Annotated in this window: 103 protein-coding genes and 9 pseudogenes (1 of these 112 running past the window's edge); 45 read left to right on the plus strand and 67 right to left on the minus strand. The window is 69.9% G+C overall.

Annotated features, from left to right (window positions below):
- Nucleotides 1-104 (plus strand): annotated as a pseudogene (locus IG62_RS46295) (IS481 family transposase); the annotation flags it as partial.
- A 237-nt stretch (nt 105-341) separates the two neighbouring features.
- Here the strand turns inward: IG62_RS46295 and IG62_RS0114630 are convergent.
- The 3 genes from IG62_RS0114630 to IG62_RS50105 all read right to left on the minus strand — a co-directional run bounded on the left by IG62_RS0114630 (nt 342) and on the right by IG62_RS50105 (nt 5,074).
- Nucleotides 342-3,239, minus strand: a complete 2,898-nt coding sequence (locus tag IG62_RS0114630) for a BTAD domain-containing putative transcriptional regulator (protein WP_030801959.1) — start codon at nt 3,237-3,239, stop codon at nt 342-344.
- 25 nt (nt 3,240-3,264) lie between these two features.
- The gene (locus IG62_RS0114635; protein WP_030801961.1) at nt 3,265-4,035 is read right to left on the minus strand and encodes an SDR family NAD(P)-dependent oxidoreductase; all 771 of its coding nucleotides are present in this window, start codon (nt 4,033-4,035) and stop codon (nt 3,265-3,267) included.
- A 685-nt stretch (nt 4,036-4,720) separates the two neighbouring features.
- A complete protein-coding gene (locus tag IG62_RS50105; RefSeq protein ID WP_037838354.1) occupies nt 4,721-5,074 on the minus strand; it encodes a CrcB family protein in 354 nt (117 codons plus the stop codon).
- Between the two features lie 447 nt (nt 5,075-5,521).
- Between IG62_RS50105 and IG62_RS0114645 the strand changes: the two genes are divergently transcribed.
- Complete coding sequence (locus IG62_RS0114645) at nt 5,522-6,367, plus strand: MIP/aquaporin family protein (protein ID WP_030801964.1); 846 nt, start codon at nt 5,522-5,524, stop codon at nt 6,365-6,367.
- Between the two features lie 752 nt (nt 6,368-7,119).
- Here IG62_RS0114645 and IG62_RS0114650 read toward each other — a convergent pair.
- Nucleotides 7,120-8,016 (minus strand): aminoglycoside phosphotransferase family protein, encoded by an 897-nt coding sequence (locus tag IG62_RS0114650; RefSeq protein WP_030801965.1) that lies wholly within the window; start codon nt 8,014-8,016, stop codon nt 7,120-7,122.
- Between the two features lie 372 nt (nt 8,017-8,388).
- Here IG62_RS0114650 and rpmF point away from each other — a divergent pair, with 372 nt between their 5' ends.
- Entirely contained in the window at nt 8,389-8,559 is a 171-nt protein-coding gene (gene rpmF, locus IG62_RS0114655) for a 50S ribosomal protein L32 (RefSeq protein ID WP_030801966.1), read from the plus strand.
- A 5-nt stretch (nt 8,560-8,564) separates the two neighbouring features.
- The gene (locus tag IG62_RS0114660; RefSeq protein ID WP_030801967.1) at nt 8,565-9,734 is read left to right on the plus strand and encodes a GTP-binding protein; all 1,170 of its coding nucleotides are present in this window, start codon (nt 8,565-8,567) and stop codon (nt 9,732-9,734) included.
- A gap of 163 nt (nt 9,735-9,897) precedes the next feature.
- Here the strand turns inward: IG62_RS0114660 and IG62_RS0114665 are convergent, their stop codons facing one another.
- The 3 genes from IG62_RS0114665 to rpmB all read right to left on the minus strand — a co-directional run bounded on the left by IG62_RS0114665 (nt 9,898) and on the right by rpmB (nt 11,772).
- Nucleotides 9,898-10,080, minus strand: a complete 183-nt coding sequence (locus IG62_RS0114665; RefSeq protein WP_030801970.1) for a hypothetical protein — start codon at nt 10,078-10,080, stop codon at nt 9,898-9,900.
- A 1,150-nt stretch (nt 10,081-11,230) separates the two neighbouring features.
- Nucleotides 11,231-11,536, minus strand: coding sequence for a 30S ribosomal protein S14 (gene rpsN / locus IG62_RS0114670; RefSeq protein ID WP_030801972.1), 306 nt, complete (start codon nt 11,534-11,536; stop codon nt 11,231-11,233).
- On the minus strand, nt 11,536-11,772 hold the full coding sequence (rpmB, locus tag IG62_RS0114675) for a 50S ribosomal protein L28 (RefSeq protein WP_030801974.1): 237 nt from the start codon (nt 11,770-11,772) through the stop codon (nt 11,536-11,538). Before rpmB ends, rpsN begins: the two co-directional genes overlap by 1 nt.
- Before the next feature lie 67 nt (nt 11,773-11,839).
- Between rpmB and rpmG the strand changes: the two genes are divergently transcribed.
- From rpmG to rpsR, 4 genes are all read left to right on the plus strand, one after another.
- Nucleotides 11,840-12,004, plus strand: coding sequence for a 50S ribosomal protein L33 (gene rpmG, locus IG62_RS0114680; RefSeq protein WP_030801977.1), 165 nt, complete (start codon nt 11,840-11,842; stop codon nt 12,002-12,004).
- Nucleotides 12,005-12,056: 52 nt separating this feature from the next.
- Complete coding sequence (locus IG62_RS0114685; protein ID WP_030801978.1) at nt 12,057-12,311, plus strand: type B 50S ribosomal protein L31; 255 nt, start codon at nt 12,057-12,059, stop codon at nt 12,309-12,311.
- On the plus strand, nt 12,311-13,462 hold the full coding sequence (locus tag IG62_RS0114690) for a CobW family GTP-binding protein (RefSeq protein ID WP_030801980.1): 1,152 nt from the start codon (nt 12,311-12,313) through the stop codon (nt 13,460-13,462). Before IG62_RS0114685 ends, IG62_RS0114690 begins: the two co-directional genes overlap by 1 nt.
- Before the next feature lie 71 nt (nt 13,463-13,533).
- On the plus strand, nt 13,534-13,770 hold the full coding sequence (gene rpsR / locus IG62_RS0114695) for a 30S ribosomal protein S18 (protein ID WP_030801983.1): 237 nt from the start codon (nt 13,534-13,536) through the stop codon (nt 13,768-13,770).
- A 74-nt stretch (nt 13,771-13,844) separates the two neighbouring features.
- Here rpsR and IG62_RS0114700 read toward each other — a convergent pair whose 3' ends face one another.
- From IG62_RS0114700 to IG62_RS0114745, 10 genes are all read right to left on the minus strand, one after another.
- On the minus strand, nt 13,845-14,318 hold the full coding sequence (locus IG62_RS0114700; RefSeq protein WP_030801984.1) for a Fur family transcriptional regulator: 474 nt from the start codon (nt 14,316-14,318) through the stop codon (nt 13,845-13,847).
- Nucleotides 14,319-14,332: 14 nt separating this feature from the next.
- Complete coding sequence (locus IG62_RS0114705; RefSeq protein WP_030801987.1) at nt 14,333-15,211, minus strand: metal ABC transporter permease; 879 nt, start codon at nt 15,209-15,211, stop codon at nt 14,333-14,335.
- Nucleotides 15,208-16,134, minus strand: a complete 927-nt coding sequence (locus IG62_RS0114710; protein WP_030801989.1) for a metal ABC transporter permease — start codon at nt 16,132-16,134, stop codon at nt 15,208-15,210. Before IG62_RS0114710 ends, IG62_RS0114705 begins: the two co-directional genes overlap by 4 nt.
- The gene (locus IG62_RS0114715; RefSeq protein ID WP_078872009.1) at nt 16,121-17,065 is read right to left on the minus strand and encodes a metal ABC transporter ATP-binding protein; all 945 of its coding nucleotides are present in this window, start codon (nt 17,063-17,065) and stop codon (nt 16,121-16,123) included. The genes IG62_RS0114710 and IG62_RS0114715 overlap by 14 nt, the downstream gene beginning before the upstream one ends.
- A 17-nt stretch (nt 17,066-17,082) precedes the next feature.
- A complete protein-coding gene (locus tag IG62_RS0114720) occupies nt 17,083-18,063 on the minus strand; it encodes a metal ABC transporter solute-binding protein, Zn/Mn family (protein ID WP_030801994.1) in 981 nt (326 codons plus the stop codon).
- 216 nt (nt 18,064-18,279) lie between these two features.
- Nucleotides 18,280-18,720 (minus strand): hypothetical protein, encoded by a 441-nt coding sequence (locus IG62_RS0114725; protein ID WP_030801996.1) that lies wholly within the window; start codon nt 18,718-18,720, stop codon nt 18,280-18,282.
- Complete coding sequence (locus IG62_RS0114730; protein ID WP_030801999.1) at nt 18,717-19,754, minus strand: WD40 repeat domain-containing protein; 1,038 nt, start codon at nt 19,752-19,754, stop codon at nt 18,717-18,719. The genes IG62_RS0114725 and IG62_RS0114730 overlap by 4 nt, the downstream gene beginning before the upstream one ends.
- The gene (locus IG62_RS0114735) at nt 19,751-20,758 is read right to left on the minus strand and encodes a CobW family GTP-binding protein (protein WP_030802001.1); all 1,008 of its coding nucleotides are present in this window, start codon (nt 20,756-20,758) and stop codon (nt 19,751-19,753) included. The genes IG62_RS0114730 and IG62_RS0114735 overlap by 4 nt, the downstream gene beginning before the upstream one ends.
- A 6-nt stretch (nt 20,759-20,764) precedes the next feature.
- On the minus strand, nt 20,765-21,037 hold the full coding sequence (locus IG62_RS0114740) for a hypothetical protein (RefSeq protein WP_030802003.1): 273 nt from the start codon (nt 21,035-21,037) through the stop codon (nt 20,765-20,767).
- Nucleotides 21,034-21,480, minus strand: coding sequence for a Fur family transcriptional regulator (locus tag IG62_RS0114745; protein WP_078872010.1), 447 nt, complete (start codon nt 21,478-21,480; stop codon nt 21,034-21,036). The genes IG62_RS0114740 and IG62_RS0114745 overlap by 4 nt, the downstream gene beginning before the upstream one ends.
- A 178-nt stretch (nt 21,481-21,658) precedes the next feature.
- Here IG62_RS0114745 and IG62_RS41850 point away from each other — a divergent pair.
- Nucleotides 21,659-22,218 (plus strand): annotated as a pseudogene (locus IG62_RS41850) (GNAT family N-acetyltransferase).
- A gap of 78 nt (nt 22,219-22,296) precedes the next feature.
- Here the strand turns inward: IG62_RS41850 and IG62_RS0114755 are convergent.
- From IG62_RS0114755 to IG62_RS0114785, 6 genes are all read right to left on the minus strand, one after another.
- Nucleotides 22,297-23,061 carry a class I SAM-dependent methyltransferase gene (locus IG62_RS0114755; RefSeq protein ID WP_030802008.1) on the minus strand — a complete coding sequence of 255 codons (765 nt, stop codon included), beginning with the start codon at nt 23,059-23,061 and terminating at the stop codon, nt 22,297-22,299.
- 84 nt (nt 23,062-23,145) lie between these two features.
- Nucleotides 23,146-24,375, minus strand: a complete 1,230-nt coding sequence (locus IG62_RS0114760) for an aminotransferase class V-fold PLP-dependent enzyme (protein WP_030802010.1) — start codon at nt 24,373-24,375, stop codon at nt 23,146-23,148.
- Nucleotides 24,372-25,709 (minus strand): pyridoxal-phosphate dependent enzyme, encoded by a 1,338-nt coding sequence (locus tag IG62_RS0114765; protein WP_030802014.1) that lies wholly within the window; start codon nt 25,707-25,709, stop codon nt 24,372-24,374. The genes IG62_RS0114760 and IG62_RS0114765 overlap by 4 nt, the downstream gene beginning before the upstream one ends.
- Entirely contained in the window at nt 25,706-27,211 is a 1,506-nt protein-coding gene (locus IG62_RS0114770; protein WP_030802015.1) for a Y4yA family PLP-dependent enzyme, read from the minus strand. The genes IG62_RS0114765 and IG62_RS0114770 overlap by 4 nt, the downstream gene beginning before the upstream one ends.
- A 168-nt stretch (nt 27,212-27,379) precedes the next feature.
- Complete coding sequence (locus tag IG62_RS47205; protein ID WP_158795040.1) at nt 27,380-27,553, minus strand: hypothetical protein; 174 nt, start codon at nt 27,551-27,553, stop codon at nt 27,380-27,382.
- 364 nt (nt 27,554-27,917) lie between these two features.
- Nucleotides 27,918-29,918, minus strand: a complete 2,001-nt coding sequence (locus IG62_RS0114785; protein WP_037838359.1) for a heavy metal translocating P-type ATPase — start codon at nt 29,916-29,918, stop codon at nt 27,918-27,920.
- A gap of 88 nt (nt 29,919-30,006) precedes the next feature.
- Between IG62_RS0114785 and IG62_RS0114790 the strand changes: the two genes are divergently transcribed.
- Complete coding sequence (locus IG62_RS0114790) at nt 30,007-30,393, plus strand: ArsR/SmtB family transcription factor (protein WP_030802021.1); 387 nt, start codon at nt 30,007-30,009, stop codon at nt 30,391-30,393.
- 141 nt (nt 30,394-30,534) lie between these two features.
- Here the strand turns inward: IG62_RS0114790 and IG62_RS0114795 are convergent, their stop codons facing one another.
- Nucleotides 30,535-31,206: a DUF6445 family protein gene (locus IG62_RS0114795; protein ID WP_030802030.1), complete on the minus strand. Its 672-nt coding sequence runs from the start codon at nt 31,204-31,206 to the stop codon at nt 30,535-30,537.
- 676 nt (nt 31,207-31,882) lie between these two features.
- Here IG62_RS0114795 and IG62_RS0114805 point away from each other — a divergent pair.
- Nucleotides 31,883-32,887: a GTP-binding protein gene (locus IG62_RS0114805; RefSeq protein ID WP_234326505.1), complete on the plus strand. Its 1,005-nt coding sequence runs from the start codon at nt 31,883-31,885 to the stop codon at nt 32,885-32,887.
- Nucleotides 32,888-32,981: 94 nt separating this feature from the next.
- Nucleotides 32,982-33,587, plus strand: a complete 606-nt coding sequence (locus IG62_RS0114810) for a GNAT family N-acetyltransferase (RefSeq protein WP_051798079.1) — start codon at nt 32,982-32,984, stop codon at nt 33,585-33,587.
- Between the two features lie 104 nt (nt 33,588-33,691).
- Here IG62_RS0114810 and IG62_RS0114815 read toward each other — a convergent pair whose 3' ends face one another.
- A complete protein-coding gene (locus IG62_RS0114815) occupies nt 33,692-35,185 on the minus strand; it encodes an alpha/beta hydrolase (RefSeq protein ID WP_234326506.1) in 1,494 nt (497 codons plus the stop codon).
- A 142-nt stretch (nt 35,186-35,327) separates the two neighbouring features.
- On the opposite strand from IG62_RS0114815, the gene IG62_RS0114820 reads away from it, so the two are divergent.
- The 10 genes from IG62_RS0114820 to IG62_RS0114865 all read left to right on the plus strand — a co-directional run bounded on the left by IG62_RS0114820 (nt 35,328) and on the right by IG62_RS0114865 (nt 46,820).
- Entirely contained in the window at nt 35,328-36,584 is a 1,257-nt protein-coding gene (locus tag IG62_RS0114820; RefSeq protein ID WP_030802040.1) for an ATP-grasp domain-containing protein, read from the plus strand.
- Complete coding sequence (locus tag IG62_RS0114825; protein WP_030802042.1) at nt 36,581-37,429, plus strand: Rossmann-like domain-containing protein; 849 nt, start codon at nt 36,581-36,583, stop codon at nt 37,427-37,429. The genes IG62_RS0114820 and IG62_RS0114825 overlap by 4 nt, the downstream gene beginning before the upstream one ends.
- On the plus strand, nt 37,426-38,520 hold the full coding sequence (locus tag IG62_RS0114830) for a PLP-dependent cysteine synthase family protein (protein WP_030802045.1): 1,095 nt from the start codon (nt 37,426-37,428) through the stop codon (nt 38,518-38,520). Before IG62_RS0114825 ends, IG62_RS0114830 begins: the two co-directional genes overlap by 4 nt.
- Nucleotides 38,517-39,578: a dipeptide epimerase gene (locus IG62_RS0114835; RefSeq protein ID WP_030802047.1), complete on the plus strand. Its 1,062-nt coding sequence runs from the start codon at nt 38,517-38,519 to the stop codon at nt 39,576-39,578. The genes IG62_RS0114830 and IG62_RS0114835 overlap by 4 nt, the downstream gene beginning before the upstream one ends.
- Nucleotides 39,562-40,806, plus strand: a complete 1,245-nt coding sequence (locus tag IG62_RS0114840; protein ID WP_030802049.1) for an MFS transporter — start codon at nt 39,562-39,564, stop codon at nt 40,804-40,806. Before IG62_RS0114835 ends, IG62_RS0114840 begins: the two co-directional genes overlap by 17 nt.
- Before the next feature lie 13 nt (nt 40,807-40,819).
- A complete protein-coding gene (locus IG62_RS0114845; RefSeq protein WP_030802051.1) occupies nt 40,820-41,632 on the plus strand; it encodes a class I SAM-dependent methyltransferase in 813 nt (270 codons plus the stop codon).
- A gap of 70 nt (nt 41,633-41,702) precedes the next feature.
- Nucleotides 41,703-43,274 carry an ABC transporter substrate-binding protein gene (locus tag IG62_RS0114850; RefSeq protein ID WP_030802054.1) on the plus strand — a complete coding sequence of 524 codons (1,572 nt, stop codon included), beginning with the start codon at nt 41,703-41,705 and terminating at the stop codon, nt 43,272-43,274.
- Nucleotides 43,271-44,224 carry an ABC transporter permease gene (locus IG62_RS0114855; protein WP_030802057.1) on the plus strand — a complete coding sequence of 318 codons (954 nt, stop codon included), beginning with the start codon at nt 43,271-43,273 and terminating at the stop codon, nt 44,222-44,224. The genes IG62_RS0114850 and IG62_RS0114855 overlap by 4 nt, the downstream gene beginning before the upstream one ends.
- Nucleotides 44,221-45,096, plus strand: a complete 876-nt coding sequence (locus IG62_RS0114860) for an ABC transporter permease (RefSeq protein WP_030802059.1) — start codon at nt 44,221-44,223, stop codon at nt 45,094-45,096. Before IG62_RS0114855 ends, IG62_RS0114860 begins: the two co-directional genes overlap by 4 nt.
- Before the next feature lie 14 nt (nt 45,097-45,110).
- The gene (locus tag IG62_RS0114865; RefSeq protein WP_107052990.1) at nt 45,111-46,820 is read left to right on the plus strand and encodes an ABC transporter ATP-binding protein; all 1,710 of its coding nucleotides are present in this window, start codon (nt 45,111-45,113) and stop codon (nt 46,818-46,820) included.
- A 203-nt stretch (nt 46,821-47,023) separates the two neighbouring features.
- Here IG62_RS0114865 and IG62_RS50110 read toward each other — a convergent pair whose 3' ends face one another.
- The 9 genes from IG62_RS50110 to IG62_RS0114900 all read right to left on the minus strand — a co-directional run bounded on the left by IG62_RS50110 (nt 47,024) and on the right by IG62_RS0114900 (nt 55,668).
- The gene (locus IG62_RS50110; protein ID WP_420711068.1) at nt 47,024-47,260 is read right to left on the minus strand and encodes a hypothetical protein; all 237 of its coding nucleotides are present in this window, start codon (nt 47,258-47,260) and stop codon (nt 47,024-47,026) included.
- On the minus strand, nt 47,257-47,544 hold the full coding sequence (locus IG62_RS48640) for a hypothetical protein (RefSeq protein ID WP_234326508.1): 288 nt from the start codon (nt 47,542-47,544) through the stop codon (nt 47,257-47,259). The genes IG62_RS50110 and IG62_RS48640 overlap by 4 nt, the downstream gene beginning before the upstream one ends.
- Nucleotides 47,426-47,695, minus strand: a complete 270-nt coding sequence (locus IG62_RS50115) for a transposase (RefSeq protein ID WP_420711067.1) — start codon at nt 47,693-47,695, stop codon at nt 47,426-47,428. The genes IG62_RS48640 and IG62_RS50115 overlap by 119 nt, the downstream gene beginning before the upstream one ends.
- 108 nt (nt 47,696-47,803) lie before the next feature.
- Entirely contained in the window at nt 47,804-49,225 is a 1,422-nt protein-coding gene (locus IG62_RS0114875; RefSeq protein ID WP_030802064.1) for a sensor histidine kinase, read from the minus strand.
- On the minus strand, nt 49,222-49,944 hold the full coding sequence (locus tag IG62_RS0114880) for a response regulator transcription factor (protein ID WP_030802066.1): 723 nt from the start codon (nt 49,942-49,944) through the stop codon (nt 49,222-49,224). The genes IG62_RS0114875 and IG62_RS0114880 overlap by 4 nt, the downstream gene beginning before the upstream one ends.
- 10 nt (nt 49,945-49,954) lie before the next feature.
- Entirely contained in the window at nt 49,955-51,262 is a 1,308-nt protein-coding gene (locus IG62_RS0114885) for an MFS transporter (protein WP_030802069.1), read from the minus strand.
- Nucleotides 51,243-52,508: a type III PLP-dependent enzyme gene (locus IG62_RS0114890; RefSeq protein WP_030802071.1), complete on the minus strand. Its 1,266-nt coding sequence runs from the start codon at nt 52,506-52,508 to the stop codon at nt 51,243-51,245. Before IG62_RS0114890 ends, IG62_RS0114885 begins: the two co-directional genes overlap by 20 nt.
- The gene (locus IG62_RS0114895) at nt 52,505-54,226 is read right to left on the minus strand and encodes an IucA/IucC family protein (RefSeq protein WP_030802073.1); all 1,722 of its coding nucleotides are present in this window, start codon (nt 54,224-54,226) and stop codon (nt 52,505-52,507) included. The genes IG62_RS0114890 and IG62_RS0114895 overlap by 4 nt, the downstream gene beginning before the upstream one ends.
- Complete coding sequence (locus tag IG62_RS0114900) at nt 54,223-55,668, minus strand: IucA/IucC family protein (protein WP_234326510.1); 1,446 nt, start codon at nt 55,666-55,668, stop codon at nt 54,223-54,225. The genes IG62_RS0114895 and IG62_RS0114900 overlap by 4 nt, the downstream gene beginning before the upstream one ends.
- 975 nt (nt 55,669-56,643) lie before the next feature.
- Here IG62_RS0114900 and IG62_RS0114905 point away from each other — a divergent pair.
- On the plus strand, nt 56,644-57,315 hold the full coding sequence (locus tag IG62_RS0114905; protein WP_030802078.1) for a response regulator transcription factor: 672 nt from the start codon (nt 56,644-56,646) through the stop codon (nt 57,313-57,315).
- Nucleotides 57,312-58,700 carry a sensor histidine kinase gene (locus IG62_RS0114910; protein WP_030802080.1) on the plus strand — a complete coding sequence of 463 codons (1,389 nt, stop codon included), beginning with the start codon at nt 57,312-57,314 and terminating at the stop codon, nt 58,698-58,700. The genes IG62_RS0114905 and IG62_RS0114910 overlap by 4 nt, the downstream gene beginning before the upstream one ends.
- 37 nt (nt 58,701-58,737) lie before the next feature.
- On the opposite strand, the gene IG62_RS0114915 is transcribed toward IG62_RS0114910, so the two are convergent.
- On the minus strand, nt 58,738-59,076 hold the full coding sequence (locus IG62_RS0114915; protein ID WP_030802083.1) for a hypothetical protein: 339 nt from the start codon (nt 59,074-59,076) through the stop codon (nt 58,738-58,740).
- A gap of 82 nt (nt 59,077-59,158) precedes the next feature.
- Nucleotides 59,159-60,001, minus strand: coding sequence for a membrane protein (locus tag IG62_RS0114920; protein WP_030802085.1), 843 nt, complete (start codon nt 59,999-60,001; stop codon nt 59,159-59,161).
- A gap of 146 nt (nt 60,002-60,147) precedes the next feature.
- On the opposite strand from IG62_RS0114920, the gene IG62_RS41860 reads away from it, so the two are divergent.
- The 4 genes from IG62_RS41860 to IG62_RS44655 are packed head-to-tail and all read left to right on the plus strand — an operon-like array spanning nt 60,148 to nt 61,619.
- Nucleotides 60,148-60,768 (plus strand): response regulator transcription factor, encoded by a 621-nt coding sequence (locus tag IG62_RS41860; protein WP_267887884.1) that lies wholly within the window; start codon nt 60,148-60,150, stop codon nt 60,766-60,768.
- Nucleotides 60,746-60,832: a hypothetical protein gene (locus IG62_RS49535; RefSeq protein WP_267887886.1), complete on the plus strand. Its 87-nt coding sequence runs from the start codon at nt 60,746-60,748 to the stop codon at nt 60,830-60,832. The genes IG62_RS41860 and IG62_RS49535 overlap by 23 nt, the downstream gene beginning before the upstream one ends.
- A 2-nt stretch (nt 60,833-60,834) precedes the next feature.
- A complete protein-coding gene (locus IG62_RS0114930) occupies nt 60,835-61,161 on the plus strand; it encodes a hypothetical protein (protein ID WP_030802088.1) in 327 nt (108 codons plus the stop codon).
- Nucleotides 61,158-61,619 (plus strand): MerR family transcriptional regulator, encoded by a 462-nt coding sequence (locus IG62_RS44655; protein WP_078872012.1) that lies wholly within the window; start codon nt 61,158-61,160, stop codon nt 61,617-61,619. The genes IG62_RS0114930 and IG62_RS44655 overlap by 4 nt, the downstream gene beginning before the upstream one ends.
- A 79-nt stretch (nt 61,620-61,698) precedes the next feature.
- Here the strand turns inward: IG62_RS44655 and IG62_RS0114940 are convergent, their stop codons facing one another.
- The 4 genes and pseudogenes from IG62_RS0114940 to IG62_RS0114950 all read right to left on the minus strand — a co-directional run bounded on the left by IG62_RS0114940 (nt 61,699) and on the right by IG62_RS0114950 (nt 66,839).
- Entirely contained in the window at nt 61,699-62,250 is a 552-nt protein-coding gene (locus tag IG62_RS0114940; RefSeq protein WP_030802090.1) for a GNAT family N-acetyltransferase, read from the minus strand.
- A gap of 199 nt (nt 62,251-62,449) precedes the next feature.
- Nucleotides 62,450-63,265: an NADP-dependent oxidoreductase gene (locus IG62_RS41865; protein WP_324604630.1), complete on the minus strand. Its 816-nt coding sequence runs from the start codon at nt 63,263-63,265 to the stop codon at nt 62,450-62,452.
- Nucleotides 63,266-64,005: 740 nt separating this feature from the next.
- Nucleotides 64,006-64,254: pseudogene (locus IG62_RS50120) on the minus strand (IS982 family transposase); the annotation flags it as partial.
- A 62-nt stretch (nt 64,255-64,316) separates the two neighbouring features.
- Nucleotides 64,317-66,839 carry an ATP-dependent Clp protease ATP-binding subunit gene (locus IG62_RS0114950; protein ID WP_037838361.1) on the minus strand — a complete coding sequence of 841 codons (2,523 nt, stop codon included), beginning with the start codon at nt 66,837-66,839 and terminating at the stop codon, nt 64,317-64,319.
- Between the two features lie 144 nt (nt 66,840-66,983).
- Between IG62_RS0114950 and IG62_RS0114955 the strand changes: the two genes are divergently transcribed.
- Nucleotides 66,984-67,472: a phosphate-starvation-inducible PsiE family protein gene (locus IG62_RS0114955; RefSeq protein WP_158795041.1), complete on the plus strand. Its 489-nt coding sequence runs from the start codon at nt 66,984-66,986 to the stop codon at nt 67,470-67,472.
- A 135-nt stretch (nt 67,473-67,607) separates the two neighbouring features.
- Here IG62_RS0114955 and IG62_RS0114960 read toward each other — a convergent pair whose 3' ends face one another.
- From IG62_RS0114960 to IG62_RS0114985, 6 genes are all read right to left on the minus strand, one after another.
- A complete protein-coding gene (locus tag IG62_RS0114960; RefSeq protein WP_037838362.1) occupies nt 67,608-68,228 on the minus strand; it encodes a sigma-70 family RNA polymerase sigma factor in 621 nt (206 codons plus the stop codon).
- Between the two features lie 375 nt (nt 68,229-68,603).
- Nucleotides 68,604-69,314, minus strand: a complete 711-nt coding sequence (locus IG62_RS0114965) for a hypothetical protein (protein ID WP_030802099.1) — start codon at nt 69,312-69,314, stop codon at nt 68,604-68,606.
- A 243-nt stretch (nt 69,315-69,557) separates the two neighbouring features.
- A complete protein-coding gene (locus tag IG62_RS0114970) occupies nt 69,558-70,277 on the minus strand; it encodes a YcnI family protein (RefSeq protein WP_030802102.1) in 720 nt (239 codons plus the stop codon).
- 176 nt (nt 70,278-70,453) lie between these two features.
- On the minus strand, nt 70,454-70,654 hold the full coding sequence (locus IG62_RS48645; RefSeq protein WP_234326512.1) for a hypothetical protein: 201 nt from the start codon (nt 70,652-70,654) through the stop codon (nt 70,454-70,456).
- A gap of 470 nt (nt 70,655-71,124) precedes the next feature.
- The gene (locus tag IG62_RS0114980) at nt 71,125-72,615 is read right to left on the minus strand and encodes a PepSY-associated TM helix domain-containing protein (protein WP_051798085.1); all 1,491 of its coding nucleotides are present in this window, start codon (nt 72,613-72,615) and stop codon (nt 71,125-71,127) included.
- Between the two features lie 196 nt (nt 72,616-72,811).
- Entirely contained in the window at nt 72,812-73,579 is a 768-nt protein-coding gene (locus tag IG62_RS0114985; protein WP_030802106.1) for a hypothetical protein, read from the minus strand.
- Between the two features lie 332 nt (nt 73,580-73,911).
- Here IG62_RS0114985 and IG62_RS0114990 point away from each other — a divergent pair, with 332 nt between their 5' ends.
- Both IG62_RS0114990 and IG62_RS0114995 read left to right on the plus strand, forming a co-directional pair.
- Nucleotides 73,912-75,054 carry an MFS transporter gene (locus tag IG62_RS0114990; protein ID WP_234326514.1) on the plus strand — a complete coding sequence of 381 codons (1,143 nt, stop codon included), beginning with the start codon at nt 73,912-73,914 and terminating at the stop codon, nt 75,052-75,054.
- A 2-nt stretch (nt 75,055-75,056) separates the two neighbouring features.
- Complete coding sequence (locus IG62_RS0114995; protein WP_037838364.1) at nt 75,057-76,136, plus strand: hypothetical protein; 1,080 nt, start codon at nt 75,057-75,059, stop codon at nt 76,134-76,136.
- Here IG62_RS0114995 and IG62_RS0115000 read toward each other — a convergent pair.
- Nucleotides 76,126-77,343 carry an acyl-CoA dehydrogenase family protein gene (locus IG62_RS0115000; protein ID WP_051798088.1) on the minus strand — a complete coding sequence of 406 codons (1,218 nt, stop codon included), beginning with the start codon at nt 77,341-77,343 and terminating at the stop codon, nt 76,126-76,128. The two genes, IG62_RS0114995 and IG62_RS0115000, sit on opposite strands and share 11 nt — an antisense overlap.
- Nucleotides 77,344-77,579: 236 nt before the next feature.
- Here IG62_RS0115000 and IG62_RS0115005 point away from each other — a divergent pair, with 236 nt between their 5' ends.
- Nucleotides 77,580-79,376, plus strand: a complete 1,797-nt coding sequence (locus IG62_RS0115005) for a CoA transferase (RefSeq protein ID WP_037838365.1) — start codon at nt 77,580-77,582, stop codon at nt 79,374-79,376.
- On the plus strand, nt 79,373-81,073 hold the full coding sequence (locus tag IG62_RS0115010) for a class I adenylate-forming enzyme family protein (protein WP_030802118.1): 1,701 nt from the start codon (nt 79,373-79,375) through the stop codon (nt 81,071-81,073). Before IG62_RS0115005 ends, IG62_RS0115010 begins: the two co-directional genes overlap by 4 nt.
- Nucleotides 81,074-81,134: 61 nt before the next feature.
- On the opposite strand, the gene IG62_RS0115015 is transcribed toward IG62_RS0115010, so the two are convergent.
- From IG62_RS0115015 to IG62_RS0115025, 3 genes are read right to left on the minus strand one after another with little or no spacing between them, the layout of a single operon-like run.
- A complete protein-coding gene (locus IG62_RS0115015; RefSeq protein ID WP_030802121.1) occupies nt 81,135-81,950 on the minus strand; it encodes an ABC transporter substrate-binding protein in 816 nt (271 codons plus the stop codon).
- Nucleotides 81,899-82,771: a metal ABC transporter permease gene (locus IG62_RS0115020; protein WP_030802123.1), complete on the minus strand. Its 873-nt coding sequence runs from the start codon at nt 82,769-82,771 to the stop codon at nt 81,899-81,901. Before IG62_RS0115020 ends, IG62_RS0115015 begins: the two co-directional genes overlap by 52 nt.
- Nucleotides 82,768-83,370 carry an ABC transporter ATP-binding protein gene (locus tag IG62_RS0115025; protein WP_030802126.1) on the minus strand — a complete coding sequence of 201 codons (603 nt, stop codon included), beginning with the start codon at nt 83,368-83,370 and terminating at the stop codon, nt 82,768-82,770. The genes IG62_RS0115020 and IG62_RS0115025 overlap by 4 nt, the downstream gene beginning before the upstream one ends.
- A gap of 689 nt (nt 83,371-84,059) precedes the next feature.
- On the opposite strand from IG62_RS0115025, the pseudogene IG62_RS50125 reads away from it, so the two are divergent.
- Nucleotides 84,060-84,156 (plus strand): annotated as a pseudogene (locus IG62_RS50125) (IS5/IS1182 family transposase); the annotation flags it as partial.
- 372 nt (nt 84,157-84,528) lie between these two features.
- On the opposite strand, the pseudogene IG62_RS48655 reads toward IG62_RS50125, so the two are convergent.
- The 3 genes and pseudogenes from IG62_RS48655 to IG62_RS0115040 all read right to left on the minus strand — a co-directional run.
- Nucleotides 84,529-84,657, minus strand: a pseudogene (locus tag IG62_RS48655) (hypothetical protein); the annotation flags it as partial.
- Nucleotides 84,658-84,678: 21 nt separating this feature from the next.
- Nucleotides 84,679-85,383 carry an SDR family oxidoreductase gene (locus IG62_RS0115035; protein WP_030802130.1) on the minus strand — a complete coding sequence of 235 codons (705 nt, stop codon included), beginning with the start codon at nt 85,381-85,383 and terminating at the stop codon, nt 84,679-84,681.
- Nucleotides 85,384-85,586: 203 nt separating this feature from the next.
- Nucleotides 85,587-86,582 (minus strand): GNAT family N-acetyltransferase, encoded by a 996-nt coding sequence (locus tag IG62_RS0115040; protein WP_030802132.1) that lies wholly within the window; start codon nt 86,580-86,582, stop codon nt 85,587-85,589.
- Nucleotides 86,583-86,672: 90 nt separating this feature from the next.
- Between IG62_RS0115040 and IG62_RS44670 the strand changes: the two are divergent.
- Nucleotides 86,673-87,256 (plus strand): annotated as a pseudogene (locus tag IG62_RS44670) (IS5 family transposase); the annotation flags it as partial.
- A gap of 1 nt (nt 87,257) precedes the next feature.
- On the opposite strand, the pseudogene IG62_RS48660 reads toward IG62_RS44670, so the two are convergent.
- Both IG62_RS48660 and IG62_RS0115045 read right to left on the minus strand, forming a co-directional pair.
- Nucleotides 87,258-87,520: pseudogene (locus IG62_RS48660) on the minus strand (hypothetical protein); the annotation flags it as partial.
- A gap of 63 nt (nt 87,521-87,583) precedes the next feature.
- Nucleotides 87,584-87,940 (minus strand): nitronate monooxygenase, encoded by a 357-nt coding sequence (locus IG62_RS0115045; protein ID WP_030802134.1) that lies wholly within the window; start codon nt 87,938-87,940, stop codon nt 87,584-87,586.
- A gap of 122 nt (nt 87,941-88,062) precedes the next feature.
- Here IG62_RS0115045 and IG62_RS0115050 point away from each other — a divergent pair, with 122 nt between their 5' ends.
- The 4 genes from IG62_RS0115050 (at nt 88,063) to IG62_RS0115065 (ending at nt 91,045) form a co-directional block, all read left to right on the plus strand.
- A complete protein-coding gene (locus IG62_RS0115050; protein WP_030802136.1) occupies nt 88,063-89,031 on the plus strand; it encodes an alpha/beta hydrolase in 969 nt (322 codons plus the stop codon).
- Between the two features lie 34 nt (nt 89,032-89,065).
- Complete coding sequence (locus tag IG62_RS0115055) at nt 89,066-90,136, plus strand: zinc-dependent alcohol dehydrogenase family protein (protein ID WP_234326516.1); 1,071 nt, start codon at nt 89,066-89,068, stop codon at nt 90,134-90,136.
- A gap of 40 nt (nt 90,137-90,176) precedes the next feature.
- Complete coding sequence (locus IG62_RS0115060; RefSeq protein WP_030802141.1) at nt 90,177-90,383, plus strand: hypothetical protein; 207 nt, start codon at nt 90,177-90,179, stop codon at nt 90,381-90,383.
- Between the two features lie 98 nt (nt 90,384-90,481).
- Entirely contained in the window at nt 90,482-91,045 is a 564-nt protein-coding gene (locus tag IG62_RS0115065; protein ID WP_078872015.1) for an SDR family oxidoreductase, read from the plus strand.
- On the opposite strand, the gene IG62_RS0115070 is transcribed toward IG62_RS0115065, so the two are convergent.
- From IG62_RS0115070 to IG62_RS0115090, 5 genes are read right to left on the minus strand one after another with little or no spacing between them, the layout of a single operon-like run.
- Nucleotides 90,988-91,512 (minus strand): AAA family ATPase, encoded by a 525-nt coding sequence (locus IG62_RS0115070; protein ID WP_030802146.1) that lies wholly within the window; start codon nt 91,510-91,512, stop codon nt 90,988-90,990. The two genes, IG62_RS0115065 and IG62_RS0115070, sit on opposite strands and share 58 nt — an antisense overlap.
- Nucleotides 91,513-91,562: 50 nt before the next feature.
- Nucleotides 91,563-92,429 carry a glycosyltransferase family 2 protein gene (locus tag IG62_RS0115075; protein WP_030802148.1) on the minus strand — a complete coding sequence of 289 codons (867 nt, stop codon included), beginning with the start codon at nt 92,427-92,429 and terminating at the stop codon, nt 91,563-91,565.
- On the minus strand, nt 92,423-93,658 hold the full coding sequence (locus IG62_RS0115080) for a glycosyltransferase family 1 protein (RefSeq protein ID WP_030802150.1): 1,236 nt from the start codon (nt 93,656-93,658) through the stop codon (nt 92,423-92,425). The genes IG62_RS0115075 and IG62_RS0115080 overlap by 7 nt, the downstream gene beginning before the upstream one ends.
- On the minus strand, nt 93,655-94,359 hold the full coding sequence (locus IG62_RS0115085) for a hypothetical protein (RefSeq protein WP_030802153.1): 705 nt from the start codon (nt 94,357-94,359) through the stop codon (nt 93,655-93,657). Before IG62_RS0115085 ends, IG62_RS0115080 begins: the two co-directional genes overlap by 4 nt.
- Nucleotides 94,356-95,513, minus strand: a complete 1,158-nt coding sequence (locus IG62_RS0115090; RefSeq protein ID WP_030802155.1) for a glycosyltransferase family 1 protein — start codon at nt 95,511-95,513, stop codon at nt 94,356-94,358. The genes IG62_RS0115085 and IG62_RS0115090 overlap by 4 nt, the downstream gene beginning before the upstream one ends.
- Nucleotides 95,514-95,625: 112 nt before the next feature.
- Here IG62_RS0115090 and IG62_RS0115095 point away from each other — a divergent pair, with 112 nt between their 5' ends.
- Nucleotides 95,626-96,636: a helix-turn-helix domain-containing protein gene (locus tag IG62_RS0115095; protein WP_234326518.1), complete on the plus strand. Its 1,011-nt coding sequence runs from the start codon at nt 95,626-95,628 to the stop codon at nt 96,634-96,636.
- Nucleotides 96,629-97,198 (plus strand): peptide deformylase, encoded by a 570-nt coding sequence (locus IG62_RS0115100; protein ID WP_030802159.1) that lies wholly within the window; start codon nt 96,629-96,631, stop codon nt 97,196-97,198. Before IG62_RS0115095 ends, IG62_RS0115100 begins: the two co-directional genes overlap by 8 nt.
- A gap of 94 nt (nt 97,199-97,292) precedes the next feature.
- On the opposite strand, the pseudogene IG62_RS0115105 reads toward IG62_RS0115100, so the two are convergent.
- Nucleotides 97,293-98,258 (minus strand): annotated as a pseudogene (locus IG62_RS0115105) (IS701 family transposase); the annotation flags it as partial.
- Between the two features lie 125 nt (nt 98,259-98,383).
- On the opposite strand from IG62_RS0115105, the gene IG62_RS47210 reads away from it, so the two are divergent.
- Nucleotides 98,384-98,584 (plus strand): hypothetical protein, encoded by a 201-nt coding sequence (locus tag IG62_RS47210; RefSeq protein ID WP_158795043.1) that lies wholly within the window; start codon nt 98,384-98,386, stop codon nt 98,582-98,584.
- A 1,442-nt stretch (nt 98,585-100,026) separates the two neighbouring features.
- Here the strand turns inward: IG62_RS47210 and IG62_RS41875 are convergent.
- The 4 genes from IG62_RS41875 to IG62_RS0115130 all read right to left on the minus strand — a co-directional run bounded on the left by IG62_RS41875 (nt 100,027) and on the right by IG62_RS0115130 (nt 104,587).
- The gene (locus tag IG62_RS41875; RefSeq protein WP_158795044.1) at nt 100,027-100,572 is read right to left on the minus strand and encodes a transposase family protein; all 546 of its coding nucleotides are present in this window, start codon (nt 100,570-100,572) and stop codon (nt 100,027-100,029) included.
- Between the two features lie 358 nt (nt 100,573-100,930).
- Entirely contained in the window at nt 100,931-102,118 is a 1,188-nt protein-coding gene (locus tag IG62_RS0115120; protein WP_234326520.1) for a cytochrome P450, read from the minus strand.
- The gene (locus tag IG62_RS0115125) at nt 102,115-102,828 is read right to left on the minus strand and encodes a tRNA-dependent cyclodipeptide synthase (protein WP_078872016.1); all 714 of its coding nucleotides are present in this window, start codon (nt 102,826-102,828) and stop codon (nt 102,115-102,117) included. Before IG62_RS0115125 ends, IG62_RS0115120 begins: the two co-directional genes overlap by 4 nt.
- Before the next feature lie 727 nt (nt 102,829-103,555).
- Complete coding sequence (locus IG62_RS0115130) at nt 103,556-104,587, minus strand: hypothetical protein (protein ID WP_030802167.1); 1,032 nt, start codon at nt 104,585-104,587, stop codon at nt 103,556-103,558.
- Between the two features lie 578 nt (nt 104,588-105,165).
- Between IG62_RS0115130 and IG62_RS0115135 the strand changes: the two genes are divergently transcribed.
- Nucleotides 105,166-105,930 (plus strand): hypothetical protein, encoded by a 765-nt coding sequence (locus IG62_RS0115135; RefSeq protein ID WP_051798094.1) that lies wholly within the window; start codon nt 105,166-105,168, stop codon nt 105,928-105,930.
- Nucleotides 105,931-106,851: 921 nt separating this feature from the next.
- Nucleotides 106,852-108,091 (plus strand): annotated as a pseudogene (locus tag IG62_RS41885) (IS1380 family transposase); the annotation flags it as partial.
- A 788-nt stretch (nt 108,092-108,879) separates the two neighbouring features.
- Here the strand turns inward: IG62_RS41885 and IG62_RS44680 are convergent.
- Together IG62_RS44680 and IG62_RS0115150 are read right to left on the minus strand one after the other, a co-directional pair.
- Nucleotides 108,880-109,815: a DJ-1/PfpI family protein gene (locus IG62_RS44680; protein ID WP_199812475.1), complete on the minus strand. Its 936-nt coding sequence runs from the start codon at nt 109,813-109,815 to the stop codon at nt 108,880-108,882.
- Between the two features lie 199 nt (nt 109,816-110,014).
- Nucleotides 110,015-110,953 (minus strand): GlxA family transcriptional regulator, encoded by a 939-nt coding sequence (locus tag IG62_RS0115150; RefSeq protein WP_030802171.1) that lies wholly within the window; start codon nt 110,951-110,953, stop codon nt 110,015-110,017.
- Nucleotides 110,954-111,155: 202 nt separating this feature from the next.
- On the opposite strand from IG62_RS0115150, the gene IG62_RS0115155 reads away from it, so the two are divergent.
- Nucleotides 111,156-111,509, plus strand: partial view of a DJ-1/PfpI family protein gene (locus IG62_RS0115155; RefSeq protein ID WP_030802173.1) — the 5' portion only. It continues 336 nt past the right edge of the window; the window shows 354 of its 690 coding nt (coding positions 1-354); its start codon is at nt 111,156-111,158; the stop codon falls past the right edge of the window.

The raw sequence follows: 111,509 nt of genomic DNA on the forward strand, positions 1-111,509 counted from the left end.
TCCCTGGCTGGCTGGACTGGTACAACTACCACCGACCCCACACCGGAATCAGCGGCCACACCCCAGCCAGCCGCGTCACCAACCTCTCCGGACAACACATCTAGAGCCTCGGGGAGGGAGGCGTGGAACGTCGGTGCCGGAGGCAATCCTTTGGACGCCGCGCTTGCCAACGAACGGTTGGCAATGAGGCGCACACCTGGCCACCTGCTCGGCCAGGACCAAGACCGTGTCCTCTGTGGTGAGGGCGGACGGAAGTGAACCGCATGCACTTCCCGGATGTGCCTGATTACCGGCCCGGCACGGAGAGTTGGGTCTTCATGAGGCGAGGATCTGCGGAGCGCTCACCGCGGGCTCACCGCCCCCACCACACTCTCGACGATGCTCTCGGAAAGGCCCAGCAGGCGGAGCACGTCCAGGACCTCGGCACCCATGACGGCCACCGACTGGGCAGCCTCCCCGTAACGCGTCCGGGCCACGGCGTGATCGCCGCGCGCCTCGGCGATGCGGCCGAGTCCGGCGAGCGTACGTACTCGGGTACCGACGCTCCTGACCCAGTGCGGGTCGACCCGTTCCAGGACCTCCCCGTACAGCCGTTCCGCCTCGGCCAGGTCCCCGTCGAGCAGGGCCAGGTCACCGAGCCCGCGCAGGGCCGCTGCCAGGCAGGTGGAGCTGCCGGCGCGGCGTGCGAGACCGGCGGCCTTGTCATAGTCGGCGCGGGCCGTCGCCGCTTCCTCGCCGATGCAGTAATCGCCCCGGTTGACCAGCAGATCGACGGTGTCCTCCACGGCGCCGAGCTGCTCGGTGAGGCTGAGGGCCTCGTCGGTCAGCGCAATGGCCTGCGCGCGGTCACCGCGTCCGCCCGCCAGCCCGGCAAGCGCGTCCAGGGTCAGCGCGGTGCCCCAGCGGTCGCCGAGCGAGCGGAACCCCTCCAGGGCCGTGGCGAAGATACGTTCGGCCAGTGCGGTGTTCCCCTCGCCGAGAGGGCCGAATCCCGACACGTAGCGGGCGGCCGCCCGCGCCCACGGCTCGGAGCAGTCGCGCTGGGACGAGACAAGCGCGAAGGCACTCAGCGGGTCGGCTTCGCTCGCGCTCCGCATCATCCACAGGAACAGGCCGACGGGATAACGGCCCGGCCGTCCGCCCGACCATGCGGCGGCCAGCACCTTCTCGGCAGTCGCACGGTGGCGCTGCCACACCGGACGGCCGACGACACCGGACGCCGCCAGCAGTACGCACGTCACATATTCCTCGCCGAGGCCGGCCGGCGGTGCGTCGCCCACCGCTTCGAGGAGGGCGATCGCCTGGGGCGCGACCGAGGCGGACACACCCCGGATCCATAGGTAGTTCGAAGCCGAGGCCAGCAGCTTCAGGCCCGTCTCCACGTCCGGCGCCTCGACCGCCCAGCGGAGAGCCGCCAGGAAGTTGCCGTGCTCGGCCGTCAGGACGGGCAGCCACTCCAACTGCTCGACCCGGCGCAGATGAGGGTCGGCGGTCCGCACCAGCTCCAGGATCCTCTGGGCGTGGGCATGTTGCACCGACTCGCGTTCGCCGGCTGCGTCGAGCCGTTCGCCGCCGTAGGCGCCGATCGTCTCCAGCATCCGGTAGCGGCCTTCTGCCATCTCCAGGAGCGACTTGTCGACCAGCAACTCCAGCGTCTCGCCGTCGGTTCCGCACACCCGCAGTGCGGACTCGGCCGTCGCGCCGCCGGCGAAGACAGTGAACCGCCGCGCGGCTTGCTGCTCGGACTCGGAGAGCAGGTCCCAGCTCCAGGCGACCACCGAACGCAGGGTCCGGTGCCGCTCGTCCATTGTGCGGATGCCACGCGCGGCGACCCCGAGCCGGTCGTCCAGCCGTCCCGCGAGGTCGTCGATGTCGAGCGTCCGGGTACGCGCCGCCGTGAGTTCGATGGCCAGTGGCAGGTTGTCGAGGGCCGCGCAGATCCGGCTTACGACCTGAGGGTCTGCGGCGAAACCGCGCCGCACGGCGCGGGCCCGGTCGGTGAAGAGCCGAACCGCCGCGTCGCCGTCGAGCGGCTTCACCTGCCAAAGGCTTTCCCCGGTGATACCGAGCGGCTCGCGGCTCGTTGCCAGGACCCGCAGCCGTGGGCAGACAGCCAGCAGCCGCGCTGCCAGCGCCGCGACGTCATCGATGACGTGCTCGCAGTTGTCCAGGACCAGCAGGAGCATCCGGTCCGACAGCGCCGCGATCAGACGATCGACCGGCGGCTGGCTGCTGTCGCCCATGCCGAGCCCGTTCTCGCGCAGGCCGAACGCGCGCAGCAGTGCCTGCGGCAGTCCGGCGCCGTCGCGCAGCGGAGCCAGCTCCACGAAGCAGACATCGTCGGCCGCGACACCCGCGACTTCGACGGACAGCCGGGTCTTGCCCACGCCACCGGGGCCGATCAGCGTGACCAGCCGGGCCGCCCGCAGCAGACCGGCGACCTCGGTCACCTCGTCGGCGCGGCCGACGAACGCGGTCAGCTGGGCCGGCGGCGCGCCGGGCGCAGGCGACGCATCGGCGCTCAGCAACTCCCGGTGCAGCGCTACGAGTTCGGGGGACGGATCCGCGCCCAGTTCGTGGGCCAGGTGCCGCCTGGTCTCCTCGAACACCACCAGCGCCGCGGCCTGCCGCCCCTCCGCGAACAGCGCCCGCATCAGCAGGCCCGCCAGCCGTTCCCGGAGTGGATGGCGGCCGACCAGTTCACGCAACTCCGGTACGAAGGCGGCAGGTTGGCCCATCCGGCACTCCGCCTCGATCCGGTCCTCAAGCGCCCCGAGCCGATGCTCCTCCAGTCGTACGGCGGCGGGTTGGGCCGTCTCGCTCTCGGCGATACCGGCCAGCGCCGGCCCTCGCCACAGTTCCAGCGCCTCACGCAACAGGGCGGCCGCGCGTTCCGCGTCGTGGGCGTGCAACGCGGCCCGCCCTTCCCGCGCCAGTCGCTCGAATCGGCAGGCGTCCACATCGTCGTGCGCCACCACGATCCGGTAGCCCGCCCCGGCCGCTTCGAGCGCGGCCCCCGAACCGAGGGCCTTGCGCAGCCTGGAAACCTGGGACTGCAGGGCGTGCGCCGAGACCGCCGCGTCCGGGTCGATGGCGTCGGCCAGCCGGTCCGCCGGCACGACCTCTCCGGGGCGTATCAGGAGCAGGGCCAGCAGTGCGCGGCGGGCGGGCCCGCCCAGCGGAACCTCGGTCCCGTCGTCGTGCCACGCCCGGGTCTCACCGAGGATTCCGAACAGCATGCCGGTGATTATCCACCGGCGCTGATCATGCGTGGGCCATCGGTCCGAGATAGATCCCGCCCGAGACGTCGATGGTCTGACCGGTCACCCACCGGCCCTGCGGGCCCGCCAAGAATCCCACGACGTCGGCGACGTCCTCGGGCTCGCCGATCCGCCCGAGCGCGGTAATCGCTTCGAGACCCGCGGCCACCTCGGGGATGGAGGTGAAGGCGGCGGTCATGTCGGTCCGCACCGCGCCGGGTGCGACCGTGTTCACCGTGATTCCCCGGCTGCCGAGCTCATTGGCCAGCGACGGGGTCATCGACTCCAGCGCCGTCTTGCTGATCACGTAGCCGATCTGGGTGGAGACGGCGAACCGGCTGGCCGTCGAGCCCACGTTGATGATGCGGCCGCCGTCGTTGAGCAGCGGCAGCGCGCGCTGGACCACGAAGAACGGCGTGCTGACGTTGATGCTGAACAGCCTGTCGAGCTCCTCCGGTGTCACCTGTGTGATCGAGTTGCCTGAGAAGATGCCTGCGTTGTTGACCAGGATGTCCAGCCCGCGTCCCGCTAGCCCTGCGATCAGGCCCTCGAACAACCGGTCCACGGCACCGTCTTCGCCGAACCGGGCCTGGACGGCGAACGCCCGGCCGCCCGCCTCCTCGATCCTCGCCACGGTCTCCTTGGCCGCGTCGCCATTGCCGCCGTAGTGGACGGCGACCAGCGCGCCCTCGGCCGCGAGCCGCAGGGCGACCGCCCGGCCGATTCCGCGCGATCCGCCCGTCACCAGTGCCGTCTTGCCGGTCAGCATGCCCATAGCCTGCTCCTCGTTCGGTGGGCCGGTCCTCGGTGGCTCCGGCGCTGGAGCAACAGTGGCGGCAACGGCTCACCGCACGCTCACCGCCCGCTCACCGACCGAGCGGCGGGTCCAGTTCGTCGCGCCGCGCGCCTGACCATCGCCCCGGACCTCCGTCACAGGAGAGACCATGACCCTCGGCACCATGTCCGCGCAGATCACCGACTTCGCGAATCGCGCCGATCCCTACCCGCTCTACGCCGCACTGCGCAAGTCGCCGGTCACGCTTCAGGACGACGGTTCCTACCTGGTCAGCACGTACTACGAAGTGCGAAGCCTCGCCAACGACCCGCGGCTCAGCAACGACCTGCGCAACCGCGCCCCCGGCGCCGGCGGCCCCGCCATCGCCGAGGAGGACAGGAACTTGCCGCCCAGCTTTATTTTTCACGACCCGCCGGAACACGACCGGCTGCGCGAAACCGCGACGCGGCCGTTCGGCCCGCCTCACAGCCCCAGGTTCCTCCACGACATGCGCGGAGAACTGGCCAAGGTAATCGCCGGCCTGCTTGACACGCTCGAAGGCAAGGACGAGATCGACGTCGTGGACGACTTCGCCTACCCCTACCCGTCACGGCCATCTGCAAGATCCTGGGCGTGCCGGGCGAGGACGTACACCCCGAATCTCCCAACCCTTCTACTACCTCTTTTAAACGCTGAGGCTGAGGAAGACACCCATAGCTGCGGCGGTCAACCCGATGAACCAGCCGGTCAAGGAGTTGAGCACCGCGAGCCCGTGTCGACCGCGTGCCAGCAACCGACCGACCTCATGGCTGCAGACGCTGAAGGCGGTGACAAGCCCGCCCAGCAGAATCGTGCCACTGGTCACCCGGTGTAGATAGGCCCATCCCGCAAGCGCGCCGAACAGGAAGCACCCGACGAAATTGAGGAGGAACGGGACCCAGTGCGTAGGATTCCGGAAACGCAGCCGAAGGTACCGCTCCGTCCCGCAGCGAAGGGACGCGCCGATCAACCCACCCAGCAGCGTCAGCAGTAGAGACACTGAGGCTCCCTCTCACAAAAGGCGCGGCGATGCAGCCTTGACCATGCCGCCACCTGATACGACGCCATACATAACGCGGACAGAAGGCCGGCGACCGGCCGACATCAGAGGCCATCTCTCTCACCCGTAACGGCCATTGCGATGGGCGCACGCCAGAGTCGCCGACAGTGGCACTTTCCCCTCGGTACATCGCGGTTTCGACGAACGGTTCTGCCCCTGATTCCGCACCATACCCTTGGCTTCCGCCAGGGAGCCCCCGTGCATGCAGGCGGAACCTCCGAGTGCCATCAATAACCCTGACGGAGCAACCACATCTCCCCGTCGGAGTGATTGCGCCTTGTCAGCCGGACTACGGGTGGTGGGAGAGCCCGCAGTCCCGTGATGATCAGGGCTGAGTTCCGACGCCGGCACACTGAGCTCTGAATCGCCTAGGAGACGCCGATAACCATGAGCGAACCGGTTGGCAAGCCCCAACTGTTCCGTGAACTCTCTGCAGAGTTCGTGGGTACCTTGGTCCTCATTCTCTTCGGATGCGGCGTCGTGGCGCAGGTAGTGGCTGGAGGTGCCCTCACCGACCCGAAGGGCGCTCTGGGCAACCACGACAGCATCGCCTGGGCCTGGGGGCTGGGCGTCACTCTCGGCGTGTACGTCGCGGCCCGCCTTAGCGGTGCCCACCTCAACCCGGCCGTGACACTGTCCCTGGCTGCTTTCAAGGGCTTTCCGTGGGCCAAGGTCGCGCCCTACGCGATCGCCCAGACAGCCGGCGCATTCGTCGCCGCACTGCTGGTGCGCTGGGACTACACCGAAGTACTGGCCAGGGCTGATCCGACGCACAGCATCAAGACGCAGTTCGTCTTTTCCACGCTGCCGGGGAACGGTTCGACCACTGCCGGAATCCACGAATGGGGCGCCTTCCGTGATCAGGTGATCGGCACCGCCTTGCTGGTACTCCTCATCTTCGCGATCACCGACCTGCTGAACACGCCGCCCGGTGCGAATCTGGCACCGTTGATCATCGGCTTGGTCGTGGTCGCAATCGGTATGGCCTTCGGCACCGACGCCGGCTACGCAATCAACCCGGCACGCGACTTCGGCCCCAGACTTGCCAGCTTCATCACGGGCTATAGAGGCGCCTGGCGAGACCAGTGGGGCAATCTGTATTTCTGGGTGCCCATCGTCGGCCCGCTGATCGGCGGGGTCCTCGGCGCCGGGTTCTACAAGTTCCTCATCGGCAACTTCCTGGCCACAGCCGAGCCGGAGCCCGCCGGCCGGGTCCCCGTCCCGGAAGGGTAGTCATGCATCCTGCGGGGCGCGGCGTCCCGCAGCCCGGTGCTCCCCCGCCCCTGGTACGGGCTCGTTGCGTCGGCAGCGCCGGGAGGGCGTGCGAGCCTCGGTAGGCGTCGGCATCGATCAGATGCGGCGGGCGGACCTGGATGCGCCGCGCAAGTAACGGCGTTGCCTCAAGTGCATGGTTGCCCGGCTGGTCGCCGAGCACGCGGCGGTGGAGATGCCCTCTGCACGGGTGCGAGCCTACGCCGCCGCCACCGCAGATCCGGTTCCAGGCGGACCGCGGGCCGCGGAAGCGTTCACCTCGCGGACCATACGCCACGGGCCGAGGCGGAATTGCTGCCACTCGCCCCCGTCATGGGCGTGGCGTAGCAGGGAGTGCGCTCCGGGTCGTCGGCTGCGTTCCTGAACCTGTGCGCACCAGTCACACGACGGTGACGGCGAGTTGGGCCATGCGGCCGCGAGCGCATGGCACGGCGGCAGCAGGGGCCCAGGCACATCGGGTGTGGGCTCGCATGTTTCTTTTCTCGGTGCGATATTGCCGTAGCCAGAGTGGATGCTTCCACCCGCATTACTGGCTTTCCTCATCCAGCGGACCGGAGAATCATGAGCGATAGGTCACGTCCAAGGGGTGGGTAAATAGCGCGTCGGATAGCACGTCGGCGCTCTCCGCCGGGTGGGAGGTGGCAGTAGATGAAGGCCGTCGTCTACAAGGTGCCGTTCAGCGTGGCGGGGAACGGGTTCAAAGAAGGCGTGCGTCAAACGCCCTTCAGAACACGATCAAGTGCCGCCCGGCCTGCAGGTCCCCAGTTCGGCTTGCCGCCAGGAAGGCCCCTCTCTCCGTTCTGCCCCATGAGCATCAGGAAGAGGCTCTTCATAGCGGCCAGCCCGCGAGCGCGCCGGATCGCCGCCTCGTCTGCATACGCGTACATGTCGAAGAACCGTGAGGCCGTGCCCGCGGGTAGCAGCACCCATGCGGCGGCGAGGTCCCACGCCGGGTCGCCGGCGAACAGGTCACCGAAGTCGACGATGCCCGAGAGCGTTCCGTCCGAGACGACGACGTTCGCGGGATGGAGGTCGCCGTGCACCCACACCGGCGGGCCCTCCCACTCGTGGGCCGCAACGGCGTCGTCCCAGACGGCCCGGACGTCGGCAGCGATGTCGTCGGGGGCAACGGCCTGGAAGAAGTTCTCGAAGCCGTCCGTGCAGTTCCTGGGATGGGCGCCGCGGTCCGTAGCGATCGGCGCATCGGCAGGCGCCTCCATATGGAGCGCCCGGAGGAAGCCCGCCAGCGTGTCGGCCGCGTGGTCGCCGCGGCTGATCGAGCCGTGGTCCAGCGGCTCGCCAGGAACCCAGGTCATCACGGTCCAGTGCTTGGGGAAACGCTCGGACGGTTCGCCGAACCGCACCGGTGTCGGTACTGGGAGCGGCAGGCGCGGGGCCAGCACGGGTAGCCACCGCCGCTCCTTGAGCTGGAGCTCCGGGGTGGGGTCCATGCGCTGCATGCGCACGGCCAACTCGTCCCCGAGGCGCCACATTTGGTTGCCCCAGCCCCCCGCCACCTCGCGGATGGCCAGCCCTGCAAGGTCTGGATGTTGCTCCTGCAGCAGGTCGCGGACCAGGTCTGCGGTGATCTCGATCTCGGTGTCGGTCATGCGAAGTCACAGTACTCAGGCGACAGACGGAGCGGGCTCTCGCTCTCCGGAACATCTCGCTGTGATCCCTCGGGCATCACCAATTCGGTTTCAGAAAGCTACGGATCAGAGGCTTGGGACAGACCGGCCCCAAGTTCAGAGAAGCTTGCGTGCGGTGCGGCGGTGGCGCGTAACGCTCCTGCCCATCAACTTCGGCGCCGGCGCAGGACCTTCAAAGTGACCGAAGTGACGAAGGCGCCGCCTGCGCGTCGACGACCGTGACTCTTGCGGCGCAGTGGGTCGTCAGCATCCAGGGCGATGTGACGTGCGTTTTGGAAATGGCATCCATTTCCATGTAATGTAGCCGTCGCCCACGTACTCAGGAGGTCCGTCATGGCCGTACCCAAGCGGAAGATGTCCCGCAGCAACACCCGTCACCGCCGCGCCCAGTGGAAGGCCACGACTCCCCAACTCGTGCCGGTCACCGTCGACGGCTCCTCGTACCTGGTACCGCAGCGCCTGGCCAAGGCGTACGAACGCGGTCTACTGCGCCCGGAGAGCTGAACGGCATGACGCACAACCGACTGCCCGTCACCGTCCTTTCCGGCTTCCTCGGAGCCGGAAAGACCACCCTGCTCAACCACGTACTGAGCAACCGGGACGGCCTGCGCGTCGCTGTCATCGTCAATGACATGAGCGAGATCAACATCGACGCGACGCTGGTACGGGGTGGCGAGGCCGCCCTCTCACGCACCGAGGAGCGCCTGGTCGAGATGACCAATGGGTGCATCTGCTGCACCCTGCGCGATGATCTGCTCGAAGAGGTCGACCGGCTGGCCCGCGAGGACCGCTTCGACTACCTCCTCATCGAGTCCAGCGGCATCTCCGAACCGATGCCGGTCGCGGCCACCTTCGCCTTCCCGCGCGACGACGGAGCGACCCTCGGCGACCTCGCGCGGCTCGACACCATGGTCACCGTCGTCGACGCCGCCAACTTCCTCCCCGAGCTGAACGGCGGCGACGGACTGGCCGAGCGCGGCCTCGACCAGTACGAGGAGGACGAACGCACTGTCAGCGATCTGCTGATGGACCAGATCGAGTTCGCCGACGTCATCGTTCTCAACAAGACCGACCTCGTCGACGAGGACGACGCCGTCCGGCTCCGCGCCACGCTCGCCCGGCTCAACCCGGCCGCCCGCATCGTGCCGGCCCGGCACGGGCGGGTGGAGTCCGCCGACATTCTCGGCACCGGCCTGTTCGACCTGGAGCGTGCACAGCTCGCACCGGGCTGGGTGCGTGAAATCAACGGCGACCACGTACCGGAGACCGAGGAGTACGGCATCTCCAGTACGGTCTTCCGTGCCGCCGCGCCGTTCCACCCCGGTCGGCTGTGGACCTTCGTCACCGAGGGACTCGACAGCGGCGTCTACGGCCGGATCCTGCGCTCCAAGGGCTTCTTCTGGCTGGCCAGCCGGCCGCACGTCACCGGGCTGTGGTCACAGGCCGGTGCCGTCGCCCGCTTTGAGCCGTCCGGCGCCCGCGCCACTGGCGACAGTCAGGGCCAGGAACTGGTCTTCATCGGTACCGAGTTGCACACCGAGGTGCTGCAAGCTGCCCTGACCGATTGCCTCTTGGCCGACGGGGAGCGACTCACCGGCGATCCGTTCCCCGAGTGGGACACCTACGGGATCGAGGACGCCTGCGAACATGAGCACCCGGATCTCGTAGCGCAGGCCTGAAAGCCCCGGGTTGGGCAGTGGTCGCAGCCACGGCACTGCCCAACCCGGCACCCAGGCCCCGCTCCGCAGCCGGGCCGCACCCACTCGCCGCCCCCTCGGCTGACCAGATCCTTCCCCTGCCAGTGCGCTGCCGCGCCGTGGCCCCCGAGGGGAACATCGCGGATCAGGAAGAAAGGTCGCCGAGCCAGGGATCGGAGAAGTCGGCCCAGCCGTCCGAGCCGAGCGCCACTTCCGTGTCATCCGGCAAGGCCGCGTCGAGCGCGGAGCGCAGCCGGTCGGGATCGAGGTCAGCGCCAGTGAAGGTGAAGTCGTTCCGGCGTTCACCGAGTAGTGGCGCCAGAACCACGAGGCCAGTGTGCGCTGCTGCGAGGATGCGGCACACCAGGCGTGATCGGCTTCGAGTTGCAACCAGCGGTCCGCTTCGCACAGCTCCAAGTGCCCTGCGGCCCACTGCCAGGTCACTACCGCCTCGGGCGGGCTGGACAGGCACAGATGGCCTGGCTGCGCAACACGCCCACCATGACGGTGGTCAGTGCCCCCGCGAGCCACTCGGGGGACAGCGGTCACCGGGCCCGCCACCGTACCGACGTCACGCCCTGGTCAGCGCCCGGGAGCACACGGGACACGGTCACCCGTTCCAGCCGAGCCCTCCACTCGTCAAATGCGTTCGGTACGGGTCGCAGGAACGGCACCGGCAGCTCCACCTCTGAGTCCGGCTGTCGCATGCCATTGACGAGTGCGGCAGCGTGGTTGAGGTGGTGTGCCAAGGCCATCACCCCAGCCGCCCGGCCGTCGGCGGGATACCGCATCGGCGTGGTCAGACCGTCTACAGCTTCCACCCGGCAGGCGGCGATCCCGGTCGGCGTCAGGGGCGGTGCGGTGTGCGCCGACCCACACGTGGGCTGCCTGGTGGACGCCTCGGATCTCGGCGAGGAAAGCGGCCGGTCGATTCCGGCCAGCACAGGGGTCGGGGCGTAGTAGTCCCTCAGTGCACTGGCACCGATCCGCGGTTGCCGCAACTCCTTCGGCACTGCGCTTCCCCTCAGTTGGGATGGGCGATGCGACGGGGGGCACGGGTGCTGCCCGCAGTCTTCGTGGAAGAGTGCCGTCGTCGGGCATGCCCGCCCTTAGCCACGCGCCGACGAGTTCCGCGTCGGCTTCGGTCGCGAGGGGGCCCAGCCGGATGACGGGGCCGCTGGGAGCACGGCCCTCCGTACACGGCTGCACGGCGGCATGCACTCCCGCGGCACGGGTGCAACGGAGGAGGCCGCCCAGGCATCCGGTGGCGACCAGTACGGCGTGCGGGCAGCTGCGAACCGCCTCACGTAGCCGCTCCATCACCTGGTCACTCGTGTCGCCGCGGCAGTCGGTGCAGGTGACAAGCGTGAACGGGCGACTCGGTTTGCCTGGTGTTGCGAGGTCCATCGGCGCCCTCCCAAGTTCGACACTGCGGCCCGGACCTTCGCCCGGGCCGCAGAAGAGTCAACGGCAAGACCTCACCAGGAGGACTTGGTCACCCCGGGGAGGAACCCGGCGTGCGCCTGCTCGCGCATGCGCACCCGGGACATACCGAACTTCCGCAGGTGCCCGCGGGGCCGGCCGTCCACGCCGTCCCGGTTGCGCACCCGGGTGGCGCTGGCGTCACGCGGCTGGCGCCGCAACTCGGCCTGGGCAGCGGCGCGTTCGTCATCGGTCGACGAGGGCCGTCGGATGATCTCCTTCAGCTCGGCGCGCCGGGCGGCGTACCGCTCGACGATCACCTTCCGCTGCTCGTTCTTCGCGATCTTGCTCTGCTTGGCCATCAGACCTTCACCCCTCGCGCGCGGATACGCGCCACCGCAGCCTCGACGCCGATGGCGTCGACCGTCTTGATCGCCTTGGTGCTGAGCGTGAGCCGGATGTGACGGCCCTCGCTCGCCAGCCAGTAGCGCTTGCGCTGGATGTTCGGGTCGAACCGGCGCGATGTACGGCGGTGCGAGTGGGAGATGGCCTTGCCGAAGCCCGGCTTGGCGCCGGTCAGTTGGCAGTGAGCGGACATGGTGGTGGTACTACCTCTCGTCGGGGCCCTTATCGGCAATGGAAACCATTGCCATATAGTACCTCCCATGGCTCGCAACGAACTACGCCCGGTCATCAAGCTCCGCTCCACCGCGGGGACCGGCTACACCTACGTCACCCGCAAGAACCGCAGGAACGACCCCGATCGCCTGGTCCTGCGCAAGTACGACCCCGTCGCCGGCCGGCACGTCGACTTCCGCGAGGAGCGCTGACGCTCCGGTCGGCCCCGTCTCCCCAGCCGAGCTCACAGACAGGAACATCGTTATGAAACCCGGAATCCACCCGGCCTACGGGCCCGTCGTCTTCCGCGACCGGGCTGCCGACTTCGCTTTCCTCACCCGGTCCACCGCGACCAGCGACAAGACCATCCAGTGGGAGGACGGCAACACCTACCCCGTCATCGACGTGGAGATCTCCTCGAAGAGCCACCCCTTCTACACGGGCACCGCCCGGGTCCTGGACACGGCCGGCCGCGTCGAGCGCTTCGAGCGGCGGTACGGCCGGCGCGGGACGGCGTGATGGCGGAGAACAACCTTCCCGTCGTCATCGTCGGCGGACTGCACTCCGAGGCCCGGGAGGAGGTCGTACGGCGGCTGCTGCACTCCGTTCCCGGCAGTGTCGCGCTGCACCACGACCTCTCGACGGCCGCGGTGGGCACGGTACGGCGCACCGTGCGCGACGCCTCGGGCCCGCTGTCCTCCGGTGAGGCGCCTCTCGTCAACGACTGCGCGTGCTGCGCTCTGCGCGAGGACCTGGTCCCCGAACTCCAGCGGCTGGCCGACAGCGGTCTGCATCGACTGGCGGTCGTGGAACTCTGGGATTCCGTCGAGCCCCGTGCGATGGCCGAGTTCATCGCGGCGCACGGCGGCGAATCGCTGACGCTCTCCAACGTCCTGACGGCAGTCGATCCGGCACTCGTGCTGCCGTACCTCGCCAATGGCGACGACCTGGCGGAGGCGGGCCTCGCGGCGGCCGCGACGGATCAGCGGACCGTCGGCGACACCTGGGCGCGCCAGTTGGAGTACGCGCCCGTGCTCGCGCTCGTCGACAGTCCGGAGGCCGACGACGAGGACCGGGCGCTGCTCGCCCAGCTGCATCCGACAGCTCGCCAGGTGTCTGCCGCGTCCGGAGAGCTGGCGGAGTCCGCCTTCGCCGGCTTCGACGTCGAGACGGCCGCCGCCGCCCAGCACCCGGCCTGCGCGCTACTGCCGCAGGAAGCGGAGGAGGCCGGAGTGGCCACTCTGGTGTGGCACCGGCGGCGACCCTTCCATCCGGAGCGGCTCTACCATGCGCTGGAAGACCTGGCGTGTGCGGCGGCCCGCAGCCGCGGCCGCTTCTGGCTCGCCGACCGTCCCGACACCCTGCTGTCCTGGGACTCCGCCGGCGGCGCCCTGTGCGTGGAGAACGCCGGCCCCTGGCTCGCCTCACTCCCGGACGCCGCCTGGGAGATGGTTCCGGCCATGCGCAGGGCGGCCGCCGCCCTCGACTGGCACCCCGAACACGGCGACTGCTGCCAGCACCTGGTCTTCACCGCACCCGGCCTCGACCGCGAGGGCCTGGAGCGGCTGCTCGACTCCTGCCTGCTGACCGAAGCGGAGTTCGCCGGCGGGCGCGAGGCGTGGAAGCACCTTCCGGCCTCCTTCGACGCACTCCTCGACCCCGTCTCCTGACCCCCCGTCTCCTGACCTCGCACACAGCACCGAACCCGCCCACCACCGGCCTACCGAGAAAAGGAATTCCCATGCCTCGCCGCTCCGATCCCCGCAAGCCGCTCAAGGCACGCCCCAACCCGCTGGACCAGGCCGGCATCACCTACATCGACTACAAGGACACCGACCTGCTGCGGAAGTTCATCTCCGACCGCGGCAAAATCCGCAGCCGCCGGGTCACCCGGGTCACCGCACAGCAGCAGCGACAGCTGGCCCGCGCGATCAAGAACGCACGCGAGATGGCTCTGCTCCCGTACGACTCCAAGTAGTCTCGCCGCGCGCTTCGCGCCCTGCCCCGCACCGCACGAAACCGGCGAGTTCCGTGCGGTGCGGGGCAGTCGCGTCAGTCCCCGTGGGAACCCTCCACCGAGGGGCCGCAGTCGGGGCAGATGCCGGTGAGTTCGACGGTGTGCCGGACGGCGGTGAATCCGCTTGTCCGGGCTACGCCGGCAGCCCATTCCTCCACCGCCACCGCCACCGCGTCCAGCATCACGCTGACACCGCATTCGGCGCAGAGCAGATGGTGCCGGTGGTCGGAGCCGGGACGGTAGCGGAAGAGCCGTTCGCCGTTCATGTCCCGCACGACGTCGGCGCGCCCCGTTTCGGCGAGGGCGCTGAGCGTGCGGTAGACGGTGGACAGGCCGACCGGCGAGTCGGCAGCCAGCAGCCGGGCGTGCCGAGCCTGGGCGCTGGCGAACCCCTCCGCCGCCACGGCCTCGATGAAGGCTTCCAGCACAAGGGCACGCTGCTGGGTGAAGCGTCCGAGGTGGGTGACTTCCTGTGTGGCGGTGGCTTGCGGCCCGGTGCTTGCCGTCATCGTGCCGTCACGCCTCACGTTCCGGCTGAGGCGGTACGCCTGCGCAGGCGCCTGTCTGCTGTGGGGCGCCGGATGAGGAAGGTGGCTGCATAGACGGCGGTGGCGGCGGCCATGATGGCGAAGCTGGGCGGCATCTTCGGTACGGCGTAGGAGGCGGCGAGGCCGGCCCACATCGCCAGGACCGCCAGGATCGCCGAGAGGGCAAGTGCCCGGTAAGGGCGGTCGGTCAGCCGGGCGGCAGCTCCGGCCGGCGCCGCCAGCAGGCCGAGCAGCAGCAGCGAGCCGACTGCTTGGGTGGCCTCGGCGGCGCAGACTCCGGTCACCGCGAGGAAGCCGAAGCCCAGCGTCCGTACGGGCACGCCGCGGGCCGCGGCCACGGCCTCGTCGAGCGTCGTGAACAGCAGCGGGCGGGCGATGAGCACCATCAGCAGGCAGATTCCGGCGGCGACGAGGGCGGCGGACGACGCCTTCCCGGCCGAGAGACCGAAGATCGATCCGAACAGCACGCTGACCCCGGCGGTGCCGTTGGCCGTGCTCCGGGAGGTGGTGTAGAGGGTGATGAAGAACGCGCCCAGGCCCAGGACCCAGGAGAACACGCTGCCGATGACGACGTCGTCCGCGCGGGCCTTGCGCCCCAGGGTGCCGAAGAGCAGCGCGATGCCGACGGTGGCGACCAACAGCCCCGTGCGCAGGTCGTATCCGAAGGCGAGGGCCCCCATCGCTCCGGTGAAGGCGACGTGACTGAGGGCATCGGCGGTGAAGATCTGGGCCCGGAGGACCAGGAAGTGGCCGACGAGTCCCGAGGCCGCCGCGATGCCGGTGCCGGCGAGCAGGGCGTGTTGGACGAACGGCTGGTCCAGCGGCGCCGAGGCGGAGGACAGGAGTGCCGTCATGCCGTGGCCTCCTTGTTCAGGAGGGGTGCGGCGGTCCTGCCGAGCCGGGTGTGCAGTGCGCGTCCGGAGCGGGCGAGCAGGTAGCCGGCGAAGGAGTACGAGGTCACGAAGAAGCCCAAGGGGTAAGGCCAGTAGTAGGCGGTGGTCAGGCCGAGCCAGGTGGCGGCCAGGGCCAGGAGGACGGCGAGGGTGAGACCGGCGCCGGGGCGGCCGGTCACTGTCTGCGCGGTCGCGGCGGGGATGACCATCAGCGCGAACACCAACAGGGTTCCGGTGATCTGGCCGGCCTCGGCGGTCGCCGCGCCGAGCAGGACGAGGAAGATGACGGACAGGGCGCGGACCGGCACCCCCCGCGCGGCGGCGACCTGCGGGTCGACGGAGGCGAACAGCAGCGGCCGCCCGATCAGTGCCAGGGCCGCCAGCACCACGGCTCCCACGCCGAGCAGCACGTTCACCTGGGAGGTGGTGATGCCCAGGAAGGTGCCGAAGAGAATGGTCTGCGGACCTCCCAACAGCCCTTTGTACAGGGCGATGAAGAGGAATCCTGAGGCGAGCAGGAATGCTTGCACGGTACCGGTGAGCGCAGACTCGTCCGCTCCTCCACTCCCCCCTCCCCCACCGCGCCACCCGATGGCCGCGATGATCACGGCGGCCGCCACGCAGAGGCTGAAGTAGCCGTATACCGCGCTGAATCCGAGCAGGACGGCTCCGGCCGCGCCGGGGAAGGCCACGGTGGAGACGGTGTGGGCGGCGAAGGTCTGTCGCCGCAGCACCACGAAATAGCCCATGACCGCGGACACCACGGCGACGATCGCCCCCGCACGGAAGGCGTTGACCATGAAGGGGAACGACCACATCTCCTGGACGTCCGTGAGCAGGTTCCACGACCAGACCGGTCCGGCGACGGGTTCAGCCGGCAGCATGGCCGCCTCCGGCACAGGGAGCGGAGGTGTGCCGGTCGGTGTGCCGCGCGGGTGCTTCCGGCTGGCCGACGACGGCCAGCCGCCCGTCGGACGTCCGCAGCACCTCGACCGGCGTGCCGTACAGCCTGGTCAGTGTGGAGGAGGTGATGACCTCCTCCGGTGTGCCGCTCGCCGCCCCGCCTTCGGCGAGGTACACCACCTGGTCGAGGTGCGGCAGGATCGGGTTGACGTCGTGCGCGACCATGACGACCGTGACGTTCTCCTGATGGCAGATCTGGCTGATCAGTGCCGTGACCGCGCTCTGGTGGGGCAAATCGAGGCTGTCCGACGGCTCGTCCAGCAGGAGTAGTTGGGGCCTGCGGACCAGGGCCTGGGCGATCAGCAGCCGCTGCTGCTCACCCCCGGAGCAGTTGCCGATGGGCCGGTGCGCGTACGCCGACGCCCCGACCAGTTCGATGACCTCCTCGACGCGCTGACGGGCCGCCCGCCTCCGGGCACCGGACGGCCACAGGGGTACGCCCCAGCGGTCGCCGTCCAGCCCCAGCCGCACCACGTCGACACCGCGGATCCGCATCGACGCGTCGAAGCTGCGGCGTTGAGGCAGGTAGCCGATGCGGTGGTTGGCCTGTCCGGGTCGGGCGCCGAGCACGCGGACTTCGCCCTCCGCTGCGGGCAGTGCCCCGAGCAGCACTTTGACCATGGTGGACTTGCCGACCCCGTTGGGGCCGAGGACGGCGACGAACTTGCCTGCCCCGATGCGAAGGTCCACCCCGGACCACAGCGTACGGCCGGCCACGCGTACGGCCGCGCCGCGCAGTGCGAGCACGGGGACGTCGTCGGGTGCCGGCGTTGCGAGGGGTTCGGCGCCTGGTCGGGGCGGCGGAACGGTGTGTCCAGCCGCTTCGCGGGCCTTCGCGATCGGATGCAGCATGGTCGCGCGCTCCCCGCTTACTTACCGGTGGCCTTGGCCAGGGCCCGCTCGATGCCGCGGAGTTGGGCGGTCTGCCACTGCTGGAAGGAGGCGCCTGCGGGCGTGGGGGTCTCGGTGACCGTGGCCACCGGTATGCCCTGCGCCTCGGCCTCCTTGACTTGTTCCTGCACGTCGGGCGTGGAGTTCTGACTGTTGTAGACGTAGATCTTGATCTGCTTGCTCTTGATCTGGTGGTCGATGGTGGCCTTGTCCTTGGCCGTGGGGTCGGAGCCCTCGCTCATGGCGTCCAGGAACGAATCGGGGGTCAGCATCTTCAGCCCCAGTCCCTCGGAGAGAGGAGTGACGATGGACTCGGACGCACCGATCGGCGTGCCCGCGTACTTCGCCTTGATGTCGGACAGCAGCCGGTTGTACGGCGCGAGGGTCCTGGTCTCGAACGTCTTCTTGCGCTGGTCGAAGTAGGCGGCGTCGGCCGGGGCCAGCTTCTTGTAGTCCGCGGTGATCTTGTCGATCACCTGGTGGACGTCGTGCGGCGAGTACCAGCGGTGGGGGTTGCCGCCCGGCTTGATGCCGACCAGGTCTTCGACGTTCAGCTCGGTGCGGCTACTACCGGGGTTGGTGGAGAGCAGCTTGTCGGCCCATGCGTCGTAGCCGATCCCGTTGACGATCACGTAGCGCGCGCCGGAGACGGTCCGGGCGTTGCCAGCGGTCGGTTCGTAGTCGTGTGGGTCGGTGTGGGGATTGGTGATGATGCTGGTCACCTCGGCGTGGCTGCCGCCGAGCTGGGAGGCGATGCTGCCCCAGAAGTTCTCCGCGGCCACCACCTGGAGCTTCTTGCCGGAGCCCGAGGAGCCACCGGAGGTGTCGGTGTGGGCGCTTCCGGCAGGCGAGGTTGCACATGCCGCGGCGGTCGCAGCGGTCACTGTGACCGAGGCGGCCACGAGGGCGAGGCGTACGGATCGCCGGCGGGCGGGACGAAAGGCGGGGGCGGGGGACATACAGGGGCTCCTTCGGATGCACCGGGCTCGGGGCGGTCGCAGCCCGGTGGAGTGGCTAGACCCTCACCTTAGATGAAAATGATTTTCATTCCAAGGGATGGAGGTGGTCATTACCAACTCTTGAGGCAGCGTCCCGACGGCCAGGCATGGCCTCGACTCCGGTGGATGCCGGGCGCAGGTGCTGGAGACGGCGCTGCACACGGCCCGCCCGTCATGTCACCGGCGTGCACGGCGCCCGCGCGCACGGGTGCGCGCCTGCGCCTCCCCGGGGGTGGGGACGAATTGCAGTTCCAGGGCGGGCGAGGGAGCGGCCACGCCCGGCCCGCCGGCCGTCACCCAGCTGAGGATGTCGTCGGTGCTGTCGTCGCCCAGCGCCCAGCCGATCCAGGTCGCCCGGCCGCCGCGGCGACGGCCTTCGCCGGAAGGCTGAACGACGACGATGTTGGCCTGCCCGCACGGGCCGAGGCATTCGCTGGTACGGACCGCGAGCCGCCCGCCCGACTCCGCCGCCGCGGCGCGGAGTCGGGCGAGCTGCCACTCGTGGTCGGTGCCCGGGTGCTTGCGCGGATTGCCGCAGCAGCAGCCGCGGCACACCACCAGTGTGCAAGGACGGTCTTTGGCCGCGCCGACCCGGATGCGACTGTCCGGCCGGGTCACAGGGTGTTCCGCGACGGCAGCCGGTGTGCGCGTACCCGACCGTCCCGGTGCGCGGCGATCAGCAGATGGGGCCCGGACCAGGCGAGCGCGGCCACCGCCGATGCCGCCGGAAGGGTGCGCGAGGGTCGCATGCGGGCCTGGGGGCGGCCGGCGGTGGCCTGCCACAGCGCGACCGTGCCGTCGTGGCCACCGCTCGCCAGGTGGCCCGCGCCGCCGGGCCGCCACGCGAGGGCGGTGACGGTGTCGTGGCATTGCAGCGAGCGGGGTGCGGTGCCGGCCGGGCCCTTGCCGGAGAAGTTCCACACCGTCACATCCGGTGCGCCGTCGGCGGCGAGCCAGTAGCCGGTGTCGTCGAAGGCGAGTCGGGAGACCTTCTCCCGGTAGCCGGACATGGTCAGTTCGCTGCCGTCCCTGGTGCGCCAGATGTGGATGGAGGCGTCCTGGTTGCCGCTGCAGATCCAGCGGCCGGTCGGGGCGACCGCGAGCGCGAGGTGCGAGCCGACGTAGGGATAGGTGACGACGGGCTTGTCGGTGTGCCGTTCGTGGGCGCGCACCGCCCCGTACGCGGCGACCGCGAGCCGGCGGCCGTTGCGCATCCAGGCGAGGTCGGTGACGGTGGACGCGGCGGGTTCGGTGGCCCACTGCGTCTCGCCCGCCGGGTCGAGGACGAGGGCGCGGCGGCCGGAGGCCACGGCGACCCGGCCGTTGTCCGCCCAGGCCGCGGTGGACGACCAGGCCCCGGTCTCGACGATGAGCGGCGAGACGCGCGACCGGCTCCACAGGGCGTAACCCGTGGGCCCGGTGACTGCCAGGTGCTGGGCGTCGCGGGAGAGGGCCACCGAGAGGGCCCCGCCGGGGAGTTCGAGCCCGCCGACCTCCGTTCCGGTGGCGGCGTCGGCGATGAGGACGCTCCCTTCGGCTCCGGCCACGGCGACCAGGTCCCCGGCGGCGGAGAGGGCGACGGGCGCGTCGTCGAGGGCGGTCTCCCACGCGGTACTGCCGGCCTCGACGGACGTGTCGGTGGTGATGCTCATACGGCGGCTCCCGCGGTGACCACGCAGCGGGCGAAGCCGTGCGTCAGGGCCTCGCGGTCGAGGTTGCGGCCGATGAAGACCAGGCGGTTGCGGCGCGCTTCGCCCTCCCGCCAAGGAGCTCCGTTCTCACCGACGAAGAGCATGTGGACGCCCTGGAAGACATAGCGCCGGTCCGATCCGGCGAGGGCGAGGATGCCCTTGGACCGGAAGATGTCGGCTCCCTTCTCCCGCAGCAGCTTGCCGAGCCAGGCGTTGAGCCGGCCCTCGTCGACCTCGCCGTCGATCTCGATGCCGACCGAGGTGACGGTGGTGTCGTGCTGGTGCTCGGTCTCGGTGAGGAACTGCGGGTCGTCCTTGAGGACCCGTTCGAGGTCGAAGGCGCCGACGTCCAGGATGCGGTTCAGCTCCACCTCGGCGTGGCGGGCCGGGATGATCTCGACCGGGGCGTTGATACCCCGGATGCGGGCGATGACCTCGGCGATGGTCTGCTCGTCGGCCAGGTCGGTCTTGTTGAGGACGACACGGTCGGCGAAGGCGAGCTGCTCGACGGCCTCGTTCTCCACCCCGTCCGGCTTCTTCTCGTCGAGGTGCTGGAGGACGTGTGCCGCGTCGACGAGAGTGACGATGGCGTCCAGGCGCAGCTGAGCGGCGATCTCGTCGTCCATGAAGAACGTCTGGGCGACGGGGGCGGGATCGGCCAGGCCGGTCGTCTCGATCAGGATGTGGTCGAACTTCTCACGCCGGCGCATCAGTGCGCCGAGGATGCGGATGAGGTCTCCGCGCACGGTGCAGCAGATGCATCCGTTGTTCATCTCGAAGATCTCTTCCTCGGAGTCGAGGACGAGCGCGTCGTCGATGCCGACCTCACCGAATTCGTTCTCGATGACGGCGATCCGCAGTCCGTGGTTCTCGGTGAGGATGCGGTTGAGGAGGGTGGTCTTCCCCGAGCCGAGGAATCCGGTCAGTACGGTGACGGGCACCCGGTCATCTTGCTTGGCGGACATGGTGGTTCAGGCTCCTTCGGGTTCGCGGGCGAGCAGTGCCCGCAGGTCTTGCTCGGTGATGTCGGCGACGGGTCGGTGCAGGGTCCAGCGGCGGGCCGTACCGTTCATGGGCAGTACGGCGATGACGGTCTCCAGAGGCGGGCAGTCCGCATCGCTGCACGCCAACTCCCGCACCATCACGGCGGTGTCGTCGTCGAGCGCGAGCAGGCGGCGTACCGACTCCTTGACTTCCGCCGCACGCGGGTTCTGCCCTGGAGGCCAGGTCCCGATCGGCTTCATGCCTCTCCTTCGGCGGTATCCGGCCTGCAGCGGGCACAGATGCCGGTGAGTTCCACGATGTGTTCCACGGCTGCGTAGCCGGTGATCCGGGCGGTGTGCTCGGCCCATTCCTCCACGGCCTCGGACTCCACCGGTCTGCTGCGGCCGCAGGCCCGGCAGATGAGGTAGTGCCGGTGCCCGTCGTCGGGCCGCCTGCGGTAGCGGCGTTCACCGGTCTCGTCGCGTACGACGTCGACGCAGCCGGCCCGTTCGAGTTCGCGGAGCGTGCGGTAGACCGTGGCCAGCCCGACCGGGAGGTCCGTAGTGGCCAGGCGGTCGTGCAGAGCCTGCGCCGAGACGAAGTCGGTACAGGCATCGAGCACCCGCAGGACGGCGGAGCGCTGTCGCGTGGTCCGGCCGCCCAAGCGGCCGCGCTCCGCACAGCGGGGAGCGAGATCGTTCATGGAGCAGTCACCTCGTTCAGCGGCCGGTACGGGCCGTGAACAGAAACGCTAGATGAAAATGACATCCATGTCCATATGAATCTTTATTCATGTGAGTGGCGCGCGCCAGACAACGGAAACGCCTGCGAACGAGACCCAGACGATCCGTCCGCGACCGGGAATCTGGCAGGCTGACGCCATGACGGCGCACGAGGCAGCGATGGCACCCGAGTTCACGCAGATCACCCGCCCCGGAGAGATCGCCCGTGACCTCAGGCGGGAGCTGACGGACTGCTGGGTGATGGTGAGCAACGCCGGCGGAGCGGTCATCCCCACCGAATTTCCCCTGCCCCCGGTGAGCACCCGGGACGTCGCGCCAGTGGTGGACCAGCTCGTCCGCGGGCTCGCTCCACACCGGAGGAGGCTGCTCATGGCCACTGTCGAGAAGGCGCTCGCGGGCTGGCTGCTCCTTCGCCGCGACGAGCATCCACTCGTCGCGCACTGCGGCGTGGTCAACCACGTCCAGACGCACCCCCGCTTCCGCGGCCTGGGGATCGGCGCCGCGATGATGCACCGCGTCCGCGGCATCGCCCGCGACGAGATGGGCCTGGAACGGCTGGGCCTCGGCGCGAGATCGGGCTTGGGCTGGAGGACTTCTACCGCAAGCTGGGGTGGGTGGAGGTCGGCCGATGGCCGGGAGCGCTGCGGGTGGCGCCCGGCGACGACCGTGACGACGTCCTGATGAGCCTCACCCTCTGACGCGCCACTGGAGAAGCACGCCCCTGGACGCCGCGCCGGTCCCGCACCTACCGACGGCGGACCGCGACCACAGCCGCATCAGTCCTTGACCGCGACCAGGACATGACTGTCCCCGAACTGCCAGACCGGCGTGACGTGGCGAAAGCTCGCCTGTCGCAGGAGTTCGGCGTGACGGGCCGCCGTCAGACCGCCGCCGCCGCCACCACCGCGCGCGGCCCGGCGCCGCTCGCGTTGCGTGAACAGGTCGGCCAGCTCGGGGTCCTTGGCCGCCGCCGTCCACCAGGACTGCCAGTCCTCATGGACGTGGGCGCGCGAGCGCTCGGCCCGGCGGCGGCCCACCTGCGCGGTGAGGTCCGAGCAGGGCGAGCCGGCCTGCGGGAAGTGGTCACCGTTGATGAGGGCGCCGCCGGGGCCCAGGAGGGTTGCGAGACGGCGGTAAGTGGCCAGCAGGGTGGACTCGGGGAGGTAATGGAGGGCTGTCGTCGAGACGGCCGCGTCCAACGGGCGGTCCAGTTCGAGGGCGTTGGTCCAGCCGTCGTCACCGATCACGGCGTCCACATAGCGGGCGGCGTCCGCGTGGTGGGTGCGGCCGAGCTCCAGGAGGAGCGGGTCCATGTCGACGGCCACGATCTCCGCGTCCGGCAGGCGCTCGGCGAGCCGCGCCGCCAGCGAGCCGGGCCCGCAGCCCAGGTCCAGGAGCAGCGGTCTGCTGCGGCCGGCCGTGACGTGCTCGACCACATCTGCGATCACGGTGAACCGCTCCTCGCGGTCGATGGCGTAGCGCTGCTGCTGCCGTTCCCAGCGCTCCACCCACTGCTTGGCCGTCGCCATGCTCACGCCCATCTGATCGGGCCACCCCTTCCGTCTCATACCTGTGCGCGGACACCGCCGAATGTACAGGTATTGGAAACGGTTTTCATCGCGGGTTCACCCGAGCGAGGTGAGTACGGCCAGCAGCCGGTCCATTTCGTCGACGGTGTTGTACACGTGCAGGCTGACCCGCACGGAACCGTCCCTCTTCTCGTCCGCCCCGGCCTGGCACAGGCCGTCCGCCCGCACCATGAAGCCGTGGCTGAACAGGATGAAGCCGAGGTCGTCGGAGGGAATGTCACGATGCCGGAAGGTGACGATGCCGTGGCGTCGCTGGACCGCGGGGACCGGGGAGTCTGCGGCCAGACTGGACTGGCAGCCCAGGATCTCGTACGAGGCCAGGCGCCGGAGTCCGTCGGTCAGCCGGGTTGCGAGTCCGACGGTCCACCGCGCGATCCGGTCCGTGCCGACCGCGTACAGCCAGTCGAGCGCGGCCTCCAGCGAGGCGACGCCCACGGTGTTGGGCGTGCCGCGCCAGCCGCCGGGCTCGAACACCGGGCCGCGTGCGTTGCGGGCCCAGACCGCTCCGGAGCCGGGCAGCGCCAGTGCCTTGTGCCCCGAGAAGACCACGAAGTCCACATCGAGGGCGGACTCGGCCACGGAGACCGGAAGATGGCCGATGCTCTGGGCGGCGTCCAGACAGATCGGTACGTCCGGCCCGACGGCGGCCCGGATGCGGTGCACGTTCATGTCGCCCCCGTACACGTGGTGGATGTGCGTGGCGGCGACGAAGCGGGTGCGCGGGCCGATGACCCGGTCCAGCGCCCGGTGGTCGTAGTCGCCGGACTCCGCCTGGTACGGCAGCTCCCGCACCCGCACGTCGATGCCCCGGTCGGCGAGCAGCCGTTGGGCCTCCAACCAGGGGTCCAGGTTCGCCCGGTGGTCGGCGAAGGGAACGAGGATCTCGTCGCCGTCGGTGAGGTACGAGGTGAGCCAGTCGCGGGCGATGGTGCGCAGTCCCTCGGTGGTGCCGCCGGTGAAGTGGACGGCGGACCGCTGCGGTTCCGGATCGCCGAGGAACTCCTTGACCCGCCGCCGGGTCCGTTCCACCAGCTCCGTGGTCCGGTTGGCCCACGGGTAGGCGCCCCGCCCCGCGTTGGCGTTCGCCGTCGTGAGATAGGTCTGTACGGCATCCAGCACGGCCCGGGGTTTCTGCGAGGTGGCCGCGCTGTCGAGATAGACCAGCTCGGGGTGGGCGGTGATGATCGGGAACTGCTCCCTCGCCTCACGTTGCCAGTGCACCGACTCCGCCTGCTCCCCGCGGGGGAGCGGATGCCCGGTGCTCATTCCCGCACCAGCGGCGCGTCCGCATCCCGCCAGGCGATGATGCCGCCGGCCAGGCTACGGACGTCGGGATGCCCCATCCGGGTCAGCAGCGCGGCGTACCGGGCGGACTTCTCGCCGACCGGACAGGCCAGCAGCACCGGCTGCCGCTTGCTGAAGGGCAGCCCGCCGCGGACGAGTTCGTCAAAGAGCTCGTCGACGATGTTCACCGAGCCTTCGATGTGCAGCGCGGCGTACGCGTGCGGGCCCCGCAGATCGACCACGAGCGGGCGCGGGTCGCCCCCAGAGATCCATCGCCGGGCGTCGTCGGTGCCGATGACCTGGGCCTCGGCCTGTACTTCGGCGTCGGTGAGGGCGGTGGCCGAGTGTCCGCGGCGCGGTGTGCCCAGGAGTTCGGGGCGGCGCTGCCGCACATAGCTCAGATAGCTCTCGGCGCGGTCGCAGACGATGAACACCGCTGACTTGCGGGGCACCGCGTCCGTCAACTCGGCATCCACGACACGCAGATGACGTACCGCGCCCAGATAGGCGGCACCACCGGTCGGCCCCGACAACAGTCCGCAGCGACGGATGAGGGTCATCATGCCGTCGATGGCTTCGTCGGAGCTCACCGACGCGATGGTGTCGTAGGTCGCCGGGTCGAACAGGCCGACCTGGTGCACCTCGTCGATGGTGCGGATGCCGGGTATGAAGTCGGATTTGTGGGCGACCAGGCCGAGGACGCGAACCTCGGGGTCGTGCTCGCGAAGCACCCTGACCACTCCGGTCGACGAACCGGCCGTGCCCACGCAGGCGATGAACCAGTCCGGCGCCCGCCCGTTCAGGTCCTTGACTATCTCCGGTCCGGTCCCCGCCGCGTGTGCCTCGGTGTTGCGCGGGTTGAAGTACTGGTCCGTGTGCAGATACGCACTTCCCGGTTCGGAGAGCGCCTGGTGGAATCGGGTCAGCGGATCGTCCGTGTCGGTCGGGTCGAGGCACTCGCTCTGCCCGGGCAGCTCCTCGATCTCGGCACCCAGCAGCAGAAGCAGGTCCTTGATCTCCGGCACCCGCATCCGGTTGGTCACGCTCTTGAACCGCAGCCCGTGCATCCCGGCCAGCAGAGCGAGGGCCTTGGCCGTGTTGCCGCTGGAGAGTTCCACGACCGTCTCGCCACCGTCGGCCGCGGCCTCGAGAAGCGGACGCGCCATGTTCCAGGCAGGCCGGTCCTTGACCGAGCCGAAGGGGTTGAGCATTTCCAGCTTCGCGTACAGGTCGATGTGGCGCAGACCGTGCACGGCCGGGTCGATGCACACCAGCGGCGTGTTGCCGATAGCCTCCGTGATGCTGTCGTACCTCATGACAACGCTCCCCCCGGGTGGGTGATCGGCCAGTACTCCTCGTCCAGGCACCAGCGCCAGGAGCCGCCCTCTCGGACCACGGCGACCGTGCGGGCGACCGGCTGCCGTTGCGCGCGGTGGGCGTGGAAGTCCATTGCGTAGCCTGCGGTGTTGGCGAAGGCCAGCAGATCGCCGATGCGTGGCAACCGAGGAAGGAAGACCGTACGACGGGTGATCAGATCCGCCTCCAGACACAGGTTGCCGACGAGGTGGACCCCCACCGGGCTCTCCTCGTCCGACCCTTCGGCTGCGGTACGGGGAAGGAGTACCGGATCGACGAGCACGCCGTGCTCCTCCAGGCTCACATCCCCGGCGTTCATGCCCAGGCGCACCAGATACTCGCCCGATCCCGAGACCTCCCCCGTACGCCGTACGTCCAGGACCAGGGCCAGGGAGAGCCCGCACTGGTCCGCCAGGGCCCGGCCCGGTTCGACGTACAGGTCGTAGAGGTGCTCCAGGAGCAGGGTGGCCGACGGGCGGCCCAGGGAGGGCGTGGGCAAGGAGAGAAGTTCGTCCAGGTAGCCGGGGCCGGCGGTGGGGCGGTACGCCGGGTAGAGGGCCGCCGTCCCGCGCACCGTGCCACCCTCGTTGCGCAGCCCATAGCCGTGCCCGCGCCAGGTCAGGGCCGGGCGGGTGCCCAGCACCGCCTCGGTCAGCGCACTGGTGTAGCGCTCCCACTGGCCGGCGTCGGCGACATAGCCGACGCCGAAGCCGCCGCCGATGTCGACCACGCGCGGCGCCAGCCCCCGGGCACGGCACTCATCCATGACCTGCACGCAGCACTCCAGGGCGCGGACCTTCTCCGCGGGGGCGGTGGTGTCCAGGTGGTACGCCACCCCCGTCAACTCGACGGCGTCACGGTACCGTTCGACCGCGGACAGAAGATCACTCACCTCCCTCGCCGGAGAGCCGAAGCGGCTGCGCCGCGAGCGCAGCCGCACACCCACTCCTTCGGAGCTCGCGGCCGACTCGAACGCGGAAAGTCGCAGCAGGACATCGACTCGGGAGAGGCCGTACTTCCGTACGATCTCCACCAGTTGGTCCAGCTCGCCACGTGAGTCGAGGTTCACCGTCGCCCCGACACGAGCGGCGAGCCACAGGAACTCCGGGTCCTTGGGGCCGGTGGCCATGACCCTGTCCGGCGTGAGACCGCACGCCAGGGCGTGCCGTAGCTCCCCCAGCGAGGCGACGTCGACACCGGTCGCGGCCGAGTCCATCGCCGCCAGCCGCCGCACCAGCGCGCTGGACCGGTTCGCCTTGTGCGCGAAGTACACCCGCCCGGCGAGGTGGTGCTCACGGTAGACGGCGCGGAATCGCTCGGTGTTCTCGGCGATCTGCTCCGGCAGCAACACATTGAGCGGAGAGCCGAGGGCGTCGACGAGCGAGTGCAGGAACACACCGGCGTCCAGCAGCGAGGTAAGCGATGGTTCCAGTCGTGGTTGCAGATACAAGGGCACACCCACGACAGGCACCTTCCCTACCGGACGACCGTGGCTCCGACAATCGCTCGGGCGTAATCATTTCCTCCCGCAAGGGCCTTTAAGCCCTGGCGCCCGGCCCGCGAGGACCACACTGGCTTTCCGGCAGGGGTGGCCGATTGCCGGTCCGTTCGACGACTGAGGACGGGCCCTTCACGACACCGCGCCGGACCCCGGCGCGGGCACCGCGCCTTCCCAAACGGTCTGAAAGGCCAGCCGCAGACAGCCTGCGAGCGCCGGGTGTTCGATGAACAGCGTGGTGGTGGAGCGCTCACCGGCCACCGGGTCGGGTATGTCGCACAGCACGCGCCGTTGAGGTGGCTCCACCGGACGGTGCCACCCGCCCGGTGGAGCCGGCGGACCACCTTGATGCCCTCTGCGTTCCAGGCAGGCAAGGACTACGACGGCCCGACGGGCCTCGGCGCCCCGAACGGCGTCGCGGCCTTCACCAAGTAGAGGTTTCGCCCTGCGGGTCATCCGATGCCGTGGGAAAGTCGCGGAGCACGGATTGACGTCGGCCTGTTCGACCCGTTGGGGTCGGGCAGGCCGACGTTGTGCGGGGACGCCGGGTGGCTCGGTGAGGCGTGGTGCGTTGTGCGGCGTGATCGAGGCTGGGGACGTTGGTCGTGCCGCAGCAGCCGCGGCAGACGGTGGCCGTGAGCCGTGCCGCCCTCGCCCGGATGGTCGGGGCCTACGAGTCGGCAGGAGCATTCGCTCGCGCGGTGCCTCCTCGGAGGGGGTTCTTCCACGCCGCTTCGCGCAGCAGGCGCAGCCCGTTGAGGCCGACGATGACGGTGGACCCTTCGTGGCCGGCGACGCCGAGCGGCAGCGGCAGGGTGGCGATGAGGTCCCAGGTCACCAGGGCGGTGATGAACACACCAGCGACCACGAGGTTCTGGACGACCAGGCGCCGGGCGGCCCGGGAGAGGGACGCGACGGTGGGGATGGCGGCGAGTTCGTCGCGGACGACGACGGCGTCGGCCGTCTCCAGGGCAAGGTCGGAACCCGCCTTGCCCATCGCGATGCCGGTGTGGGCAGCAGCCAGCGCCGGGGCGTCGTTGACGCCGTCGCCGACGACGAGCACCTTGCGGCCTTCGCTCTCCCACCTCCGGACAGCTGCCACCTTGTCCTGGGGCAGGAGTCCGGCGCGGACATCGGTGATGCCGACCTGCTCGGCCAGGTGTTTCGCGGCACGCTCGTTGTCGCCGGTCAGCAGGGCAGGGGTGCGGCCGGTCAGCTCGGTGAGGGCGGCGACGGTGGCGGCGGCGTCCGGCCGCAGCCGGTCGGCGGTGCCGATCACCCCGGCCGGAACACCGTCACACAGCACCAACACCGCGGTCCGGCCGGCGTCCTCCAGTCCCTCCACGACCTCTTGCACCACCTCAACGGGAGAGGGCAGGACACGGGCGGGCGAGCCGATCTCGATGGTGTGGCCGTTCACCGTGCCGCTCACGCCCCGGCCGGGAACGGAGACGAAGTCGAGTGCCTCGGGCAGCGGCAGGCGGCGTTCGCGGGCGGCGTCGACGACCGCGCGGGCGAGCGGGTGCTCGCTGGGGTGCTCAGCCGCGGCGGCCAGCGTCAGCAGCGTGTCGTCGGTCAGGCCGGTGCCGGGCAGGGGCCGGATGTCGGTGACGCGCGGGGTGCCTTCGGTGAGCGTGCCGGTCTTGTCCAGGGCGACGGCATCGACCTGGCCGAGGCGTTCCATGACGACGGCGGACTTCGCCAGGACGCCGTGGCGCCCGGCATTGGCGATCGCGGACAGCAGCGGCGGCATCGTGGAGAGCACCACCGCACACGGGGAGGCGACGATCATGAAGGTCATCGCCCGGAGCAGGGCAGGCTGGAGCGCGGAGCCGAAGGCGAACGGGACCGTGAAGACGGCGAGGGTGGCGATCACCATGCCGATCGAGTACCGCTGCTCGATCTTCTCGATGAACAGCTGGGTGGGTGCCTTCGTCTCGGATGCCTCCTCGACCATCTTCACGATCCGCGCGATCACCGAGTCCGCCGGATCCCGCTCGACCCTCACCCGCAGGGCGCCGGTGCCGTTCACGGTGCCGGCGAACACCTCGTCCCCGACCTGCTTGGCCACTGGCAGCGGCTCGCCCGTGATGGTGGCCTGATCGACGTCACTCGCCCCGTCGAGGACCTGACCATCGGCGCCGACCCGCTCACCGGGCCGCACGAGGATGATGTCCCCGACCTTCAGGTCCTCGACGGCGACCGTCTCCTCCCCGCCGTCGGGCAGGAGCCGGGTCGCGGTGGTGGGTGCCAGGTCGAGGAGGCCGCGTACGGAGTCCGCGGTGCGGGCGGTCGCGACCGCCTCCAGGGCTCCGGAGGTCGCGAAGATGACGATCAGCAGTGCCCCGTCCAGCACCTGCCCGATGGCTGCGGCGCCGAGCGCGGCGACCACCATCAGCAGATCCACATCCAACGTCTTGTCCTTCAGGGCCTTCAGGCCCTGCCAGCCCGGCTCCCAGCCGCCTGTGAGGTAGGTGGTGGCGAGCAGCGGCGCCCACACCCCCACCGGGGCGTCGAGCAGCTTGAGCGGGAGGGCGATCAGGAACAGGACCAGCGCGGCCAACGCCCAACGCGCCTCCGGCAGCGCCAGCGCCCGCGTACGCCGTCGCTGGGGCACCGGGCGTGGCCCGGTGGTGGTCGGCGCAGGCCGCTGATCCAGGACAGAGGACATGACCAAACAACCCTTCACAGGCAGGCAGGGCAACCACCATACAGGAATGCCTGTACAGGTCTTCATATATTATAGATATGATGTCCGCATGGGCCACGGAACCGACACCGCCAACAGCGCCACCACCCGCGAGCGTCTCGACGCGGTCGGCACCGCCGATGTCGCCGCCACCCTCCAGGCCCTCGCCACACCCTCGCGGCTGTACATCCTGGCCCGGCTCCAGGAAGGCCCCTGCTCAGTCGGCGACCTGGCCGACGCCGTCGGCATGGAACAGTCCGCCTGCTCCCACCAGCTGCGCCTACTGCGCAACCTCGGCCTGGTCACCGGCGAACGCCACGGACGCTCGATCGTCTACGCCCTCTACGACCACCACGTCGCCGAACTCCTCGACCAGGCCCTCTACCACGTCGAGCACCTGCGGCTGGGGGTCCGCGATGCGCCCGCCGACATGCCCGAGGCCCGCGGCGCTGACTGAGATGGGCGACCACTCGCCGGCCTCGGGCGTGGCCGTCATACCAGCGCCGACACGGGCGCAGCGGAACTTCTGGTCAGGCCCCCATCCGTTGCAGCTGAAGTTCCTGGCTGGATCGGTGACGGCCCGCAAGGCGTCGGGCGGTCAGGCCATCCAGAAGAAGACCGCCGTCATCCGCTTCTCCTCCAGGGTGGTGCCGCAGTAGCCGGTGGCCGTGTGGATCAGGTTCGCGGAGTAGAGCAGCAGGCGGTTGGCGCGGTGCGGGACGCGGACGTCCTCGACGAAGGAGTCGGGCGCGACGAAGCGAGTACCGAGGGCGTCGACCAGGTTGTTGTGCGGAGCGGCCACCTGGTTCCCGCCGAGCGAGCCGCCTGGCAGGCTCTGTCGGTAGAAACTGGTGCCGAAATCCTTGGGGACAAGAGGGTTGAGGTACAGCACGGCCGCATAGCGGCACAGGGTGCGGGAGTCGGTGTGGGGGCGCGGCTCGCACTCTCCCGCACCGACGACCTGGACGCAGTTGTGGTTGAAGGTGCCGCCGCCCTCAGGACGCTCGACCCAGAGCTTCGGGGCGCCGGTCGCCTTTCTCACCAGTTTCTCGACATGCGCCAGCTCGCCCGGTTCGAGTGCCGGCATGGTGCGCAGACCCGGCCAGCTCTCAGGCTTATGGGGGTAGCCCTCCGTCCAGTCGTTCCTGGCCAGGCAGCGCTCCCGTACGGCTGCCGGGTCCGGCAGCACGTCGTCCAGCACCCAGTAATCCCGACCACGGGTGGGCTTGCGGTACGGCAGAACCGGTAGGCGTGGGGGGCGTAGAGGCATGAAGGGAACGTAGTTCGCTCCCTCCCACGGCTGGCCACTCAAGCGGTCAACCTTCAGTCAAGGGTTCCCCATCCATCTGGCTGAGGGCACTGCCAGGTAGAGGGCAATCTTCAGCTCCGCGTGCCGTACGGCGTCGACATCAATGCCAGGGCGGCCACCAGACACTCCGTGGAGAGCACGCCGACGGCCCAGGCCGTCATGGCCGCGCACCCCCCTTCCGACCGTGGTAGTCAGGCCGGCGTGATATAAAAATGGAAACCATTTCCAATAAGCGGAGCCAGCACAGTATGACCGCTGTGACAGAGAGCGGCCCGAGCCGCCCCTTCACCCTCGTCGCAGGCACCACCCGCGGGCCGTGCGCCGCCAGGGCCGACGCCGGTCGTGATCGCGCGTGGGCAGGGGCGCCGGATGACTGCACCCTGCGCACCGGTCCGCACGCAACAGCCCGCACACCCCGGCGCCTCCTCCGCCTCAACTGATGGGATCCAGCATGGCCAAGAGCCTGTTGAGCGTGGTGGGCGGCAACACGCCCGACGTCCGAGGCGCTGTGGTGGACCATGTGCTGCGTGCGTCTCCCCACGCCGTGACCCTCGCCGTGTCGGTACAGGCAAGGGATGACAGGTATCCGGCGGTCCAACGCTTCGTTTCCGGTGGGGATGCACGCGTTCAGGAAGCCGTGCCCCTGAGCGCGACGGGCGATCCGGCGGTGATCCTCCGTCAGGATCTCCTCTCCCTCCGGCGCACCGCAGGGCAGCTGCACGTCATCCTCGCCCTGCCCGCCGAGCTCGACATCCTCCCGTTGCTGTGCGAGCTGTGGCGCACCCCGATCGGCAGCAGTTCCCTGGGGGACCACTACGATCCCGCGTCCCTTCTGGTGGGCGTCGACTCCGCGTCCTTCATGGCGGACATCGGCTGTGTCCATCGGGCCGTGCACCTGTGGGGCGAAGGTGGCCAGAGCGGTCCCGTGACACCCGCCGAAGTCGCCGCTCGCCAAGTGGAGGCGGCAGACGCGCTGATCGTGCCCGCCCCGGTGCACCAGGACAGCCGCCGCGCCGAGGGAGCTGCCGCGCTGGCGGGCCACCTCAACGGGCAAGCCCTGCTCCTCACTTCCTCGAACAGCGGCGGGGCGGCAGTAGAGCTGCCGCCGTCCCTCATCCAGCCGGCGCCCCGAGGAGCCACCGAAGAGTGGCGGGCACGGCTGGAACCCATGAGCGTGCCGCGCCCGCGTCGCGGCACCCAGCACGGTGTGGAATCCGTACTGTGGCGGGCCCGGCGCCCCCTGCACCCCGAACGGCTGGCAGATGCACTGGCCACGGTGATGTGTGGCGTCGTCCGCAGCCGCGGACACCTCTGGCTGTCCAGCCGCCCCGACTCCGTCGTGACCTGGCGCTCCGCCGGGCCACACCTGGAGCTGCGCGAGGCGGACAGCTGGCTGGAAACGGATGACCTGCACGCCTGGAAGGCCGCCTCGCCCCAACGACGCACGCTCGCCTCGTGGTTCTGGCACGCCTACTACGGCGAGCGGCGCAACGAGATCACCTTCACGGGCACCCACCTCAGCGAGCAACGGATCCGCTCCGCCCTCGGAGCCGCCCTGCTCACCGATGCAGAGCTGTCGCAGGGCCGGGACACATGGGCGTCCATGCCCGATCCGCTCCTCAGCGGCGGAGATTCTCCGTGACCAAGCGCGGAACCGCTCGGCCCCAGCCGCAGATTCGCACCGCGCGGGCCCCGTCCACCGCCCTCACGAACGCTCAGCAAACAGGAGAACAACCATGGCCAACGCACCACACCCCGACTACACCGTGCGCCCCGCCACCCCGGCAGACGTGGACGGCGCGCGCCGCCTGATGCTCGACACCTTCTACACGGAATTCGGCTACGGCTACGTCCCCGCGTGGCACGACGACGTCATCGACATCGAGGGCACCTACCTGGACGACCCACGGCATCTCCTGCTGGTGGCCGAGCACAACGGCGAAGTGGTGGCCACCACCGGTGTGCGCTCGGCGGGCCCCGTCCACCCACCACACCCCCGCTGGCTCGCCGAACGCTACCCGCACGGGTCCACCGCACAGATCGTCCGCGTCTATGTCAGGCCGGCCCACCGGCGACATGGGCTGGCGCGCACCATGGTGCGCATCGCCTCCGACTTCGCCGCCACCACTCCCGGCTACGACAGCATCTACCTGCACACCAACGTCAGGGTGGAAGGCGCCGAAGCCTTCTGGCGGAGCATGGCCAAGGAGATCTTCGACGCCCGCTCGACCGGCGAGCACGGCCCTGGCGTCGACACGGTGCACTTCGAAATCCCCATGCCGCAGCCCGTCACACCCGTCCGGACACAGCAAGAGCCGGCCGTCCCCATGGCAAGGGGGTAGTCCCCTCCGTACCCGCTCGCCCGGGCGATCGAGGTCCCCGAACGGTTCCGATCGGGGACCTCGTCGTTCCCCGTGGTCAAGAATGCCCGCGGCCATGTGGAGCGTCAGGACACCGACGGAAGCCCCGGCCCGTCGCAGCGCACGTCCGTCTCCGGCGCCCTCCCGTCAACGAGATACGCCGCCGCGGCGTCGTCCACGCAGGCGTTGCCGCGGCTGGCGAACACGCCGTGGGAGTAGTCGTCTTCGAGGGTCACCAGGCGGGAGTTGGGCAGCAGTCGCTGCAACTTGCGCGCTCCCTCGACGGGGGTGACGGGGTCGTGTGCCGAGGCCACCAGCAGGACCGGCGGCACATCGGGACTGCCGAGCGGGGTGCGGTGGGCGGGGCGGTGCTGCCAGTAGGCGCAGGTGGACGCTTCCATGCCGGTCAGCACCGGCTGGCGGTCGAGACTCCGGGTGTGGCGGATGTCCGCGACGATCCGCCGGGGCGAGGGCGCGGGGCCGTCGGCGCACTTGACGAGGCGATTGGCCGCCTCGTAGTTGCGTGAGTCCGGGCCGTCGAAGGCACTCGCGGGCCGGAGGCCGTCGACGACACCCTCATCCAAGTACGCGCGGAGTCCGTCGGCGAGGCCAGCCCAGCGTTCCGTGCGGCCCAGCGCGCGGTACACGGCGCGGTCGAACTCCGCGGGGCCGAAGCCGTTCACCGCGTGGGCGGCGAGCCCTTGGCGCACACGCAGGTAGGCCCGACAGGCCTCCTTCGCGCCGCCGCCCAACCCAAAGCGGTCGTGGTGATCGGCAACCCAGGCGAAGAAGCGGTCTCGCTGCCGCAGCAACGCCCGGCTCTGGATGACGTCGAAGTCGTACCAGGCCCAGGGGCCGACCACGCTGTCGAGGACCATGCGCCCGGTGCGCTGCGGGAAGCGCGCCGCGTAGGCGGCGCCGAGATAGGTGCCGTAGGAGACACCGAGGAAGTTCGTCTTCCGCTCTCCGAGCGCGACGCGTATTGCGTCCATGTCCCGCGCGGTCTGTTCCGTGGAGAGGTACGGCAGCACGTGCTTCGCGCCCGCTGCGCAGTCGTCGGCCATGCCCCGGAGCGAGGCCAGGTACTTCCGTTCGGCAGCCGGGCCGACCGGTACGGGGTCCGCACCCGGAGCGGCGAAGAGGCCGCCCATGTCGCCGCAGTCGACGGGAGCGCTGTGACCGACACCGCGCGGGTCAAAGCCGATGACGTCGTACGAACGCCGGACGCTCGCCGGGAGTTTGGCCCGCTTCGTGACGGCGTACGGCAGTCCGGAGCCGCCCGGGCCACCCGGGTTGACCAGCAGGGCGCCGCGTCGCTCGGCCGGGGTGCCCGAGGCACGCACCCGGGAGACGGCCAGTTGGATGTGCTGCCCGTGGGGCCGGTCCCAGTCCAGCGGCACGCTCAACCGCGCGCACTCCACGCGCTCCGGCGCCGGCGGAGCGGGGACGGATTCGGGGCAGGCACCGAAGCGGAGCGCGGCCGGGAGTGCCGCGGCCTGGGCGGGTACGGCGGGGAGCGCGGTGATGACGAGAGTTGCCAGCGCGCACAGGTGGGCCGTGCGGCGTGCGGGAGGGATCACGGGTTGTCTCCAGCGGGATGCGTCGATCATATGACAATGAAAATGATTATCGATACCGTGTTCTCTCGGCAACACCGACCGCTCCTCAGGGGGCGCCGTCGGGCTGCCCCGCTATCTGCACGTCAGCCCTGGAAGGGAAGTTGTGGCTCATCTACTGGTGGTCGAGAGCTGGGTCGGATCGATGAGCAGGTTGCTGCCGCGGGCGATCCGGGAGGGCGGGCACGAGTTCACCTTCCTCACCCGCGACCTGCACCACTACCTGCGCTCAGCCCCCGAAGGCACGGCGCACCCGCTCCTCGCCGCCCGCCACGTGATCACCGCGGACACCAACGACACCGCGGCCCTGCTGCCCCTGGTGGAGCGGCTGCACGCGGTCCTCGGATTCGACGGCGTGCTCACGTCCTGCGACTACTACCTGCCGACCGTGGGGCGGATCGCCGGGCACCTGGGCCTGCCGGGCCCGAGCCCAGAGGCCGTCGAGAACGCCTGCCGCAAGGACGCCACGCGCCGTGTCCTCGCCGACGCGGGAGTGCCTGGGCCGCGTTTCGCCGTCCACGAGGAGTGGGCCGACATCGCGTGCGCCGCGCGGGAGATCGGCTATCCGCTGGTCGTCAAACCCATCGACCTGTGCGCGGGCATGTTCGTGCGGCGGGTGGACGACGAGGAGCAACTGGCCGCCGCCGTAAGCGCCCTGGCCGACTTCCCGGTCAACGCGCGCGGGCAGCGGCGGGCGCCCGTGGTGCTGCTGGAGGAGATGCTGGACGGCCCCGAGGTGAGCGTCGAGACGGTCTCGCACGCGGGCACGGTCCATGTGGTCGGCGTGACCGACAAGAGCATCGGCGGGGCGCCGGCGTTCATCGAGACCGGGCACATGTTCCCCGCGGCGCTGACGGCCGCAGACGCCGAGGCTGCCGAGCAGACCGCGCTGGCCGCGCTCAAGGCGCTCGGCCTGACCGACGGGGTCGTGGCACACACCGAAATCAAGCTGACCACCGACGGTCCGCGCGTGGTCGAGGTCAACCCACGCCCCGCCGGGAACCGGATCACCGAGCTCATCCGTCACGTGACGGGCATCAATCTGGCCGCGGCCTTCGTCGACGTCGCTCTGGGCCGCGCCCCCGACCTCCGGCGTGCCGAGACCGGCTTGCGCAGCGCCGCCGTCGGCTTCCTCGTGCCGCACACCGCGGGCACCCTCGAATCCCTGGAGGGCGGCCCTCTACGACACGCGCCGGACGTGCTGGAGCTCCAGCTCGCCGAGCCCGGTAAGCAGGTCAAGGCGGCGGGCAGCAACAACGAATACCTCGGGCACATCATGGCCGGCGACCCGGAGGGCACCGGCGCCCGCGACCGGGTCGAGGCCCTGCTCGCCGAAGTGCGGTCCGGGCTGGTGATCCGATGACCCCCGCCACCTCGGCGTCCGTCCGCGGGACGACGTACGACGAACTCATACGGAGCACCCTGGCCGGCGAGCTGGGCCCGGATCCCGCCGGTCAGCGGATCGCCGTGGCCTTCACCACGCGGCAGGCCGTACGGCACGACGGGCGCGGCACCGGGTACCGCAACGAGGTGCTCAGCCTGCGGCTCGGCGGGGCCGTCGGCTCGTGCGCGGTCGAGCCCGGTGCACTGTCCGACGACGCGGTCGAGGAGTGTGTGGGCACCGATGTGGCACGGCTGCTCAAGCATCCGCTGCTGCCGGTGCGGGTCGCGGCACTCGATGCCTATCTGATGCACGTCACCCCGCACACTCCGGACCATGGGGCCCTGCCCGTACGGTTGCCCTCCGGGACCTCGTTGGAGAAGTCCCGGGCGCGGGCGCGGGCAGTCGTCGAGCTGCTCGACCTCCCGACCGGAGCCACGGTGCTCGTTGTCGGTGTCGTCAACTCCCTTCTGGAAGCGCTGCGTTCCCGCGGACTCGGTTACGTTCCGTGCGACCTCAAGGGCGGGTCGACGGAGTGGGACGAGCCAGTCGTCACCGACGCCCTCGCCGCGGCCGGGCGCTGCGATGCGCTGCTGGTGTCCGGGATGACGCTGGGCAACGCAACCTTCGAGCCACTGCGAGAACACGCGCTGCGGCACGGCAAGCAGCTGGTGATGTTCGCCCAGACCGGCAGCGCGGTCCTGCCGCGCTTCCTCGGTCATGGCGTGAGCGCGGTGTGTGCGGAGCCGTACCCCTTCTTCTGGCTGGACGGCGGCCCCGGCACCGTCCACCGCTACCGCGCGGACCGTCCCGGAGGCATCCAGTGACCGTGACCTCCGTCGGGCCGGTCGTCGCCCGCCCGGAGCTGCTCACCCTGCTCGGCCGCACGCCCTTGGTACGCATCACCACCGAGCTGGCGGGCCCGCACCCCGGTTTCTGGGCCAAGCTCGAAGGGCTCGGCGCGGGCGGCATGAAGGCGCGGGCCGCGGTGTCGATGCTGCTGGCCGCCCGTGAGCGCGGTGAACTACGTCCCGGAGCACCGGTGGTGGAGTCCACCTCGGGCACGCTCGGCATCGGGCTGGCCTTCGCCGGCCAGGCCCTCGGCCATCCCGTCGTACTGGTCGGCGACAGCGAACTGGAAGCCTCCATGCGGCAGTTGCTGCGCTCCCACGGGGTGCGCCTTGAGCTTGTGGAGCGGCCCGCCCCGGAAGGGGGCTGGCAGGCCGCCCGACTTGACCGGCTGCGCGAGCTGCTCGCAGTGCTGCCCGACGCCTACTGGCCCGACCAGTACAACAACCCCGACAACAGCACCGGTTACGCCTCACTAGCCGCCGAGCTCGCCGTGCAACTGGACCATCTGGACGTCCTGGTGTGCAGCGTCGGCACCGGCGGGCACAGCGGCGGGATCATCGGCCCACTGCGCCGCTACTGGCCCACCCTGCGGCTGATCGGCGTCGACGCCACAGGGTCGACGATCTTCGGACAGCCGGCCCGCCCCAGGCTGATGCGCGGACTGGGCAGCAGCATCCACCCGCGCAATGTCGCCTACGACGCCTTCGACGAGGTCCACTGGGTCGGCCCCGCCGAGGCGGTGGACAGCTGCCGGCGCCTGGCCCGCGGCAGCTTCGTCAGCGGCGGCTGGAGCACGGGGGCGGTGGCGCGCGTCGCGGCGTGGGCCTCCCGCGTCCATCCGGGCGCGGTCGTCGCGACCGTCTTCCCCGACGGGCCGCACCGCTACCTCGGCACGGTCTACGACGACGACTTCGCCGCCGCGCACGGCCTCGACCCCTCCGCCGCGGCCGTCCGGCCCGTCGAGATCCCCCACCCTCGTGCGGCCGAAGCCACCGGCTGGGCGCGGTGCACCCGCATCGCCGACCCGCTCCAGGCGGCCACTCCCCTTTCGGAAAGGAACCCATGAAGGCCAGCGTGCGCACCGTACGCCTCGAACTCGCCGAGCCGCTGCGCATCTCCCGCTCCACCATGTCCGCCCGTGAGGCCGTGTGGCTGACCGTCGAACACGACGGCCTGCGCGGCCACGGCGAGGCCGTGACGAGCGTCTACTACGGGCTCGACGCGCAGACGCTCCAAGGACTCTTCGCCTCCGTGGGGACGAGCCTCGGCCGTTTCCCCGACCCCGAGAGCGCCCTGGAGGCCGTGCGGGCAGGCGAGTTGGCTGCCGGGGACACTCCCCCGGCCGTGACCGCCGCCGTGGACGCCGCGCTGCTCGACCTGGTCGGCAAGCGGGCAGGACGTCCCGTGCACCGGCTCCTGGGTGCGGAGCGGGCTCCGGCGGCCGCTACGGCCCGGACCATCGGCATCACCTCGCCCGTACGCGCCGCCGCTGAGGCCCGCTGCCTCGCCGCGAGCGGCTTCGAGGTGATCAAGGTCAAGGCGGGTACGCCGGATGCCGAGGACGACGTGGAGCGCGTCCGCGTCATCCGCGACGCGGCGCCCAGGGTGCGGCTGCTGCTCGATCCGAACGGTGCCTGGAGCACGGCCCAGGCCACGGCCCTGCTGCCCCGATTCGCCGACCTGGGCGTGGAAGCCGTGGAACAGCCCCTGGCTCCGGGTGACCCCGACGCACTGGGTTCGCTCGCCGAGAAGTCGCCCCTGCAGATCATCGCCGACGAGGACGCCATCGATTTCGAGGACGCCCGGCGACTGGCCGGTCGGGTTCAGGGCATCAACGTCAAGCTCGCCAAGTGCGGCGGCGTGCACGCGGCCCTGCGCATCGCCGAGTTGCTCGACGGCAGCGGCACCGAGCTGATGCTCGGCTGCCTGACCGCCAGCAGCCTCGGCCTGGCGCCCGCCGTGCACCTCGCCAACCGCGCCCGCTGGGCCGACCTCGACGGGCATCTGCTGCTCGCGCACGACCCCTGGACCGGCATCGGGGGCGAAGACGGTTTCGTACGCGCCGGTGCCCTGCCCGGACTGGGCGTGGAACTGCGGGAGGTGGGCCGTGAAGACGTGGCATGAGATGCGCCGCTTCCCGCTCGCGGTCCAGCTCCTGCTGGTCAACCAGCTCGGCGTCAACACCGGCTTCTACCTCCTCATCCCCTATCTCGCCACTCACCTCGGCGAGAACCTGGGCCTGTCGGCGGCCGTCGTCGGTGTCGTCCTCGGCGTGCGCAACCTCAGCCAGCAGGGCCTGTTCCTCATCGGCGGCTCCGCCTCCGACCGGCTCGGCGCGCGAGGCGTGATCATCGCCGGCTGTGCGCTGCGTGCCGTCGGGTTCGCGCTGTTCGCACTCGGCGACAGACTGCCCCTGCTCCTCGCCGCTTCCGTCCTCAGCGGCCTCGCCGGAGCACTGTTCAACCCCGCCGTGCGCGCCTACATCGCCCAGGAGGCCGACGACCGCAAGGCAGAGGCGTTCGCCCTGTTCAACATGTTCGCCACGACCGGTGCGCTGATCGGCCCGCTGCTCGGCAGTGCGCTGCTCCTGGTGGACTTCCGTACGTCCGCGCTGACCGCGGCCGGGATCTTCGCAGCCCTCACGATCGCCCAGGCCCTGGTCCTGCCCGCCCGACAGGTCACACCGAGCAAGAGCACCGTGCTCGCGGACTGGCGAGAAGTCCTCGGCAGCCGCGCCTTCCTGGCCTTCGCGCTCGCCATGGTCGGCATGTTCACCCTGCAGAACCAGCTGTACCTGCTGCTGCCCGACGGGGCGCGACGGGCCACCGGCTGGGACGGCGCGGCGGGCCTCGTCTTCCTCGTCGGCACCGTGTCCAACCTCGCGCTCCAACTGCGCATCACGCGGGCGCTCAGCTCCCGTGGCAGCAGGGCGCGTTGGATCACGGTGGGCCTCGTCGTGATGGGGTTGGCGTTCCTCCCGCCGGCTCTGGTGGCCGACGCCGGCTCGCCCGGATGGCTCGACGCAGTGCCCGTCCTGCTCGGCGCCCTCCTGCTCTACCTCGGCGTGATGGTCGCCCAGCCCTTCGTACTGGAGCTCATCCCAGGGTTCGGCCGGCCCGAGCTGACCGGCACGTACTTCGGGATCTTCTATGTCGTCTCGGGCATCGCCGCCGCCGTCGGCAACACGGTCGTGGGCTGGGCCATGGACACCGGAGCGCGGGGCGGTGCGGGCTGGCTGCCCTGGGCGTGCTGCGCGCTGTTCGGGCTCGCCTCCGCCCTGGGCGTGGCCTGGCTGCGGCGGCTCGGCTCGCTGCCAACGCCCCAGAAACCCGCGGTACCGGCAACGGCTTGAGGAAGGAACCGACATGCCCTCCACGACGACCACGGCGGCCGCCCACAACCTGCTCACCGACCACCCCGAGCTGTACGAGACCCGCTTCCCCGACCCCGAACGACTCGCCGGACGCTGGACGGAGGACTGCCTGCGACGGCACGGCGCCGGTCCGCGCGTACTGGACATGGGCTGCGGCACCGGCCGCGACGCCGCCCATCTGCACGACGCCGGCCGCAAGGTGACCGCGGCCGATCTGTCGGAGGCGATGCTCACCTACGCCCGCACGCACCACGCCGGGCCGGACTACGTCCGCGCCGACCTGCACCGATTCGATCTGGGCCGGGACGACTTCGACGCCGTGATCTGCCTGGACAGCTCCCTGCTGTACTGCCACACCAACGACCAGCTGGACAGCTTCCTGTCCTCCTGCCGCCGCGCTCTGGTCCCCGGCGGCCTGCTGGTCGCGGAGATGCGCAACGGCGCGTACTTCCTGGGCCGCACCGACCTCCTCGATGCACCCACCGTCAACCGCTTCACCTGGCAGGGCACCGCGTACCGCTCAACGACCACGCTCACCGTGGACCGTACGGCCCAGCTCCTGCGCCGTACGCGCGTATGGACCGCCGACGGCGGGCCGGAGGCCGTCGAGCAGCGCTCCGCCTGGCGACTGCTGTTCCCCCAGGAACTGCGGCACGTCCTCGCCACGCACGGGTTCGAGGTCCTCGAACTGCACGACGGCCCCGGCCCGCGCACCGAACCCGCCTGGAGCGAGGGCCGGCTGCCGGGCGAGACGACCGACGCCGACCGCCTGCATCTCGTCGCGCGAATCGCCACCCGCTGCTGACCCCTCGTCGCGACTCGCCACCTCCGGCTGACACCTCATCCCCACCACACCACACCACAAGGACACCTTCATGCCCGATGAACGCTTCCCCGGCCTGCGCCGCCGCGGATTCCTCACCGCCACCGGAGCGGCCACACTGGGTGCACTGGCCCTGACCGGCTGCGGCGGCTCCGGGAACAAGGGCCAGGACGACAAGGGCGGCACGCCCAAGCGGGGCGGGCGGCTGCGCGCCGCCTTCGCGGGCGGTGGCGCCGGCGAGACCCTCGACCCGCACCTGTCCAACCTGTTCGTCGACGTCGCCCGCGCCAAGGCGCTCTTCGACAAGCTCGCCGACTACGGCGCCGACCTGTCCGCCCGGCCCCGCCTCGCCGCGAAGTGGGAGTCGAACAAGACCCTGGACCGCTGGCGGGTCACCCTGCGCGAGGCCACCTTCCACGACGGCAAGCCGGTCACGGCCCAGGACGTCCTCTACAGCTACCGGCGCATCGCCGACCCGAAGAAGGCGTTCCGCGCCAAGGCATCCCTGGAACCCATCGACCTCGACGCCAGCCGTGCCACCGGCCGGCGCAGCATCGAGTTCGTACTCAAGCGGCCAACTGCCGAATTCCCCAACGTCCTGGCCGCCTTCGGGGCGTACATCGTGCCCGAGCACGCCTCCGACTTCGACAAGAAGCCGATCGGCTCCGGCCCCTTCCGGTTCGTTTCCTTCGCGCCCGGCCGCTCGGCCGTCTTCCGCCGCTACGACGACTACTGGGACGGCGCACCCCACCTCGACGAGCTCGAATTCGTCGTCGCCAACGAGGAGTCCGCCCGTGTCAACGCCCTTCTCGGCGGCCAGGTCGAGTACGCGCACGAGCTGAACCCCACCACCGCCCGTGCCCACGAGGGCAAGGGGCAGATCGAGATCGTCCGGCTCCGCAACAGCGCCATGCAGGCGTTCTGCATGAAGACCGACCGGCCGCCCTTCGACGACAAGCGCGTGCGCCAGGCATTCTTCCTCATCACCGACCGCAAGGAACTCGTCGACGGCGCCCTGTCCGGCGCCGGGGAGATCGGCAACGACCTGTTCGGCAAGGGCTACGAGTACTACGCCGACAGCCTCCCGCAGCGCCACCAGGACCTCGACAAGGCTCGTGCCCTGCTCAAGCAGGCCGGCGCCGAGAAGCTGAAGGTCACCCTGGACACCTCGGCCGTCGCCGCCGGGTTCACCGAGGCGGCCGGCATCTTCCGCGACCAGGCAGCGAAGGCGGGCGTCACCCTCGACGTGAAGATGGGCAGCAAGGACTCGTACTGGAGCGACACCCTCGACAACGGCACCCTGTGCTGCTATCGCTCCGGCGCCATGCCCATCGACGCCCACATCTCCCAGCGCCTCCTCACCGACTCCGCCACCAACGCCACCAAGTGGAAGCACAAGGACTTCGACGCGCTCTACCAGCAGGCACAGTCCACCCGTGACAAGACCGAACGGGCGGCCGTGTACGCACGCATGCAGCACCGTCTGTACGCCGAAGGCGGCTTCCTCATCTGGGGCTTCGCGGACTGGATCCTCGGAACGGCCCGCAAAGTCAGGGGGGTTGAGGCCAAGGCTCCTGCCAACTCCCTGGACTGGGCCCGCTTCGACAAGGTGTGGCTGGCGTGAGGGGACTGCGCTCCCTCGTTGCCCGGCGGCTGCTCCTCGGCATCGTGCAGACCACGGCCGTGGTGCTCCTGATCTTCGCGCTCACCGAGGCACTGCCGGGCGACGCCGCCGTGGCTCTGGCCGGAGACCAGCCGGATTCCGCGCGCATCGAGGCCATCCGCAAGGCGATGCACCTCGACCGGCCCGCCCCGGAACGGCTGATCGAATGGGTGACCGGTCTGCTCCACGGTGATCTCGGTACCTCGCTCACCTCCGGCCGCCCGGTGAGCTCGTACCTCACCGGCGGCTTCGGCCCCACCCTGCTGCTGGCCACCCTCACCGTGGCGCTGCTCGTCCCGCTCGGCTTCGGCCTCGGCATCCTGGCCGCCCGCCACGCCGGAGGACTGATCGACCGGCTGGTCAGCTCGATGACGCTCGCCGTGTATGCCGTACCGGAGTTCGCCCTCGGGGTGCTGCTGGTGACTGTCCTGGCGCTCCGGCTGGGCTGGCTGCCGCCGACCGCCGTCGGCTACGGCACGGATCTGCTCGCCCACCCCGCCGCCCTGGTCCTGCCCGTCCTGGTCCTGCTCTCCCGCCCCGTCTGCTCGCTGACCCGGTTGGTGCGCGCCGGCATGATCGACGCGCTTGCCTCCCCGTACGTGGCACAGGCCCGTCGCTACGGCATCTCCGGGGCCCGTATCCACCTCACCCACGCCCTGCCGGGCGCCCTCGCCCCCGCCGCGCAGCACCTCGCGCGCACCATCGACTGGCTGCTGTGCGGCGTGATCGTCGTCGAGGCGCTGTACACGATCCCGGGACTCGGCACGGTGCTGCTCAACGCCGTCGCCGAGCGCGATGTGCCCGTCGTGCAGGGCCTCGCCGTGCTGTTCGGCGTCCTGACCGTCGTCCTGAATCTCGGCGCCGACCTGGTCGCCCACCGTCTCGCGCCGAGGGCGGGGGTGGCCGCGTGAAGTCCTCGCGCACGGGCCGCTTCGCCCTCGGTACGGCCATCATCGCCGTACCTCTCGCATTGGCCCTCCTGGGCCCGTTGTTCACGGGCGACCCGGGCCCACGGGCCACGTCCTTCACCTTCGGCCACGGGCACTGGCTGGGTACCGACTTCGTGGGGCGGGACGTGTGGCAGCAGGTGCTGCACGGCGGCCGTCCGGTCGTCGTCACCGCCCTGGCCGCCACCGCGCTCTGCTACCTGGTCGCCCTCCCGGTCGGCCTCCTCGGCGCGCTCACCCACCGCCGCTGGCTGGAAGAACTGCTGATGCGGCCCCTGGACGTGCTGCTCGCCGTGCCGTCACTCCTTCTGATCCTGCTGGTGGCGTCCGTGTTCACACCCGGTCCTGTCGGACTCGCGCTGATGGTCGCGCTGGTCAACGTGCCGGACGCGGCCCGCATCGTGCGTGCCGCCGCCGCGGAAGCCGCGGCACGCCCCGTGGTGGAGGCGCTGCGCATGCAGGGCGAAACGTGGTGGCGCATGGCCGTCGGCTACGTCGCCCGCGCCATGCTGCGCACGCTGGTCGCCGACGTCGGAACCCGGCTCACCGGTGTGCTGTACCTGGTCGCCACGGCCGCCTTCCTCGGCGTCGGCGTCGCGCCGGACGCCGCCGACTGGGCGGTCATGGTCGACCGCAACCGCATCGGCCTGTTCGTCCAGCCATGGGCCGTGGTCGTTCCCGCCCTGCTGATCGTGGCCCTGACGATGGGCACCAACCTGCTCTTCGACGCCGCGCTGGACGACGGCCCCGGGCACGCCCGGGCCCGGGGTGCAGGACGCCGGAACGCAACGACCAAAACCCTTCGGAGCCGAGCAGGGAGTGACGTACGTCCGTGAACCAGGAGAACGACATGACGGAGCGAACGGGTGCGCCAGGCGCCTCTCCCGACCCAGGCATCACCGCTCCTGTGACGGAGGTCCGCGATCTGCGCGTCGTGGTCGGCGGCAGGGCGATCGTCGACGGAGTGACCCTGCGCGCCCGGCCCGGCAAGGTCACCGCCCTGGTCGGCGCCTCCGGCAGCGGCAAGACCACCACGGGCCTCGCCCTGCTCGGCGAGTACCCGCCCGGCGCCCAGGTGACCGGCAACCTCCAGCTGGTCGCCGACGGCCTGGTCGGCTACATCCCGCAGCACCCGGCGGCCGTCCTCAACCCCGCCCGCCGGATCGCCGCCCTCCTGACCGACATCGCCCGCGCGCAGGTACGCCACCTCCCCCGTGCCGAACGCCGAGCGGCAGCCCGCGAACGCGTCCTGCAGGCCCTCACCGAAGCCCAACTCCCGGACGCCGAAACCCTGCTGCGGCGCTACCCCCACCAGCTCTCCGGCGGCCAACAGCAACGCGTCGTGCTCGCCCAGGCCCTTCTGCTCGGCGCCCGTGTCATCGTCGCCGACGAGCCCACCACCGGACAGGACCCCCTGACCAAGAGCCGCATCGTCGACCAGCTCGCGGCCGTGGCGGCACGCGGCATCGCCGTCGTCCTGCTCAGCCACGACCTCGACGTGGTGCGTGCCCTCGCCGACGAGGTGATCGTCATGCGGGAGGGCCGGGTCGTGGAGTCGGCTCCGGCAGAGCGCCTGTGGCTCGCGCCCCGACACGAGTACACCCGCCAACTACTGGACGAACAGCCCACGTTCGCTGATCCCGACACCGCCGCGGAGACCGCGACCCGAGAGGCCGTCCTCCGCGTACGCAACCTCACCGCCCGCCACCGCAACGGCACACGCGGCACGACCGTGGTCCTACGGGCCCCCGAGCTCGACCTCCGCCCGGGCGAATGCCTGGCCATGGTCGGCCGCTCCGGCAGCGGCAAGACCACTCTCGCCCGCTGCCTGGCCGGCCTTCACCGCGAGCACGACGAAGAGACCCTCCTCGACGGCACTCCCCTGCCGCGCAGCCTGCGCCACCGCAGCCGAGCGCAGCTGGCGGCCGTGCAGTACGTCTTCCAGGACGCACGCGCCGCCTTCGACGAACACCGCACCGTCCTCGACCAGGTCGCGCGCACCGCGATACGTCTGCGCGCCGCCGACCATGGCACCGCACAAGCCGAGGCCCTGGCCGCTCTCACCCACCTCGGCCTCCCCGAACAACTCGCCCACCGACGCCCCGGCCAGCTGTCCGGCGGCGAACTCCAGCGCGCCGCCCTCGCACGCGCCCTGCTCGCCCGCCCCCGCGTCCTCATCTGCGACGAGATCACCTCCGGCCTGGACACCGTCACCCGCCGCGGCATCCTCGACACCCTCACGGCACTGCTCCGCGACCGCGAAGACCTCTCCCTGATCCTGATCACCCACGACCTGGCCACCGCGGCCCTGGCTCACCGCATCGCCGTTCTCGACGCAGGAGAGGTCGTCGAACAGGGCCCGGCACGGCAGCTCCTCACCGATCCGAGGCATCCCTTCACCATCTCACTCATGGCGACCACGAGACGGCTGGGGGCGGGAGCGGGGCGCTGCCCCGACGCGCACGAGACAACAGGCCGCACAACCCCGGTCCCCGCCGGGCCCACCACGCCGGGCCACCTGGCCAGCAGAGGGGCCAACAGCGCGGGGCCCAAAGGTTGACCGAGCACGGTCCGGAAGCCCAGCGGACCGACGGGGCGCGGGCGCGGAGGGCCGGCGTCGAGTGTGGATGCGGGCAGCGAAGCAGTCGTCGCACAGATCAGGGGGGCGCTCAGGGTGATCCTCTCCGTGCACCTGGTCGGTATTGAGCCACCCCCTGTCCGAAACGGGTGAGGATCCTAGTCATGATGTCGGCGTCATGCCTCTCACCGTGCACTGCGATATGTCCGGGCCGCGGTCTGCGTCGTGCTGTCCGCGGCGGGGCATGCCGTGATGTCCGGTCCGGCGCTGCCGGGGTGGGCGTTGGCGGCAGCCGCGGTGGCGGTGTTCGCGTGCGCCGGGCTGACTGCCGGACGTGAGCGTTGCTTGCCGCCGGCGGAGTCGTGGACCGAGGCGGCGGTAACGAGGACGGCCAAGGCCAGGCCCAGGGTGCCGCTGATCAGGTGCCGCTTGCGTCCTTTGAGCTTCTTGCCACGTCGATGCCCTGACTGATCTCGGCGACGTTGCCCGAGGTCTTCACCCTCTGCGCGTCCACCACGGCCGCGGTCGGCTCCGTGCTGCGGCCGTGGGTCCGGCGGGTCTTGTCCCGTAGCAAGTTGTGGACCAGCTCAGTGGTGCCGTCCGCTTCCCACTTGGCGTAGTAGTCGTACACGGTCTTGTACACGGCCTTGTAGGGCGGTAAGTCGTGCGGCAGGTACTCCCAATGGGATGCCGGTGCGGTTGACATAGAGGATCGCGTTCACGATCTCCCGCAGCTCATGCACCCGGGCTGCCGTGCCAGGTCCCGTGCGTTTCTCCCGCCAGGCGGCGAAGATCGACTCGATCAAGGCCCAGCGGGCATCGGACACGTCACTGCGGTACGTACGACGAGCACTCACACACCGAGCAACGACAGCCAAGGCCGTCGGTCAAAAAATCATCCCGAACTACCCGCTCTCTGGATCAGATGCGCTCTTAGGCTTCGTGCCGGGGCAGATCCGCATGCTTCACCGGTGATGTGAGACGCGGTCTGGCCGTGGGGCGGGGCGCAGGTGGATTACTGCGTCGAGGCCACCGGTGGGGTGAGGGTGGAGTTCGATGGCTCCGCCGCTGACCTGGGCGAGTTGGCGGGCAATCGTCAAGCCGAGCCCGGTGCCGCCGGGGGAGGTGTTGGGCGCGCGCCAGAAGCGGTCGAAGGCGCGTTCGCGCTCGGTGGCTGTCATGCCGGGGCCTTGGTCGATGATGTGGAGCTCCACGGGTGAGGTTGTGCGGTGGCGTGGGGCCCGGGTCGAGGTGCGGTGGAGGGTGACGGTCCTTCCGGGGGGTGTGACGCGCAGCGCGTTGGCCAGGAGGTTGTCGAGGATTTGTTCCAGCGCTCCGGGAACGGCCTGGACATGGCCGGCAGGTTCGCCGGTGAGGCGGAGGGTGACGTCCTGGTCGGTGGCGAAGGCGGACCAGGTCCCGACCCGGTCGTTGAGGACGGCGTCGGCGTCTACGGGGGTGGGGGCGGTGTCGTCTTCTTCCAGGCGCGCGAGGGCGAGGAGGCCGTGGACCATGCGGACGAGGCGGTCGGTTTCGGCGATGGCGTGGTCGAGGTGGTGCCGGGCGTCGGCGTGGATGTCGGGTTCGAGGTTCTCCAGGCGGAGGCGGAGTGCGGTCAGGGGGGTTTTGAGCTGGTGGGAGGCGTCGGCGGCGAATCGGTGCTGGGCGCGGAGGAGGTGCTGCAGGCGGGTGGCGGTGTGGTTGAAGGTGGTGGCGAGGCGGCGGAGTTCGAGCGGTCCGATGTCGGCTGCGGGTGGTTCGGTCAGCGTGCCGTCGGCGAGCTGGGCGGTGGCGTGTTCGAGTTCGCGTACGGGCCGGGTGGTCCAACGGGCGAGGGTGAGTCCTATCGCGGTCATGGCGGCGAGGACGGCGAGTCCGGCGCCGGCCAGCAGGGCCCAGGCAGTGTGGATGCGTGCCGTGGTGCCACGGGTGGGGGCGCTGATCCGGACGGCTCCGCGGACGGTGGGTCCGGAGGCGGCGGGCACGGTCACGTAGCGAGCTTCGTCGCCGGAGCGGGAGTGGTGTCTGATGCCGCTGGTGGGGTGGTTGTGCAGTGCGGCGATGATGTCCGGTGCGCCGGCCAGATTCCGTGAGGGCGCGGGCGTGGCCGTCGGGGTGGTGGCGAGGACGGTGCCGTGACGGTCGACGACGACGGCCTGGGTGTCGTTGTGTCGGGTGTAGCCGTTCAGCAGGTGGGGCAGCGCGCGGGTGTCCGCGTTCTCGATGTCTTCCTCGGCGAGTTCGGCCAGGACGACGGCGTCGCGTTCGAGGGTGGTGGTGAGTGCGGCGGTCTGGCTGCGGGCGTAGAGAATCCCGAAGGGAATCTCCAGGGTCAGCAGGACGAGCAAGGTGAGCGTGAGATAGCTGAGCAGGACCCGGCGGATCACCGGCGGTCTTCGCCTCCGCCGGAGGATACGGTCAGCCGGAAGCCAACTCCGCGGACGGTCTCGATCCAGGTGGGGCTGCCCAGTTTGCGGCGCAGGGCGGCGATGTGGACGTCGAGGGTCTTGGTGGGGCCGAAGTAGTTGGGATCCCAGACGGTGTCGAGGATGTGCTGGCGCGAGTAGACGGCGCCGGGGTCCTCGGCAAGGAGGGCGAGAAGGTCGAACTCCTTGGGGGCGAGCGCGACGTGCACCCCTGCGACATGGACTTTTCTGGTCCGCCGGTCGATGAGGAGGTCTCCGACGCACTGGGGTGTGCTGCCGGTAGGCCCCGTCCCGCCGCCGGAGGACATACCGGGGGAGATCGTGTCGGTCGGCCGGGCTCGGCGGGTGACGGCGCGCATGCGGGCGACGAGTTCCCTGAGCCCGAAGGGTTTGGAGAGGTAGTCGTCGGCGCCGAGTTCGAGCCCGACGACGCGGTCCGTCTCGTCACCCCGGGCGGTGATCATGATGATGGGTACGCGGGAGCGGCTGCGCAGCGTACGGCAGACGTCGATGCCGTCCATGTCGGGCAGCCCGAGGTCGAGCAGGACCATGTCGGGCACCGGCGCGGCGAGGGCGGCCGCTCCGGTGCCGACACGGTCGATCGCGAAGCCGTAGCGGCCCAGGCCCTCGGCCAGGGGCTCGGCGATGGCGTTGTCGTCCTCGATGAGCAGCACCCGCATGGCGGCAGGGTCACACATCCCGGAGACCTGCGGTGACCGGATCACGGGAGTCTTCCCCATTCGGGTGAGCGGATGCCCGGGTCGCCGCGGCGACGGCGCCGGCGGCCAGCAGGCTGGCCGTGCCGCCGAGGAGGAGGCCGTAGCGGGCGCCGAAGGCCTGGGCGATCCAGCCGATCAGAAGGGCACCGAGAGGGGTGCCCCCGAGGAGGACGAGGAAGTAAACGGACAGGACGCGCCCGCGCATGTCCGGGTCGGTGGTGAGCTGGGCGAGCGTGTTCGCCATGGTGGTCACCAGGACGGCGGCGGCACCGGTCGGCACCAGCACCACGGCACACGCGACGGGAGTGGGCATCACGCCGGTCGCGGCCTCGAGCAGACCGAACGTTGCGGCCCACCCCACGAGCAACCGCAGCGAGGGCGGTCGGCGGCGGCCCGCGCCCCGCAGGGCCCCGAAGAGGCTGCCCGCGGCATAGGCGGAGGACAGCGCGCCGAAGGCCGCCGCGCCGGTGTGGAATTCGGTGGTGGCCATGAGGGAGACCGTCACCTGGAAGTTCAGGCCGAACGTGCCGATGACGGCGGTCAGGAGGATCGTGCGGCGCAGCGTGGGAGTCGTGCGAATGTGGCGCAGTGCGTCGGTCAGCCGTATGTCCTTCGCCGCGCGGCGGGGAGCGGAGGCGAGGCCCAGGTCACCGGTCCGCATCGTTGCCAGCCCGGTGAGGACCGCCGCGTACGACACGGCGTTCAGCAGGAAGACCCAGCCGCTGCCGAGGGCGGCGATGGTCACCCCGGCGGCGGCCGGGCCGAGGACGCGGGCAGCGTTGAACTGTGCTGCGTTCACGCTGACGGCGCTGGGCAGCCGTTCGCGGCCGACCAACTCGCCGATGAAGGCGTTGCGCGCCGGCCCGTCCAGCGCGGTGGCCACCCCAAGGGCCACAGCCAGGGCGTAGACGTGCCAGAGGCGCACGGTGTCGCCGAGCGTCAGCATTCCCAGGAGCAGAGCCTGGCCGGCCATGAGGCTCTGGGTGGTGAGCAGCAGAGTGCGTTTGGGGTACCGGTCGGCGATGACGCCTCCCCACAGACCGAGCAGACTCTGGGGGAGGAACTGCAGAGCGGTCACGATGCCGACGGCGGTTCCGCTGTGCCCGGTGAGCTGGAGGACCAGCCAGTCCTGCGCCGCCCGGTGCATCCACGTTCCGGTGTTCGACACCAGCTGTCCGATCACGTACCGGCGGAAGGCGCGGACGCGCAGGGCATGCGGAGCAGGTCGATCAGGGGGTGGCGCCGCCGTCTCCGGGGCGTCAGCCGCGGCGCTGGGCAAGGCGGCCTCCCCTGGAGGGCTGGGCGTGTACGGCGGACGGGGAAGCCTCGGCGCTCGGACGCACGAGATCCGGGGACGCGGCGTCCAGGTAGTGGAAACCGGGCGCCGGGTGCATGAGGAAGTCGTGGTGGGAGATGTTCCACGCGTACGCTCCGGCCACCGCGAACGCCACGCGGTCGCCCGCCCGCAGCCGCTCGACGGGTACCCGCCGGGCGAGGACGTCCTTCGGCGTGCACAACTGCCCCACCAGCGTCACCGGCTCCCCTGCGGCGGCCGGCCGCGCCCACGGCCACGGCCAGTCATCGGTGGCCACGACCTCAAAGGGCTGGTTGTGGCTCTTGGCAGCCGGGGTGCGCAGATGGTGGGTGCCGCCGGCCAGCACGGCGAACGCCTCACCCTGGCTGTGCTTGACGTCGAGTACCCGTGTCACGTACCAGCCGCAGTACGCACTCACCGACCGGCCCGGTTCGATGCGCACCGTCAGTCCGGGGTGGCCGTCCAGGAGGCGGTGCAACCCGGTGCCGAAGACCTGCCAGTCGAACAGGCAGCCCGGGTCGGCGTAGTCCACGCCCATTCCTCCCCCGACGTTGACTTCGCTCAGCCGGATGCCCCGGGCCCGGGCCCACTGTGCGGCCCAGACGAGAACGTGCTCGGTGACGCGTAGCTGTTCCGTGGCGTCCAGTCCGGAGGCCAGGTGGGCGTGCACGCCCCGCAGTTGGATGCCGGGGTGAGCGGCGAGGAGCCGCAGGCAGGCGTCGAGGTGGGAGGGATCGATGCCGAAGGGGCTGGGTCTTCCTCCCATCGCCAGCGGCACGTCGCCCAGGCTGATGGGCAGATTGACCCGCAGGAGCACCTCCACGGGGCGGTCCGCGGCGAGCGCGCAGAGCATCCGCAGTTCGTGCTCGCTCTCCACGTGCAGCCTTTCCACCCCGAGTTCCAGGGCCTGTGCCAGTTCGGCTGCCGTTTTGCCCGGTCCGCCGAAGGCGAGGTGGGCCCGGGGCAGTACCTTTCGGGTATGCCGGAGCTCGCCGCCCGAGGCGACCTCGAAGCCGTCGACGACGTCCCGCAGGACCTCCAGCAGCCGGGGATCGGGATTCGCCTTGGCCGCGTAGAACAACTCCACCCGCTCGGGCAGCGCATCCCGGATCGCCTGAGCGTGCCGACGCAGGCCGGACAAGTCGTGGACGTACACGGGGAGTTCGTCCTCGGCCAGGTGACGCAGGTGATCCTCCAGGTATGGCTTCATGGCGTCACCTGCCGGGGGAAGTCGTCGGAGAGGGGGCTGGGCAGCGGTACATAGGTGGCATGCCGGTCGGCCTGGCGGGCCCAGCGCAGCAGGAGGTTTGCCTTGGCGGGCAACGGCACCCCGGACAGCAGGGCCCTGAGCCGGGGTGGGTTGCCCGCGTCGGCCCCGTAGGCCGCGATGTGGTCGTGGACCATCCCCCACAGGGCTGCCTCCAGCGCGGGTGCGGTGTCGGCCAGCGCGCCGACCATCTCCGCGACGTGGTTGACCAGCAGGCAGTACGCGACACGGTCCCAGCCGCGTGCGGCGCTGTAGGTCAGCGGACCGCGTACCTCCTCGTCCAGCGCGGCCAACGTCCGGTCGTGGCGTTCGGGGACGAGCTTGGTGCCTTCCAGGTCGCGGAAGAGGACGTGCGTCGGCATGCCGTCCGCGCGCACGCCGACTAGCACGTTCTGCAGATGCGGCTCCAGGACGACGCCGTGCTCGAAGTACGCGGCCAGGACCGGCGGCAGCAGCAGCCCGAGGTAGGTGTCCCACCAGTCGAGCGGGTCGGTGCCCCGGCGGGCGAGGAGGCGGGAGATGTGCGCCGGGCTGTTGGGATACTCGTCGGCAACGGCGGCGGCCAGCAGCGGGGTGACGCCGGGCGGCAGGTGCCGGCCGAAGCCCTCGCGCACGATCACCCCGAACCCTTCGTGGAGGTCGCGGCTGCCGTCGAGGTCGACACTGCGGTATCCCGGCTCGCCCAGGAGGGCGCATCCCGGGTACCGCTCACGCAGCGCCGCGAACACCGGCCGGACGACGTCGTTCAGGACGACGGCCCCGGACAGTTCGTAGGCGGAGTTCTTCCGCACGCAGTTGGTCAGGCGCACGTTCAGACTGAACTTCAGGAACACGTCCGCGCCCGGTTCGTACACGGTGCGCACCGATGCCGTCGGCGCCACCAGGGGACCGCCGGTACCGAGATCGTGCACGTCGCCGCGGGCGAGCGCGGCACGCAGGGCACTGTGGCCGGACAGCATCCTGTACTGCCAGGGGTGGACGGGCAGGACGACGCGGTCCGGCCGGTCCGGCCCCAGGCCGTCCAGGGCAGCGGAGTCGCCTTCGGCTCGCAGCAGTTCAGGGCGTGCGGCGAGGTAGCGCAGCGGGAACCGCGCGCCGGTCTCCGGCCCGTGCTCCAGCCACTCACGCGGGTCTCCGGTACGGGACTTGGGGGTGGGGTGGAAGCGGTGCCCGTAGACGAGGGATTGCTCGGAGGCGAGGTAGGTGTCGGAAGACGGCTGGTGACTGAGCCGGGCGTGCAGCACGGTGCGGATGGTGGTACGGCTGGCGGCGACCTGGGCAGTGAACTCCTCGTTGTCCGTGCCGGTGCGCAAGGCGAGTTCCTCGCGGATCAGATCGGCCAGCGCGGCCGAGCCGAGTGGGGACCAGGAGGCGTCTTCGTGGCGCTCAGGCAGTCCGCGGAAGCGGTGTGCGCCGATCAGCGAGAGCCGGCGCAGTGCCACCCGCAGCAGCACTCCGCGCCGGGGCAGGCGCACCAGCAGGTGCCCGCCGGCGACGGTTGCCTGGTGTTCGGGGCCGGAGACCTCGCGGACGAGGCAGTTGAGCAGGGTGTGAGCGGTCACTGTGTCCGCGGTGCAGCCATCGGTGTCGGTAGCGGTGGCGGTATCGGTGGCGGTATCGGTGGTGACGGCGGCCGGCGTGCCGAGTGTTGGAGGGGTCATCGCCGGACCGCCGCCCGTGTGCTGCCGCGGTGGGCGGTCACCGGGTTCGGCACGGCCACCCACTGTGCCTTGCCGGGGGTGGCGGCGAGCCGCATCGCGGTGGTGGCCTTCAGTGGCCAGGTAGCGGCAAAGAAGGCTTCCTCGTCGCCGTCCTCGGCCCGCAATGCGCCGAAGACCTCCCGGGCGACACCGGCGACCACGGCCCACAGGGCATCCGGGTCGGCTCCGCGCCGTCGAGCCAGTACCGCCACCAGCTCACCGAACACGCCACTCAGCAGCGCGCCGAACAGCTTGGCCCGCAGCGCGAACACGTCCTCCCCCGCACGGCTCCCGGCAAGTGGCGGCAGTTCGAAACCGCACGCGGCCAGCCGCCGTCCGCTCACCCGCACGCCGTCCAGGTCCCGGTACAGCACGCGCACCGGGCGGCCCTGCCGCAGCACCATCAGGGTGTTCTGGCCGTGCGCCTCCAGCGCGACGCCCATGGACAGCAGGGTCAGCGCGGGCGGCAGCACCAGTTCCGCGAACTCCCCGAGCCAGCCCACCGGATCACCGGCGATCAGGGCGGCGTCGGTGGCGTATACGGCGGTCAGGGGAACGGCGATCTCGCCCGGGCCCGTATACCGGTCGGCCGACTCCCGCACCATCGCGGCCAGACTCGGGCACGGCTGCCCGCCCACGCGCACGGCCCCGCCCCCCAGTTCCCGCAGCACGCTCAGCCGGTCCGCGTGGCCGGACTTGTCGACAACCGCCGCCACGAGGTCGGACAGTACGGGACCATCGGCGACCTCTGCCGGAGCGATGGTGCGCCGGTAGTTCGTCACCTGCACGTCCAGCGACGTCTTGACATGGCAGTTCGGCAGCGCACCCAGCGGGGCGAGGGTGCGCAGGGACATCAGCGGACGCGCCCTGACCGATCTGCCGGACAAGGACAGGCCCTCGAACCGCGGGCGGACATGCTCGCTCTGCCAGGGATGCAGCGGCACCAGCACCGTGTCGCCGTCGCGCAGTTCCCTGGGCCACGCACCGGCTTCCTGCCACCGGCAGGCGGGAACGGCCAACAAGGGCACATCGATCACAGGCCGGTGCTCGGGCGCGTAGGCCAGGACCTCGGCGGCCGACATGCCGGTACGGGTCCGGCAGCACGGGTGCTGGGGGTGGCCGTCGACCACGGCCTGCTCGGCATCCACACTGTCGCGCACCACAAGCGGGCGGTCATCGGCGGCGGCCCGGGCCAGGGCCAGGTTGGCCACGCTGTTGGCCAGCTCCGCACCCAGTGTGCGGCTCGCCGGGGTGCACAGTCCCAGCGTGGCAAGGAGCCGCACCGGATCCGATACCGGTCCCGCGGGCGTTTCCACGGCGAAGCCGGACGGCGCCTCGGCGAACCTCTCGGCACAGGCCGCATCACCCACCAGACGCCCACCGTCCTCCAGGAAGACGGTCACGGTGCCCCCCGCGCGGCGCCGGCGGGTGATTCCCGGCAGTGGCTCCCGGGCGAACGCCCCCCACAGACGGCCCAGCACCGTGGCCTGCGCCCCAGGCAGGGAGCGTAAGAACGGACCCGCCAACTCAGAGCGGGCTGCTCGTACTTCATCGACCACCCCCTGGGGCGGATCGTCGTGCTGCATGGACGGACGGAGATCCCGCATCATGTGTCCCTTCGAGTCGGTGGCGTCGGGCATGCGTCATCCGCGCCAAGGCCGCCGCGCACCCCCATGACCTCAGCTCCTCACACCTCGACAACGCTACGCAGCGGTAGGTGAACACAGCGCCAGCAAACGGAGAGGGGACGGACAGCGCCAGGCCAAGAAACCGAAGCCCGTCCGCGGGCACCGGCGTCCCGGGCGGCGCCCTCGGCATCCTCGGCCGCCACAACCCGCTGCTCACCGCGGGCCCGGTCCCGCGCCGCGTTGCCGCGCTTCTCGGCCCGCCCCTCGACCGCCATCCCGCGCTCATGGCCGCCGTGGCAGTCCTCACCGTCGCAATCTTGTCCACTGCCGAAGCCGCCCACGACCTCCACCTCCTTGTCTGGACGCCGTCGGCGCTTCGTAACGTCCTGGCAGGTGTATTGACCTGAGAGGTCGGAAGCGCGGCCGATAGTTGGTATGCCGTGGTCGCCCGGCGGGCCGATCTGCCAGCCGTTGTCCTGGCAGGTGTCCAGGATTCGGGGCAGGGCGCCGAGGATGTTGCCAGCTCGTCGAGGCCGCGGCCGGGCGAGGCCGGGTGGAGCTCCGCCACCAGGACGGCCCGTGCTTCCCCCGCTGGTGAACTTCCGCCTTACCTTCATCGTCTACAGTGGCGCAGGCCGTCTACGTGTATGTAGTCGCTCAATGCCGTCCGTGCTCGGTGCCCCTCTTCCGTCGAGCGCGTGGCGCGGAGAACCCCTGGGTTCGAGACCCGGGCCTGTGAGGTGACCCACGTTGCATCCCACCACCATCTTGGTCGTCGAGGACGACCACGCTCTGCGGGACGTGCTGGTGCGTGGCCTGCGCGACGAGGGGTTCGGGACGACGGCCGCCCAGGACGGTGGCACCGCCCTGCGGCTCGTTGGGGGTGCGGTCGATGCGGTGGTGCTGGACGTCGGGCTGCCCGATGCGGACGGACGGGATGTCTGCCAGGCGATGCGCGCGCAGGGATTCCTCCGCCCTGTGGTCTTCCTGACCGCACACCACGGGCTCAGCGACCGCCTGAGCGGGTTCTCCGCAGGAGGTGACGACTACCTCCCCAAGCCGTTCCACCTCGCCGAGCTCACCGCTCGGCTGCGCGCCGCCCTCAAACGGTCGGAGTCCGCCGCCGGCACCACCACCGCCACCGGCGACCTGGTCCTGGATCCAATTCAGCACAGCCTGTCTGTACGGGGCGTCGAGGTGGCTCTGACACCCACCGAGTTCCGACTGCTGGCCGCGCTGATGGCCGGCCTGGGGGCGGTGGTCCGCAGACGGGAGCTCGTCAGAGCCGGCTGGCCGGAAGGCGCGCAGGTCAGCGACAACACGCTCGACCAGTATCTGAGCCGCCTGCGGCGCAAGATCCGGGAGGCGGGCAGCACCCTGACGATCAGCACCGCCCGCGGGGTGGGGCACCGTCTGTCATGAAGTCCGCCGCGCCTGCCCTCTTCGCCCTTGCCTCCCGCTGCCGCCCCCGCACCCTGCGCGGCCGGCTGTCCCTGGTGGCGGTCGCCACCGCCGCGCTGGTGATGGTGATCCTGACGGTGGTGTTCAACGCGGTCGTCCGCCAGCACCTCCAGCAGCAGGCGGACGACGAGCTGCGCACCCGGGCCGCCGGCGTGGCCGCGACCGTCGACACCAGCCATGCCCCGGTACGGGTCCTGGAGACCCCGGACGACGCGCTCCTCGACACCAACGTGTGGATCTACGCCGGCACCAGGCTCCTGGAGCACCCCGCCTCCGCACCGGCCGGCGCCGCGGTCACCCGCACCGCCGCCCGGCTCGCCACCCACGGCGACAAACGGTGTGCCGACCTGGAGGCCGACGGCCCCATACGGCTGTGCACCGTACCCGTGGGCGCAGCACGGGCAGGAACCCCGCTTGCAGCCGTCGTCACCGCCATGGACCTCGCTCCTTACCGCGCATCGGCCGACACCCTGCTGTTCGCCTCCCTCGCCCTGGACGGCGCCGTCCTGGCGTGCACCTATGTCCTTACCCGGCTGGCGGTGGGGCGCGCCTTGCGTCCCGTCGGGGCAATGACCGAACAAGCCACCCTGTGGAGCGTGGTCGCCTCCGACCAACGCTTCGGCGGCATGGGCCGCCCCGTCGAGCTCGCACGGCTCGGGTCCTCCTTGGATGAGCTCCTGGACCGGATCCGTGCCGTCCTGCGTCATGAACAACAACTCACCCGGGAGCTGTCCCACGAGCTGCGCAATCCCCTGGCGCGGATCACCGCCGAACTCGACTGGTGGCAGGCACGTCCCCGCTCCACCGCTGAGATCCGCACCACTCATGCGTCCATCGCCGACGCCGCCGAGTCGATGCGCACGATCTGCGACACCCTGCTCGACGATGCACGCGCCACCGCACACACCGTTCCGGGTACGGCCGATGTCATGGCCGAACTGCGGCGACTCACGGACCGCCTGACTGCCGCCGGGAAGCCCGCCGTCACGGTCACCGGCCCGGACGCGCTGGTGGCCGGGGTACCCGCCACGCTGCTGCACCGCATCGTCAGCCCGCTCGTCGACAACGCGGTGCGCTACGCCCGCACCGTCGTCGGCCTCCGGGTCTCGCAGGAGCCGGAGGGGATACGTGTGGAGGTCGACGACGACGGGCCCGGTGTCCCGGCCTCCTTCGTCGCGGAGCTGTTCCAGCCGGGCAGGCGCGCCGACCCCGATGACGGACACGGCGGAGCGGGCCTGGGACTGCCGCTCGCGCGACGCCTGGCCCGCTCCGCCGGGGGTGAGGTCACCTACAACGCCGGTCACACACCCGGGGCGGGCTTCGTGGTCAGCCTGCCGGCCGGCTGATGGACTGGCCGATCCCGTCCGGGAACCTCGGCGGTGTTCAGGAAACGCCGGTCCGGACCTCGTCCCCGGGGACGGCAGTCTTGCGCTCCTGCGCATGTGCGTGCCCCATGAGGACGATCAGGACAGCAAGGAGCACAGCCCCGAACGAGCCCGCCGTCCCGAGGTCCAGGCCGCCCTTGGCGAGGGGCTTGGTGAGGAAGCCGCCAGCCGCGGCCCCGAGGGGGCGAGTGAGGACGAACGCGATCCGGAACAGCAGCACGTTCGACACGGCCGGCACCCACATGAGGGCGACGAGTACGGCGAGCACGCCCGTGACGAGCAGGGTGCCGCTTGCGTCTTCGAGTCCGGGGCTGCCGGACGCACCCTGAACGCGCACGATCGCCCATGAAGCCGCCCCGGACGGCGGAACCGGCCCCTCACACGGAGGAACCGGCACCCCACCCGGGCGAATCCGCTGGTCAGCCGACCTGCGGAGCGAGCCGCTCCGACTCGCTCACATCCCGCCGGGTCACCGTCAGGAACACCACCAGGCCGAGAATGACCGCCAGGAAAAGCACGCTGGTGATCACGGTGCCCAGCCCGAGGCCGCCGTCGGCGGTGGGCTGGGAGAGGTAGTCGCCGATCGACGCGCCCAGCGGGCGGGTCAGGATGTAGGCGACCCAGAAGCTCCACACCGCATCCAGGCCGAGGGCGAAGTGCGCCACCGCGACCGCGGCGATGGCCAGGGCGAACAGCCCGGCGGAGATCCAGTAGCCAAGGTCCATCCGCTCGGCGACCAGGTCGCCGGCGGCGGTCCCCAGAGCGAAGGTGAACAGGACGGCGAGCCAGTAGAAGGACTCGCGACGAGTGGTGTCGACATGGTGGATCGACAGCGTCCGCTCGCTGCGGTACCAGGCGACGAACACCACCACGAGGGCGACTGCGAAGGCCACCGTGCTCGTCTCCAGCGGTACGCCCAGGTTGTCGGTGAGGTTGTCGCTGACCAGGGTGCCCACGACGCTGATCAGGGCCACGGCGAGCCAGTAGACACCGGCGCGGTAGGCGGCGGTACGGAACTGGGCCACCAGTACCGCGATGAGCAGCACGCTCATCAGCAACGACACACCCGTCAGGCCCAAACCCAGCTTCTCGTTCAGCAGGTCCGCCGCGGTCTCGCCGACGGTGGTGCACAGGACTTTGATTACCCAGAAGTACACGGTGACTTCGGGAACCTTGTTCCAGCGGATACGACGGCCGACGCCGGCGGGGCCAGCGCCCGGTGGCTCATGGGCCTCGACGGCCCCAGGGATATCAGTAGTCATGGTGCCCGACCGTGCCATCCGCAACCTGAACGCATCCTGAGCAGGTCCTCCGCCACACCCGGCTTCGCCGTCTTGTACCTGCCCCTGGCCGACTCTCCCACCACCACCCGGTCGTACGGGGCCGTGTCCACGGCTAGCGTGAGGACGTGGCACGGATCGTGATCGTCGAGGACGATGACGCCATCGGACGCAGGCTCGCGGCGATGCTGCGCGCCCAGGGCCATGACTGTGAGTGGTGCCCTGATGGCGCGGCAACGCTGGCGCGTGCCGGACGAGGGCCCGCCGAGCTGGTGTTGCTGGACCTCGGGCTGCCGGACGCGGACGGATTCGAGCTGTGCCGGAGCCTGCGGGAGCGTCTGCGGGGTGCCGTGATCGTTGCCCTGACAGCCCGCACCGGCGAGATGGATGTGATCCAGGCGCTGGAATCGGGTTCGGACGACTATCTGACCAAGCCGTTCCGCCTCGCCGAGCTGCAGGCCCGGATCGTCGCCCATCTGCGGCGTGCCGAACCAGGGAGGACAGGCGGCGCCGGCCGGATCCGGCACGGCAGCTTGCTGATCGACCGCGCGGCCCGACGCTGCCTCACCCCGGCGGGCGAGGTGGAGCTGCGGCCCAAGGAGTTCGACCTGCTGGTCCGGCTGGCCGCTTCCGCCGGTCGTGCGGTGAGCCGGGAGGAGCTGATGAGCGACGTGTGGGACGAGAACTGGTTCGGTTTCCACCAAGACGCTCGACGTCCATGTGGCAGTGCTGCGCCGCAAGCTGGGTGACCAGGTACGGATCACGACTCTGCGGCACTTCGGCTACCGGCTCGACCCGCCCAGGGAGGGCTGACCATGCGCCGCGGCATCCTCCAGGCAGTCGTCGTCGCGGTGGTGTGCGCGGTGGTGCTGTTCTCGGTGCCGCTGGCCGTGGCAACGCTGCGGCTGTACCGGCAGAACGAGATGAGCGATCTGGAGCGGCTGGCCGACCGGGTGGCAGTGACCGTCCCTGCTAACGTGCACCATCCCCGTGACCCGATGGAGTTGCCGCGCGTCGGGTCCGGTACCTGGGTCGGGGTGTACGACGACCCGTGCGCGGCTGGTGGTCGGAGCAGGGCCTTGCAGGCGGTCAACGACCTCACGGCCGAGGTTGCCAGCCGCGCCGGTGACCAGGATCGATGAACGGCAAGGGGGCCCATGGGGTCAGTGGCATCAGGCATGATCGAGACGCTAAGGGTTCAGGTCGACATGAAGGCAAGGCGCGCCTCGGGAAGACCATCGGGGAAGTAGCCGCCGGACTTGGAGTCGAAGCCCACGTGCTGCGGCACTGGGAACACGTCGGGGCACTCACCGTGCGTCGCGATGGCAACGGCTACCGCGTCTACGACGACAGCGCAGTGGAACAGGCACGCACAGTACCGAAACTGCGGCGCGTTGGGCTCTCGTTGCCCGAGGTCACCGCCGCCATGGCGCCGAAGAAATCAGCGGCGCAGGCAGTCGTGAGGGCGAAGATCGCTGAACTCGAAGGAGAAGTAGTTCAGAGACAGGAGGCAATTGCCTTCCTGCAGCACACCGTTGAGTGTCGGCATCGCTACCTCGACGACTGTCCGGACTGCGCGACTTTCGTCCGTGAAGCCTGAGCCGCTCACCCGCCGGGCAGCTCAAGTGCCGAATTGTCGACAGCTGTGAACGTAGAGAAACGGCAAACCAAAGGACCGCTCAGCTGTCCGAGGCTTGCCACTCCGGCGCCAGCACCGACCAGACCTCGGCGTCGTGGCGGACGCCGCGGTAGAGGTAGGTCTCGCGCAGGACGCCCTCACAGGTCATGCCGAGTCGCTTGGCCACGTTGATGCTGGGCGTGTTGTTCGGCGACACAAACCACTGCACGCGGTGGATGCCGCGTTCGTTGAATGCCCAGTCGATGATCAGCCGTGCTGCACGTCCGACCAGGCCCCGGCCCGTGGCGGCAGGCTCCAGCCAGCAGCCTGCCTCGCAGATGCCGGCGGCGGCGTCGAATTTCGGGAAGGAGACGCCACCCACAAGGGTGCCGTCGAGCCAGATGCCATACAGTCGGCCGGTGTCGGAGGCTGCCTTGTCGGCGTAAAGCTGGAGATAGCTGCGGGCGGAGTCCAAGTCTGCGGCGAGGTCGGGCAGTTCCATGTGCGCACCGATGAAGTCACGGCCCCGGTCCATGTGCGCGAGGAACTCCTCGGCCCGCCACGGCTCCAAAGGCCGCAGCTCGGCCCCGTCCCCCAGGGAAATCGCGAACATAGCCATCCTTCGAAGTACGCGTATCCGATCGTTAGATCTTCGCACGCCCGCCCGGCCGGTGGCCTTCGGCCCCCGGCGGCCGCCCGCGGACCGGACGTCGATGACCACGAGGGACGGGTCCTCTGATCCGCCGGCCTTCTTCCCGCACTTGGCAGCGCAGCAGTATGGAGATCAAGGGTCGGAAGACCGTGAGACTTGGTCAGAAGACCACGGTGATCTTTTCTGCCAGGCCGCCCTGGAGAAACCGCGCGTGGGCGGCTTGGATCCGTTGGAGGCCGTAGGTGGAGTGCACACGCAGCTGCAAGGAGCCGCTGTCGACGAGCTTGGTCAGCTCGTTCAATCCCGCTCCATCCTCGCGCACCTGGTTGACGGTGGTGCGCACACCGCGGGACGACAGGTCGGGGACTGGGCCTGCTTGGGTGGCGATCGACGCGTACCGGCCGCCATCCGCCACTGCCTCCATCACGAAAGCCCCGAAGGTGTCGAAGACGGCGTCGTAGCCGCGGTCTTCGAGAGCATGGCCGTCGGTGGTGACGAGGTCGGCACCATGGTCGCGGGCGAAGGCGACCTGCACATCACGGGAAACCAGAGCATCGACCCTGGCGCCGCGTGCCCGCGCGATCTGCAACGCCAACCCGCCTACTGCACCGGCGGCACCAGCGATCAGCAGCCGCTCACCGGCCTTGACCGCCAACCAGTCCAGCGTCTGCCAGGCCGTCAGCCCGGGAAGCGGCAACGTGGCGGCCTCGGCCAGACTGGCCGACCGCGGCGCGGCGGCGACCGCGTGTGCGGGAAGCGAGACAAGGTCGGCCCAGGTCCCCCGGCCAGAACTGAGTTGATGCGACATGGCGATCACGCGTTCACCGGCGCGCAGCCCGGTGCTGCCGCCGTCGACCACGATGCCGGCCAGGTCCCAGCCGAGTGTCATCGGCAGGGGCGGCGTTCCTTCGCCGATGGCTCCCTCTCGCGTCTTGTCATCAACGGGATTGATGCTGGTAGCAATGACCCGGATCAGTACGTCCCTGGGCTGGGTTCGGGCTCGGGCACATCGACGATGTCGAGGACGTCGGGGGTGCCGAAGCGATCGATCTTATGGCGCGCACGAAAAGCCCTTCACACGACGGGTGCTGACAGCAGGGCTCAACACCAGTGATGATCAAGGGATTCCCGAACGCGGCGATGGCCCGCGTGCCGGACCGGCAAGCGGCTGTTCTCGCCCCAGACAACTGAGTGAGGGGCCAAGAGCACCCTGGGCCGTTTTCAAGGCTCTGACCGCAGACCCGTGAATCCCCAGGTCAGCGGCGGGTACGACGAACCGTTTCATCATGGTTTCGTGCTTCGTGGTGATCCAGGCGATCGAAGATGTGCTGTCTGTCCCCCGGGATCGATGTGCGGTTGGAGCGGGTCGCGTTCGCTGCGGACGTTTTGGAGGTGTCGGCCGCGACATGCGGGCCGGCGCCTCGTTGTCCGGGGTGCTGGGCGAGAGCGCGTCGTGTGCACTCCTCGTATGGGCGTCGCCTGGCCGAACGCCCTCTGACCGGGCCTATGTTGCAGGTCAGGCTGCGGGTGCGGCGCTTCTTCTGCGACTGGTCCTCCTGCAAGAGGAAAACCTTCGTCGAGCAGGTCAGCGGGCTGAGCGAACGATATCGACGCTCCAGCATCGGCACGAAACAGTGGCTGCACGCAGTCGCCGTCGAGCTCGGCGGTCGGGCCGGTGAACGTCTGTGTCGACAGCTCCGTCTGTCCGCCGGCCGCAGCAGCGTTCAGGCGCTTGTTGTAGGCGGACTGCTGGGGCAGGTAGCGAAAGCGGTGTCCCAGCCGGGCGTGGGCGAAGCGGATCCAGTGCCGGGCCGAGGGAAAGCCCAGCAAGACCTGGGCGACGGCCAGGCACAGCAGTTCGCCGTCCGTCAGTTTCGGGGGTCGCCCGATCCGGCGACAAGGGGCCACATGGTCGTCGATGAACACGTACAGTGCCGCCAGAAGGGCGTCCAGGTTTGTCGTCACACACGAGCCAACGGGCGCCCTTCGCCATGGTCGCGGCCAGCACAAACATCGGACCCAATCGTCTAGGGGCTATTTCCCCCCTCCGCGGCCTCCTCGTCCGCCTCTCCGGCCTCCTCCTCGCGGAGGGGCAGTGTCAGTTCGCCGTCTCTGACGTCCGCAAGGACTGTGTCGCCCGGATTGAGTCTGCCGTCGAGCAGCATGTTGGACAGGCGGTTGTCGAGTTCCGTCTGGATGGTGCGGCGCAGGGGCCGGGCTCCGAACTCGGGGTGGTAGCCGCGGTTGGCGAGCCATTCCTTGGCGGACTCGGTGACGTCGAGGCCGATCTGCTGGGCGTGGAGTCTGCGTCGGCTGCGTTCCAGCAGCAGGTCGACGATGTGCACGAGATCGGCTCGGGTGAGGGCGTGGAAGACGATGATCTCGTCGATGCGGTTGAGGAATTCGGGCCGGAAGTGGGCCTGGAGTTCGGCCATCAGGTCGTCCCTGATGTCGTCGACCGCGCCGTGGTGGTCCAGGATGCGCTTGGAGGCGATGTTGCTCGTCATGATGACCACGGAGTGGCGGAAGTCGACGGTGCGTCCCTGGGCGTCGGTGAGCCGACCGTCGTCGAGCACCTGGAGCAGCAGGTTGAAGACGTCGGGGTGGGCCTTTTCGACCTCGTCGAACAGGACGACGCTGTAGGGCTTGCGGCGTACGGCTTCCGTGAGCTGTCCGGCCTCCTCGTAGCCGACGTAGCCGGGCGGGGACCCGACGAGCCGGGAGACGGTGTGTTTCTCCTGGAACTCGCTCATGTCGAAGCGGACCATCCGGTCGACGTCGCCGAAGAGCAGGTCCGCGAGCGCTTTGGCCAGTTCGGTCTTGCCCACGCCGGTGGGGCCGAGGAAGAGGAAGCTGCCGGTGGGACGGTCGGGATCACCCATGCCCGCCCTGCCGCGGCGTACGGCCTGGGCCACTGCCGTGACCGCCTCGTCCTGGCCAACCACCCGCTCGTGGAGGGCCTCTTCCAGCTTGGTGAGCCGTTCCCGCTCGGTCTGGGTGAGCTGGGAGACGGGGATGCCGGTGCGGGCGGAGAGCACGTCGGCGATGTCCTCGGCGGTGACGCTCCCGGTCTGTTCCCGTTCCTGCCCGGCGGCGGCGAGTTCCTGTTCTGCCTGCTGGATCTGTTCCTTGAGCCGGCCCGCGCGTTCGTAGTCCTCGGTGCTGACGGCTTCGTCCTTCTCCCGCCGCAGCTTGGTGAGGCGGTCCTCCAACTCCGCGGTCCCGGACGGGCCGTCGAGACTGCGCAGCCCTACCCGGGCCCCTGCCTGGTCCATGAGGTCGATGGCCTTGTCGGGCAGGAAACGGTCGGTGATGAAGCGGTCGGAGAGGGCGGCCGCGGCGTCGAGGGCCTCGTCGGTGAAGCGGACCTGGTGGTGGGCCTCGTAGGAGTCGCGGAGCCCGCGCAGGATCTCCACGGTCTCGTCCACGGTGGGTTCGGGCACCATGACCGGCTGGAAGCGGCGTTCGAGGGCGGAGTCCTTCTCGATGTACTTGCGGTACTCGTCGATGGTGGTGGCACCGACGACGGAGAGGTCTCCGCGGGCGAGCGCCGGTTTGAGGATGTTCCCGGCGTCCATGGCGCCTTCGCCGCCGCTGCCGGCGCCGACGACTGTGTGCAGTTCGTCGATGAACAGGATGACGTTCTTGTCGGCCGCGGTGACCTCGTCGATGACCTTCTTCAGCCGCTCCTCGAACTCGCCCCGGTACTTGGACCCGGCGACCAGGCCGGCCAGATCGAGGCCCACGACGCGGCGGTCCCGCAGCGCCTTGGGGACCTCCTCGGCAACGATCCGCTGTGCCAGCCCCTCGACGATGGCGGTCTTGCCGACGCCGGGATCGCCAATGAGGACGGGGTTGTTCTTGGTCCGCCGGGAGAGAACCTCCACGGTCTGCTCGATCTCCTCCGCCCTGCCGACGACGGGATCGAGACGTCCGCTGCGGGCCTCCGTGGTGAGGTCGCGCCCGTATTCGTCGAGGGTCGGGGTGTCGCTGTGTCCGCCGCCGGCCGCGTCCCGGCCGCCGCCCGGGGCGCCTGGTCCGGCGCCGCTCAGCGCACCGGGCGACACACCCTCGGATCTCAGCGTCCCCGCCAGACCGGCACCGGGGTCGTCCGTCAGCGCGGCCAGGAGGTGCTCCGGGCCGATGTACGAGGCACCGGCCGCCTGGGAACGCGCGTGGGCGGCGAGCAGGGCACGCTTCGCGGCCGGGGTGAGCGCGGGATCCCCGTCACCGGGGCCGGTGGGAAGGGTCTGCTCCAGGCTCTGGGCGAGGTGCTCGGGCTCCACCCCGGCATGTTCGAGCAGCTGCCGGGAGGCCGGCAGCTGCGTGGCGGCCCACAGCAGGTGCACCGTGTCGAGATCGGCCCCGTCCTCGGCCGCTCGGGCACCGGCCGCTGCCAGCAGCTCGTGCGAGGAATCGCTGAGGAGCCGGCCTATGGGCACACGCTGGACGGCCGGCGGAGAGGCCGAGGGGCTCATACCGAAGAAGCGGTTGAAAAGATCGGAAAACGGGTCGCCGGACCCGAAGGGCGAGGTCGTCACAGGGATCATCCCGTCCGGCGGGCTGCACAACGGCCGCGTACAGCCTGCCGTAGTCGATTTGCCCGTACGCCCCCATTCTTCGCCAGGTCATCGCAGCGTGCGACCGCAGGAGCCATCGGGCAGGGCAGGGGCCGCGGGCCTAGCATGCTGTGTGTGCCGACCGCTTCCCGGAGGTCCGAGAGCCGTCGCCTGCAGAGCTTCCTGCAGGCGGCCGAGGACGGCATCCATCTGGTCGTCGCGGCCTTCCTCATACTGCTCGCCGTACTGCTGACCATCGGAGTCGTCGGCGATGTCGTGAGCGCCATCAGGGGCCCGTACCACGAGACGGCGATCGTGCTGTCCGCTCTGGACAACAGCCTGGTCCTGTTCATCGTGGCCGAACTCCTGCACACCGTACGGCACACCATCAGAAACCAGACCCTGGATGCCGAACCGTTCCTCGTCGTCGGCCTGATCGCGGGCATCCGCAAGGTGCTCATCGTGACGGCCGAGGCCGGCAAGACCTTCAAGTGGAGCGTGCAGGGAATCGAGTTGCTCATCCTGGCGGGGCTGATTCTCGTGATGGCGGTGGCCGTCTACATCTGGCGGCGCTCGACGCGGCCCCGGGACTTCGACATCCTCAAGGCCGCGTCGCGTAGCTGACGTACTGACGTGGCGATGCGGGAAAGGCCAGTGCGGCCCGGCGAGTTGGGCTGCGTTCTCCCTGCTCGCCGTCACCGCCCAGGCCGGGGAAGAGGGCGTACCGGCGACACCGTGATCACCCGGAGTCGGCGCTGATCACGAGGTGGCCACCGGCGGGGCTCCCGCGCACGTCTCGGCGGACCTCAGCCAGCAGGTGAGGTCGGCGCGGGCGCGGGCCACCCTGGAGCGCACCGTGCCGATCGGACAGCCCACTACCGCTGCGGCATCCGCGTACGGCATCCCGACCAACTGTGTGAGAACGAATGCCTGGCGCCGCTCGCCATCCAGTGCGTCAAGCAGCTCGCTCAACGCCAAGCCGTCGTCGAATCCCGGTAGCCCGCTGGGCTGGCGGTGTTCCGCGACCGCCTGCCAGTCGTTGATGTCGGCGATGCGTGGGCGGGCGGCGGCGGACCGGTACCGGTCGATCACCACCCGGCGGGCTATGGACAGCAACCAGGTGCGGGCGCAGGAGCGGCCGAGGAAGCGCGGCAGGCCGGTGAGGGCGCGCAGGAATGTCTCCTGGGCCAGGTCGTCGGCGCTGTTGGTGTCGCCGCTCAGGTGTGCCACGAATCGCCATACATGGCGGTGGGAGGCGCGTATGAAGCGCTCGGCGGCGTCGGAGTCGCCGTCTCGGGCGGCCAGCGCCAGGGTGGTCAACTGCTCGTCGTCCACGGCGGTCCGCTTGCCACGGGCCGGACCAACAAGGGCAGGGATCATCGACACATGTCCTTCGAAGGGTGCGGGCCGCACCACGGCATGGCACGGCCTCGTCGATGAACGGCACTTCGGGTACCCGTACGAAGCCGGTGACCGCGTCAAGGGGCAACGGGTCGACGGATCTACGTCACAGGCAGACCGGAGGGCCGCAGGGTCAAGGGCCGGCGTGTGGGGCGGCACAACTCAAGGAGATATGAGGGCGGCAGCCGCGCGGACACGCCGGTACTCCGCCCGCCACCCATTCGATGCGTCGCGCAGAAAGGGGGAGTGGGAAATCCCGGACGAAATCGACAACACCGTGCCATTGGCGGCATGGGCGTCAGCGACGGCGTTGCAGAATCCCGGACAGTGCCGGGAAGGTCCCAGGACGGGCGGTCAGCAGGAGAAGAGATGCCTCGGCGGTCCCCTGCGGGAGAGGGCGTAGTGCAGGAGCACCCCGTGCAGGTGCAGGACGTGGCCGGCACCGGCCACCGGGCGAGGGGTCGGCTTCAGACCGGTCCGGCCCAGCGCCGTCAGGACCAGCAGCAGGGGTGCGAACAACGCCGCGGCCACACTGCGGGCGAGCCGGAACGCAGCCGCTTCGCCGCGCCACATCCACAAGCCGCACAGCAGCGCGGCCAGGGCGTGGGCAAGGAACATGCCGAGGGTGCCGTGACCGGAGTGCATCACCTGCATCTGACTCATGCCGCGGTGCATTGCACTCATATCGCCCATGTGCGCGGCGGAGGTTGCGGGCAGGTCTGCGATGCCCACCAAACCACTCATCTGCGGCATGCCGCCTGATGGTGCCGGTGGCGGAGCATGGGCGGCCTCCAGATCGAGACCGGTCTGGCACGACTGCGCCAGGCCGAACAGGGAGTGCAGACCCAGTTGAGCGATGACGGTGGAACCGGTCACGACGAACCCGCCGCGTTCCCGGCCCGCCAGCCACCAGGCCGCCGAGCCCGTGATGCCGAGTGCGGCAACCGCAGCCCACCAAGGCAGGGGCTGCGCGGACATCAACGCGTGCCCCAAGGTCGCGATCGTCACGCACACCGCCGCGAAGATCGCGGCGCGCACGGCGCGTGAAACCGGCCCAGCAGTCATGTTTGACATCGTGCCAGCCGGTTCGCCCACCAGGGAGGGGGCGTGGCGCCTCCGGCCTAGTTGTTGTCCAGATCGGCTAAAAGCACCTCGCGGCGGTCGGCCGAGTGGCAAGCCGCCTGGATGGAGGACGGGAGTTACGGCTCCGATCGTCCATGCCGGCAAGGGCTGAGCGGTCTCGCGGGCAAGTCTGGTGGGGCGGCGGACCCCGTCCGCCCCACCAGGCTTGCTCGGTGCCTCGGTTGACTACGGGCGGGCGGAGCGGCTGCGGTAGAGGGCGACAGCGGCCGTGCCGATGCCCAGGACGCCAGCGATCAGGCCCGCTATGCCCAGGGCCCGCGTGGTCGAGTCGCCGGCGGCGGGAGTGGAAGCCTTGGGAGCCGCGGAGGAGGAGGTGGCGGATTCGTCTGCGGTCTTGGTGAGGTGCAGCACCGGCGCCGGGTTCTCCGGCTCCGCCTGGCCCGCCTTCGGCTCCTCGATCCAGCGCACGACCTTGCCGTCGGAGTAGGTTTGTAGCGTCTTGAAGGACAACTGGTCGGCATTGTCAGGGAGTTGACCGAAGGCGACGCTGAAGTCCTGGTACTGGCCGGGCTGGATCTTGCCCTTGGTCCAGGTGACCTGCGAGACGGCTTCGTTGATGGTGCCGTCGTCCGTCTTGATCGGATTCTTCAGCTTGGTGGTCTTCACCTGCGCGGTCCAGCCGGGCTCGGGCGTGACGAGCACCGAGGGGATGGGGTGGTCCGTGGGCAGGAAGACCTGGACCTTCGTGGTGGCGGCGTTGTTCTCCTCGTTCGGGACCCGGAAGGTGAGGGTGCCGTCGGTGGCGCCCTTGGGGTAGCTGTCGGGGTGGACCGTCACGTGGGCGAAGGCCGAGCCCGCGGCGGTGAGCAGCCCGGCCGCGGCGAGGGTGGTGACGAGGGTGGTACGGCGCACGGCGCGCCGGAGGGTGGTGTGGGTCGAGGACACGGGGGACTCCGTACTGGTGGACCGGCGGCGGTGATCGGTCGCCGGGAGGCATGGGTGAGATGGGTGAGCAGGCCGTTACGGGGAGCGGCTCAGGCGAACAGAACTCGGTACGAGTCCGGAAGTGGTGGGCCGCGGCGTGACACCGCGTGGCGCAGGAGTGCCTGGCGCCGGGGCCGCTACCCGGAGGTCAGCGCGTCGGGCACCCCCGCGTACGCAAGAGCGGGCAACCGGCCCTTACAGGTCCCCCACCACGCCACCAGCCCCGGTACCAGCGCGACAGCCCTGCGCAGCAGGGACCACAGGGCTGCTTCGCCCCGCCGCAGCCACCAGGACGCGAGCAGGGCCGCCGCCACGTGGGCCGCGGCGGCGTGGGCCATCGGGTGGGGGTGGGTGGGCCATCATCCGCGTCGCGTGCAGGCTCATCGGCGCGTTGGTCGCGGTGAGGCGCCGGGCCGGGGCCTGGGCAGCGTCGAAGGCCAGGTGCAGGCCGCCCTGGCTGGTGAGTATGGCTCCGCCGATCCCTGGCAGCGACCGCTCCCGGGCGCTCAGCAGATAGCCGAGAACGAGGACGGTGAGGAACCCCGTCCCCTCCGCCCACACCGGGGGCGCCGAGCCCGTCGCGAGCTGGTGGGCCGCGGCGGACAGGAGGAGGCACACTGCGGCGAACACCGCAGCGCGCAGGGTCCGCATCGCCGGGGACGCACGCATGACAGCTGGAGCATCCCATGGGGGCCTGAGTACGCAGCGGCCCTTTGTCCTCATGCGCAAAGCCTTCGTTTCGTCTCGGCGCCTGGGCGAGGAGCACACACCACGTGGGTGGCACGTGCTCCCCTGCCTGACTTGCTGTTCAGCCGAAGAAGCGGCGCAGCGGAGCAACCCGGCGGATCACCAGCCAGTCCAGCATCAGGATGAGCAGCATGGAGATCCCGGCGAGCGGCATGGCCACACCGAGGATCAGCATGATCAGTGCTACGCCGCGGGTCACGCGGGCGTCCTGGGCGCGGCGGGGTGCGCACAGGCCCTTGCCGGTCGGGCGGCGGCGCCACCACATCACCACGCCGCTGACGGCCATGCCGATGACAGCGAGGCAGGTGCCGAGGGCGATCAAGAGGTTGGGCCAGCCGAAGCGTTCGCCCTGGTGGAGTGCGATGCCTTCCTCGACGAGCTTGGACAGCAGGCCGTACTGGGGCCAGCCGTAGGAGGCGAGCACCTTGCCGGAGTACTGGTCGAGGAAGAGGGTGCGCTGCTTGGCGGGGTCCGCCTCGGACTTTCCGGAGATCGTGTAGACGCCCTTCGGGCCCTGCGGCAGGGTCACGGTGAAGGTGCCGGGCACATGCTCGCGGTGGGCGAGGGCGACGGCCCGCTCGATGGACAGACTGCCCGGCGCGGCACCGCCTCCGCCGCGGCCGCCCATGTGGCCCATGTGGCCCATGTGCCCCGCGTGCCCCTCATGTCCGCCACCAGCCTTCGAGGTCGGGACCTGGACCTTCTCCGCCGCCCAGGGCACCGAGGTGTCGGGGTTGGAGGTGAGGTGGTCGGCCGTGCTCGGGACCTTCGAGGAGACCTTGTAGTCCTCCGCGCTCGGCGTGCCCTGCTTCGTTGCCGTGATGACCTTCTGCAGCTGCTGGCCCCAGATGCCGGTCCACGGCAGGCCGGTGGCGATGAGCAGGAGCAGGAAGACGGATACGGCGGCGCCGACGGTGGCGTGCCAGCGGCGCAGTCCGCGCCGTCCGGTACGGCCGCGGCGCGGACGGGCCCGCCACCACAGGTACAGGCCGGTGAAGGTCAGGATCGCGGCCCAGGATGCGGTCAGCTCCATGAGGCGGTCGCCGATGTCTCCACTGAGCAGGTTGCCGTGGAGTTCGCGGACGTTCTGCATGAAGGTCTTGCCGTTGTCGACCGACCCCAGCACCTTGCCGTCGTACTGGTTGACGTACACCGACACGGTCGGCGCCCAGGGGCCGCCGCCGTCCGCGGCGAGGGTGACCATCGTGCTGTGCTCGCGGTCGCTCGGCGGCGTCACGGACTGGACGGTCGCCTCGGGCTTCGCCTTGCGTACGGCATCCACCTGCTGGGCCAGCGGCACCGGCTTGGCGTGCTCCGTGGCGTGGACGGTGCGCAGGTCCTTGTAGACCCAGTTCTCGTAGGCGGGCTTGAACAGGTAGATGGCGCCGGTGACGGCGAGCAGCACAAGCAGCGGGGTGACCAGCAGGCCGGCGTAGAAGTGCCAGCGCCACAGGGCCTTGTACAGCTGGTTGCGGGAGGGCCGTGCGCGGTCGGTGCCGCTGTCCGGCCCGGTGTCCGGTCTGTCCTCGGACAGGCTCGGGGCGTGCGTCATTACAGGGTGTCTTTCGTCGTACCGCGCGGCCGGGCAGCGCCGACCGCACGTGGGGGAAGGAGGATCCCGGAGGGCCGCGGGGGAAGGGCTACCGCCCAGCCGGCGGGCATGCGAGGTGCCTCCGGGATGCCGCGTGCGCCGCGTAGGCACGGCAGAGCTCAGGCCCCGGCTACGGAGCCTGCATGGCACGCGGTGATCAGTACGAGAAGGACAGCGGGGGTCCACGGCGGACGACCGCATGCCGGACCACCGCGAGGTGCGGTTGCCTGGACGCTATGGGCCGCCGGGAAGGCCGGGGCCCGCCAGCCGGCACGGGCACTGCGAGACCCGCGACGAAGAGACGCAGCAGTCGGTGCAGCGAGGGGAGCGACCTGTTGGCAGCGGCGGCCAGCGCCGCCAGCAGCGCGAACAGGGCACGCTCACCACGATGCAGCCACCAAGCACACATCAGCCCCGCCAGAAGGTGGGCTGCGAGCATGCCGAAACCCATGTGGTGCATGGCCGGCATGGCGTGCGCGGTATGGCTGCCGAGCCCCATATGCGCACCGTGATGGTGGGACGGAGGACTGTTCCAGTCCATGCCGGCGCGCCGCACCATCTGGTGCATGGACGAGCTGAGCAGCGGCATCGAACCCGCCGAGCCGGAGTGACCGCGCAGCAGCAGATCCGACCAGGCCGCGGTCTTGCCCGTGGTCGGCGCGGGTGCCGCGACCCGCTGCGCCCAGGAAAAGAAGAGGTGCAGCCCGCCCTGGCAGGCGAGAACCCCGCCGGCGATGACCGGCAGCGACCGCTCGCGTCCCGCAGCCAGCCCAGCGCACACGAACACCGCCACCGCGGCTGCCGTGAGTGCCCACCCCGGCAGCGCCGGACCGGACATCACCGCATGGCCGGCCGCGGACAACACGACGCAGACCACGGCGAACACCGCGGCCCGGACATATCGCAGCGCAGCGGTGACAGGCATGGCACCAACATCATGACAAGGCACCCTGCAAGGTCCAGACAGGGGGTGGCCGAATGCCCACCACGGCATACCTAACGGATCACCACCGCACGCTCTGTCGGCTTCGGGCGTCCGGTCCGCGCGGCGCGTGGCGGGGGAACCAGCGGCCGGGGAACCAGCAGCCCGGCCCGTACGACTGACTGGGTCGGGCCCCACGCAGGGGCCGCGGATTGGTATCCGGGAGGGCTGCTGCGGTGTGGGTGAAGCGAGGGACGGGGAGCGGTGCGGAGACGGAAGCGGGGGCCGCCGGGCCTGACGGTGGCGTATCGCGGTCGCGAGGGCCGGGCCCGGCGGTGACCGCATTGCTGACGTGCGCCATGGCCTTCTCCATGATGCAGCTCTTCCTGATCGGGGCGCTCGGACCTCGGCTGGTCGGCGCGCTGGGTATCTCGCGGACGGTGCTGGGGCTGACGACCACGGCGGGCTTCGGTGCGGCGGCTCTGCTGTCGCCGGTGGCGGGGCGGCTGGTGGACCGGGTCGGTCCACGGCGCTGTCTGGTGGCGCTGTTGCTGCTCGCCGGAGTCTCGTTGGCGCTGATCGGTGCCGCTCCGGGCGCGGCGCTGCTGCTGGCCGCGGTGGCGCTCGGTGGTCTGCCGCAGGCCCTGGCCAATCCGGCGACCAACAAGGTGATCCTGGCAGCCGTTCCGGCGGAGCGGCGGGGTGGGGTGACCGGGCTCAAGCAGTCCGGGGTCCAGTTCGGCGCCTTCCTGGCGGGACTGCCGCTGTCGCTGCTGGCCGCAGGGGTGGGATGGCGCGGCGCGGTGTGGACGGCGGCGGGCACGGCGGCATTGGCCGCGGTGTGGGCCGCCCTCACACTGCCACCCGACGCGCCCGCGACGGCGTCCAGCCGACGCCCCGCGCCCTCCGAACGAGGCGTGACGAAGCGACTGGCGGTCTTCTCCTTGCTGCTCGGCTGCGGTATCGCCTCGGTCAATACGTACCTGGCCTTGTTCGGTTCGCAGCGGCTGGGCCTCTCGCCGACCGCGGCCGCCGCACTGGTGGCGGTCCTCGGCGTCGCCGGCATCGGCGGGCGCATGGGGTGGTCGCGGGCGGCGGGCCGGCCGGGACGGGCCGCGTCGCTGCCTGCCCTGCTGGCAGCCGGGGCGGTGGGCGCGGCGCTGCTCCTCGCCGCATCGGTCCTGGCGCATCCGCTGGTGTGGGTGGCGGTGATCGCGGTCGGGTCGTTCGCGGTGGCGGCGAACGCGGTGTCCATGGTCCTGGTGATGCAGCACGCGGCGCCGGGCCGCGCCGGGCAGGACTCCGCACTGGTGTCCGCGGGCTTCTTCGCCGGGTTCGCGGTGGGCCCGCCGGTCTTCGGCGCGTTGGTGTCCGCCTCCGGCTACGTACCGGGATGGCTCCTGGTGGCCGCCGAGTTCATGGCGGCAGCCATGGTCGGCATGCCGCTGATGCCGCGCCACCGTGGGGGTGTGAAGTGAACATGCCGACGGAAGAAGCGGGTTGGGCCGACCGGGCGCTGACGTCGGTGTGCGAGCGGGTCTCGGGGACCGCGGACGAGGTCGGTCCGCGCTTCCCCCTGTACGCAGCCCCGGACACCGGGGCCTGGCGGACCACCTCCCGGGGTTCGTGGACCGGCGGCTTCTGGGCCGGGCTGTTGTGGTTGCGTGCGCTGTCCTCGGGCGACCCGGAGCACCGGAAAGCCGCGGCCGACTGCACCCAGCGCTTGAGGTACTGGGTCGAGCAGGACACCGCCACCCGCGGCCTGGTGCTCTGGTACGGCACCGCCCTGGCCGCCGGGCCGGGTGGTGACAAGGCGGCGGGCAAGCTGAGGGAGGAGGCAGCTCGGGCCTGTCTGGCCGCGTACGAACCCGAGTTGGGGCTGGTGCCGTGGGGCGACGCATTCGGCGGACCACGGCTGCTGGCGCGGGCGGACGGGGTGCCGGGACTCGTACCGCTGCTGGCGCGTGCACCGGGCGGCGGTGAGGCCGCCGCGTACGACCATCTCACCCGGCACCTCGAACTCTGTCTGTCCGAGGACCCACCGCGTCCCGCATGGCAGGCCCGGACGCACGGCGCATGGACGGCCAGCCCCGAGCCCGCGCCGGGCTGGAGCCGTACGACGGCGTGGCTGCTGCTGGCGGTCGCCGACGGGCTGCGCTGGGTCGGGGACGGGAACGGCAGTCTGCGGAAGGCCGCACATCACCTTGCCGCACTGCGCCTCGCGCCGGATGCGAGGCTGATCCCGTCGGCGCAGGAAGCCCGGCCGCACGGCCCAGTCGATACATCGGCCGCAGCGATCGAGGCGGTGGCCGCGTTGAAGCTGGCCGCGCTCGCGCGGGCCGCAGGAGACGAGCAGGAAAGCGACCAACTAGCGGCCCGAGGACGCCTGATCCTGCACCGGTTGACTGAAGTGCACCTGTCCCCGACGGGCGCATTGCAGGACGGCTGCTACGACGCCGAACGTGGCCTCGCCCCCCGGCATGAGCTGATCTGGGGAGACTTCTTCCTCGCGTGGGGGCTGGCGCTTGTCACCAGGCTGACGGAACCGTTCACGATGTGACGTCGTAAGCACGCAGGATCCGGCGCGCCACCGCGGCGATGTGCAGCTCGTCGGGGCCGTCCAGCAGCCGCGCCGTACGCCCCGTCCGGAACAGCGCCGGCAGCGCGGTGTCCGGCCCGAGTCCGGCCGCACCGTGCACCTGGATCGCGGCATCGGCGACCTGCTGCAGCATCCGGGCCGCCGCGACCTTGGCGAGTCCGGTCTCCACCCGGGCATCCTCGCCCGCGTCCAGGCGGGCCACCGCCTCGTACACCAGCGGCCGGGTGGTGCGGATGGCCAGCAGGGCGTCGAAGACCAGCTGTTGGACGAGCTGGCGGTCGGCCAGCGGCCCGGAGGTCTGGCACCGCGACTGTGCCCGTATGCACATCAGGTCGAAGGCCCGCCCGGCCTGTCCGAGCCAGCGCAGACAGCGCAGAATGCGGCCGAGCCGCAGCCGCTCCCCGGCGATGCGCAGCGCCGTGCCGCGCTCGCCGACCAGGTGGTCCGCGGGCACGGTGACGCCGTCCAGCGCGATCTCCCACTGGCCGCCCGCCCCCAGAACCGGAAGTTCGCGCACCACCCGGAACCCGGGAGCGGACGTGGGTACCAGGAACAGCGACAGGTCCGACGGGTCGTCCCCGGTCCGGGCCAGCACGGTCACCAGGTCGGCCTCACCCGCGCCCGTGATGAACCACTTGCGGCCCTGCACGGTCCACGTCCCGTCCGCCCCGGGCTCGGCGCGGGTGGAGGTCAGTGCGGGGTCGGTGCCCGGTGTGCCGGGCTCGGTCATGGCGTAGCAGGTACGCAGCTCGCCCGCGGCGATACGTCGTACGTAGCGCTCCTGGACGGGCACGGTGGCGTGACGGCCGAGCATCGACACATCCAGCAGGGGCGCCGAGCCCAGGGCGACGGGACCGTGGTCGCTGGCCCCTTCGGCCTCGGCCAGATGCGCGTAGCGAGACACGGGCAGCCCCTGTCCCCCGTGTTCAACGGGCAGCGGCAGCGCCCACAGCCCCGCGTCCTTCGCCTCGCCCTGGAGCCGGCGCAGCTCGGCGCGTGCGGCCGGGCCACCCGCGTCGAGTACCGGCTCGGCAGGCATCACCCGCTCCCGTACGAACGCCGCCACGCGGGCGCGCAGTTCTGCCACGTCGGGCGGACACTCCGGCAGCCCGAACCCGGCCAGGCCGAGAGCCGGGGCTGCTCCGGGGGTGCCTTGTGCGTGCTCCATTGCGTCCACCGCTTTCCTCCACGTCCACCGGGAACTCGGTGAACCGACAGTCCGACCTTCTGGCTGTGGAGTTGGTCGGCCCCGGCCGTCGTCCAGTTCCCGTACGTCCAGGTCGGCAGAAGACGCCCGGATCAGCAGAGAACACCCAGGTCCGTACACGACACGCGGCGCACGCTCCGCCGCCGGAGAGGAACGCCGTGAATGCTGTGGGTCCCCCCACTGTCCTCGGTACGCACATGCCTCTGGAGGAGGTGACGGTAGAGGTCGCCGGCCCTGCCCCACTGACCGCGCCGGCACTCGCCCACCTGCGCTCGCTCGGCGCGAGGACGGCGCAGAGACAGGTAACGCCGACCGGGCCCGCCCGTTTTGCCGCGGCGGGGCACGAAGTGGGCGAGGTCACCGCGCACACCGACTGGGCCGATGTCCTGCCGGAGGCGGACGCCGCCGACGAGGCGACCGTCCAGGCAGCCAGCGGAATGATGCACGTACACGGCAGGCGCGACGGCGGCCCCCGGGGCCTCGCCGTCGACTACGCCGCCACCTGCGCGTCGGTCCTCACCGTGCAGGGTCTGCTCGCCGCGCTTGTGGGCCAGGCGCGCGGCGGAGCCAGGGCCACAGAGATCACCACTGGTGCCGACCGGGCCGCGCTGCTGACGCTCTCCCAGTACATCGCCGCCGCGAACGCGCCCGAAGCCGAGGCGGTGCCCTCGGCTCCCGGCGGCCCGCCGTTCACCGCCGCCTGCGGCACCCGCTTCGAGCTGGAGGCGCTGGAGCCCGCCCCCTGGGCCCGGTTCTGGCGCGAACTCGGCGCCCCCGAGGAGGCGATACGCAGCGGCTGGCCCGCCTTCCAGTTCCGCTACGCCACCGCCTGCGCACCCCTCCCCCAGGCTCTGCACCGGACGGCGAACGCCGCCTCCTGGCACCGAATACGGGAGGCCGCCGCCGTCGCGGGGGCCGAGGTGTGCGTCCTGCGCGCACTGGACGAGCGGGCGGCGGAGGCGGTCCCCGCCGCGCCATGGACCCTCACGCCGTATCCATGGCCCGCCGGGACCCCGTTCGGCTGGGAGACCGGAGCCCCGTCCCCCTCCGATGCCCTCCCCGCCACCGACGCGCTCCCCCTCTCCGGCCTGACCGTGCTGGAAGCCGGCCGCCGCATCCAGGCCCCGCTCGCCGCCCACCTCCTCGGCCTGCTCGGCGCGGACGTCGTACGGATCGAACCGCCGGGCGGGGATCCGCTGCGCGGTATGCCGCCGTGCGCCTCGGGTGTCTCGGCCCGCTGGCTCGCCCTCAACCGGGGCAAGCGGACGGTGGAGATCGACATCAAGTCACCTGCCGGGCAGGCCGAGTTGCGCGAGCTGGCCGCCCACGCGGACGTCTTCTTGCACAACTGGGCCCCGGGCAAGGCGGAAGGGCGGGGGCTGGGCGCCGACCATCTCGCATCCGTCAACCCGCGCCTGGTCTACGCCTACACCAGCGGCTGGGCGGGCCGCCTGCCCGATGCCCCCATGGGCACCGACTTCATGGTCCAGGCCCGTACCGGCGTCGGCGAAGCGGCGCGCCCCGCCGACGAGCCGCCCGCGCCCTCCCTGATGACCTTGATCGACGTACTCGGCGGACTGGTCGGCGCCGAGGCCGTCCTGGCCGGTCTGCTGTCACGGGAGCGGACCGGCCGCGGCGTATGGGTGGAGTCCTCGCTGCTCGGCGCCGCGGAGACCCTCACCGCCCCCGCGTTGCGACGGGCCGCGGCGGGCCGGGACCCGCGCCGCCCGGCCGGATTCCGCCGACCTCTGCCGACGGCCGACGGGTGGGTGGCACCGGCCGACGGCACCTCCTCCGCGGCAGGTGCCGACCCGGCACGGCTGCGCGCCATGACTACCGACCAGGCGGTCGCCGCCCTGCGCGCACAGGGTCGGCCTGCCACCGCCGTCACCACCGACCTCGCCGCGCTGCCGCAGGACCCGCGCCTGCACGGCGCCTTCACCCGCGACGCACACGGTTCCCTCGTCGTCCCCTCGCCCTGGAGGTTCGCATGACCATCCAGTCCCCTTCCCAGCTCTCCTGCCGGTTCCACGATCTGGTCCCCGCGGCGTTGCGGCGCGCCTGGGCCGCCGAAGGCCACTGCCCCGACCTTGACCTGTACGCACTGTTCCGCGCACGACGAATATCCAACCCGCATGCCATAGCGGTGATCGACTCACGCGGCGAGGTCAGTTACGCCGAACTGGACCACCAGGCACGATGTCTGGCCACCGGGCTCGCCGCAACGGGCGTCTGTCCCGGCGACGTCGTAGGGGTCCAACTCCCCAACAGCAGAGAGGCGGTGGCGGCCGACCTCGCCGTGGCCGCACTCGGCGCGGTCGCCCTGCCCTTCCCGGTCGGACGGGGCGGGCGGGAGGCCCTGTCGCTGCTGGGCCGTTCCGGCGCCCGCGCGGTCATCGCCGCCACCGAACACCGCGGCGCCGAGCACGCACGGGAGCTGGCCGAACTGGCCACCTCGTCCGGCGAACTGCCCGCACTGCGCGCGGTGATCGCCGCCGGGCCCGGACCGGTCCCCGGCGGCTGCCTGTCGCTGGCCGACCTCTTGCGTACCGACGCGTCCGCGTTCACTCCCGCGCGCCCCGACCCCGACACCGCGGCCCGGATCCTGGTCTCGTCCGGATCCGAGGCCGAGCCCAAGATGGTGGCGTACTCGCACAACGCGCTCGCCGGCGGCCGCGGCAACTCGCTCGCGTCCCTGCTTCCGGACGGCATGCGGCCCCGCTGCCTGTTCCTGGTGCCGCTCGGTTCGGCCTTCGGCAGCAGCGGGACCGCCGTCACTCTCGCCCGGCACGGCGGATCCCTCATCCTGCTCGACCACTTCACGCCCGACGCCGCGCTGGAAGCGATGCGTACGCACCGCCCCAGCCACGTGCTGGGCGTTCCCACGATGGTGCGCATGATGCTCGACCGGCTGCCGGACGGGGCGGCACCGGCGACCGGGCTGACCGCCCTGGTGCTCGGCGGCTCCGCCCTCGACGCCGCCACCTGCGACGAGGCCCGCCGGACCTTCGGCTGCGCCGTGGTCAACCTCTACGGATCCGCCGACGGCGTTCACTGCCACGGAGGCCTGCCCGCCCGTAACGCCCCCGCAAACGACCTGGACAGCGGCCCGGGGATCACGGTGGGCCAACCCGATCCCCGCGTCTGCGAGATCCGGATCGCCCCGCTGCCCGGAAGCACCTCCGACGAAGCGGGCGAGATCATCGCACGCGGACCGATGACCCCGCTCTGCTATGTCGGCGCACCCGAGCTGAACATGCGCTACCGCACGGCCGACGGCTGGGTCCGAACCGGCGATCTCGGCGTACGGGACGCCGACGGCATCCTGCGCGTCGTCGGCCGCCTGAAGGACATCGTCATCCGCGGCGGCGCGAACATCAGCCCCGCCGAGGTCGAGGGCGAGCTCTCCTTCCACCCGGACGTGCGCGACGTGCTGTGCGTCGGAGTCCCCGATCCGCTCATGGGCGAACGACTCGCAGCCTGCGTCGTCCCAAGGCCCGGACGGAAACCGGAACTTGAGAGCCTCTGCGCCCACCTGGACGCGCGTGGCCTGGAACGCCGCAAACACCCGGAACGGCTGCTACTCGTGACCGACGAACTGCCCCTCACCCCGGCCGGCAAGCCCGACCGCACCGCCCTACGGGAGAGGGCGGCAGCGGAGTTCCCCACCGAGCACGCGCAGGCGGGCTGACGCCATCAGGGGAGGAGCCGCACACAGCGGCCCCTCCCCTCACTGCTACGCGAACTGGCCGTCAGGAGGTGGAGAACGCCTTCTCCATCTGCCCGGCCGCCTTGCGGTAGACGCCCAGCAGATCGAGGTCCGCCCCGGGATAGTTCACGATGTTCAGCTGCTTGGCGCCCGAGCCGGGCAGCACCGTTCCGGTCGACATGTTCTCGTTCTCCAGCACGAACTTCGGCTTCTTCGCCGACAGCGAGGACAGCTGCGCAGGCGTGACCGCCTCCGGGCCGTACGTACCGACCACCTTCGCCCCCGCCAGCTTCGCCGCCCATGTCGTGAACATCTGCGCCGCCACCGCCGGAGCCTTGCCACCGGGCCACGTGGCCTTCACCTGCTTGGCCAGCGAGTCCCACTCCGCCGTGAACTTGGCATTCCACTGCGCGGCGGCCTGCTCCGTCCCGAACTCCTTGCCCAGCTTCGTCACCTCGGCCTTGGTTGCCGCGGGCGTGTTGTCCAGGTTGACCTCGACCACCTTCGCCTTGGAGCCGGCAGCATCCTTGATCCGTCCCGCGAACGGCTCGAAGGAGGCGTAAAGGACGTAGTCGGCACCGGCGACCGCCGTCAGGTCGGACGGCTTCAGGTCGTAGTCGGGAGCATGCTTGATCGAGGCGGGAACGATGGACGTGACGTTCTTGGCCCCGGCGGCCTTCGCCAGCGCCGCCTCCCAGCTGGAGGTGGCGACCACGACGGGCCCCGACGACTTGCCCGCCTTTTCTCCGTCGGACTTGCCAGAGCTGGTGCCGTCACCGCAGCCGGTCAGCAGGGCCAGGCCCGCGCTCAGTGCAGTGGCGGCGGCGAGGGGGCGGAAGAGGAAGCGGACGTGCGCCATGACGAGGTTCTCCGTTCGGGTATGAGATGCGCGGCAAGGGCGACCGCCCCTGCGGCGAGAACGAGGACCGGCCCGGGTGGCAGGTCCCAGGCCAGCGAGATCAGAAAGCCGGTGACGTTCACGACGACGCCGATGCCCACCGCCCACAGCGTGATCGACACCAACGATCGGCCCAGGCGACGGGCGGCGAGGGCCGGCAGCAAGGTGAGCGCGTCCACCAACAACGCTCCCGTCAGACGAATGGCACCCGCCACCGAGACCGCCACCAGCACCAGCAGCACCACCGTCAGCCGCTGCACCGCCACCCCGGAACACCACGCCAGCTCCCGGTCGTGCAGCAGCAGCGCCAACTCGCGGCGCCGCCAGACGAACAGCCCCGGCACGGCCACCGCCAGCACGCCCAACACCACGAGATCGGCCGGCCGCACCGCCAGAATTGACCCCCACAGCAGCGCGAACGCCCCATTGGCATTCACCCCGGACAGCGCCAGCATCAACAGCGCCGCCGCGATGGCCAGGCTCATCAGCAGCCCCATGGCCCCCGAGAGGCCATCCGCAGTACGTGCCAACGGCGCCACCCCCGCCCCAGCCAGCGCACACGCCACCAGCGCACACACCACCGGGTCCAGCCCCACCAACTGCCCCACGGCGATCCCCAGCAGCGCCACATGCATCATCGCGAAGCGCACCGGCATGATGTCCAGGCCGACGATCACCACACCGACGACCGGCAACCCGAAGGCGGCCAGCAGCAGCCCGAACCCCGCCCGCTGCACCGGCACCAACTGCAACAGGTCACCGACCTGCCCCCACGCGCTCACGCCACCTCCCGCAACCGGCCGGCAGCCATCTCCAGCGTCCGGTCACACCGCGCCGCCATCGCCCGGTCATGCGTCACGACGATCAGCGTCACCGGCAGCGAAGTGAGCACCTCAGCGGCCTCCTCCTGCCCTGCGAAGTCCAGCGCCGCGGTCGGCTCGTCCGCGAGCAGCACCCCCGCCCCGGCCGCCACACAACCCACCGCGCGCGCCAGATGCATCCGCTGCAACTGACCACCCGAGAGACCATCCACCGGCCGGTCCGCGAGATCCCCCACGCCCAGCCGCTCCGCCGCCTCCGCCGCCGCCTCCGGAGCACCACTGCTCGCCAGCAACTCCCCGGCCAGCAGCGGAAAGCGCCCGGCCGCCGGCCGCTGCGGAATCCACCCACACGCCCGCCGTCGCCAGGCCCATTCGGCGGCACTCCGCGTCCCGCGCCCACCGACCAGAATCTCCCCCTCGACCTGCCGATGCAGCCCGAGCACCGCCCGCAACAGCGTCGTCTTCCCCGACCCGTTCGTCCCGGTCAGCGCGACCCGCTCACCGGCGGCCACCTCCAGGTGGACCCCACTGACGGCCTCCAGCCGTCCATGTCGGCACATCACCCCCCGCAGCCGCACATCAAGCCCACCCGCACCGCCCGCCTGCGGCGCCTCCAGGGACACCGATCGATCCTCGCTACGTTCCACGTCCCACTAGTCGGCCGGACCGCGCGTCGAGTTCCCGTGCAATCAATTCCCACCGACGGCAAGCTGCCGACGCCGGCAAGCATCCGGCTCATGCACACTTCCCCAGAGCAATCTGCCCGATCAGCACAGCGGGTTGGTGAGTGAGCGGAACCTCGCCATGGGCTTCAACCCGACCTGGCAGAGGACGCAGAGACCGCCGTGCCACTTCCGTGCCAGATGGACCGGTGCACAACGGTCAACAAGAGCGTGCGATTCAACCGGTCACGCCCGCCCAGCTGCAACATATTCGCTGGTCAGGGAGCTAATGAGCACCCGAAAGCCCCCTGATTCACGGAACTCCGGTCAGAGCCGTTTTCAAGGCTCCCCTCAGAGCACCACCTGCTCACCGGGAAACGCGTCGGCGAACCAGGCGAGTGCCGCCGCACACGCCGCGGCGGCATACCCAGCCGCTGCTTCATCCCCATTGAATAGCCCTTGACCTTGCGGTCGAGCCCATCGCCGAGCCCGGCGAGGTTCAGAGCGTCGTCCAGAGCGGGGGGGCCATCCCCGGCGTGTCGCCGACTATGGGAGCCGCAGGTTGGCCCGGCCGGTGAGGTGCGGCACGAACACCGGGCCGGCATGCGGCACGGTATACCTGCAGGAACGAAGTCGAGCGGACCCCTCAACGCGCTCAAGGGCTTCCATGCCGTGGCGACCCGGTAGCTCAACAAGCTTCAGCACCGCCAGCCCGTGGACGAGGACGTCGACCGCCTGGTGCGTGTGCTGCGCAGCGACGGCCACCGCCTGGTCGAGCGGCGAGGGCGTCAACCAGCGTGGCGCTCTGCTCGGGCGTGGTTGCCGGTGTCGCGGACTGCGCGACCCCCAGCTACGGAACACGCCGGCTTCACCGCCTCATAGCCCACTCCGCCGACGCCGACCGGCGCGGCCAACGACACCCGCAGCACCTCCGCGCCAGGACGCCGAGCACGCGGTCCCAGGTTCCGTCGGCGGCCAGCGGCGGTGGCGGGCTCAGACGGTCTTCCAGGATCCCAACCTGGCTGGGAGGTCTCGCCAAGGAATCCGATGCGATACCGGTAGACGATCGCCTCCACAATGCGGCGGTGATCGGCCCACGGCCTGCCACGACGACCGGGTACTGGAGGGCAGCAGAGGTCGGATGCGGTTCCACTGCCGGTCGGTCAGCCGAGTGTGACGAGGCATCAGGATCAGACCGTGCTGCGGTTACACAGGCTGGCCAACCGGCCTGACGATCACCGTGTTGATGTCGACACCACTGGGCTGGCTGATGGCCCAGACGATGGTCTTACCCAACTGCTCCGGGGACAGAAAGTCGCGGTTGGGCAGACCGCCGGGGGCACCGTCGAAGAAGTTGGTCTTCGTTGCGCCCGGCGAGACGAGGGTGACACCAATGCCTTCAGCAGTCACCATCCTCCTGGTGTTCTCCGCGATGCCCGTTACGGCCCACTTCGTCGCGCCGTAGATGTTGCCTGGTGTGTGGACATGGCCGGCCACGCTGCCGACGAGAACAATCCGGCCCTTGCTCTCGCGCAGCGCGGGCAGCGCAGCATTGATGAGTAGCGCGGGGCCGAGGACGTTGGTCAGCACCATGTCGTCCCAGCCAGTGGGGTCGCCGTCGGACAGGTCGTCAAAGGTCGCGTAGCCCGCGTTGGCAACGACGACGTCCAGCCGCCCGAACGTCGTCAAGGTCGCCGCGACTGCCGTCCCGACCGCATCGTGGTCGGCCGCGTGTCCCGGCATCACCAGCAAACCGTCCGGCTCGCCGAGCTCTGCGGCAAACCGGCGAAGCCGGTCCCCGCTCCGGCCGGTGACCGTCACGCGGTACCCCTGCTCCAACAGTTGCCGAGCCGTCGCGGCCCCAATCCCGCTACCACCGCCGGTGATAAGCGCGACAGGAGAGTCCGTCATGTGCACCCCAAGGAATGTGTCGTGAAGTCAACTCGGAGATTGCAGCATTTGGAGTGCACTCCAAGTCAACCCACTTGAGGAGTCGTGCCGAAGCCAACCCGCCTACCGGTGAGACCTCTCAGAGGACTTGTCCGGTCGATCAAGCCGGGCTCAGTCTTCGGCAATCCGCACAGTCAGGGTGTTGCGGAGTCATCACTGTCGGATCAGACGGCGATCGGCTTGCGGTAGCGGACGTACTCGTTCTGGCGCCGGAACCCTACGCTTTCGTAGAGGTCGTAGGATCGGTGCGGATTCGCGGTCCCGGTGTACAAGCGGGCGCTCTCTGCACCGTGCTTGCGAAGACATCGCAACCCGTCCAGCAGCAGGGCCCGCCCAAGGCCCAGACGCCTTGACTTTGCCTGGACGCTCAATTCTTCGACTTCGCCCACAGTGGGGTCGTGTCGACGGATGGAGCACAGCGCGACCCCGGCCACATGTTCCCCATCCCAAGCAGCCCGCCAGCAGGTCGGGTCCGCCGTGGCGAGGAAGCTCTCGAACGTCCACCTCTCGGTGAAGGCGGCATCCGCATACGAATCGACGACCGTCTTCCAGGCCGCGTGGTAGCTGCTTGGACCGAGGCCACCGACTCGGATGCCTGCTGGCAACGCCTTGCCGTCGGGGAGCTGTCGGAGATCGGCCAGCTCCAGCTCTACCAGGCTGAAGACACGCCGATATCCCGTTTCGAGCAGCAGCGCCGTTGCGTCCTGTTCAGAGGCCATGGCGTTCGCGCCGAACACGGCCGTCTGTGCGGTTCCATGCTGCTGCACCAGCTGGCGGATACGATCCTCTGCCCAGTTGAGCATGGCTGAGCCGATGCCCTGGCCGCGGTGCTCGGGCAGCAGGTAACCACGGTGCAGGTACAGCCACGTTCCGTCCCGCTCCTGCCACCACCTGATCGTCGAGTAGCCGACGACACCACCGTTGTGCTCTACCAGGACCTGGTTCTCGGAGGGGTCGTCGAGCTTGGCGCAGGCTTCGGCGATCTCGCCTGCTGTCGGGAGTCCTTCCACAACCGAGCGGGCGTCGACCCGATCCCGCTCTGCACAGCCCAGCCGCACAGCGGCCATCGCGCCATGGTCGTCGTGGCTGCGATACGGCCGGAAGACGTACCCAGGCAACCCTTCCCGCGAGGCAAGGCCGCTGCCGCTGTTCACGCCCACACCAAGACCCCCGTTACGTTGGATATGCGGTGTCATCAATCACGGAAGCGTAGGCGTGCCGATCACACGGCAGAACTCGTTTTCCGCAGCATGACCGTTCGCGGGGACTTGACGGACGACGCGTGGGGCCGGCTGCAGCCGTTCTTGCCGATGAGTAACGGTCAGTGCGGCCGGTGGCGGGACCACCGGCAGGTGATCGGCGGCATCCTGTATCGGGTACGGACTGGGGTGCAGTGGCGTGACCTGCCGGAACGCTTCGGACCGTGGAAAACGGTCTACGAACGGCACCAGCTGTGGTCGGCTGATGGGGCATGGGAGCGTCTGCTGCAGCAGCTCCAGGCCGCAGCCGATGCAGCGGGTGAGATCGACTGGGACATCTCCGTGGACTCCACGATCGTGCGCGCACCAGCATTCCGCCGGAGCCCGCACCGACCCGCCACCAGCCCCGCATCAAAGGGGGCCACAACGGCAGAACACCAGGACGAAACGCCGTGGCAGAACCTGCGCGGCCGCCTGGTGGAGGTGGCGCATGGGGTGAGTGCCTGGGCCGCTCGCGCGGGGGCTTCACCACAAAAGTCCGTCTGAGCGCGGACGGCCGCTGCCGCCCGCTGTCCCTGGTCGTCACGCCGGGGCAGCGGGCGGACTGCACCCAGTGCACACCGGTGCTGGCACGTCCGCCGGGTTCCAACCGTGTACCGATGCCAGGCGGTTCGCACGCCAGTGGTGTTCCTCGGCGAGGGCGCGACGCTGGGAGAACCGCGGGGGCCAGCGCCGCCAGTGTGCGCGGGCGGGGGGCGTGGCGAAGGAGCAGCGGCCTTCCAGCCGCATCTGATCCAGGTGGACGGTCCCGGTAAAAGGCATTCCGACAGGTCGATGTCGGTCAGGACCAGGTGCGCCGCGTCCACCTTCCGCAGCGAGGCGATCCGCACGGTGTCATCCGGTGCGGGGCACCGCAGGGTGTCCAAACGGTGTCGCCGCCGTCGCTCCCGACGATCAGGCGCCTATGGACGTTGCACCTCGACGGCCTCACGGGTGGCGAGCAAGGCCATGCCCAGCCAGACACCGACCGCACCGGCAGTGAGGACGGCCGCGAGCGTTCCTCCGTCGTCGATGCCGCCTGCGGCCAGCACAGGGACATCCGGGTACCTCCGCACGACCCCAGCCCGGAACGTCAGCAGTCCCATCGTCCCGATGTGACCGCCGGCCTCGCTGCCCTGCGCCACAAGGGCATCGGTGCCTGCGGCAACGGCCGTCTCGGCGTCCTCGTAGGTCTGGACCTGGCGGCCGTCGGTGGCGCCCGCGGCTCCTTGGAATGCATCTGCGGAAGACGGGCAATTACAATGGACAAACAGCCCCATTCAGGGGCTTCAGCAAAGGCGGAGGCTCTCTCGGCCGCCCCGCAGACCGAGCGCAGCACGGCGCTCTTCAGCGCCCCGCGCTCGTCACCGTGCGCTTCTCGCATTTCCCAGGGAGCATTCCCATGGCTGGTCACACCGCCGCAATCGTCCTCGAGCCCGAGGCGCAGGAGCTCGCCGACGCCACCTCGCAACATCCGTTCCTGTACGAGCTGGATCCGACCGCAGCGCGCAAGGTGCTCGACGACCTCCAGGCCGCGCCGGTCGACAAGCTGCCGGTCGACGAGGAGTGGGTCACCGTTCCGGCAGCCGTGGGCGATGTACGGGTACGCATCGTCAGGCCGCACGGCGTCACCGGAACGCTGCCTGTCGTGTTGTACATGCACGGCGGTGGCTGGGTGCTGGGCAATGCCGGTACGCACGACCGCCTGGTGCGCGAGTTGGCGGTCGGCGCCCGGGCGGCAGTGGCCTTCGTGGAGTACACGCCGTCGCCCGAGGCGCACTACCCTGTGGCCATCGAGCAGGGCTACGCCGCCGCACAGTGGATCGTCCGCGAGGGAGCGTCCAAGGGGTTGGACGCACAGCGCATGGCAGTGGCCGGGGAATCGGTCGGCGGCAACATGACCGCCGCGCTCGCCCTCATGTCCAAGGAGCGCGGTGACGTCACGTTCGTACAGCAGTCGATGTACTACCCGGTCACGGACGCGGCCATGGACACCGGTTCCTACGACCAATTCGCCACCGGCTACTACCTGAGCCGCAAGCTGATGGAATGGTTCTGGGACGCCTACACGACAGACCCGAACCAACGCGCGGAGATCACCGCGTCTCCCAACCACGCCACCATCGAGCAGCTCTCCGGACTGCCGCCCGCCCTGCTGATCGTCGACGAGGCCGATGTGCTGCGCGATGAGGGCGAGGAGTACGCCGCCAAGCTTCGCGCGGCCGACGTTCCGGTGACCACGGTGCGCTACGACGGCACGGTCCACGACTTCATGATGCTCAACTCGCTGAGTCAGTCCAAAGCCGCCCGCGGAGCCATCGACCAGGCAACGGCATTCCTGCGCAACGCCCTCGGAACCGGCCATCCCTAACTGATCGCGGGTGTTGAGAGGCGAGAGGTCACTCATGCCGCAATCCATGCGCGCGCTCGTAGCCGGAGAGGTCGGCGAGCCGAACGACGTCCTGCGACTGGAATCCCGGCCTGTTCCCACGGCAGAAGCCGGCCAGGCATTGATCCGTGTGAAGGCGACCCCGATTCACGCCAGCGATCTGCACGTGTTGCGGGGGCGCTACGGTTTCTCCGCCGAGTTTCCCACTGTCGGGGGGAACATGGAATGCGTGGGCCGTATTGCGGCCCTGGGCCCGGATACCGAGGGACTGAAGATCGGCGAGCGTGTGGTGGCCGTTGCCGTCCCGGCCGTACCCGGGCCGCGTGTGCCCGGCACCTGGCAGGAATACCTTGTTGCCGATACCCATAGGCTTCTGTCGGTCCCCAACCGTCTGAGCGACTCCAGTGCCTGTCAACTCGCGGTCAACCCGTTGACCGCGCTGCTCCTGGTGACTCGCGAACTCGACGTACAGCCGGGCGAATGGTTGTTGCAGACGGCGGCGGGCTCCACCGTCGGCCGGCTCGTCATTCAGCTGGCCAGGCATCTGGGTATCCGGACAATCAATGTGGTGCGGCGGCGCGATGCCGTTGAGGAGATCAAGGCGCTTGGCGGCAACGAGGTCATTTGCACCGAGGACGAGGACCTGTTGCGGCGTGTGACCGAGATTGCAGGGCCGGCTGGCGTGCGCAAGGCCATCGACTGTGTCGCGGGCGACGTCGGTGCCCAGGTGTCCCAGGCATTGGCTCCGGGAGGAGAGATCGTGATCTACGGTGCGCTCTCCACCCATCGGCAGACCGACCCTGCGGCGCTGACGATTCCGCTGCCGGCGCGCTCCCTCATCTACGAGACCAAAGTGGTCCGTGGCTTCTGGCTGAACCGCTGGTTCGGCACTGCCTCACCTACGGATGCGCTGCGCGCGCTGTCCGAAGTTCGCAGTCTCGTCGCTGAGGGAGTGCTGAGCATCCCCCCAGGCCGGCCGTTCCCGCTTGAACGCTTCGCGGAAGCCATCTCGTTCGCCGAAGCACCCGGGCATGGTGCAAAACCGCTCTTCGTCTTCGACGATGGCCGGGACGAAGACGACAGGTAGGACGCAGCCCGGCTGGTGCTGGCGTCGGTGCAGGACCGTCATGCTGCTCCGCGCCGAAGGGCTGCACAGCGGCACGCAGATGGCGTGGGCGACGTACCACAAGACCGTCGCAGAGGTCCTGTCACCCCCGGACGGACTCATCCTCTTCTGCGGATGTGGATCGAGGTTCGAAGACGTCACAGCGGTCGACGCCCGCACAGGCCGGGCGCCGCTCGACGAGATGGTCACGTTCCTCGACGGTCTCTGACGCTATCCCCCCTCGGCCGATCAAGAGCCGTTTCATGCCGCACCCACCTAGTGGTTCATATGTCATATTGCGCACATAATCCGGACGAAAGGCATGTCATGAAGATCGCAGTCATCGGCGGCACCGGGCTGATCGGGTCGCAGGTCGTCAATGACCTGAACGCCGCCGGACACGAGGCGGTGGCGCACGCGCTGTCCACTGGCGTCGACATCATCAGCGGCCGGGGAGTGGACGAGGCGGTGGCGGGCGTCGACGTCGTCGTCAACGTGACGACCTCCCCCACCTTCGATGACGCCTCGCTCGCCTTCTTCCAGACGTCGATGGACAACCTGCTGGCCTCGGCCCCAAAGGGCGGCGTCGGGCACTTCGTCATCCTCTCGATCGTCGGCGCGGACCAGGTGCCGGAGCTGGACTACTATCGGGCCAAGGTGCTCCAGGAGAAGATCCTCGCGGCCGGTCCGGTCCCCTACTCGATCGTCCGGGCGACGCAGTTCATGGATTTCATGGATGCCGCACCACGCCCACACCACAGCCCGACCCCGCGGCGATCAGCGAACAGCCAGCGGATCGGCGCCGACACCGGTGACGACCACAGCCTGCTTCTTCAGCTCGACCTGGTCGAGGACAGGGTGGCCGCGAGTTCGTCCAGATCTCCGGTGTAGACGATCACTTCTTCGTCTTCGGCCGGTGGGTCGAAGCGGGCGAAGAAGTCGTCGAGGGCTTCGGGGGTCACGGTGAGGGCATTGGCGTCCTCACGTTGATTGCGCTCGACGAGGCGCCGGAGCAGTTCCTCCCGGTCGGCGGGGAGGTAGACGATGAGGGGGTGGCCGCCCGCTTCCCGGGCGGCCTGCCTCCAGGCGTCACGCTCACTACGCCGCCAGAGCCCGTGGTCGAGAACGACATCGCGCCCGGCCTCGATCTCCTTGATGAAGCGCTCCCGGGTCGCCTCGACGACGGGGCGTTCGCGCTCGAAGTAGGTGTGCTCGGGGTAGTCCACGCCGTAGCGACCGTGGAGGCGGTGCACCTCCTCGTCCACAGACAGCCGGACGTAACCATGGTCGGCCAGAGCCTGGGCGACGGTGGTCTTCCCGGAGCCGGTCAGGCCGGCCAAGAGAACGGCGAGAGGCACGGGTGGGTCATCCCTTCCGCGACGAGCGTGCGCGAACGCGGACATTGTCTCTAACCCTGGCCGGTGTGTGCGTACGGCCGCCAGGTGGTGAAGACGCTCCGGGCCTCGGCGGGCCAGCTGAAGGGCATCCGGTCCAGGCTCACCCGGCGGAAGGCGAACCGCGGATCGCTGATGTTGATCACACCGCCGTGCCGGCCGACGTGGCCCAGCAGGCGGGTTGCCTCGTCGCGCACGGCAGGGGTCTGTTTCTGCCAGGTGCCGGATGAGAAGTGCCGCACTCGGCGGCGGAGGTCGTCCAGGACGCCCGAGCGCCACTTGAAGTGGTGAACCGCGCAGACGCGGTCCGCGTCCGGCCGGTGGCCGGGGGCTCGGTGATTACCGGAGGCGACGCTGACGTCGTGGCGGGCGAGGACGATCTTTCTTGGGTCCCCGTGCAGAAGCCGGTGGGTGAGGTGGCCGCCGAAGGGATAGGCGAGGTCCAGCCCGCCTTCGGGCCTCCAACCGGTCAGGCGTCCGCTCGCGGCGACCCGGTCGAGCATCAGCCCGCCGATCACGCTGCGCCCGGACTTCTCGGCCTGAGCGATCATCTCCGTGAGTGGGGCGGGGTATTGCTGGAACTCGTCGGCGTCGGCCAGCAGGTGCCAGCCCGGGCCGGCCATGTGGCGGAGGGAGTCGCGGAGCTGGGTGTTGGTGTGCTCGTGCCACGGTCCCGTGCTGGTACCGGTCGGGACGACGCCCAGCTCGCGGCATGCGGCCTGGAGTTCGTGCCGTTGGCTGTCGGGCACGTGCTCGGGGAAGTGGAAGGCGATCAGGAACCGCTCGACGCCCAGCCACCGGTAGTGGCGGACCCAGGCGGCCAGCAGCGGCACCTCAACGGGGCCGATGACAGCGATCAAGGTGGGAGGTGTACTCAGCATCGGGGCTCCTGCGTACGCACTGAGGCGAAGGTCCGGGTGAGAAAGTCGGCTTGCTCGGCAGCGGTCCACATCCCCAGCAGCCCGGGTGCCTCGGCGCCGGGCCTTTCGGGCGGCTGGCGAACCACGGTGTGCAGGGCGTCGGCGAGTCCGTCGGGGTCGCCGGCGCGAAAGGTCAGTGCCCAGGACTGGCCGCGAAGGCAGGCGGTGAGGGATGGGTCGTGGTCGGAGACGATCAGGGGGACGCCGAGACGGGCGGCGTCCATCACGAGCCCGGATTCCTTGCCGACGCCGGGATGCCGGGCGACCAGAGCGGCGTCGGCGGCGGCGTACACCACTCGCAGCACCGGCTCCGCGACAGGGCCGGGCACAGTGTGCAGACGCAGTTTGGGCAGGGCCCGCCACCGCTCCAGCACAGCCTCATCAAGGGGGCAGCCTGCGACCACGAGGTGCAGTGGTTCCTTCAGACGGGCCAAGGCGGCGTCGATGACAGCGATGTCCTTGTACGGCCACCAGCCGCCCACCAGGCACACCACGGCTTCAGGGCCGAGAATGTCGAATGCGATGCGACCGCCGTCACGTTCGGCGTCGGTCAGGGGGCGGCCGTCGTCGACCGCGAAGGCCCGCACCACCGCAGAAAGATCCGGGAAGACCGCGGCGAACTGATCGCCCACAGCCTGCGTCGGGTACACCGCAAGCACCTTCTTCTCGCCCCGGCGTGCGAGCCGGCCGATGAGCCGCACTACGGCGTCCTCTGTGGTGACCGCTTCGTGGACGAACCGCAGGTGCGGCAGGCCGCCGAGGAGGGCCGCAGCACCGTGCAGGGCCTCGTTCGCGGTCAGGATCACCACCGCCTTGGCGTCCGATTCCAGACGGCGAGCGGTCCGCAGCGCGGACGCCTCCGTAAGACAGCGAACGACGAGAGTGATCTGGTGCGGCATTCGCCGCAGGACACGGGGCCATCGGCGCGAACGGAAGATCCGCTGTCCGGCCGAGGAGAGGCCGGCAGCAAGTCGGGCGGCGCCCAGCAGCCCGGCCGCCGGACGCCCTACTGGCGCGGTCACCAGCCGGGCCCGCGCCTCGCGCAGGAACCCCGCCGCGCCGCGGGCGATCCCGTTCGGGGCGATGACCAGGGTGCCGGGCCGGGCCTGGGCGAGCACGACCAGCGTGCGCTGGTGGTGCCCGCCCAAGCGGTCGGCGTACGGTTCGATGAGCACGAGGCCGTGGGTCATCCGGAAACCGCCTGATCCCCGTGAGCGGCGGTGAACTGAGCCCGCAGCCAGGACGGATCGTTGAGGTGGTCGAACAGCTTCGGGTCGCGTGCCGCCTCACGGGCGAAGGCGACGCCCTCACGGGCCCCGGCAGCAGCGTGGGAGGCGAACTCTCCGCACCGGCTCTCCGTCCACGCCTCCATCCGCTGGCGGGCCTCGTCGTTTGCCATCCCGTACTCGCTGCCGCGGGCGAGCATCGCGCACTCGCGGAAGCCTGCCTTCCAGGCGTGGAAGGGACTCTGGTTGAACCGAGTGATCCCAGCCGTCTCCTGGGCGAACTCGATGCGACCGGGCAGCGCGGCGAGCACGTCCACGGCCTCGCCCATCTCGCGCAGGTCGCTGCGGCGGATCAGCTTCAGCCCGCCATAGCCGTACGTCAGACCGTTGACCGGATTGACCGCCCGCCACACCCGCATGGACACGCCCTCATCCAGCGGCTCGACGGCGGCTGCGTCGAAGCCGGAGTCGATGGCGAAGTCGCCGTCTGCGAGGAAGAACTGCTCACGGTCTACGACCTCGGCGCACAGCCTGTAGGCCCGGCGCATCCCGTGCACGCCGTGCACGCGCTTGGCGCTACCGCCGAGCGTCCGCTGGAAGCGCGCGTGGAGGGAGTCGGCCATCGGCTCGTCGTAGGAGAGGAAGACCGCGTCGAATTCGGTCACGAGAGCGCCTCCAGGTACCGGGCGGCGACCAGGGCGGGCGTGAAGTCGGTGGTGGAGGCATGAGCCCGTTTGGCATGCAGGGCATGGAATTCGTCGTCCGCGGCCAGGCGTTCGGCCAGGGCGACGGCCTCAGCCGGGGTGGTGAAGCACAATTCGGGGTCGATGTGCTCGGCGAGCCAGCCCAGCCGCGGGGAGATGACCGGCAGCCCCATGCCCTGGCAGTCGATCACGCTCATGGACCAGGGGCAGCCGGGGCGGAAGGGAGCGATACCGAAGCGGGCACCGGCCAGAAGGTTCCTGTATCGGACGCGGTCGCCCCGGTCAGAGACGATCTGGACGTTCGGCAGGGCTGCGAGCTGGTCGCGCATCCGCTCGGGGCTGCCATCCAGGCCCGTACGGGCGGCCCGGCGCTGGCCGAACAGGTCCATGACCTGCAGCCGGACCTTTCCGGATGCGCTGAGTTCGCGGGCCAGGTGCACGAAGTGCTCGGTCCCGTAGTGCGCGTACAGACGGTGGTTGTAGACGCCGACCGTGCCAGCGTCCTGCCCTCGGCGGGCCGTTGCGGGGTCACGGACCAGACGCTCGTCCCGTGGGGCGGGCACCACCCGCAGCCGGTCGCCGAGGTCGACGGTCATGCGGGCCGCTGCGGCCGACACCCAGGAGGCGGCGGTGGCGGAGTGGATCATCACCCTGTCGCAGGCGGACAGCCCGGCGGCGAACGCCAGCAGTACCGGCCGGCCCAGACCAGCGTCGTTCAACGACGGGTCGAGCAGGAGCTGACCGCCACCGGTGAAGGAGAACGGCAAATAGTGGCAGTACCCGGCCAGAAGCGCCTCCGATCCGGCCTCCAGCAGGGCCGTGCGGACGGCCGGGGCCTCCTCGATCTGGTTGGCCACGACGGCGTCCGGCTTCTTTGCCCGAATCAACGCCACCAACTCGTCGATATCCTTGGAGAACCGGGCCCGGTACTTCGTCCCCGGCACCTTCCTCTGGTGGAAGCCGCAGCGGGCATCCCCAGCCGCAGCCGGAGCCGCGACGGTTACCTCCGCGCCGGCATCCGCCAACGCCGGCGCAAGCAGATCCGCGAAGATCCAGCCAGAATCCGCGGACAGTCGGTCAGGGTTGGAGATGTTGAGCAGGTACAGCACACGCATGATGCTTCGCCTCCCTCATCTGCCCGGAGCGTCGATCCGGGCCGGTGAGGGAAGGAAAGCGGCGACGCGGGCCGTGACGGCATGGTGAACTGGGGTCACTCACGGTTCATTCATGCTCACCAACGATGACGCGGGCGGGGCTTCGATGGAGGCGCAAGGCGAGGAGATCACGGTCGAGCAGGCGGCCGAGGACTACGCGGCCGAGGTGGCTCGCTGGCGGGAAGTACGCGGCATGTCCAAGCGGGCGCTGGCTCTGGCCATGGGCTTTGACCCGTCCTACGTCAGCCACGTGGAGTCGGGCCGCCACAAGCCCAGCGAGGAGTTCTCGCGCCTCGCCGACGAGACCCTGAACGCCGGGAAGGCGATCTGGCGACGTTGGTGCGACTACGAACAGGCGAAGGCTCGTACCAGGCGGCCAGCGGCGACGCCCCCTGCCCAGCGCAGGCCGGAGCAGCCATATGCGACCGGATCGGCCCTCGTTGTGGAACATGACGCGGCCCGGCTCCAGTACGACGGCAGCAAGTACCGGCTGACCATGCGCCGGCGGCTGCGCAACACCGGCGGCGAACCGGTGACCCGCTACCTGATCCGCATCTCCGTGGACCGCCACCCCGGCGACCCGGAGCGGTCCAACGCGCACTACCGGGCCCACCCGCTGACATGGGATGAACTCGACCTGACGGCCACCTGTCGGGGGGAGACGATGCGGTGGGAGGCCAAACACGACCGCGACGCCTTCAAGGAAGTCTGGCTACTGTTCGACAATGAACACGGCCGCTTCCCGCTCTACCCTGGCGAGTCCGTGTGGATCGAGTACGCCTACACGGTCGACGACGACAAGTGGGGCAACTGGTTCCAGCGGGCGGTCCGCCTGCCCACCGAACGACTGGAAGTGCAACTCGTCTTCCCCGCTGCTCTCGATCCCGCCGTGTGGGGCACAGAGACGTCGATGACCGCCGAGGCGACCCCCTTGCGAACCCCTCCCGTAAGCAGCGACGAGGGTGAGCTACGGCAATTCACATGGATCACGACCACACCTGCTCTGCACGCTCGGTACCGTCTGGAGTGGCGGTTCCGGGCACGGCCACAACGCGACACGATCAAAGGGGACTCAGGTGATTGATGTGCGGCCCAGCCAGCGCATGCGAGAGCTCGGTGTCGTACAGCACGGCGCCGGCATCCTCGCCGAACCATCCCGCGCCTTCCATCTGCCTACCGAGCGCGAGAGGGCCGAGCACACCGTGGATGAGCTGTTCGCCGCTATGGAGCGGATCGGACAGGTCCACCCCTTCGCGAAGGGCATGGGCATCGCCGCCCCGCAGATCGGCCTCGCACGATCCGCCGCTGTCGTCCAGCCGCCAGGGGAGACTCCCGCCATCGTCCTCCTCAACCCGCGGATCACGACCAGCTCCGGAAAGACGGACGAGCAGTACGAGGGGTGCCTGAGCTTCTTCGACGTGCGCGGCCTCGTGCCCCGCCCGCTAAAGATCACGGTAGAGACGACGACCCTGACCGGCGAAACGGTGTCCACCGTGTACGAACGCGGACTCGCCCGCCTGATCCACCACGAGATCGATCACCTCGACGGGCTGCTCTACACCGCCCGCATGCGATCGGGAGTCGATCCGATCCCGGTGGAAGAGTATCGACAGACCGGCCGGGCCTGGGAATACGACGGCCTCTAATACTCCAGCGGCGGTTTGTGTCCTGAGCTGATTCTTCTTTTGTAGTGGCAGCGTTGGGCTGTGGCTTGGTGGTGTCTGCGCCAGTGGGACCAGTTCAGTGCGTGGTCTCGTGGGTTGTGGTGTGGTCGGTGGTGGGGCAGGAGATGTTCCAGGAGTCGGCGGATCTCTGCCACGGTGAGAGGGACGATGCTGCTGGTGGGGTCGTTTCTGCAGCCCCCTTTGCGGCGTCGGCTGCGAGGGCCGTGAGGAAGGCATGGGCAAGCATGGCCAGCGTGATGTGCCGGTACCAGCCGACGTAACGGCGGACTTCATACTCATCCAGACCGCATTGGTTCTTCGCTGCCTGGAAGCACTCCTCGATCGCCCATCGTGCGCCGGCCACCTGGGCGAGGTCTGCGACGGTGCAGGTGGTGGGCGCGTAGGCGAAGTAGTAGGCGATCTCCTCAGGCCGGGCAAGGCTGCGTCGGGCCAGCAGCACCCACCGGTGATGTGTGGGGTTGGCACCGTCGAAAAAGCCGATGGCCGGCAGTTTCGCGCTGGCCCAGTCATAGACCCGGCGGCCTTTGGCGCCGTCGCCGCAGGAGAGCCGCTGCCAGGCATCCTCCCGAGCCTGGGCCATCAGCTCGTCGATCCGCCAGATGCCTGCCAGGCTCTTGACCTGCTGAGACTTCGGCGCCGCGACCACATAACCGACGCCAAGCTCCTCCAGCAGACGCCGGAACTTCCACTCCTGCCCATACGCCTCGTCCGCGGTGACCCACGAAGCGGGCAGCCCAGCGGCCAGGCAGCGGGTAACGATCAGCTTGGCCAGTTCACCCTTGGTCGCAAACCCCCGCTCATCAGGGATCTTCGCCGCCCGGCAGCATTCCCGGTCGCCAGTCCAGGCCTTGGGCAGATACAACTCCCGGTCCACCAGAGCCCGTCCGTGCTTGGTGGCGTAGGCGGCAAACACCCCGATCTGGCAGTTGTCGATCTTCCCGAAGGTGCCGGTGTACTGCCGGCCCACCCCCGCAGACGTGTTGCCCTTCTTGATGAACCCTGTGTCATCGATGATCAGTATCGCTGAGCCTTCGAAGCGAAGATGTCATCGTCGGCAGGCGTTCTTCGCCGGCCCATTGGCAATCCGTGGCGGAACAGGCGGCCCGGGGCGGGTGGATCGCGCAACGATGGGTCGAACCCCTCGTGATGACGAGCACGATCGCACCCGGACGGGGGGCGGGGGCGATTGCCCCGGCAAGAAGGATGCGGTGCGTCATCAGCCCCATCGTCATCGGCGCAGAGTCCCGCGCGATATACGCGCGCTATCGCATCGGGGATCCCGAGAGCGGCATCATCAATGCCGGTTCCGCCGGGGCGATGGAGAACATGGTCGTACCGCTCGGATGACCGCCAACGTCGACGAGGTTCTCGGTCCTCCTCGTCCGCCGGCGCCCCGTGTCGGGCTCGGCGACTTCTACGGCACTGTCATGGCGGGGTGCCCAGTCAACGGTGCGCTTCGGGTGGTGTGAGTTATCGGCGGCCGTCGAAGGCGACGTCGAAGGCTTGCAGGGCGGGCTTCCCTCGCATGGCCCAGCGTTCGCGGCCCTTGCGGTGGGGTCCAGGCTCGTGACGGCCCAGACGCCCCCGATGCCAGGCTGGACTCAGTGAGCCCCGCATGGCTTGCCGCGGCCGCGTGGAGCGCCGCGATCGGGCTCCGGCACCTGGTGGTCACCCGTGCCCACCTGCTGAGCACCTCACGGCGGGAACAACTCCTCTCCTGGCGCGCAACGACCGGGACCCAACTGACGGTGCTGTGGCAGACCTCCCCACGGCGCATGCCCCCGGCGTTGGCCCGGATCGAGCGCCGCCTCCGCGGCCTCAACCAACTCCACGCGGTGCTCACCGAGCCGGGGCCGATCCCCGCACGCCCGTTCTTCCCGCCGCTGCCGGAAACGCCAACTCCGCCTCCCCAGCCCTCCAAGAGTCACACGCGCCTCCGTCGCAGGTCCCTGTGTTGCCGACCTCGTCGCCACGGTCCCGCGAGGCCTGTGCTGGAGCCATCGCGGCAGTCCAACGTCCCTCCCCATCCCCGGCCCTGACGGTTCATCCCCTGGATGCCGCATACCTGGCCTCCCTCGCCGACCCGCTCGTCGCTGGCGCCCTGAGCGTGCTCGCGTTCACCCGCACCACGCAGATCACTCTTCGCAACACACGCGCCATCGACCTCAGCGGCGACGTCACCATGCTGCGTACTCATAGCCAGGCCACCGGCACTGCCGCCTCCACGAAGTGGCCGCCTGGGCACGCCCGTTGCTGACCGGGGCACGCGCCCACCACCGCCTCGCGGCCCGCCGGCCCGAGGAAGAGCTATTCACCCCGGGCCTATCCTCGGGCGCGAGGTGCCTGCGAGCCCATGGCGAGCGTCTCTCCACGCTCAGCGAGACCTGCGGTGGGCGCCACCAGCCTGCCTGGCGTACGGGCAGCTTCCCGCCCTTGAGACGCTGTGCCTCTCCCCTGCCGAACGTCAGGCCCACCAGCGGTGACCACGGCACGTCCCTGCCCCCGCCCACCGAAACACCAGTGTGGCCAGCACCGAAGGGTCGTTCCGGCGATAGGGATCGTCGGGGAAATGACATGGGGTTTCGTCATCAATGTCAGTTCCGTTCGTCATCAACTGTCAGTGCAGAAAACGAGATCAGGCACCCTTTTCAGACCACCCCCCGTGTGGCGCCTTCGGCGAAGAAGGGAGCGCGGTCACGGCAGACGATCTCGATGCCGGGACGCTTGGCGAGCCAGGCCGCGAGCGTGTCCGCTTCCCTGTCCGGCAGGAGGTCGACCGGTGGACGTGTCTAGACGTCGACGAGCACAGTTCCGTAGATTCGGCCTCTGCGCTGGGCGTATTCGTCCACGCCGAGCACGCGGGACGGCGCGACGGGAGGATCCGGCAGCACGGAGACCAGTCTTAGCAGGGTGTTGCGGCTGACCGGCGCCTCGAAGACGTTCGTCATCCGGTAGCCGGCCCGGCCCGCGAGCGCGAGGCCGACCGCGACCAGCGCGGAGCGTAGCCGCTCGGTCCGTCGGCCGAACCGACGGGTGAGTCCCGGCACCTGCTCGGCGAACGTCCTGCGTTGGCAGGTCTCCTCCGCGCAGACAAAGCGACGCACCCGCAGAGACATCACAAGCAGCTTGCCGGCCGCTGGCAAATCACGAGGAAACCGCAGGTAAGAGCCGTGTATTCGCCTTGACCAGCCCTCGCATCCCGGGCAGGCCGCTTGCCTGGCAGTCGTGCGGGCCTCGCCCCGGACAGCCGTGTCGGTCACCCCGACGGACACCACCGACACATCGTCAACCGAGAAGAACAGCAGCTCATCCAGCTGCAGCAGCACGTCGCTCACGACGAAGGACTGTCGACCACGCCGCACTCCAACCGGACGATTTTCGGGCGACCTCAGTCCTCATCACACAAAGATCAACAGTCACCCTGCATACACGACCACAAGAAGTGGACCAGAGCCCCTGGAGAGTGACACAGCCAACCGAGCAGCAGCATACCGGCGAGGGCCACGGCGGACAGCGGAACGCAGCAGGCACCGCCCACGCAGGCGACACCCGCGTGAACGAACACCACGACGGAACCTGTCTGGTCGATCCGCAGCTGCCGAGCCGTCCCGCGATCCCCACAAGAATGATGGCCCCGACCTCTCCCAGGCCGGGGCCATCGCGTCGTGCCGGGTGGCCGGCACCCTTCTGTTCCTACCAGGCGACCGGTAGACGCTCGGGAATGCGCTTCATGAAGCGGGTGCGCCATACGAGTTGGTCTACAGGGACGGCCAGGTGCAGACCAGACATGCGGGCGGTGAGGGCCTCGATCGCGATCTCGATGTACTTCTTCCCCAGCGGAACAGCGGGGCAGTAATGCCCGCCGTAACCAAACGAGAGGTGAGCGGCCGCGTTGGGCCGGTCGATGTCGATGCGGTGCGGGTCGGGGAACACGCTCTCGTCGGTGTTGGCGGCCTCGACCAGGACGAGGACGAGTTCGCCCTTCTTGATCTCTGTGTCACCGAGCTGTATGTCTTCCATGGCCAGGCGGGGCAGCCCGTCGGCGATGGACAGGTTCACGCGCAGCAGCTCGTCCACGGCGGCCGGTATCCTGCCGGGCTCCGCGCACAACTGTCCCCATACATCGGGGTTCTGAAGGAGTGTGAAGACGGCCATGGTCAGGGCGCCCATGGTGGAGATGACGCCGGCGCCGAACATCGTGACGCCGACGGTGGCCAGCATCTCGTCGGTCAGATGCGCATAGTCGGGGTCACCACGGAGGGCGGCGAGTTCGGCCATGAGCCCACCGGTTGCGGGGTCGTTGAGCCGCCCGGTCATATGGGCGATATCCCGGTCCCAGTTCAGGCGCGCCCCGGTGATGGGGCATGCCGAGTTCATGAACGCGATGTCGAGACTGGCCGCCAAGCGCGGCGCGTCATCGCGGGGGATGCCGAGGATGTGGCAGTGGAGGTGCTCGGCGTAGGGGCTGGCGAACCGTCCGCGCAGGTCGACGGGCGCGCCGTAGCCGAGGATGCCGTCGACCAGGTGGGCGGCATGACCGGTTATCCACTCCGTCAGGCCACCGGCCCTGGGATTGATCGCCTTGAGTACGGCCTTGCGCAGACCCGCGCCGGTGATGTTGCCCATGTTGTTGACCACCTCGGGCGGGATGGTCAGCGCATACTGCCGGGGAACACCGGGAGCGGACGTGTCCTTGAGGCTGAAGCGGGGGTCTTCGAGTACCTGCCTGCACAGGTCGTAGGAAGAGACGAGCCATGCCTCATCCCCGGCGATGGTGCGCACCCGCGTGACCGGGGTGGCGCGCAGCTGCTCGATCTCCGGGGGAAGGCGGTCGCCGCGCGGGGAGAACGGGAAGTCGATAAGGGTCCGGGCGGTCGTCACTGGTGGCATCCTTCCGTGAGAGCGCCGGCGGGGGTGATCACGGCATGGCCCTGGTTGCGTGTGGCGCGCAGGCCATGTCCGCGGGAGTACAGGAGGTCGGCCATCGGCAATGCCTGGTGGTAGCAGTTGAGCGATGAGGGAACGCCCATGATTGCGGGGGTGTCGATGAACAGCGGAGCCTCGGCACAGATGTAGGCGAGGCAGACCTGACGCTGGCGGTCCGTGGGCTCCTGCCCCCCGAGAACCTTGCTGGTCAGGAACTGGACCACAAGCTGATCACAGACATCGCGGAATCCCGGGTCCGTGGACAGCCGATCGTCGAGGCTCTCACGTATGACCCGATAGGCGGGGATGTCCAGCAGCGCGGACATGGGGCGGCCGCGGAGCCTGATGCCGTCCGGGTCTTGCGAGGCAACGGCGGCGGTCACCTTGGCCCGTACGCCGCGCAGGTTCTTCACGGCCTTGCGCTGGGCGTCGACAGCCGGGTATCCCAGCGCCTCATACATGTCGGCGACATGCAGATCCGTATAGATGAGATCCACCTGACGGAAGTTCTCCAATCCCCAGGCGGCGAGGCCGAGGACGCGCTGATGGGTGAAGTAGGAGTTCCCCGGAGAGATGCCGATGACGGCGTGATCGCCTTCGTCGGTGATGACCTGGCAGTGCGGGGTGTACGGACGGACGTGAAAAGTCTCGGTCGCTGTCGTCAAGAGACAATGCCCCCTACATACCGCTAGTCCCTGGGAACCCCGTGTTCCCGGTGTGGCGGCGACACCAAAACCTAGCCGACCGCCGGTTCCGGATCAGGCCGAACCGGACAGTAACACGCAGTACAGACCATCCAGTCGAATTCATGCAATGTTCACAAGCGCGGCCTGATGGCCGGGTCCACCGGCCATGGAACGTGAGCCTTCCACGCCACGTGGCGCCGAACCGCCCCCGCCCGGGGCAGGCGAACTCCATCCGAGACAGCACAGCCCCGCCACACCGCACGGCCGCGACCTGTCCGGGCAGGGGACGGCAGGTCGACTCGGCCGCCTCGGTGGGCAGTTGCCGCATCGGCGGGCAGTTGCTCGGCCCATCGGCGGGCGACGCGTTCTCACGCGCCGCGCCAGGTCGGGGCGGAGGTGCCGGTCAGCCGACGGGCCATCATCTGAAGGCGGAGCGGCTGGTGATTCGACCTGAGCGACGTGATCGAGCTGAAGGCCACCAGTGAGGGATGCCGGGCGTGGGGGCACCAGCCCGCGTGGGGTGTTCGTGCCGCTCGGCCCGGTTCAGTTGGTGCGGTCGGACCAGCCTGCGGGGAGGTCGGCGGGGGCGACGGAGATGAGCTGGTCGTCGTTCTCGCCGACGCGCTCGAAGAGCGATGAGAAGCGACAGCATCAGTGTTCGCTGACGAGCGGAGTGCCGTACCAGGTGGAATCTGGCGCCCACGAGCTACTGGATGCTCCAACCGTGCGGGTGGTCGGGATCGGTGGGGCAGGCGAAGACGTTGAGTTCGCCGAATCTGCCCACGGTGACGCCTGTGGGGGTGGCGCATCGATGGGTTGTCAGGCCTCGGTCCTCAAGCGGCTTCCAGCTTCCACTGCCACCGTCCCATTCCGAGCTGTCGATGGTCAGCAGCAGGTGCATCGGTGTCCTGCAGGTCTGACAGTCCATGGGGTACGGATCGGTGGCGTGCCAGGAGGCGAAGCCGCCGACGCGCCAGCCGGGCGGAATGGACAGGTCGTACTGGTAGCCGACCGGATCTGTCGCATTCTCGTCATCCGACTGATCGGCCTCCTCTTCCTGGGCTTCCTCCCAGGCGTCGAGCCGGGCGCACAGCCGCTCGGGCAGGAGGCCGGCGAATGGGTGGCTGACCACCTGCTCCGGGTGCAGCACGCACGGCTCGGGCACGAACCCGTCGGACCCGACGACGGGCGGCTGTGGGGGTGTGGCCAGCACTTCCCCGACTTGCCGCGACCGCCGCCAGCGAAGGTGCAGCTGCAGGTCGTATCGGCTCGGGCCGTGCGCGTTGAAAGGGCACCAGAACACCTGAAGCAGGTCGCAGTCGTCCGGCCCCGCCGGGAGGTCCGGGATATCTCGCCGGTACAGCTGCGCCAGGCCGATCATCGGCAGCGGATCCGTCTCCGACGCCTCGGGCAGCCGGTGCTCCAGGCGCAGCTCGGCCAGGAGCTCTTTTTCCTCCTCCGTGGGGCCCGGGCTCTGTTCCCGGGCCCATGCAGCAGCCAGGATGCGCCGGGAGCGATGGACGTCGGCCGGGCGCCGACCCCGCCGGTGGCCGTGGGCCTCACCGCATACAGGCCACGGCTCGTCCACCGGCCACAGCATCGGACCGCCCACCGAGCTGGCCGACATCGGTGGGCTGCCCGGCCGCGGGTGGAGCCGCGTCGTCGTACCCCGGTAAGCAGCCAATTCCGGGAAAAGCACCTCGGCATCGAGGGGGCGTGGGGGCGTGGTCCTCGTCATGGAACGCGACTTTAGACACCCGGGCGACCCCGGCCTTCGGACACCCCGGCAGCAACTTCGCAGTGCCGGTGCTGCTGTCGGAAGCCGGGTTCTGGCACAACTTCTGTAATGACGGCCCATCGGTCGGGTGGCCGGTTCGACGCCCGCGGAAGACCTGCAGGCCGACAGGTTGATCCGACGCGGATACGTGTGGGGACGGTGCTCTGTCACGCAGGTTGCGCCAGAACCCGAGTTCCGACAGCACTGGGCCTTCCTCCCGGGCCGAGTGTGGCCGTCGCTTCCCACAGCCATCGAGGAAGGGCCACCCCGGGGCTGAAACCGACGACCTCGCCTAGCTAGTCGGGAGTCGCGTATTCCTCAGCGGTAAGAGTGCTTCGTCACCGTGCGTGATCGCAGGGTGGGTAGTGGCGGCAGGTGCCGCCCCGGATGATCTAGAGTTCCCGCGGCGGACAGTTGACCCGCCGCACAGACACTCGACTCAGGGGTGGGGATTGATCACTTCAATATCGGCTGCTGCTCCGCAGCGGCACAGACCCTCGGCTGGGCGCCGCGCGGCCGCCGCGGCGGTGGCCGGGGGCATGGCGCTGGTGGGCGTGGGCCTCACGGCGCCGACCGCGCACGCGGCCGACAGTGACATCTCGTTCTCGAACGTCGTGTTCAACAACGGCAAGCCCATCGTCGTCGGCATCAGCGCCGAGGTCGAGGCCCCGTTGACGTACACGGTGAAGAGCAACGTGACGCTCGACAGCTGGTGGGTTGACGCGTACCGGGGCACGTACGGGACCAATGAGTACAAGCTCGCGGTCTTCACGACCCGATGGAGCTGCGGCCAATCCTCCGCGGGCGGCTACACCTTCCACGACTGCGACGAGACGATCACCGTCGACCCCGACAACATGCCGGGCGGCAATGGCAATAAGCTCGTCAACAGCGACGCCACCGACTGGAAGACCGTCGGCACGGCCCTCAAGAAGGGCGGCGGTTACGACACCGACCTGCTCCCCGCGACGGTCCGCCTCCAGCGTGCCTCGCGCATCCAGAACATGAACGCCTCCCCCGAGCCCGTCACCAAGGGCAGTCCGATAACCGTTACAGGCACCGTGCAGCGCGCCAACTGGAGTCTGCACCGCTACGACAACTACGGCGGCCGACTGGTGAAGCTGCAGTTCAAGCCCGCCGGTTCCAGCACGTACACCACGGTCAAGGAGGTCACTGCCAGCAGTACCGGCTACCTGAAGACCACGGTTACCGCCTCCCAGGACGGCACATGGCGCTGGCGCTACAGCGGCAACACCACGACCGGCGCCAGCAACTCCTCCGGTGACTACGTAGACGTGAACTAAGTCTCCTGAGCGCCCGCGACCTGCGTCTCCGCGCCTGACCGCGCAGGGAAGGCCCCGCTCCGGCGGGGCCTTCCGCATGCCGGAATCTTGTCCCGTTCGTGCCCGGTCGACTCCTCCCACGTCCCAGAGGCTGCGGCCAGAAGGGACGGCAGGGCGCGGCCGAGGGCGGAGTACCGGGCGGCGCGGAAGTCCGCCCTCGCGCTCGACGTCTCCTGCACCAGTCGTGGCAACGGCACGGGCGCGGCGGAGGGGAGCCGGAAGAGGTAGTCCTCAAGGGGCGCGGCTGGGTCGCCTGTGGTGGGCGCGGCGTTGGCCGCGGGGGCGCCGAAGGCGGCCGTTGCTCCAGCCGCCAACGCCCCGGTGAGCAGGTTTCTACGACGCACCGCATCCTCCTCGTCCGCTGGACGCCCCACCGTATCGACCGAGGCCGGGCCGGGGACAGAAGTCCCGGTCAGTCTGTCGAGTGGGATGTCGAGGGCTGTGGCGAATGCAAGAAGCCGGTCGTACTCCAGCCGTATGTGGCCGGCCTCGATTCGGGAGACCGCGCTCGCTGAGTAGCCGACCTCGTTTCCGATCTAGGCCTGCGTCAGCCGGGCACGGCACCGTGCGCCGCGGAGCTCGGCTCCGATCTCCTGTGCTGGTCTGGTGACGTTCATAGGCGCCTCCTACGGAACTGGTGGAGGGACGACGGTAGTGCCAACTCTCCTTGGCGGGGAGGGCGTACGGATGCACACCGTATGCGGGCCTGGCACGTCGTGTGCGTACCGGCACCGGGAATCTCCCGCGCCTGCTGACCGGTCTGCATGGTGGGTTCACGCTCGGCCGATCGGCCGGCGGGTCCTCTGACGGCGCGGCCATCGCCGGGCCGTCTGTCTGCACGGGAGGCCTTCATGGAAAATCTGCTCGTGACCGGCGGGGCCGGCTTGCAAGACCGGTCTTGACCAGGCCATATCCCAGGCTCTGGCTCCGTGGCGCAAACCGCGTGCCGTCCACGATCCCGGCAAGGCCCTCCTGGACGTCGCCCTGGCGGTCGCACTGGGCGGGGACTGCCTCGCAGACGTCGCGATGCTGCGGTGTGAGCCGGCCGTCTTCGGCCCGGTCGCCTCCGACCCGACCATTTCCCGCCTGGTCGACACCCTCGCCGCCTCCGGCGATAAAGCCCTGCAGGCCATCCGGTCCGCACGGTCCGAAGTCCGGCAACGTGCCTGGTCGTCATCGATCTCGACGGCGTCCTCGTGATCGCCCACTCCGACAAGGAGGACGCGGCCGCGACCTGGAAGAAGACCTACGGCCATCACCCGCTGACGGCCTTCCTCGACCACGGACCGGGCGGAACCGGTGAGCCCGTCGCCGCCCTCCGCAGGCCGGGAAACGCGGGCTCCAACACGGCAGCCGACCACATCACCACCGCCCAACTCGCCCTGGCTCAACTGCCCAAGCACTACCGGCGGGGGCGGCAGACGCTGATCCGCACCGACTCCGCAGGCGGCACCCACGACTTCGTGTCCTGGCTCGCCAGGCGGGGACGATGGCTGTCCTACTCGGTCGGCATGGTGATCACCGAAGCGATCCACGAACACGTGCTGAAGGTCCCCGCCTCAGCCTGGACACCGGCCGTCGAGATCGACGGTGAGGCCCGTGACGGGGCCTGGGTCGCCGAGCTCACCGGCAAGCTCCTGGACGGCTGGCCCAAGGGCATGCGACTGATCGTCCGAAAGGAACGTCCCCTCCTGGCGCCCAGTTGAGGATCACGGACGCAGACGGCATGCGGATCACATGCTTCGCGACCAACACCCCTGACCGGCCGATCGCCACCCTCGAGCTCCGTCACCGGCTGCGGGCCCGGGCGGAGGACCGGATCCGGGCTGCCCGGGCCACTGGCCTGCGCAACCTGCCCCTGCACACAGCAGCGCAGAACAAGGTCTGGCTGGAGATCGTCCAGATCGCCCTCGACCTGCTGGCCTGGATGCCCATGCTCGCTCTCAGCGGCAAGGCCCGCCTCTGGGAACCCCGCCGCCTTCGGTTCCGCCTGTTCTCCGCAGCCGCCCAACTCGCCATCACCGGCCGACGCAAGATTCTCCGCCTCACCCCGCACTGGCCCTGGACCGGCGAGATCACCTCCGCCCTCGAACGGCTCGCGTTCCTGCCCAACCCGGGCTGACCAGCAACCTTCCACCGTTCCGACGACAACATGACTGCTCCGGGCAGTGGAACCCGGCGCCCACCCGACGCGACAGCCGGGCCGTCGGCCTGCCCATCATCAGCTCCGGAAAGCGAAAGGGTCCACCGACTCCGTCGGCGGACCCTCACGAAAGATCGAGGTTAACGGAGAACATCCGAATCGATGCGAGGCTGACCGTGCCGTGAAAGACGAAGGCTCGCTTGTCGAAGCGTGTGGCGACTGCCCAGCATCGAAGCGAATTCGGTGACAGTCGGCTCCCGGCCCACTACCGCAGCCGAAGGCCGGCCCAGTGGACGCCGCACAAACGTCCCCACACCCGGCCGGGAGAGCCGGAAGGCTGGTCTATGGAGGCGGCGCGCCGGGGAGCGGCGACCGCCAGGCCCTCGTGAAAGGCCGTAAACCCCCCGTACAGGGGGTGGAGATATAGGGGAAGGGATCAGATTGTGTAGAAGGGGGTCAGCAAGTACGTGTTGGGCTGCTCGCTCACCATGCAGGCGCAGCCCTCGATTGCCCCTGGCTTTCCAGTGCCTCGGCCCAGTTCCGGCAGTCCGTCATAGTGCCGTTGCCCTGAAGGTCCTCGCCCTGCCTCGCGTCTGCCTGAGCCGCTCCGGCAACGATTCCTGAGAGCACCAGGACGCTGGCGCCGACAACTGCGGCTGACTTGAGGGTCTTGCGCATTCTTCGTTCCCTTTTGCCTGAGGGCACGCACGCCGGAAGGCGCACGGCCGTTGGTTGGAGATGGGCGTGGGATGCCACGCGATTTCGGCCTACCGCCCCAGAGTGCAATGACACGGGGCCGGGAAGGATGACGTAGGTACTACGCCTCGGCCCCGGTACGGCCGTGGATTCCGATCGCATAAAGCACCACAGACGGTGGATGTCGGCAGGCTTGTGGTGCGGTGAAAGGGGCGGTCAGGTGGTGACGATGCTGGCGGAGAGGCCGGCATTCTCCCCTGATGCCGGGTGGGGCTCGATGCTGCTCGCTGTTCCTTCACCTGGGACACGGCGTTCCGCAGAGTGGTGTCGGAATCGGCCGTGAACTTGTCGAACAGCGCCACCATTTCGGGCCCTGCGCCTTGGGGCGATCCGGCGTTGAACGGCGGCTTCGGATCGTATCCCATCATGAGCTGTGCGAACTTCGCAGCCTTCTCGCCCAGCGTGTGTGCGAAGACCGTAAGCCCGAAATCGATGCCAGCGGTTACACCACCACCGGTAAACCTGTTCCGGTCGATGCACGCACGTTCCGTCGATACCTCGACGCCCAGTTGAGCCAGATGGTCCCGGCCTGCCCAGTGCGTGGCTGAGCGGTAGCCGTCGAGCAATCCGGCTGCCGCAAGGATGAGCGCGCCGTTGCAGACCGAGGCGATGTAAGGGGCCATCGCACCACGGTCTGCCAGGAAGGCGATGGTGGCCTGGTCGAGCATCGCCTTCCCCACGAACCCGCCAGGTACGAACAGGATGTCCAGCTGTTCAGGACAGTCGTCGAAGGTGGCGGTTGGACCGATGGCCAGTACGCAGTCCTCCGAGAGGACGGGGTCGAGTGTGTTCGACAGGAGGTGGATCGTCATGCCCACGGCCGAAAATGCGGTGTATGGACCAACAAAGTCAAGTGTGGTGTGTCCGTTGAAAAGGAGGATGCCGACTACCAGCGGCCGTGCATCGCCTTCCAGGTGGTCGGGCCAGTTTGCTGCGTGATCCGCCAGCTACCGGGACCTCCGAAATCCAGACGCTTGCAGTGTTCTAGCTGTGACGCTAATCGGAGGTCGGGATTCATGAGGAGTGCCATTCCTATCGCATTTCAACGGATAATTGCCAACAGCCTCTGGCTCGGAGGCGCCCCATCCAGCCTCAGCCGCGACGAGTTGGCGGCCGGGCAGGCGTCCGGGAAGGGTGGTGGCGAGCTCAGTTGAACGTACGTCGGTACGTCTGTGGGCTGACGCCGGTCGTGCGTTTGAAGCGGTCGCGGAAGGTGGTGGAGGAGCCGAAGCCGACCTGGCTGCCGATGCGTTCCACGGAGTGCTTCGTGGTTTCGAGTAGGTGCTGTGCCTGGCGGATGCGGGCCCGGTGGAGCCACTGGAGCGGGGTTGTACCAGTCTGTTCGCGGAACCGCCGGATCAGGGTCCGGGTGCTCGTCCCGGCCTGCTCAGCGATGTCGGCGAGGATGAGGTCGCGGGCCAGATTTTCCCGCAGCCACGTGAGCAACGCCTCCAGCTCGGAGCCCTGTGGTGTGGGTGCGTGGTCGCAGACGATGAACTGCGCCTGCCCGCCCTCCCGTTCGAGAGGCATCACCGACAGCCGGGCGGCGTCGGCGGCGACAGCCGAGCCGTAGTCACGGCGGATCATGTGCAGGCACAGGTCCATTCCCGCGGCCGCGCCGGCCGACGTGAGGAACTGGCCGTTGTCGACGTAGAGGACGTTCGGGTCGACGTCGAGGTCCGGGTGGGCGTCGGCCAGAAGCCCGGCCGCCTGCCAGTGGGTCGTGACGCGCAACCCGTCAAGGAGCCCGGTGGCGGCCAGCGGGAAAGTGCCTACGCAGATGGAGGCGATCCGCGTGCCGTCGGCAGCGGCCGACCGCAGCGCGTCGCGCACGGGGGAGGAGAGTGGGGCTGTGGGGTCGGTGACCCCCGGCACGATGATCGTGTCCGCGTCCTGCAGGCCCTCCAGACCCCAGGGGGCGCGCAGGGTGAAGGCTCCGGCGTCGATCTCGTCGCGCTCGGCGCACACCCGGATCTGGTAGCCGGGCCGCCCGTCAGGCAGACGGGTCCGGGAGAAGACCTCGATCGGGGCCGACAGATCGAATGGGATCACCTGATCCAGCGCGAGAACGGCAACAGTGTGCATGGCCGGAACCTCTCTCCTCACGGCTTGACGGCTCCGGACCGATATCCGGGCAGCTCCATGTCACCGCAGCTCTGAGCATTCCGGAAGGCCCTTGGCGCTATCCCGTTGAAAGCTGTCACTCGTGCCACTGGGCGATCACGGCGGCAACCGATTGACTCGGAACGTCGGAACGTCCGAGAGAAATCAACACCCGAGGAACACCATGCACATCCAGGTTGTCCTGTTCGATGGTTTCGACCCGCTCGATGCCATCGCCCCCTTTGAGGTCCTGCACGCCGGCGGCTCGGCGTCGGACGGAGCGGTGACCGTCGAGATGGTCTCCGCGGAAGGCCCGCGCGAGGTGATCAGCGGCGCCGGAGGGCTGACACTGCGCGCCACCAGTGCCGTCGACCTGAAGCGTGCGGACTTGCTCCTGGTTCCGGGCGCCGCCGGCCGGGTCGGCGAACCCGGCGAGGTTCCGGAAGAAGAGGTGGGCGCCGGCGAGTGGAAGCAGCAGGAGTTCATCCCGGTGCTGCTGGGCCGCACGCTGACCACCGAGCTGCCCGCACTCCTCAAG

This window comes from Streptomyces sp. NRRL S-337, from assembly GCF_000720175.1.
GTDB lineage: Bacteria > Actinomycetota > Actinomycetes > Streptomycetales > Streptomycetaceae > Streptomyces > Streptomyces siderophoricus.

What these genes read in the sequence shown, in the direction of transcription:
- IG62_RS0114850 (WP_030802054.1), top strand. Translation starts at nt 41,703, where the DNA reads ATGCCCGATGAACGCTTCCCCGGCCTGCGCCGCCGCGGATTCCTCACC.
- IG62_RS0114645 (WP_030801964.1), top strand. Translation starts at nt 5,522, where the DNA reads ATGAGCGAACCGGTTGGCAAGCCCCAACTGTTCCGTGAACTCTCTGCA.
- IG62_RS0115075 (WP_030802148.1), bottom strand. Translation starts at nt 92,429, where the DNA reads ATGCTGAGTACACCTCCCACCTTGATCGCTGTCATCGGCCCCGTTGAG.
- IG62_RS0114765 (WP_030802014.1), bottom strand. Translation starts at nt 25,709, where the DNA reads ATGAGGTACGACAGCATCACGGAGGCTATCGGCAACACGCCGCTGGTG.
- IG62_RS0115045 (WP_030802134.1), bottom strand. Translation starts at nt 87,940, where the DNA reads ATGGGGCTGTTTGTCCATTGTAATTGCCCGTCTTCCGCAGATGCATTC.
- IG62_RS0114740 (WP_030802003.1), bottom strand. Translation starts at nt 21,037, where the DNA reads ATGAAGCCGATCGGGACCTGGCCTCCAGGGCAGAACCCGCGTGCGGCG.
- IG62_RS0114930 (WP_030802088.1), top strand. Translation starts at nt 60,835, where the DNA reads ATGCGCCGCGGCATCCTCCAGGCAGTCGTCGTCGCGGTGGTGTGCGCG.
- IG62_RS44655 (WP_078872012.1), top strand. Translation starts at nt 61,158, where the DNA reads ATGAACGGCAAGGGGGCCCATGGGGTCAGTGGCATCAGGCATGATCGA.
- rpmG (WP_030801977.1), top strand. Translation starts at nt 11,840, where the DNA reads ATGGCTCGCAACGAACTACGCCCGGTCATCAAGCTCCGCTCCACCGCG.
- IG62_RS0114835 (WP_030802047.1), top strand. Translation starts at nt 38,517, where the DNA reads ATGAAGGCCAGCGTGCGCACCGTACGCCTCGAACTCGCCGAGCCGCTG.
- IG62_RS0114760 (WP_030802010.1), bottom strand. Translation starts at nt 24,375, where the DNA reads ATGAGCACCGGGCATCCGCTCCCCCGCGGGGAGCAGGCGGAGTCGGTG.
- IG62_RS0114690 (WP_030801980.1), top strand. Translation starts at nt 12,311, where the DNA reads ATGGCGGAGAACAACCTTCCCGTCGTCATCGTCGGCGGACTGCACTCC.
- IG62_RS0115150 (WP_030802171.1), bottom strand. Translation starts at nt 110,953, where the DNA reads ATGCACACTGTTGCCGTTCTCGCGCTGGATCAGGTGATCCCATTCGAT.
- IG62_RS0114650 (WP_030801965.1), bottom strand. Translation starts at nt 8,016, where the DNA reads ATGACCGACACCGAGATCGAGATCACCGCAGACCTGGTCCGCGACCTG.
- IG62_RS0114705 (WP_030801987.1), bottom strand. Translation starts at nt 15,211, where the DNA reads ATGACGGCACTCCTGTCCTCCGCCTCGGCGCCGCTGGACCAGCCGTTC.
- IG62_RS0114795 (WP_030802030.1), bottom strand. Translation starts at nt 31,206, where the DNA reads ATGCCTCTACGCCCCCCACGCCTACCGGTTCTGCCGTACCGCAAGCCC.
- IG62_RS0115055 (WP_234326516.1), top strand. Translation starts at nt 89,066, where the DNA reads ATGCCGCAATCCATGCGCGCGCTCGTAGCCGGAGAGGTCGGCGAGCCG.
- IG62_RS48645 (WP_234326512.1), bottom strand. Translation starts at nt 70,654, where the DNA reads ATGGCCCACGCCGCCGCGGCCCACGTGGCGGCGGCCCTGCTCGCGTCC.
- IG62_RS0114790 (WP_030802021.1), top strand. Translation starts at nt 30,007, where the DNA reads ATGGGCCACGGAACCGACACCGCCAACAGCGCCACCACCCGCGAGCGT.
- IG62_RS0114825 (WP_030802042.1), top strand. Translation starts at nt 36,581, where the DNA reads ATGACCCCCGCCACCTCGGCGTCCGTCCGCGGGACGACGTACGACGAA.
- IG62_RS48640 (WP_234326508.1), bottom strand. Translation starts at nt 47,544, where the DNA reads ATGTCAACCGCACCGGCATCCCATTGGGAGTACCTGCCGCACGACTTA.
- IG62_RS0114895 (WP_030802073.1), bottom strand. Translation starts at nt 54,226, where the DNA reads ATGACCCCTCCAACACTCGGCACGCCGGCCGCCGTCACCACCGATACC.
- IG62_RS0114880 (WP_030802066.1), bottom strand. Translation starts at nt 49,944, where the DNA reads ATGCGGGTGCTGCTCATCGAGGACGACAACGCCATCGCCGAGCCCCTG.
- IG62_RS0115080 (WP_030802150.1), bottom strand. Translation starts at nt 93,658, where the DNA reads ATGACCCACGGCCTCGTGCTCATCGAACCGTACGCCGACCGCTTGGGC.
- IG62_RS0115135 (WP_051798094.1), top strand. Translation starts at nt 105,166, where the DNA reads ATGGCGCTGGTGGGCGTGGGCCTCACGGCGCCGACCGCGCACGCGGCC.
- IG62_RS0114890 (WP_030802071.1), bottom strand. Translation starts at nt 52,508, where the DNA reads ATGAAGCCATACCTGGAGGATCACCTGCGTCACCTGGCCGAGGACGAA.
- IG62_RS0115130 (WP_030802167.1), bottom strand. Translation starts at nt 104,587, where the DNA reads ATGACGAGGACCACGCCCCCACGCCCCCTCGATGCCGAGGTGCTTTTC.
- IG62_RS0115000 (WP_051798088.1), bottom strand. Translation starts at nt 77,343, where the DNA reads ATGGAGCACGCACAAGGCACCCCCGGAGCAGCCCCGGCTCTCGGCCTG.
- IG62_RS0114965 (WP_030802099.1), bottom strand. Translation starts at nt 69,314, where the DNA reads ATGACTGCTGGGCCGGTTTCACGCGCCGTGCGCGCCGCGATCTTCGCG.
- IG62_RS0114995 (WP_037838364.1), top strand. Translation starts at nt 75,057, where the DNA reads ATGCCGACGGAAGAAGCGGGTTGGGCCGACCGGGCGCTGACGTCGGTG.
- rpsR (WP_030801983.1), top strand. Translation starts at nt 13,534, where the DNA reads ATGCCTCGCCGCTCCGATCCCCGCAAGCCGCTCAAGGCACGCCCCAAC.
- IG62_RS0114845 (WP_030802051.1), top strand. Translation starts at nt 40,820, where the DNA reads ATGCCCTCCACGACGACCACGGCGGCCGCCCACAACCTGCTCACCGAC.
- IG62_RS0115090 (WP_030802155.1), bottom strand. Translation starts at nt 95,513, where the DNA reads ATGCGTGTGCTGTACCTGCTCAACATCTCCAACCCTGACCGACTGTCC.
- IG62_RS0114715 (WP_078872009.1), bottom strand. Translation starts at nt 17,065, where the DNA reads ATGCTGCATCCGATCGCGAAGGCCCGCGAAGCGGCTGGACACACCGTT.
- IG62_RS0115015 (WP_030802121.1), bottom strand. Translation starts at nt 81,950, where the DNA reads ATGGCGCACGTCCGCTTCCTCTTCCGCCCCCTCGCCGCCGCCACTGCA.
- IG62_RS0114635 (WP_030801961.1), bottom strand. Translation starts at nt 4,035, where the DNA reads ATGGGCATGCTGACCGGCAAGACGGCACTGGTGACGGGCGGATCGCGC.
- IG62_RS0114785 (WP_037838359.1), bottom strand. Translation starts at nt 29,918, where the DNA reads ATGTCCTCTGTCCTGGATCAGCGGCCTGCGCCGACCACCACCGGGCCA.
- IG62_RS0114865 (WP_107052990.1), top strand. Translation starts at nt 45,111, where the DNA reads ATGACGGAGCGAACGGGTGCGCCAGGCGCCTCTCCCGACCCAGGCATC.
- IG62_RS0114910 (WP_030802080.1), top strand. Translation starts at nt 57,312, where the DNA reads ATGAAGTCCGCCGCGCCTGCCCTCTTCGCCCTTGCCTCCCGCTGCCGC.
- IG62_RS0115005 (WP_037838365.1), top strand. Translation starts at nt 77,580, where the DNA reads ATGCCTCTGGAGGAGGTGACGGTAGAGGTCGCCGGCCCTGCCCCACTG.
- IG62_RS0114755 (WP_030802008.1), bottom strand. Translation starts at nt 23,061, where the DNA reads ATGGGCGTGAGCATGGCGACGGCCAAGCAGTGGGTGGAGCGCTGGGAA.
- IG62_RS0115065 (WP_078872015.1), top strand. Translation starts at nt 90,482, where the DNA reads ATGAAGATCGCAGTCATCGGCGGCACCGGGCTGATCGGGTCGCAGGTC.
- IG62_RS0114980 (WP_051798085.1), bottom strand. Translation starts at nt 72,615, where the DNA reads ATGACGCACGCCCCGAGCCTGTCCGAGGACAGACCGGACACCGGGCCG.
- IG62_RS0114960 (WP_037838362.1), bottom strand. Translation starts at nt 68,228, where the DNA reads ATGATCCCTGCCCTTGTTGGTCCGGCCCGTGGCAAGCGGACCGCCGTG.
- IG62_RS0114735 (WP_030802001.1), bottom strand. Translation starts at nt 20,758, where the DNA reads ATGTCCGCCAAGCAAGATGACCGGGTGCCCGTCACCGTACTGACCGGA.
- IG62_RS0114810 (WP_051798079.1), top strand. Translation starts at nt 32,982, where the DNA reads ATGGCCAACGCACCACACCCCGACTACACCGTGCGCCCCGCCACCCCG.
- IG62_RS0115010 (WP_030802118.1), top strand. Translation starts at nt 79,373, where the DNA reads ATGACCATCCAGTCCCCTTCCCAGCTCTCCTGCCGGTTCCACGATCTG.
- IG62_RS0115060 (WP_030802141.1), top strand. Translation starts at nt 90,177, where the DNA reads ATGCTGCTCCGCGCCGAAGGGCTGCACAGCGGCACGCAGATGGCGTGG.
- IG62_RS0115050 (WP_030802136.1), top strand. Translation starts at nt 88,063, where the DNA reads ATGGCTGGTCACACCGCCGCAATCGTCCTCGAGCCCGAGGCGCAGGAG.
- IG62_RS0114685 (WP_030801978.1), top strand. Translation starts at nt 12,057, where the DNA reads ATGAAACCCGGAATCCACCCGGCCTACGGGCCCGTCGTCTTCCGCGAC.
- IG62_RS0114745 (WP_078872010.1), bottom strand. Translation starts at nt 21,480, where the DNA reads ATGAACGATCTCGCTCCCCGCTGTGCGGAGCGCGGCCGCTTGGGCGGC.
- IG62_RS0114700 (WP_030801984.1), bottom strand. Translation starts at nt 14,318, where the DNA reads ATGACGGCAAGCACCGGGCCGCAAGCCACCGCCACACAGGAAGTCACC.
- IG62_RS0114920 (WP_030802085.1), bottom strand. Translation starts at nt 60,001, where the DNA reads ATGACTACTGATATCCCTGGGGCCGTCGAGGCCCATGAGCCACCGGGC.
- IG62_RS0115095 (WP_234326518.1), top strand. Translation starts at nt 95,626, where the DNA reads ATGCTCACCAACGATGACGCGGGCGGGGCTTCGATGGAGGCGCAAGGC.
- IG62_RS0114660 (WP_030801967.1), top strand. Translation starts at nt 8,565, where the DNA reads ATGACGCACAACCGACTGCCCGTCACCGTCCTTTCCGGCTTCCTCGGA.
- IG62_RS0114720 (WP_030801994.1), bottom strand. Translation starts at nt 18,063, where the DNA reads ATGTCCCCCGCCCCCGCCTTTCGTCCCGCCCGCCGGCGATCCGTACGC.
- IG62_RS0114950 (WP_037838361.1), bottom strand. Translation starts at nt 66,839, where the DNA reads ATGATCCCTGTGACGACCTCGCCCTTCGGGTCCGGCGACCCGTTTTCC.
- IG62_RS0114630 (WP_030801959.1), bottom strand. Translation starts at nt 3,239, where the DNA reads ATGCTGTTCGGAATCCTCGGTGAGACCCGGGCGTGGCACGACGACGGG.
- IG62_RS0115025 (WP_030802126.1), bottom strand. Translation starts at nt 83,370, where the DNA reads ATGTGCCGACATGGACGGCTGGAGGCCGTCAGTGGGGTCCACCTGGAG.
- rpmB (WP_030801974.1), bottom strand. Translation starts at nt 11,772, where the DNA reads ATGTCCGCTCACTGCCAACTGACCGGCGCCAAGCCGGGCTTCGGCAAG.
- IG62_RS47210 (WP_158795043.1), top strand. Translation starts at nt 98,384, where the DNA reads ATGACGAGCACGATCGCACCCGGACGGGGGGCGGGGGCGATTGCCCCG.
- IG62_RS0114710 (WP_030801989.1), bottom strand. Translation starts at nt 16,134, where the DNA reads ATGCTGCCGGCTGAACCCGTCGCCGGACCGGTCTGGTCGTGGAACCTG.
- rpmF (WP_030801966.1), top strand. Translation starts at nt 8,389, where the DNA reads ATGGCCGTACCCAAGCGGAAGATGTCCCGCAGCAACACCCGTCACCGC.
- rpsN (WP_030801972.1), bottom strand. Translation starts at nt 11,536, where the DNA reads ATGGCCAAGCAGAGCAAGATCGCGAAGAACGAGCAGCGGAAGGTGATC.
- IG62_RS0114985 (WP_030802106.1), bottom strand. Translation starts at nt 73,579, where the DNA reads ATGCCTGTCACCGCTGCGCTGCGATATGTCCGGGCCGCGGTGTTCGCC.
- IG62_RS0115035 (WP_030802130.1), bottom strand. Translation starts at nt 85,383, where the DNA reads ATGACGGACTCTCCTGTCGCGCTTATCACCGGCGGTGGTAGCGGGATT.
- IG62_RS0114940 (WP_030802090.1), bottom strand. Translation starts at nt 62,250, where the DNA reads ATGTTCGCGATTTCCCTGGGGGACGGGGCCGAGCTGCGGCCTTTGGAG.
- IG62_RS0114730 (WP_030801999.1), bottom strand. Translation starts at nt 19,754, where the DNA reads ATGAGCATCACCACCGACACGTCCGTCGAGGCCGGCAGTACCGCGTGG.